90 protein-coding genes and 1 riboswitch are annotated in these 100,745 nt (G+C 37.2%); of the genes, 43 read left to right on the top strand and 47 right to left on the bottom strand.

Features of this window, described 5'->3' with window-relative positions; all coding sequences use genetic code 11:
* Positions 1–334 precede the first annotated feature (334 nt).
* The 5 genes from IV87_RS04890 to IV87_RS04870 all read right to left on the bottom strand — a co-directional run bounded on the left by IV87_RS04890 (position 335) and on the right by IV87_RS04870 (position 5,347).
* Positions 335–1,756 (bottom strand): MFS transporter, encoded by a 1,422-nt coding sequence (locus IV87_RS04890; RefSeq protein WP_057806023.1) that lies wholly within the window; start codon positions 1,754–1,756, stop codon positions 335–337.
* Between the two features lie 103 nt (positions 1,757–1,859).
* Positions 1,860–3,209: an MFS transporter gene (locus IV87_RS04885; RefSeq protein WP_057806022.1), complete on the bottom strand. Its 1,350-nt coding sequence runs from the start codon at positions 3,207–3,209 to the stop codon at positions 1,860–1,862.
* Between the two features lie 196 nt (positions 3,210–3,405).
* Positions 3,406–3,624, bottom strand: coding sequence for a DsrE family protein (locus tag IV87_RS04880; RefSeq protein WP_236698970.1), 219 nt, complete (start codon positions 3,622–3,624; stop codon positions 3,406–3,408).
* Positions 3,625–3,748: 124 nt separating this feature from the next.
* On the bottom strand, positions 3,749–4,696 hold the full coding sequence (locus IV87_RS04875) for a DNA/RNA non-specific endonuclease (protein WP_371862112.1): 948 nt from the start codon (positions 4,694–4,696) through the stop codon (positions 3,749–3,751).
* A gap of 15 nt (positions 4,697–4,711) precedes the next feature.
* A complete protein-coding gene (locus tag IV87_RS04870) occupies positions 4,712–5,347 on the bottom strand; it encodes a sunset domain-containing protein (RefSeq protein ID WP_236698969.1) in 636 nt (211 codons plus the stop codon).
* Positions 5,348–5,641: 294 nt separating this feature from the next.
* Between IV87_RS04870 and IV87_RS04865 the strand changes: the two genes are divergently transcribed.
* Complete coding sequence (locus IV87_RS04865; protein WP_057749326.1) at positions 5,642–5,842, top strand: cold-shock protein; 201 nt, start codon at positions 5,642–5,644, stop codon at positions 5,840–5,842.
* Positions 5,843–6,112: 270 nt separating this feature from the next.
* Here IV87_RS04865 and IV87_RS04860 read toward each other — a convergent pair whose 3' ends face one another.
* The 6 genes from IV87_RS04860 to IV87_RS04835 all read right to left on the bottom strand — a co-directional run bounded on the left by IV87_RS04860 (position 6,113) and on the right by IV87_RS04835 (position 9,617).
* Entirely contained in the window at positions 6,113–6,376 is a 264-nt protein-coding gene (locus IV87_RS04860; protein WP_057806020.1) for a helix-turn-helix domain-containing protein, read from the bottom strand.
* Positions 6,377–6,413: 37 nt separating this feature from the next.
* Positions 6,414–6,653 (bottom strand): hypothetical protein, encoded by a 240-nt coding sequence (locus tag IV87_RS04855; RefSeq protein ID WP_057806018.1) that lies wholly within the window; start codon positions 6,651–6,653, stop codon positions 6,414–6,416.
* A 182-nt stretch (positions 6,654–6,835) separates the two neighbouring features.
* Positions 6,836–7,570 carry an ABC transporter ATP-binding protein gene (locus tag IV87_RS04850; protein WP_057806016.1) on the bottom strand — a complete coding sequence of 245 codons (735 nt, stop codon included), beginning with the start codon at positions 7,568–7,570 and terminating at the stop codon, positions 6,836–6,838.
* A gap of 10 nt (positions 7,571–7,580) precedes the next feature.
* Positions 7,581–8,588: an ABC transporter substrate-binding protein gene (locus IV87_RS04845; RefSeq protein ID WP_057806014.1), complete on the bottom strand. Its 1,008-nt coding sequence runs from the start codon at positions 8,586–8,588 to the stop codon at positions 7,581–7,583.
* On the bottom strand, positions 8,585–9,349 hold the full coding sequence (locus IV87_RS04840) for an ABC transporter permease (RefSeq protein WP_057806013.1): 765 nt from the start codon (positions 9,347–9,349) through the stop codon (positions 8,585–8,587). Before IV87_RS04840 ends, IV87_RS04845 begins: the two co-directional genes overlap by 4 nt.
* On the bottom strand, positions 9,321–9,617 hold the full coding sequence (locus IV87_RS04835) for a thiamine-binding protein (RefSeq protein ID WP_057806012.1): 297 nt from the start codon (positions 9,615–9,617) through the stop codon (positions 9,321–9,323). Before IV87_RS04835 ends, IV87_RS04840 begins: the two co-directional genes overlap by 29 nt.
* A gap of 109 nt (positions 9,618–9,726) precedes the next feature.
* Positions 9,727–9,837: riboswitch (TPP riboswitch) on the bottom strand.
* Between the two features lie 597 nt (positions 9,838–10,434).
* On the opposite strand from IV87_RS04835, the gene IV87_RS04830 reads away from it, so the two are divergent.
* The 3 genes from IV87_RS04830 (at position 10,435) to pta (ending at position 13,586) form a co-directional block, all read left to right on the top strand.
* Positions 10,435–11,145, top strand: a complete 711-nt coding sequence (locus IV87_RS04830; protein ID WP_057806010.1) for a glucosamine-6-phosphate deaminase — start codon at positions 10,435–10,437, stop codon at positions 11,143–11,145.
* 219 nt (positions 11,146–11,364) lie between these two features.
* Positions 11,365–12,567 carry an acetate/propionate family kinase gene (locus IV87_RS04825; protein WP_057806008.1) on the top strand — a complete coding sequence of 401 codons (1,203 nt, stop codon included), beginning with the start codon at positions 11,365–11,367 and terminating at the stop codon, positions 12,565–12,567.
* A 44-nt stretch (positions 12,568–12,611) separates the two neighbouring features.
* Positions 12,612–13,586, top strand: a complete 975-nt coding sequence (gene pta / locus IV87_RS04820) for a phosphate acetyltransferase (RefSeq protein ID WP_057806006.1) — start codon at positions 12,612–12,614, stop codon at positions 13,584–13,586.
* A 604-nt stretch (positions 13,587–14,190) separates the two neighbouring features.
* Here pta and IV87_RS04815 read toward each other — a convergent pair.
* Positions 14,191–14,649 carry a Fur family transcriptional regulator gene (locus tag IV87_RS04815; protein WP_057806005.1) on the bottom strand — a complete coding sequence of 153 codons (459 nt, stop codon included), beginning with the start codon at positions 14,647–14,649 and terminating at the stop codon, positions 14,191–14,193.
* A 200-nt stretch (positions 14,650–14,849) separates the two neighbouring features.
* Here IV87_RS04815 and IV87_RS04810 point away from each other — a divergent pair, with 200 nt between their 5' ends.
* From IV87_RS04810 to IV87_RS04800, 3 genes are all read left to right on the top strand, one after another.
* Complete coding sequence (locus tag IV87_RS04810) at positions 14,850–16,262, top strand: MFS transporter (protein ID WP_057806003.1); 1,413 nt, start codon at positions 14,850–14,852, stop codon at positions 16,260–16,262.
* A gap of 220 nt (positions 16,263–16,482) precedes the next feature.
* Positions 16,483–17,322: a YihY/virulence factor BrkB family protein gene (locus IV87_RS04805; RefSeq protein WP_236698968.1), complete on the top strand. Its 840-nt coding sequence runs from the start codon at positions 16,483–16,485 to the stop codon at positions 17,320–17,322.
* A gap of 97 nt (positions 17,323–17,419) precedes the next feature.
* Entirely contained in the window at positions 17,420–17,866 is a 447-nt protein-coding gene (locus tag IV87_RS04800) for a MarR family winged helix-turn-helix transcriptional regulator (RefSeq protein ID WP_082623516.1), read from the top strand.
* Positions 17,867–18,860: 994 nt separating this feature from the next.
* Here the strand turns inward: IV87_RS04800 and IV87_RS04795 are convergent.
* Together IV87_RS04795 and IV87_RS04790 are read right to left on the bottom strand one after the other, a co-directional pair.
* A complete protein-coding gene (locus tag IV87_RS04795) occupies positions 18,861–19,829 on the bottom strand; it encodes a GMP reductase (RefSeq protein ID WP_057805998.1) in 969 nt (322 codons plus the stop codon).
* A gap of 29 nt (positions 19,830–19,858) precedes the next feature.
* Positions 19,859–21,151 carry an adenylosuccinate synthase gene (locus tag IV87_RS04790; RefSeq protein WP_057805996.1) on the bottom strand — a complete coding sequence of 431 codons (1,293 nt, stop codon included), beginning with the start codon at positions 21,149–21,151 and terminating at the stop codon, positions 19,859–19,861.
* Positions 21,152–21,395: 244 nt separating this feature from the next.
* Here IV87_RS04790 and purB point away from each other — a divergent pair, with 244 nt between their 5' ends.
* Positions 21,396–22,691, top strand: a complete 1,296-nt coding sequence (gene purB / locus IV87_RS04785; protein WP_057805994.1) for an adenylosuccinate lyase — start codon at positions 21,396–21,398, stop codon at positions 22,689–22,691.
* Here purB and IV87_RS04780 read toward each other — a convergent pair.
* The 3 genes from IV87_RS04780 to IV87_RS04770 form a co-directional block, all read right to left on the bottom strand.
* The gene (locus IV87_RS04780; RefSeq protein ID WP_057805992.1) at positions 22,688–23,911 is read right to left on the bottom strand and encodes an MFS transporter; all 1,224 of its coding nucleotides are present in this window, start codon (positions 23,909–23,911) and stop codon (positions 22,688–22,690) included. The two genes, purB and IV87_RS04780, sit on opposite strands and share 4 nt — an antisense overlap.
* 147 nt (positions 23,912–24,058) lie before the next feature.
* Positions 24,059–24,418, bottom strand: coding sequence for a type II toxin-antitoxin system HicB family antitoxin (locus tag IV87_RS04775; protein WP_057805990.1), 360 nt, complete (start codon positions 24,416–24,418; stop codon positions 24,059–24,061).
* A 91-nt stretch (positions 24,419–24,509) separates the two neighbouring features.
* Positions 24,510–24,971, bottom strand: a complete 462-nt coding sequence (locus tag IV87_RS04770) for an ASCH domain-containing protein (RefSeq protein ID WP_057805988.1) — start codon at positions 24,969–24,971, stop codon at positions 24,510–24,512.
* A gap of 370 nt (positions 24,972–25,341) precedes the next feature.
* On the opposite strand from IV87_RS04770, the gene IV87_RS04765 reads away from it, so the two are divergent.
* Positions 25,342–25,599 (top strand): hypothetical protein, encoded by a 258-nt coding sequence (locus IV87_RS04765; protein ID WP_057805986.1) that lies wholly within the window; start codon positions 25,342–25,344, stop codon positions 25,597–25,599.
* A gap of 755 nt (positions 25,600–26,354) precedes the next feature.
* On the opposite strand, the gene IV87_RS04760 is transcribed toward IV87_RS04765, so the two are convergent.
* The 3 genes from IV87_RS04760 to IV87_RS04750 all read right to left on the bottom strand — a co-directional run bounded on the left by IV87_RS04760 (position 26,355) and on the right by IV87_RS04750 (position 28,701).
* Positions 26,355–27,131: a tyrosine-protein phosphatase gene (locus IV87_RS04760; RefSeq protein ID WP_057805982.1), complete on the bottom strand. Its 777-nt coding sequence runs from the start codon at positions 27,129–27,131 to the stop codon at positions 26,355–26,357.
* A gap of 15 nt (positions 27,132–27,146) precedes the next feature.
* Complete coding sequence (locus tag IV87_RS04755; protein WP_057805981.1) at positions 27,147–27,917, bottom strand: tyrosine-protein phosphatase; 771 nt, start codon at positions 27,915–27,917, stop codon at positions 27,147–27,149.
* Positions 27,918–28,218: 301 nt separating this feature from the next.
* Positions 28,219–28,701 (bottom strand): TspO/MBR family protein, encoded by a 483-nt coding sequence (locus IV87_RS04750; RefSeq protein ID WP_057805980.1) that lies wholly within the window; start codon positions 28,699–28,701, stop codon positions 28,219–28,221.
* Positions 28,702–28,919: 218 nt separating this feature from the next.
* Here IV87_RS04750 and IV87_RS04745 point away from each other — a divergent pair, with 218 nt between their 5' ends.
* Positions 28,920–29,330, top strand: coding sequence for a Spx/MgsR family RNA polymerase-binding regulatory protein (locus IV87_RS04745; RefSeq protein WP_057805979.1), 411 nt, complete (start codon positions 28,920–28,922; stop codon positions 29,328–29,330).
* A gap of 99 nt (positions 29,331–29,429) precedes the next feature.
* On the opposite strand, the gene IV87_RS04740 is transcribed toward IV87_RS04745, so the two are convergent.
* From IV87_RS04740 to IV87_RS04730, 3 genes are all read right to left on the bottom strand, one after another.
* Positions 29,430–30,374 carry an alpha/beta hydrolase gene (locus tag IV87_RS04740; RefSeq protein WP_057805978.1) on the bottom strand — a complete coding sequence of 315 codons (945 nt, stop codon included), beginning with the start codon at positions 30,372–30,374 and terminating at the stop codon, positions 29,430–29,432.
* A 30-nt stretch (positions 30,375–30,404) separates the two neighbouring features.
* Positions 30,405–31,196, bottom strand: a complete 792-nt coding sequence (locus IV87_RS04735) for a tyrosine-protein phosphatase (RefSeq protein WP_057805977.1) — start codon at positions 31,194–31,196, stop codon at positions 30,405–30,407.
* Between the two features lie 86 nt (positions 31,197–31,282).
* Positions 31,283–31,939 carry a YczE/YyaS/YitT family protein gene (locus IV87_RS04730; protein WP_057805975.1) on the bottom strand — a complete coding sequence of 219 codons (657 nt, stop codon included), beginning with the start codon at positions 31,937–31,939 and terminating at the stop codon, positions 31,283–31,285.
* 128 nt (positions 31,940–32,067) lie between these two features.
* On the opposite strand from IV87_RS04730, the gene IV87_RS04725 reads away from it, so the two are divergent.
* Complete coding sequence (locus IV87_RS04725) at positions 32,068–32,928, top strand: aldo/keto reductase (protein ID WP_057805973.1); 861 nt, start codon at positions 32,068–32,070, stop codon at positions 32,926–32,928.
* Between the two features lie 250 nt (positions 32,929–33,178).
* Here the strand turns inward: IV87_RS04725 and nrdI are convergent, their stop codons facing one another.
* Complete coding sequence (gene nrdI, locus IV87_RS04720) at positions 33,179–33,658, bottom strand: class Ib ribonucleoside-diphosphate reductase assembly flavoprotein NrdI (protein WP_057805971.1); 480 nt, start codon at positions 33,656–33,658, stop codon at positions 33,179–33,181.
* 163 nt (positions 33,659–33,821) lie between these two features.
* On the opposite strand from nrdI, the gene IV87_RS04715 reads away from it, so the two are divergent.
* Positions 33,822–34,634, top strand: coding sequence for an HAD family hydrolase (locus IV87_RS04715; protein WP_057805969.1), 813 nt, complete (start codon positions 33,822–33,824; stop codon positions 34,632–34,634).
* 469 nt (positions 34,635–35,103) lie between these two features.
* On the top strand, positions 35,104–35,559 hold the full coding sequence (locus IV87_RS04710) for a hypothetical protein (protein ID WP_057805968.1): 456 nt from the start codon (positions 35,104–35,106) through the stop codon (positions 35,557–35,559).
* A 114-nt stretch (positions 35,560–35,673) separates the two neighbouring features.
* Here the strand turns inward: IV87_RS04710 and IV87_RS04705 are convergent, their stop codons facing one another.
* A complete protein-coding gene (locus tag IV87_RS04705; protein WP_057805966.1) occupies positions 35,674–37,059 on the bottom strand; it encodes a hemolysin family protein in 1,386 nt (461 codons plus the stop codon).
* A 255-nt stretch (positions 37,060–37,314) separates the two neighbouring features.
* On the opposite strand from IV87_RS04705, the gene IV87_RS04700 reads away from it, so the two are divergent.
* The 4 genes from IV87_RS04700 to IV87_RS04685 all read left to right on the top strand — a co-directional run bounded on the left by IV87_RS04700 (position 37,315) and on the right by IV87_RS04685 (position 42,316).
* The gene (locus tag IV87_RS04700) at positions 37,315–40,050 is read left to right on the top strand and encodes an HAD-IC family P-type ATPase (RefSeq protein ID WP_177159935.1); all 2,736 of its coding nucleotides are present in this window, start codon (positions 37,315–37,317) and stop codon (positions 40,048–40,050) included.
* A gap of 74 nt (positions 40,051–40,124) precedes the next feature.
* Positions 40,125–40,508, top strand: a complete 384-nt coding sequence (locus IV87_RS04695; protein ID WP_057805964.1) for a hypothetical protein — start codon at positions 40,125–40,127, stop codon at positions 40,506–40,508.
* Between the two features lie 260 nt (positions 40,509–40,768).
* The gene (locus tag IV87_RS04690; RefSeq protein ID WP_057805961.1) at positions 40,769–41,197 is read left to right on the top strand and encodes an Hsp20/alpha crystallin family protein; all 429 of its coding nucleotides are present in this window, start codon (positions 40,769–40,771) and stop codon (positions 41,195–41,197) included.
* Positions 41,198–41,371: 174 nt separating this feature from the next.
* Positions 41,372–42,316 (top strand): aldo/keto reductase, encoded by a 945-nt coding sequence (locus IV87_RS04685; protein ID WP_057805959.1) that lies wholly within the window; start codon positions 41,372–41,374, stop codon positions 42,314–42,316.
* Positions 42,317–42,522: 206 nt separating this feature from the next.
* Here the strand turns inward: IV87_RS04685 and IV87_RS04680 are convergent, their stop codons facing one another.
* Both IV87_RS04680 and IV87_RS04675 read right to left on the bottom strand, forming a co-directional pair.
* Positions 42,523–43,089 carry a DUF5067 domain-containing protein gene (locus IV87_RS04680; protein WP_057805957.1) on the bottom strand — a complete coding sequence of 189 codons (567 nt, stop codon included), beginning with the start codon at positions 43,087–43,089 and terminating at the stop codon, positions 42,523–42,525.
* Positions 43,090–43,098: 9 nt separating this feature from the next.
* Complete coding sequence (locus IV87_RS04675) at positions 43,099–43,434, bottom strand: hypothetical protein (protein ID WP_057805955.1); 336 nt, start codon at positions 43,432–43,434, stop codon at positions 43,099–43,101.
* A gap of 150 nt (positions 43,435–43,584) precedes the next feature.
* Here IV87_RS04675 and IV87_RS04670 point away from each other — a divergent pair, with 150 nt between their 5' ends.
* The 4 genes from IV87_RS04670 (at position 43,585) to asp1 (ending at position 49,849) form a co-directional block, all read left to right on the top strand.
* Positions 43,585–44,115: a DUF1836 domain-containing protein gene (locus tag IV87_RS04670; protein ID WP_057805953.1), complete on the top strand. Its 531-nt coding sequence runs from the start codon at positions 43,585–43,587 to the stop codon at positions 44,113–44,115.
* 1,146 nt (positions 44,116–45,261) lie between these two features.
* Positions 45,262–46,614: an aldehyde dehydrogenase family protein gene (locus IV87_RS04665; RefSeq protein ID WP_476704016.1), complete on the top strand. Its 1,353-nt coding sequence runs from the start codon at positions 45,262–45,264 to the stop codon at positions 46,612–46,614.
* A gap of 142 nt (positions 46,615–46,756) precedes the next feature.
* Positions 46,757–48,319 carry a glycosyltransferase gene (locus IV87_RS04660; RefSeq protein ID WP_057805949.1) on the top strand — a complete coding sequence of 521 codons (1,563 nt, stop codon included), beginning with the start codon at positions 46,757–46,759 and terminating at the stop codon, positions 48,317–48,319.
* Positions 48,320–49,849 (top strand): accessory Sec system glycosyltransferase Asp1, encoded by a 1,530-nt coding sequence (asp1, locus tag IV87_RS04655; RefSeq protein ID WP_057805947.1) that lies wholly within the window; start codon positions 48,320–48,322, stop codon positions 49,847–49,849.
* 108 nt (positions 49,850–49,957) lie between these two features.
* Here asp1 and ybaK read toward each other — a convergent pair whose 3' ends face one another.
* Entirely contained in the window at positions 49,958–50,461 is a 504-nt protein-coding gene (gene ybaK, locus IV87_RS04650) for a Cys-tRNA(Pro) deacylase (RefSeq protein ID WP_082623518.1), read from the bottom strand.
* A 127-nt stretch (positions 50,462–50,588) separates the two neighbouring features.
* On the opposite strand from ybaK, the gene IV87_RS04645 reads away from it, so the two are divergent.
* The 3 genes from IV87_RS04645 to IV87_RS04635 all read left to right on the top strand — a co-directional run bounded on the left by IV87_RS04645 (position 50,589) and on the right by IV87_RS04635 (position 55,166).
* Positions 50,589–51,311, top strand: coding sequence for a GntR family transcriptional regulator (locus IV87_RS04645; protein WP_057805944.1), 723 nt, complete (start codon positions 50,589–50,591; stop codon positions 51,309–51,311).
* A gap of 18 nt (positions 51,312–51,329) precedes the next feature.
* On the top strand, positions 51,330–51,800 hold the full coding sequence (locus IV87_RS04640; protein ID WP_057805942.1) for a GNAT family N-acetyltransferase: 471 nt from the start codon (positions 51,330–51,332) through the stop codon (positions 51,798–51,800).
* 993 nt (positions 51,801–52,793) lie between these two features.
* Entirely contained in the window at positions 52,794–55,166 is a 2,373-nt protein-coding gene (locus IV87_RS04635; protein ID WP_143053165.1) for a phosphoketolase family protein, read from the top strand.
* Positions 55,167–55,225: 59 nt separating this feature from the next.
* Here IV87_RS04635 and IV87_RS04630 read toward each other — a convergent pair whose 3' ends face one another.
* The 5 genes from IV87_RS04630 to IV87_RS04610 form a co-directional block, all read right to left on the bottom strand.
* Entirely contained in the window at positions 55,226–55,975 is a 750-nt protein-coding gene (locus IV87_RS04630) for an NADPH-dependent oxidoreductase (RefSeq protein ID WP_057805938.1), read from the bottom strand.
* A gap of 20 nt (positions 55,976–55,995) precedes the next feature.
* On the bottom strand, positions 55,996–56,892 hold the full coding sequence (locus IV87_RS04625; protein ID WP_057805936.1) for an RluA family pseudouridine synthase: 897 nt from the start codon (positions 56,890–56,892) through the stop codon (positions 55,996–55,998).
* A gap of 76 nt (positions 56,893–56,968) precedes the next feature.
* A complete protein-coding gene (locus IV87_RS04620; protein ID WP_057805934.1) occupies positions 56,969–57,421 on the bottom strand; it encodes a universal stress protein in 453 nt (150 codons plus the stop codon).
* Positions 57,422–57,866: 445 nt separating this feature from the next.
* Entirely contained in the window at positions 57,867–58,193 is a 327-nt protein-coding gene (locus IV87_RS04615) for a hypothetical protein (protein ID WP_057805932.1), read from the bottom strand.
* Between the two features lie 274 nt (positions 58,194–58,467).
* On the bottom strand, positions 58,468–59,898 hold the full coding sequence (locus IV87_RS04610; RefSeq protein ID WP_057805930.1) for an ATP-binding cassette domain-containing protein: 1,431 nt from the start codon (positions 59,896–59,898) through the stop codon (positions 58,468–58,470).
* Positions 59,899–61,202: 1,304 nt separating this feature from the next.
* On the opposite strand from IV87_RS04610, the gene IV87_RS04605 reads away from it, so the two are divergent.
* From IV87_RS04605 to IV87_RS04570, 6 genes are all read left to right on the top strand, one after another.
* Positions 61,203–61,511 (top strand): HesA/MoeB/ThiF family protein, encoded by a 309-nt coding sequence (locus IV87_RS04605; protein ID WP_057805928.1) that lies wholly within the window; start codon positions 61,203–61,205, stop codon positions 61,509–61,511.
* A gap of 413 nt (positions 61,512–61,924) precedes the next feature.
* Positions 61,925–63,544, top strand: a complete 1,620-nt coding sequence (locus IV87_RS04595) for an ATP-binding cassette domain-containing protein (RefSeq protein WP_057805924.1) — start codon at positions 61,925–61,927, stop codon at positions 63,542–63,544.
* The gene (locus tag IV87_RS04590) at positions 63,541–65,181 is read left to right on the top strand and encodes an ATP-binding cassette domain-containing protein (RefSeq protein WP_057805922.1); all 1,641 of its coding nucleotides are present in this window, start codon (positions 63,541–63,543) and stop codon (positions 65,179–65,181) included. The genes IV87_RS04595 and IV87_RS04590 overlap by 4 nt, the downstream gene beginning before the upstream one ends.
* Positions 65,182–65,587: 406 nt before the next feature.
* Positions 65,588–66,040, top strand: a complete 453-nt coding sequence (locus tag IV87_RS04580; protein ID WP_057805919.1) for a hypothetical protein — start codon at positions 65,588–65,590, stop codon at positions 66,038–66,040.
* Positions 66,041–66,055: 15 nt separating this feature from the next.
* Positions 66,056–66,688 carry a L,D-transpeptidase gene (locus IV87_RS04575; protein ID WP_057805917.1) on the top strand — a complete coding sequence of 211 codons (633 nt, stop codon included), beginning with the start codon at positions 66,056–66,058 and terminating at the stop codon, positions 66,686–66,688.
* A 10-nt stretch (positions 66,689–66,698) separates the two neighbouring features.
* The gene (locus IV87_RS04570; RefSeq protein ID WP_143053164.1) at positions 66,699–66,926 is read left to right on the top strand and encodes a hypothetical protein; all 228 of its coding nucleotides are present in this window, start codon (positions 66,699–66,701) and stop codon (positions 66,924–66,926) included.
* A gap of 15 nt (positions 66,927–66,941) precedes the next feature.
* On the opposite strand, the gene IV87_RS04565 is transcribed toward IV87_RS04570, so the two are convergent.
* From IV87_RS04565 to IV87_RS04555, 3 genes are all read right to left on the bottom strand, one after another.
* Positions 66,942–67,568, bottom strand: a complete 627-nt coding sequence (locus IV87_RS04565; protein ID WP_057805913.1) for a DedA family protein — start codon at positions 67,566–67,568, stop codon at positions 66,942–66,944.
* A 314-nt stretch (positions 67,569–67,882) separates the two neighbouring features.
* A complete protein-coding gene (locus IV87_RS04560) occupies positions 67,883–68,734 on the bottom strand; it encodes a hypothetical protein (RefSeq protein ID WP_057805911.1) in 852 nt (283 codons plus the stop codon).
* A gap of 26 nt (positions 68,735–68,760) precedes the next feature.
* On the bottom strand, positions 68,761–69,186 hold the full coding sequence (locus IV87_RS04555; protein WP_057805909.1) for a helix-turn-helix domain-containing protein: 426 nt from the start codon (positions 69,184–69,186) through the stop codon (positions 68,761–68,763).
* Positions 69,187–69,443: 257 nt separating this feature from the next.
* Between IV87_RS04555 and IV87_RS04550 the strand changes: the two genes are divergently transcribed.
* The gene (locus IV87_RS04550) at positions 69,444–70,388 is read left to right on the top strand and encodes an alpha/beta hydrolase (protein WP_301554196.1); all 945 of its coding nucleotides are present in this window, start codon (positions 69,444–69,446) and stop codon (positions 70,386–70,388) included.
* Positions 70,389–70,771: 383 nt separating this feature from the next.
* Here the strand turns inward: IV87_RS04550 and IV87_RS04545 are convergent, their stop codons facing one another.
* Positions 70,772–72,769 carry a cation:proton antiporter gene (locus tag IV87_RS04545; protein WP_057805905.1) on the bottom strand — a complete coding sequence of 666 codons (1,998 nt, stop codon included), beginning with the start codon at positions 72,767–72,769 and terminating at the stop codon, positions 70,772–70,774.
* Between the two features lie 170 nt (positions 72,770–72,939).
* Positions 72,940–73,899 carry a nucleoside hydrolase gene (locus IV87_RS04540; RefSeq protein WP_057805902.1) on the bottom strand — a complete coding sequence of 320 codons (960 nt, stop codon included), beginning with the start codon at positions 73,897–73,899 and terminating at the stop codon, positions 72,940–72,942.
* A gap of 686 nt (positions 73,900–74,585) precedes the next feature.
* Here IV87_RS04540 and IV87_RS04535 point away from each other — a divergent pair.
* Entirely contained in the window at positions 74,586–75,569 is a 984-nt protein-coding gene (locus tag IV87_RS04535; protein WP_057805900.1) for an NAD(P)/FAD-dependent oxidoreductase, read from the top strand.
* A gap of 92 nt (positions 75,570–75,661) precedes the next feature.
* Here the strand turns inward: IV87_RS04535 and IV87_RS04530 are convergent, their stop codons facing one another.
* The gene (locus tag IV87_RS04530) at positions 75,662–77,821 is read right to left on the bottom strand and encodes an LTA synthase family protein (RefSeq protein WP_057805898.1); all 2,160 of its coding nucleotides are present in this window, start codon (positions 77,819–77,821) and stop codon (positions 75,662–75,664) included.
* 178 nt (positions 77,822–77,999) lie between these two features.
* Here IV87_RS04530 and IV87_RS04525 point away from each other — a divergent pair, with 178 nt between their 5' ends.
* Genes IV87_RS04525 through IV87_RS04515 form a run of 3 tightly spaced genes read left to right on the top strand, consistent with a single transcriptional unit; the run spans position 78,000 to position 80,336 of the window.
* Entirely contained in the window at positions 78,000–78,434 is a 435-nt protein-coding gene (locus tag IV87_RS04525; protein WP_057805893.1) for a GNAT family N-acetyltransferase, read from the top strand.
* Between the two features lie 25 nt (positions 78,435–78,459).
* Complete coding sequence (locus tag IV87_RS04520) at positions 78,460–79,578, top strand: YibE/F family protein (RefSeq protein ID WP_057805891.1); 1,119 nt, start codon at positions 78,460–78,462, stop codon at positions 79,576–79,578.
* Positions 79,575–80,336: a YibE/F family protein gene (locus IV87_RS04515; protein ID WP_057805889.1), complete on the top strand. Its 762-nt coding sequence runs from the start codon at positions 79,575–79,577 to the stop codon at positions 80,334–80,336. The genes IV87_RS04520 and IV87_RS04515 overlap by 4 nt, the downstream gene beginning before the upstream one ends.
* A gap of 184 nt (positions 80,337–80,520) precedes the next feature.
* Here the strand turns inward: IV87_RS04515 and IV87_RS04510 are convergent, their stop codons facing one another.
* Complete coding sequence (locus IV87_RS04510) at positions 80,521–83,175, bottom strand: MMPL family transporter (RefSeq protein WP_057805887.1); 2,655 nt, start codon at positions 83,173–83,175, stop codon at positions 80,521–80,523.
* Between the two features lie 83 nt (positions 83,176–83,258).
* Positions 83,259–84,179: a magnesium transporter CorA family protein gene (locus IV87_RS04505; RefSeq protein ID WP_057805885.1), complete on the bottom strand. Its 921-nt coding sequence runs from the start codon at positions 84,177–84,179 to the stop codon at positions 83,259–83,261.
* Between the two features lie 163 nt (positions 84,180–84,342).
* Between IV87_RS04505 and IV87_RS04500 the strand changes: the two genes are divergently transcribed.
* The 6 genes from IV87_RS04500 to IV87_RS04475 all read left to right on the top strand — a co-directional run bounded on the left by IV87_RS04500 (position 84,343) and on the right by IV87_RS04475 (position 90,160).
* Positions 84,343–85,086 carry a TerC family protein gene (locus tag IV87_RS04500; RefSeq protein WP_057805883.1) on the top strand — a complete coding sequence of 248 codons (744 nt, stop codon included), beginning with the start codon at positions 84,343–84,345 and terminating at the stop codon, positions 85,084–85,086.
* Positions 85,087–85,560: 474 nt separating this feature from the next.
* Positions 85,561–85,881, top strand: a complete 321-nt coding sequence (gene trxA, locus IV87_RS04495; protein WP_057805881.1) for a thioredoxin — start codon at positions 85,561–85,563, stop codon at positions 85,879–85,881.
* Positions 85,882–85,885: 4 nt separating this feature from the next.
* On the top strand, positions 85,886–86,776 hold the full coding sequence (locus IV87_RS04490) for a DegV family protein (protein WP_057805879.1): 891 nt from the start codon (positions 85,886–85,888) through the stop codon (positions 86,774–86,776).
* A 90-nt stretch (positions 86,777–86,866) separates the two neighbouring features.
* Complete coding sequence (map, locus tag IV87_RS04485; RefSeq protein WP_057805877.1) at positions 86,867–87,682, top strand: type I methionyl aminopeptidase; 816 nt, start codon at positions 86,867–86,869, stop codon at positions 87,680–87,682.
* 403 nt (positions 87,683–88,085) lie between these two features.
* Entirely contained in the window at positions 88,086–88,916 is an 831-nt protein-coding gene (proB, locus tag IV87_RS04480; RefSeq protein ID WP_057805875.1) for a glutamate 5-kinase, read from the top strand.
* A complete protein-coding gene (locus IV87_RS04475; protein WP_057805873.1) occupies positions 88,913–90,160 on the top strand; it encodes a glutamate-5-semialdehyde dehydrogenase in 1,248 nt (415 codons plus the stop codon). Before proB ends, IV87_RS04475 begins: the two co-directional genes overlap by 4 nt.
* A gap of 72 nt (positions 90,161–90,232) precedes the next feature.
* On the opposite strand, the gene IV87_RS04470 is transcribed toward IV87_RS04475, so the two are convergent.
* The gene (locus IV87_RS04470) at positions 90,233–90,610 is read right to left on the bottom strand and encodes a VOC family protein (RefSeq protein ID WP_057805871.1); all 378 of its coding nucleotides are present in this window, start codon (positions 90,608–90,610) and stop codon (positions 90,233–90,235) included.
* Between the two features lie 277 nt (positions 90,611–90,887).
* On the opposite strand from IV87_RS04470, the gene IV87_RS04465 reads away from it, so the two are divergent.
* The gene (locus tag IV87_RS04465; protein ID WP_057805870.1) at positions 90,888–92,435 is read left to right on the top strand and encodes an ABC-F family ATP-binding cassette domain-containing protein; all 1,548 of its coding nucleotides are present in this window, start codon (positions 90,888–90,890) and stop codon (positions 92,433–92,435) included.
* A 441-nt stretch (positions 92,436–92,876) separates the two neighbouring features.
* Here the strand turns inward: IV87_RS04465 and IV87_RS04460 are convergent, their stop codons facing one another.
* The 3 genes from IV87_RS04460 to IV87_RS04450 form a co-directional block, all read right to left on the bottom strand.
* On the bottom strand, positions 92,877–93,941 hold the full coding sequence (locus IV87_RS04460; protein ID WP_057805868.1) for a hypothetical protein: 1,065 nt from the start codon (positions 93,939–93,941) through the stop codon (positions 92,877–92,879).
* A 177-nt stretch (positions 93,942–94,118) separates the two neighbouring features.
* The gene (locus tag IV87_RS04455) at positions 94,119–95,027 is read right to left on the bottom strand and encodes a proline-specific peptidase family protein (protein ID WP_057805866.1); all 909 of its coding nucleotides are present in this window, start codon (positions 95,025–95,027) and stop codon (positions 94,119–94,121) included.
* Positions 95,028–95,080: 53 nt separating this feature from the next.
* The gene (locus tag IV87_RS04450) at positions 95,081–95,635 is read right to left on the bottom strand and encodes a DUF2179 domain-containing protein (protein WP_057805864.1); all 555 of its coding nucleotides are present in this window, start codon (positions 95,633–95,635) and stop codon (positions 95,081–95,083) included.
* Between the two features lie 213 nt (positions 95,636–95,848).
* Here IV87_RS04450 and IV87_RS04445 point away from each other — a divergent pair, with 213 nt between their 5' ends.
* A complete protein-coding gene (locus IV87_RS04445) occupies positions 95,849–96,586 on the top strand; it encodes a biotin--[acetyl-CoA-carboxylase] ligase (protein ID WP_057805862.1) in 738 nt (245 codons plus the stop codon).
* Between the two features lie 66 nt (positions 96,587–96,652).
* Here the strand turns inward: IV87_RS04445 and IV87_RS04440 are convergent, their stop codons facing one another.
* Positions 96,653–99,091, bottom strand: a complete 2,439-nt coding sequence (locus tag IV87_RS04440; RefSeq protein ID WP_057805860.1) for a Xaa-Pro dipeptidyl-peptidase — start codon at positions 99,089–99,091, stop codon at positions 96,653–96,655.
* Positions 99,092–99,276: 185 nt separating this feature from the next.
* Positions 99,277–100,680, bottom strand: a complete 1,404-nt coding sequence (locus IV87_RS04435) for an APC family permease (RefSeq protein ID WP_057805857.1) — start codon at positions 100,678–100,680, stop codon at positions 99,277–99,279.
* Between the last annotated feature and the right edge of the window lie 65 nt (positions 100,681–100,745).

The following is a 100,745-nucleotide window of genomic DNA, read 5'->3' as shown; positions in this document are numbered from 1 at the left end:
GTTATTCACCAATACCAGAAAGTGTAGACCCTATTTTTTTTGCTGCTTTGAGGAGCTGTCCTAATGCTCAGTGGAAAAAGGATAAAGAAGCAGCAAGGTGGAAGCGGGATCGTATCCCGCTGGGAGCCTTGCTTATATTTTTTTGACTGCTTTGAGGAGCTGTCCTAATACTCAGCGGAAAAAGGATAGAGAGAACCTTGCTTATATTTTTTTTGACTGCTTTGAGGAGCTGTCCTAATGCTCGGCGGAAAAAAGTATTCAAAGTGCATACTCATACGATGTAATCATAAGTAATCCAGCTAACAGTTGATATTATCAAAATAAAACGCGAACATTATCGCATTTCAGCAGTTTTGCGTTGCTTTCGAAAATCAATGAGTTGAAGAAATAACATTATCAATTCCATTCCAATCAGCAAAATGAAATCATTTCGGCTTCCTCGTGCTGTTGCGGTTACTGATGAAAGACCATGGGCGTTCATTTGGCTGATGGAGATAAACGTGGCCATCAATGAAGCACCGATAGATCCTGAATATTGCTGAATGGCGTTAAAAGCTGCATTACCATCGCCCTTTAGTTTGCTGGGCAGTTGTTTCATTCCATCCGTAAGAAGATTACTGAAAGTTAATGAAAATCCGGCACTGAAAAGTGCATAGAAAATGGTCATTAAAGGAATCGTTAAACTAGCTTGAAAACTAAAGAACAAGATGCCGGAAATAAGTGAAGCACTGATTCCAGTTAGGATTGGTAACGCAGCACCATGTTTATCTAAGACAACGCCACCAAAAGGCATTAGAATCAATCGTAACAAGCTACCTGGTAACAGCAGCAACCCAGCTAGTAACGAATTTGCACCGAGCACTAATTGACCAAAATTAGGAAGTAGAAAACTCATGCCAATGTTAATTAATTGGCAAAGTGCATAAGCAACAAAACTTAAAACAAAACGATGATACTTAAAGATATTGATATCAATTAATGGAAAGGCAAAATGGTGGGCATGCCAGACGTACAGACCACCCGCAAGCAGACCAAGGATTAAAAAAGCCCAAAAATTTGAACTATTCCAGCCATGAATAGAGGCTTCATTGAAAGCAAGTGAAATGAGTACAAATACGCCGGCTAACCAGAAAAATCCCATGATATCTAACCGTGGTTTTTGAAGCGGTCGGGTTTGTTGAATGTTTAATAGGCCAATTACGGCTGCGATAAGCGCAAGTGGAAGCACAATCCAAAAAATGGCACGCCAACCTAGACTATATAAGATGATTCCACCATATGTCGGACCCACAGAGGCCATTGAAACGATAATTGCACCAATTGCCATGTAACGACCAAGTTTTTGAACGGGAATATCATGACTGATAATTCCAAATAAAAGTGGCGTAGTCATACCAGTGGCAACTCCGCTAATTAGTCGGCCAATCAATAACATTGAAAAGTTGGTTGCACTCACACAAAGAAACAGACCAACAAAGAAAAGCAATACAGCCCACGCAAAAATTTGTTTAAGTTTAAAGCGTTTATGCATGTATGAAGCCAGTGTCATGACAAGTGAGGCCACCAGCAAGTAACCAGAAGTGATCCATTGAACGGCTGAAATTGAGACACCAAAAACATGCATCAGTGTGGGAAAAGTAACGTTCATGGCTGTTTCTAATAAAATGCCACAAAAGGACATGACACCAGTACCAATAATGGCGAAAATGGTTTTTCTTGAAACTTGATTGTTGGGAATAAATTGATCTGTTTGCATAAGTTTTACCTCTATCTTTTTCTAATATTATCGTATCACGATACGTCAAATTTTAAATTTTCAGACAAAAAGGCAAGTCGATTAGGTTCGACTTGCCTTTAAGTTACTTATTTGACGCTGTGTTTTTTTGAATTTTAAAATTTAAACCTTGAATGCCTAATAAGGCAATCGACATGATGATTAGTAAAATAAAATCATGAGAACTCCCACGCGCAATGGCTTCTTTTTCGGACATTCCCTGTGCATTCATTTGGCTAATAGCGATCAAAGTTGCCATTAGGGAGGTTCCTATAGAACCAGAATATTGTTGAATGGCATTGAAAGCTGCATTACCATCATCTTTCAAATGCATCGGTAGTTGTCTCATTCCGTTAGCCAAAGTATTACTATAGGTTAATGAAAAACCAACGCTATAGAAAACGTAGAAAAATGTCATCAGTGGAATCGTTAAAAATGACATGAACGAAAAGTACAAAACTCCTGAAACAAGGATGCAACTAATACCGGTAAGGATTGGTAGCGACGGTCCTTTGCGATCCAACAGATTGCCACCCCAAGGCATGATAAAGATTCGTAAGACGCTTCCTGGTAGTAAGAGGAAACCAGCTAATAGTGCGTTACTGCCTAAAACTAACTGACCAAAGTTAGGAAGTAAAAAGCTCATTCCTAAATTAATCAACTGGCAAAGCGCATACGCAAGAAAACTAAGAACAAAGGGTTGATACGTAAATATCTTAATATTGATTAATGGTGATTTGACGTGAATCGCATGCCAAGCATACAATCCGGCCGATAGTAACCCAATCACTAACATTAACCAGAAACCTGTACTTGCCCAGCCATGCGTAGAAGCTTCATTAAAGGCAAGGGCGATTAAGATAAACGCAGCTGCAATCCAGGCGAACCCTAAAATATCTAGTTTGGGATGCTGTGTATTGCGGTTTTGTTCAATATTTAAAATGCCGATGATAGCCGCGATAATTGAAACTGGAAGGACAATCCAGAAAATTAGTCGCCAACCAAAGTAATAGGAAACGAGTCCGCCATACGTCGGTCCAATAGTGGGGGCCATTGAAATAATGATCGCACCAATCGCGGTATACCGTCCTAGTTTTTGAATCGGAATATCATGATTAATAATGCTGAACATTAATGGAGTGGTCAGCCCAGTTGCAATACCGCCAATTAAGCGTCCTGCCAAGAGTACGGGAAAACTTTGGGCAAAGACACAAAGTAAAAGTCCCAGAATAAAAAGGACAACTGAAACGGTGTAAATATTTTTTAGCTTAAACCGTTTATGAATATAAGATGCTAGCGCCATCACAAGCGCGGCAATTAATAAGTATCCAGAAGTAATCCATTGCACATTTGAGACGGAAACATTGAATTGACGCATCAAAGTTGGAAAAGTGACATTCATAGAAGTTTCTAAAAGAACGCCACAAAAGGACATCATTCCGGTTCCAACAATTGCCAGAATAATTTTTTTGAGACCTGATCGCTTTGAGTAAAACGGTTGTTTTCCATGATTTTTTCGCCTTTCATTTTAAGCTCATGATTATTATCTTACCACGATCTTGAATACTAGACGGCAAAACATAGAATTAAAGCGTTTTAGTCATTGAAAGTTAAATCAATTCAACAATAAACTAAGGTTTAATATAGCGGAAACCTTGATCCTGTAATTCAGCTAAATCAATAACACCTGCTGGGACAATTTTAACATTTTTTGGGAGCTGTGCTGCTGTAATATGATGGCTAATCATGGCATTTTGACAGGCATGAAAAGCAACTGATGTCTTATGATCATTGATAAAAGTTTGAATATTTTCGGTTACGTATTCGGTAATAGCTGATCCATTTACCACGACTACGACTGGAATGTGTTCATGGTGATCTTGAGCATAGGTTAGGGTATTGCTTACATTTGACAGTACTGTTTGCTATTTTGATGTTTCGTCAATATGAAAAACAATTTTCATTTGTTAACCTTCATTTCTTAACACTAGTTCCTGTTTGATAATTGATGGTGTAGCCTGCTTCAATGTTAAAGATGTAAACATTGAAGTGAACGGCATCACTTCCAATTGATTGTGCCTCCATATGAATCCCACGGGCAACTAGCTCGTTGTTTCGAAAAATGGGAGTCACACGATAACGAACGTAATGATTTTTATTTTCTTTTACGTAATCTGCTACTTGATTTTCATAGGTCGTCATTTCTGGATCGTTTAAAGATCGTGTGCCAGTCATTAAGTTTTTGGCATTATTGTTTTGCCCCGTTAATTGATAGCCGATTAAGTGACAACGGTTGTATAACCAGCCATTACTGGTTCGTTTATTATGCCAGCCAGTGGGATCAACGTCTAAAGCTTCGCGTTCCGTTTTAGGCATTAAGCTTTTATTTAAAAGTGCATTGGCAGCCGAAACGCGGTTGTTGCGATCTAAATTGCCATAAGTTTGCCAAGCACCCTTGTTTGTCGAGAGATCCGCTGTTGAGAAACTAGGGTTGTTTTGATTGACGGTAATGGTTTGTTGCCCTGTGTATTTTTTAGCAGCTAATTCGGTGCTATCTGTAGTTTGTGTACTAGAAGTTCCAGTGCTAGATTGATTTTTAGCAAGACTAACATGAAGACTTCCGGCTTTTTTCTTTAATGAGGCCGATTGAGAAGATAAAGAACTGTTCAACTTATCATTTTTGGTTTCTAGAGAGTTCGCCAATTTTTTGGCACTGGAATTAACCTTGGTCACAACTTTAGTTGACATGACACTATTTAAATGAAAATATTTGTGACGTGCATAGGTTCCAGCCTGGTTCCAACTCAATAAAAGTGTGATTATCGCTAATAAAGCAAACCAAATACGATCTTTTCGTTGATGGAAGGCTACCACGATGGCAAAGAGGCCAATAATTAAAAATATGATTCCAATAAACATAATAATTTTTTCTCCTTGCTATCTTTTTGCTTTTCGATATCCCGCAGCTTGGGCTTCAGCCTCGGTTTGAAAATACACAGCATTTTGTGAATTCATGTGGTAGCCAGCTTGTCCGGGAACATGGTAGATTTTGGAATTTTTATTACCAATAATTTTTTGTTTGGTAGTCGTATCCAAATCATTCTTTGTAGATGTTTGCTTGGCACTGGTTGAACTTGAAGTTCGTGCAGCACTTTCACTTTCAGAAGCAGCTTTTTCCCGGCGTACAGATTCACTTGATTGAAGGCTTTCAGAACGACTTTCGGAGTCTTGACGCAAAGAAGCAGCTTTTGAAGAAGTTTTCTTGGCTGCTGTCACTTTGCTCGATAATTCTTCAACAGACTCGGATTGTGAAGAAACTTTTGATGAGATTTTGGCAAGCTCATAGGCGCGAAGCTTTGCCGAATTTAATTCTGCTTTTCCCACTGTTTTTGTTTTATAGATTTTTTTGACAGGGGGTGCCGTGTTTGCTGGTTTAGGATCGGTACTTTGAAAACCAAAAAAAGCGACACAAAAAAGTAATAATGTACCAAGAACATAATTTTTATATGTATTAGTTGGCACATGAAAAAGAAATTTGTGCGTAATCTTATTGTAGAGGGATATAATCTCCAAAATTATAAACCCCAAGACGCTGCCCAAAATTAAGAGCGCAAAAAAAGTATTCATGATAACTCACTTCCCTACAACTATCATACCTGGCTATAGGACGCAAAACAATAGCTTTTAATTGAGTACTTAGAGGGCTTATTATTTGTATTAACGTGCAGTTACTGTTAAGGTTATGTTAATGTGTTTTATCAGTTCGGTTATTAAGGGTTCGAATTTTTAAAGAGGACGGCTCCTTTCGTAATTGGCTCGTGGGATACAAAATTAAAAAAGCGCACTGCGCTAGGAGGATTCATTCACATGGAAAAAGGTAAAGTTAAATGGTTTAACCCTGATAAGGGATTCGGTTTTATTAATCGCGAAAATGGTGACGATGTATTCGTTCATTTTTCAGCAATCCAAGGCGACGGCTTCAAGACATTGGAAGAAAACCAAGAAGTTACTTTTGATGTAGAAGACAGCGACCGTGGACCACAAGCTGTTAATGTTCAAAAACAGTAAACTTTCTCGCATAGTTGTGATTGCTTAGGCAAACCATAAAGCGAGGTTTTATTTATTAAATATTCTGAAAAAGAATGTAAGTCTGAAAAACATACACTGCTTGAAGATTTAGAGGCTGAGTTCGGTGCAAATGTCGATGTCTACTAAATTGTAGTGTTAAAAGAGGTCGATCGTAATTATTATAATTATGATCGATTTTTTTTGTATAAAAAAAGAGTGAAGAAATGTCTTTTTCGCTCTCAATTTTTTTTCTGTTTGTGGATTTGATGCTTATTTTCGTTTTAAGGCCTTATCAATCTGTGCTAACCATCGAGAAGGGCTCACTGACTGATTTGGCGCTTCATTTAAAATAAGTTCGTCCATGCTAATTTCATAAAGTTTGTGTAAATGACGTAAAGTAGCCAAGTTTGGTTCAGAGTCTCCGTGTTCCCACTGAGTAACTTGATCCAAACTAACGTTCAGTTCTTTGGCTAAGGCGCTTCTTGTGTAGCCGGCTCGTTTTCGTTGTTTAATTAGCTGGTCGGCAAAAGTCATAGTGAGTCCTCCTTTGGTCATAGAATGTGATTACATCTTATAAATGTTTAGAAATATTGTATTTAGTGCCAGATTTATCCTTGTTGTTAGGATCAACTGCGTCTTTTGCATAAAAAATTAAATATTCTTCATCGTTTTTAGGATCGGTAGCAATGACGAGTTCATGGGGAGTTTCGTCCTTATGTTTGTACAGCTGACCACTACGCACAGCCTCATTATAATCATGAAAGTTTCCTAGCGAATCGCCGGGATTAAATAATACAATTTCACTTGCCATAAATAACAGCTCCTTTAGATATTAATCATTGTGCTATTTGGAAAGCTGAATGCAATAGGCACAAGTTTATAGTTAGAAGTATTTATTAGAATGATACTTAACTGTACTTCAACTAAAATATAAACTAAAACGTTATAGAAAGCAAAAGATTTGGTTAATTGAAATTCGCTCAGTAGCTGAATTTACAGTAAACTTAAAATTTTACGTTTGTAGTTCAAAAATGCGGTACTGAGCTCAAAATCAGGTTGTTTTTTGAGGCCAGCATCAATTGAAATTTCCTGTGTAATCGTTGCTGGTGTACCGGTTAAAAGGTAAATTCGATCGGATAATAAGATGGCTTCTTCCACATCATGCGTAATTAATAAGGTTGATAGATTAATTTTTTTCATTAAATTTAAATACCAACTATGAACCTGATGTTTAGTGATTTCATCTAACGCACTAAAGGGTTCATCTAACAATGCAACTTCCTTATTAAACATATAAGTACGCAGTAAAGCGGCTCGTTGACGCATACCACCAGACAGGGCTTGTGGATAAAGTTTTTCAGTATGTTGTAAGCCAAAAAGTTTAAAAAGTGGTGCGGCTTTTGCTTCAGCTTCTTTTTTGGAGATGTCTTGCATCAAAGCTGGCAAAATAACGTTTCCCATAATGGTTCGGTAGGGTAGCAGCAAATCTTTTTGAAGCATATAACTAATTTGACCAGTTGTATTTGTGATGGGTTGATCTTTAAGGATGACTTGACCACTTTCAGGTGAAAGCAAACCGGCAATAATGTTAAAAAGAGTCGTTTTCCCGATGCCACTGATTCCAAGAATGCTGACTAATTCACCTTGGTCTAAGTGAATATTGATATCACTGAGTACTTGATGGTCAGAATACGATTTAGAAATATAATTTGTTTGTAATAACGGCATGGTTAAAACCTCATTTAGGGAGATATTGATTAGTGAAACCTTGATTTTTTTTGAGTTTTACGGAAACCAGTTTGTGTTGATCCAGCCACTGGTAGAATCGATTCCAACGTGAGCTAGAAATCTTACCCCATTGGCTGCTACCTAATGAATATTGATTAGAAAGATAGGTTTGACTGGCATAAATTAATTTACGATTACTTTTGAGCTCAGGAACCTGATCCATTAGAATGTTAGCAGACTGACGGGGATGTTTTGTTGCATAGTTATAACCCTGTGCAGTTGCCTTCATAAAATCTTTTGCTAATTTTGGATGAGCCTTTAAAAACTGGTTATTCCCAATTAGTGTTGGGGTGTAGTAATCAAAAACCTTATTTAAAGCGCGAAACGAGAAGTAATTAATGGGAAAGTTTTTAACTTTAGCATTCTCCCCAGCCCAACCGTAAAATACCCAGATTGAATCGGCTTGCTTCGCTTTTAATGCAGAAACTTCATCAGTAATATTATTAGGTATCTTTTTAATCTTGCTATACTGACCACCGTCATCTTTAACGACTTGCTTAATAGTTGCTTGTTCAATTGGTAAGTCCCAAGTGGCGTAACGTTTGCCCATCATTTTTTTAGGTGAAGTGATGTTATCTGCTTTACGTGACATAATTCCTGAAGTGTTATGTTGAATGATGGCTCCAATGGTTGTAATTGGAAGCGGATCTGTCCGTGCAATGGCACCCGCAAAAGTATCTTGAGCAGAAACTCCGATTTGTGCTTTACCACTGGCCACAAGTTGTTCAGCACCATCTTTAGGTGGTTGCACAAACTTCACGTTGAGATGGTATTTTTTGTAATAGCCTTTTTGTTTGGCAACGTACATACCGGTATGATTGGTATTCGGTGTCCAATCAAGGACAACCGTGATTGTGTGTGTGCTGGTTTTTGTAGAACGCACTTGACAACCACCTAAAACTAGCATTAATAACATACTTACACTTAAGTAGAGCCAAAAATTCTTGGAATGTTTCATTTTTTAACAGCCTCCCAGGGCATGACCTTATGTTGAATAAGAGTTACCAACCAGATTAATAGCAGACTCATTGCCGAGATTAAGAAAATTACGGCGAACATTTTATCATAGGCATAGGCCTTCATCACACGGGTCATGTAGACACCTAGGCCACTGAAACCACCGACCCATTCAGAAATTACGGCACTTACAATAGCGTAAGAAACAGAAATTTTTAAACTGGAAAAAAAGTGGTTCAAAGAATTAGGGAATTTTACATAGTAATATAGTTTCCATTTGGTTGCGCCCATAGTTTTCATCAAATGCAGTAAATCACGATCAGTTGCACGAAAACCGGTAAGCATTTCGACTGCTACTGGAAAAAAAGTGGTGATCGTGATCAAAACAATTTTAGGTAGCATGCCATAGCCAAACCATAAGATTAAAAGCGGCGCAATAGCCACAGCGGGAACTGTTTGACTGATTACCAAGAGCGGATAGATTGCTTTATAAAGTGGCTCAAACAAGTCCATGATTACGGCAATCAAAACACCCCCAATAACTCCTAGTAATAACCCCCAAAATGCTTCCAGTAAGGTAACCCCTGCATTTGACATCAATAAAGGAAAGTCAGCTATAAATGCTTTAACAACATTAATAGGAGAGGGTAGCATAAAAGTAGGAACAATCTGAAAATAACTGACTAATTGCCAAATGATAAGCAAAATAACAATAACCAAAACTGGTAAAAAATTAATGTTGATACTTGTCCGTTTTTTCATGAATACCTAGAACCTTACCTTCTGATTTGTAGTCAATTTTGACATAGGTCATTACTTGCGGAGCTCCAGCTTTAGCCGCAATTTTGGTGATATTTTTAACAATTTCCATAAGTTGATCATAATCACCTTCAAGGGTGGTTTCAAACGCACCCACCTCATAAGAAACGCCAGTAGATTGAATGTACTCAATGGCTTTATCGACAACAGCAACAACTTTGTGATCGTCCTCTAACATTGGTAAAACTTGAATAGCAACACTTGTATTCATTATATTTTCCTTTCTTGAAACAAAATAAAAAAGCTAACGACAATACGCCAGCTTTTGATTGCATGTTTAAATGGTAATCAAAATAGGTAGTATAAAGGTCTTCTTTGATTATCACTATAAGTAAACTTCCTGCGCTGGCATTATCCATATCAGGTTCGAGGGTCAAAAACCACTAGTTTTTATCTCAGCCGGATTAGATCCAGCACCCCTGTATTTGTATACGAATTCAGTATATCGGTAAACATAAATTTCGGCAACTAATTTAGATCTTATGTATGTTTTTAACTATTTTTTTGTTCCGTTCCGGCGTTGAAGCGGGGCCGTGTGGGTCGCTTACGAGCTAACTTCTTGCCCTTCAGGCCAGAAGTGGCTCTCTCCAGTCTCCCATGTCTCTAAGCGATAAAATCGCTAAGTGACATCGACACACTCTTTCACCAACACCTCCACTCCACCTGTTATTCAAATCTTACGAAACAAACTTCACCAAAATATCCAGGCATTACGGGTTGTTGCATTAAATAAACTCACGCCGTCCTTTAAAATTATCATGAAAAGACTTTTTTCATTTTCCTAGTAAAGCTTTACATTAACAAATTTATTTTGACTTTTTTGGTCTATACCCTTGCAATTTAAATGAGGAGATTATATAATTGGGCTATACCAATATGAATTGGATTTTGTGAACACAAAATAGACAGTATATACAAAAAGGAGCCAGTTCGACTAGCCGGGGTGCGGCGTAGTTCGAATGGACATCCGGTTGGAGATTGGATTTTGCGAACGCAAAATAGACACTATATACAAAAAGGAGACTATTATGAAAATTATTATTGTTAAAAATGAAGTTGAAGGCGGACAAGAAGGATACAAGATTTTTGCCGATGCTAAGAAGAACGGTGCACATACTTTTGGTTTAGCTACTGGAAGTACACCAATCACAACATACAATGACATCATTGCTAGTGACCTTGATTTCAGCGACTCTATTTCAATCAACTTAGATGAATACATTGGTTTAGCTGCTGACAACGACCAAAGTTACAATTACTTTATGCATGAACATTTATTCAATAAGAAACCATTTAAGAAGTCATACTTACCAAATGGTTTAGCTAAAGATATTGATGCAGAAGCTAAACGTTATGATCAAGTTATTGAAGACAACCCAATTGATTTACAAATCTTGGGTCTTGGCCGTAACGGTCACATTGGTTTTAATGAGCCTGGAACTTCTCGTGAAATTGGTACTCATCGCGTATCTTTGACGCAATCAACTATTGATGCCAACGCACGTTTCTTCGCACATGAAGAAGACGTGCCAAAGGAAGCTTTATCAATGGGATTAGCTTCAATTATGAAGTCTAAGCACATTTTGTTGGAAGCTTACGGTGAAGAAAAAGCTGATGCTGTTAAAGGAATGATCGAAGGACCTGACACACCAGATTTACCAGCAAGCATTCTTCAAAACCATGACAATGTAACTGTTATTCTTGATGAAGCAGCTGCAAGCAAATTAACAAATAAATAATCAAAGTTATTTAAATTTAGAGAGATTTATCCTATACAAGTTAACCCTATATAGAATAAATCTCTTTTTTTAAATGTTTAGATGTATTGAGTTTTAATATTCAAAACAATAAGGTATAATTTATGTTAATGAACATTGAGAATTTGTGCCGAACGCGTTAAAGTGAAAGTGTTGTAAAAAAGAATTGAAGGCATAGAAAATAAGAGTGGGGCTTTAACTATGGAAAAAACAATTGCGATTAATGCAGGTAGTTCATCATTTAAATTCAAGCTATTTGAAATGCCGAGTGAAAAGGTGTTAGCAAGCGGACAGGTAGATCGAATTGGAATTGACGGCTCTACATTTACGATCATTTATGGTGATCAACAAAACATCCGTATTGAAAAGCCAGTCAAAAATCACGAAGTAGCCATAAATATTGTTCTGAATGCATTAATTGATTTAAAAATTATCAGAAGTTATGACGAGATTACCGGAGTTGGACACCGTGTTGTCGCTGGTGGTGAAATCTTTAAGGGCTCAGTACTTATTACTGAAAAAGTGATTAAGCAGATTGAGAGCTTATCGGAATATGCACCATTACACAATCCAGCTAATGTGCTTGGAATCCGTGCGATGCAAAAAGTTCTTCCCAACGTAACAAGCGTTGCCGTTTTTGATACGTCGTTTCACGAAACATTACCACCTAAAAATTATTTATATAGTATTCCTTATGAATATTACGAAAAATATGGTGCCCGTAAATATGGGGCACACGGAACAAGTCATCAATCTGTAGCTTTGGATGCGGCTAAGTTGCTTGGCAAACCTTTAAGTTCCTTGAAAATGATTACGTTACATTTAGGGGCAGGTTCTTCGATCGATGCCATTTTAAATGGTCAATCTTATGATACTTCCATGGGCTTCACCCCAGTTTCAGGGATCACCATGGCAACTCGCTCAGGAGATATTGATGTTTCCTTAGTTAATTATCTAATGGAGAAACTAAAGATTACAGATTTTTCCGAAATGATCAAAATTTTAAATACTAAATCGGGATTGTTAGGTATTTCAGGAATCTCTTCTGATATGCGTGACGTTTTAGAAGCGCGTCACAAGAGTCGCCGAGCTGAATTGGCAGTTGAGATTTTTGTGAACAATATTGTGAAATATATTGGTGCTTATATTGCTGAAATGCATGGAATTGATGCATTGGTGTTTACCGCTGGCATTGGTGAAAATGGCATGCTGGTTCGTAAAATGATCGTTGATGAATTAGATTATTTTGGCCTTAAAATTGATGATGAAAGAAATCAAGTTCAGGGTGAATTACGTGACATTAGTGCATCAGATTCTAAGGCAAAGGTGTTAGTTGTCCCAACGAATGAAGAGTTAGCAATTGCACGTGAAGTTGAACGTTTTAAACAAGAAAACAAAGACTAAACATAGCGATAAAGGCTATAAAAATTTGCGAGGAGGATTTAACGATGGATTTATTTGAAGGATTAAAAGCTAAGATTAAAGGACAAGATCGAACGGTTGTATTTCCAGAAGGTGAGGATGTTCGTATTTATTCAGCTGCATCACGCTTGGCACAACAAGGTTTGGTAAAGCCAATCTTGCTTGGAAAAGTAACTGCTATTCAAGAGAAAGCAGCTAAAGAAGATATTGACCTAGCAGGGATTAAAATTATTGATCCGGATACTTATCCAGAAACTGATAAGCAGGCAATGGTAGATGCCTTGGTTGAACGTCGTAAAGGTAAGAACACGGTTGAAGAAGTTCAAAAGATGTTAATGGACGTAAATTATTTTGGAACAATGCTTGTTTATTTGCATAAGGCGGATGCAATGGTTTCAGGTGCAATTCATCCAACTGGTGATACGGTTCGTCCAGCCCTTCAAATTATTAAAACGAAGCCAGGTGTCAAACGAATTAGTGGTGCATTTGTGATGCAGAGAAATCATGAACGATATATTTTTGCGGATACGGCAATTAATATCGACCCAGATGCCGCAACTTTGGCTGAAATTGCGGTGGAAAGTGCACATACGGCGGAGATTTTTGATATAGAGCCTAAGGTTGCAATGTTGAGTTTTTCAACGAAGGGATCGGCTAAGGGTGATATGGTTACGAAGGTGCAGGAGGCTACTAAGTTGGCGCAAGAGAAGGCACCAGAGGTAGAAATCGATGGTGAGTTACAGTTTGATGCGGCGTTTGTGCCAGATGTGGGTGCAAGTAAGGCACCGGGATCAAAGGTAGCGGGCCATGCGACGGTGTTTGTGTTCCCAGAGTTGCAGTCTGGAAATATTGGTTATAAGATTGCGCAGAGGTTGGGTCATTTTGAGGCAATAGGGCCAATTTTGCAGGGATTGAATGCGCCGGTGTCGGATCTGTCACGAGGAGCGAGTGAAGAAGACGTGTATAAAGTGGCGATAATGACGGCGGCACAGGTAAGATAGAGTGGGCGAGACAAATCGGTAGTTCAAAAAATATAAGCCAGGCGTATGCGGGATCGCAATCCCGCGGAAGTCTGGCTTATATTTTTTGAACTGATTTGTCGAGCTGTCCTAAGGCTTAGCGAAAAAAAGCATCAAAGAGCCAGGCGTATGCGGGATCGCAATCCTGCGGAAGTCTGGCTTATATTTTTTGAATTGATTTGTCGAGCCGTCCTAAGAAAGTGAACGGATCAAACCGGTTAGCCCGGAAAATGTAAGGGCAGGTGTATGCGGGATCGCAATCCCGCAGGAGCCTGGCTTAGATTTTCTGGGCTGGTTTGAGGAGTTGTCCTAAGAAAAAGTGAACGGATCAAACCGGTAAGCTCAGAAAATGTAAGGCAGGTGTAGGCGGGATCGTAATCCCGCAGGAGCCTGGCTTAGATTTTCTGGGCTGGTTTGAGGAGTTGTCCTAAGAAAGTGAACGGATCAAACCGGTTAGCCCAGAAAATGTAAGACAGGTGTAAGCGGGATCGCAATCCCGTAGGAGCCTGACTTAGATTTTATGGGCTGGATTGAGAAGTTGTCCTAAGAAAGTGAACCGAACAACTGAAAAAAGAATGTTCAAAAGTTATTTACCTTTTGAAGCATTCTTTTTTTGACAGTCAGTACATAGACCGTATATTTCAAATCGATTTCCAGTAATTTGATAACCAGTTTGTTGAGCGGCTTCGTTTTCCATTTTTTTTGCGTCTTTTTGAAAATCTGGATAAAAAACATCTGCAATTTTGCCACAATTAGTACAAATTACATGATAGTGAGGTTTACTGTAGTAATCATAATGCACGCCATCTTCACCATTTGCTAATTCAATAACAATCCCCAAATCAACAAATAATTTTAAGGTATTGTAGATTGTAGCTAAACTCATATTAGGCGTTGTTTGTTCTAAGGCCTCATGAATGGTTTCAACAGTAGGATGATTATGATGTGTGACTAAGTAGGTTAAGATTGTCCGACGTTGAGGTGTCATTCGAATGCGTCTGCTTTGTAAAGCTGTGAGTGCCTCATCCACGTCTGTATTTGCCAAATTTAAGCCTTCTTTCTTTTCACTGATGACGATTAGTAAGTACAATTTATTTAATCACTTTTTTAAGATTCATTCAACTCTAGTTAGATTTGTTTTAAATGCAATTTCCAGACGTAGTTTACACCTGTCTAAATATGAAATACAATTAATACGATTTAAAATGATTCTAACTTTGGCATAAGTTAGTGAGGAGTGATTTGATGAAAGATCAAAATAAAACATTTAAGGGAAATAAAAGATTACATAATTGGTTTGTCGCAATTCTGTTAGCAGGAACCTTCACCATGTCGATTAGTCAATCGTCTTTATCTACAGCATATCCAACATTGATGCGTTATTTTGGGGTCACGGCACCCACAATCCAGTGGTTAACAACGGGTTTTATGCTAGTGATGTGTATTATGATGCCAATCAGTCCGTGGTTGTTGAGCAACGTGCCATTTAAACGGCTCTTTCAGGCAGTTTTGGTGATGTTTGATGTTGGCACAATTGTGATTTTGTTTGCACCTAATTTTCCCCTAATGATGTTTGGGCGTGTGTTAGAGGCTATGGGTGTGGGTATTCTATTTCCAGCCTATCAAAGTGTGATGCTGACCATTACGCCCGAAAAATCGCGTGGTGTAACGATGGGGATTGTTGGACTAGTAATGGGATCCGCATTAGCCGTTGGTCCAATCATTTCTGGAGTGGTGTTAAAATTCACTTCATGGCAGGGACTCTTTGTGATTTTTGCGATTATTATCACAGTTGTTTTTCTGCTATCATTTAAATTTATTGCAAACGTTATGGATTTAGAACCGAATCATTTAGACTTTATTTCGGTAATTAGTTCTTTGGGATTAATTGGTCTTTTATTTGTCATTAATCAGCTAGGGAAAGCTAATGTTAATTGGTCAGAGCAATTTGGATTACTAGCCGTTAGTTTGATTATGTTAGCGTACTTTGTGTATCGACAGTTTCATATCAAAACACCCATGTTGGAGTTACGGGTACTTAAAACTTTTAATTATGATTTGGCAGTTTTGCTAACCGGTTTTTCTTATATCGCTTTAATCGTAACAACAATTATCTTTCCGCTTTATTATCAAGAAGTGCTCCATCTATCGCCCTTTGCGTCAGGGATGGCACTCGTTCCGGGAGCCGTATTCTTGAGTTTATTAAATCCAGTTACTGGTAAGCTTGCCGATCAGTTTGGGTTCAAATGGGTACTTTTGATGGGGATGAGTATGATTACTTTAGGTTGGGGAATTCTTTTTATTTTCTCAAGTTCCATAGGCTTGAGTGCTATGATTATTTTAGCCATGTTGATTGAAGGCGGAAACGCCTTTGTTATGATGCCAGCAATGACATTGGGGGCCAATTCGTTACCAGACAGTTTGATTTCACACGGAACCGCAGTTATTACAACGGTTCGTCAAATTCTCGGTTCACTAGGGGTTGCCATTGCAACGATTATTTTGGCGGCAGTTACTCAAAATCGTTTATCCGCTGGTGATCATGCAGCAATTGCCAATCAGATGGGGTACCGAGCTGTGTTTTTCACTTTCTTTCTTGTGGCAATTGTTGGTTTGATGCTTTCAATTTTGATTAAAAATTCGGAAAAGAAGAGCTAAAACTAATTCAGATTTCTATTCATTTTAATTTTGGGGACATAATACATTTTTATTCTCTTTTTTTGTGTGTTTCAATAAATGAAAAGGCGTGAAAATAGTAATTTGACGTTTTTAATCATGCAAAAGTTATTGTATACTATTGAAGTTAAATAAAAATGGGGTATATAACATGACTTGGAAGAGGTTTGCTCATAAGTGTAAGACATACTGGAAAGGTTTCATGTTGCGATTTAATCGTGCAGATGCTGCAAATAATGCAATTGTCCTTGCCTTTTATACATTACTTGCCATGTTTCCGGCAATTATTTTTGTGGGAAATTTACTACCACTGTTTCACATTGATGTGACAACGGTGTTGGAGTATATCGAAACCGTGGTACCCAGCACAATTTATCAGATTAGTCAGCCAATTGTAAAAGATTTTTTGGAAAAAGGTAACGGCGAGTTATTATCATTCGGAGCTATTTTAATGCTGTGGTCTGCAAGTCAGGCGGTAGCGGCCTTTCAACGTTCAATTAATCGAGCTTACGGCGTTGCTAAATTTCAAAATCCCATTATTAATCGTGTGGTTTCTTTCATATTCACCATTTTTTTTGCGCTTCTAATTAGTTTAATGATGTTTTTCTTTAGTTTTGGACAAACAATTATCGCTTATTTAACACCAATTTTGAAATTACCACATAGTCTCTTTCATATTGTGGGAAACGTTAAATTTCCCACTGCGATAATTGTCATCTTTTTAAGTTTAATGATTTTGTATTATGTAGTTCCAAACACGCACATTAAGCTCAGATACGTCGTTTGGGGATCATCTGCTGCAACTATTGGACTGATGGCGGTCTCACAGTTTTTCACGATTTATCTACGTTATTTTGCGCACTCCGTTAATAGTTATAAAACGTTAGGTACGTTTATCGCTTTAATGTTTTGGCTAGACTTTTCGGCGTTGGCCATTATGATTGGTGGAGTGATTAATGCGACCAGTCAGGAACTGAGACTGGGAAGTCTTGAAGATACTACTCAAAATTGGAGTAAACGGTTTAAAAAGTATTTGAAGTAACTAAAAAATTATCTAATTGATTTCTATCGATTGGATAATTTTTTTGATCACGTTTGATATAATTGAAATGTGAGTATTTTGGAGGAGGGTGTTATTAGTGAAAACTAAAAGCAATGATAAACTTTTTGAGGGATCTGTTGAGATTTACATGTCCACCTTAAAGTTCTTGGAGTATGTGTTATCGGAACCAACTAAGGAGTATGAAATTTCATTTGAACAGTTTTTAGTTTTGCGAAATATCTGCAATAATGAAAAAGTGACTCAGATGGGAATTGCAGCACAACGAAATGTTACGCGAAGTGCAATCTCGCGACAAATCAAATCACTGTTGCGATTAGGCTATATCTCACAAACACCGGACCAAAAGGACAAGCGGAAATTGTATCTTCACCTGACAAAACGGGGAGCAGAAGTTGAACAGTTGATTGATCGAAAGGTTCATTTGGTGTTTGAAGGCTGGGTTGCTAAGTTTGGGCAGAAGAAAGTTGAAAGTTTACTGAAACTTTTGAAAGAGTTTGGTAATCAGGTTATTAATCCCAATTAAATGGGTAAAACAAAAAGACTGTTAGTAAAGACAAAGGATAAGCGGAAAATGTTCCAGTGTAGATTGTCTTTACTAGCAGTTTTTTGTGATTTCAGAAGTTGATTTTTTTGGTTGTGTGATTAAAGCAGTTTTAGTTTACCTTATATTTTTATACTAAAGGCTGAAAGTGTAAAAATGCATCTTATTGCCTGATATAAAAGCGTTTATGACAACAAAATTAGATTAAAATGTCGTCTTCCAGCAAATTTGGGCTGGAACGTAGTGCGAGTTCTTGCGGCGGTTTTGGCCACAAGAATCGACATCGTACGGAGTATCAAAATTTTCGGAACGAAAATCATTCTTCTATACGTAGTAGTGGGCACGACTTAGAGCCGAAATGCACGTCTCTAAGCTCGACCTTTATCTAAGCGAAACCCGCTAAGATAAACGACACTACTGAGCCCATTTGCTTCCAGACTAAGTGAGTCGGGGGAAAGAAGTCAAACCATTTTTTGGAGGCTAAATCGTTTAACAGCAGTTATTGAAGTGATTTTGATACTTTCAACCTTTTAGTTATATAGCCGAAACATGCTCTGAGCGGCAGCTTTCTCCGATTGCCAGTTCTTGCGGTGTGGGGTGCCGCCACAAGAATGGACAACGTATGGAACATTAAAGATTATTAGTGGTTTTTGCTAATAATCATCCTTTACGTGGAATAGTGCCAGTTCTTGCGGTGGAGGTTGCCGCCACAAGAATGGACAACGTATGGAACATTAAAGATTATTAGTGATTTTTTGCTAATAATCAACCTTTGCGTGGAATAGTAGCTACGGTAACTAAACGATTCCAAAGCCGAATCATTCAGTTACCTAGGCTAGAGTTTTCTATCTTTATAGCCGAAACGTGCTCTGAGCAGCAGCTTCCTCCGCTTAGCTACGGTAACTAAACGATTCCAAACCCGAATCATTCAGTTACCTAGGCTAATGCTCAAAAGCTATTCGCCTTTTGAAACACTCTAATTAAATTCATTCACCCCATGCAAAATTACATAATCCACCTTGCGAATCGCATCCAATGAGCGACCTCCCGCATATGAAATTGAGGACTGCAAATCCTGATGAATTTCTTCCAACGTATCCTTAATATGACCTCGATAGGGCACCAACATTTGACGTCCCTCGACATTCTTATGCTGACCCTTTTGCGTTTCCGAAGCCGATCCGTAATATTGCTTATAATTTTTACCGTCAATCGTAATCAGATTACCAGGTGATTCCTGATGACCGGCCATCAATGAACCAATCATAACCATAGAAGCCCCAAAACGTACTGATTTTGCAATATCGCCGTTTGTTCGAATTCCACCATCCGCAATAATTGGCTTACTTGCTGCCTTTGCACACCAACGAATTGCCGCCAACTGCCAGCCACCCGTTCCAAAGCCAGTCTTCAATTTTGTGATACAAGCTTTTCCTGGTCCAATTCCTACCTTAGTAGCGTCTGCCCCAGCATTTTCCAATTCACGCACTGCTTCAGGTGTACCCACATTACCGGCAATCACAAATGCATCAGGAAGCATTTTTTTAATGTGTTGAATCATTCGGATAACACTATTGGCATGGCCATGCGCAATGTCAATTGTAATAAATTCTGGAGTGATTTTCTGGTCGGCCAGTTGTGAAATGAACTCAAATTCTTCTGGTTTAACTCCCACACTGATTGAAGCAATTAGCTTTTTAGTGTGCATCATTTTGATGAAATCTAAACGCGTTTCTGGTTCAAATCTGTGCATAACATAAAAGTACCCATTTTTGGCTAACCAAACGGATAAATCTTCGTTAATAACGGTAGCCATATTGGCAGGAACGACTGGAATTTTGAAAGTATACTTTCCTAACTTTGTGGTGGTATCAGCCTCAGATCGACTATCAATAATACATTTGTTAGGGATAAGTTGAACGTCTTCATAATCAAAAACTCTCATGTTTATCACTCCTATTCAAGTTCGAAAAATTATTTAGTATTCCAAATATCAGTTAAAACGTTAGTTTGTTCGCGATCTGGACCCACTGAGAAAGTTGAAAGTGGAATACCTACTAGTTCAGAAACACGATCAAGATAATGACGAGCGTTTTCTGGTAGTTCGGCTAGTGTTTTGCAATTAGTAATGTCTTCTGTCCAGCCAGGAAGTTCCTCATAAACAGGTTGGCACTTTTCAATTTGTTTCTCAGAAGCAGGATAGTGATAGATCGTTTTTCCATCTAATTTATAGGCGGTACAGATTTTAACAGTTGCTAGACCAGTTAAAACATCTAAACAATTGAGACAAAGACTTGTTAATCCACTAACGCGAGTGGCGTGGCGTAAAACGACGGTATCTAACCAACCAATTCGACGGGGACGACCAGTAACTGTGCCATATTCATGGCCAGCTTCACGAATAAAATCGCCTGTTTCGTTTAATTGTTCTGTTGGGAAAGGACCATCACCTACACGAGAGGTATAAGCTTTGCATGCGCCGACAACTTGGTTAATACGCCAAGGTCCAACCCCAGATCCTACCGCAGCACCACCGGCAGTTGGATTGGAAGAGGTGACATAAGGATAAGTACCATGATCGTAGTCCAACATAACACCCTGAGAGCCTTCAAACAAAACATGTTCATTTTTATCAAGTGCTTCATTAATCAAGACAGAGGTGTCAGTCACGCGGTCCTTAATTTCTTGCCCATATTGATAGAAAGATTCAAAAATATCTTCAAATTTTAAAGGTTCAGTTTCATATAGTTTGGTGAACAATAAATTCTTATTTTTAAGATTGGTTCTAAGTTTCTCTTCAAAGGTATCGCGTTCTAGAAGATCGCAAATGCGAATTCCAATTCGTTCGGCCTTGTCCATGTATGCTGGACCAATACCTTTATGGGTAGTGCCAATTTTGCCAGCCGCCTTAGATTGTTCTTGTAATTCATCTAAACGGATGTGATAGGGCAAAATTACTTGTGCACGGTCAGAAATACGTAAGTTATCAGTTGGAATCCCATTGCTTTCCAAATAATGTAATTCGTTGTGTAGAGATTCAGGATTAACCACAACCCCATTACCAATCACACTCAAACCATTACGGTTAAAGATTCCTGATGGAATAAGTTGTAATGCGAATTTTTTACCATTAAATACGATGGAATGTCCGGCATTGTCACCACCAGAGAACCGGACAGTTAAAGCTGCCTTAGTTCCCAAGAAATCTGTGATTTTACCTTTACCTTCATCGCCCCATTGGCTACCTACAACTACGATTGATGACATTTAATGACCCCCGAATAATATGATTTAAACAACCAAATAAGTGTAACAAGGTTTTAAACTAAATGCAAGCAAAAACCGAATTATAAAAAATAAATAGTTTATAAAGTACGGATTAAAACGGTATAAAAACAATTTAAAACCGTTAAATAGGTGTATCTGTGTGGAATAACCGATATATGTATGCTATAGTATTACACGGATATTTGAAACACTTAAATTAAACTTGAAATTGTGAGGGACACGAATGTTAGATAGATATACTCGTAAAGAAATGGCTAATGTCTGGAGTTTGCACAATCAGTACGCATCCTGGTTAAAGGTTGAAGTTGCAGCAGTTAAAGCATGGGGAAAACTAGGTAAAATTCCTGCAACGGATGTGACTAAAATTGAAAAAAATGCACAATTCAATGAAAATCGAATTGCTGAAATAGAAGCAGTGACTCACCATGATGTGATTGCTTTTACACGTGATGTATCAGAATCATTAGGTGAAGAAAAAAAGTGGGTACACTATGGGCTGACAAGTACTGATGTGGTCGATACAGCTCAAGGTTGTCGTTTAAAAGAAGCAAATGTGATTATTCGCAAAGATCTTGAAGTATTTAAGGAAACTTTAGCCACACAAGCCAAAAAATATAAGTATACCGTAATGATGGGTCGAACTCATGGTGTTCATGCAGAACCGATGACATTTGGCTTGAAGTTAGCCCGTTGGTATTCCGAAATTAACCGTGATATTGAACGCTTTGAACATGCTGCTAAGGGTGTGGAAGCTGGAAAAATTAGTGGTGCGGTTGGTACCTTTGCCAATGTCCCGCCAGAAGTTGAAGGTTTTGTTTGCGCAGAGCTGGGATTGAATGCTCAAGAAATTTCCACTCAAATTTTACCCCGTGATTTGCATGCAGAATATATTGCCACACTTGCTTTAATTGCGACAAGTATTGAAGAGTTTGCAACTGAAATTCGCGGGTTACAAAAATCAGAAGTACGTGAAGTTGAAGAACATTTTGCTCCTGGACAGAAGGGTTCTTCTGCAATGCCGCATAAACGTAATCCAATCGGTTCTGAGAACGTTTCCGGTCTGGCGAGAGTAATCAGAGGTCACGTACAAACGGCCTACGAGGACGTTAATTTATGGCATGAGCGTGACATTTCACATTCATCGGCAGAACGAATTATTTTACCTGATACCACAATTCTGGTGGATTATATTTTACACCGAATGACAAATATCATTGGTAATCTTACGGTTTTTCCGGAACATATGAAGGCCAATATGCATCGTAGTTTTGGCCTGATTTACAGTCAACGTGTTTTATTAAAACTAATTGATGCTGGTTTATCTCGTGAGGAGGCTTACGATCAAATTCAACCGCTAACTGCTAAAGCTTGGGATGAAGAGATTCAATTTAAGCCATTAGTGGAAGCCGATCCAGTAATTAAGAGTCATCTTTCTCCAAAAGAAATAGATGATGCCTTTGATTATAGGTATCATCTAAAAAATGTGGATTATATTTTTAATCGCGTTGGATTAGACTAGCGTAACTCTTTAAGTTTGTCTGTCAATTGAGGGAGACGTTTGTAAAAAATAACGGCTACCCCGATTAAAAAAAGACCAGTGACAATGAGGATGTAGCGAATGGCTATGACGTCTGCCAAGGGGCCATAAACTAACATGGCGATTGGATAAATTCCCGTTGACACGATTTGAAGAATAGAAAAGACGCGTCCCATTTTGGCTGGTGAAACATTTTCTTGAATTAAAATGTTTGAGGTTGCTTGAATAATAGGCATGCAAATTCCTGAGAAAAACATAAAAAGCAAGTAGACCCAAAACGGTTCGGGAAGTCCCATCACAGCAAAACTAATCCCTGAACCGGCAAAACCAATGGCAATCAAACGAATTTTATAAGGTAGATGCTTATGAATGGTGATGTAGAAACTACCAAGTAGTGCACCCATTGTCCATAATAATTCGTTTAAAGTAAGTCGCCAAACGGCTGATCCAAATGTGCGTTTGACGTAGAGAGTGGATAGCTGTGAAGACGGTGCGACTAACATAAACGCAATCAAAGTAAAAAGCATGAAGTTACGTAAGTATTGATGAGAAAAGGTGTATTGGAGACCTTCCCAAATGCCAGTTAGACCGGCAACTTGATTTTGCTGCTCTTGTTTAAACTGTTTAACATGAATACACAGCATCAAAATGATACCGGTGGTTGCTGTAACCAAATCAACGACAAAAACAAATATAATTCCGAGTCTTCCTAGGATAACGCCACTTAAAATTGGTGAGATTAGCAAAAGAATCGAGCTAACAAACTGATTTAGGCCATTAATCCGGGAAAGCTCTTTTTTTGGCGTAATTTCTGGTAATAATGCATTTCCTGCCGGTGTTTGAACACCTGAACCTAACGAACGAACTGCTGCGATTAGTAGTAATAACCATAAATCTCGTGAAATAAAAAAATAAATTAGAGCTGTTAAGATGGTTAAAAATGTGACTAATCCGCTGGAAGCGACAATCAATTTTTTTCGACTGTATTGATCCGACCAAATTCCTGCCCACAGAGAAATTAAAATTTGGGGAAGGGTGGTGGCCATTGTGGCTAACATAATCCAGGTTCCAGATGAGGTTTGAAGGGCAATATACCAGAGAATAGCAAAATAGACGGCTGATGAGCCGAAGAGAAAAAGGTTTTGTGCAGCTAGAAAAAAGCCAACGTTTAATTTCCAGCTTCTAGGTGTGGTTGTTGTCATGGAAAACGTCTCCTTTAAAGCTAGTTTACCACGACTGGTTTGTTGATATAGACAAAAAGAAAAGAAACGAAGAAAATGTCATTCTCCGTTTCTATGTGGGTACTCAATTTAATTTGGTTTATTATTTGAACACTTGTCAATGACTTATTAATCAGCTGTTTTGAACTTTTGGTCAAGAGCTTCTGTGAGCACTTGTGACACATTAATCCCCGTTTGTTTGGCCCAGTCATTTAAATATTGTGGGATAGTTACATTGCGACGAATTCGTTTGGTGTTTTTTCCCGCATACTCAGTGATGGGTAACATAATGATATGTTCGCCTTCAACTAAATGAGTGTTATTCATATTAGAAGGTTCAGGAAGTTTTCCCTGGGCAATAATTAACTTTTCGGCCTTTTCGGTAGCCTCAACTAAAGTCTTTCCCTCAATTAACATACCGGGAAAATCAGGAATTAATAATTCGACGATTCCGTTTTGGACAGAGTAAATAGCTGGGTAAATTTTCATACACATTCTCCTAACTTTTTACAGTTTAGTTTTCTATAATGTGTATTATACATGCATTGAATTGATAAGTAAATTCATATGATTATTATAATTAATCCTTGTAAACGAGTTTGATGACTTCACAAACAATGGGATCGTTGGTCGAAAAGGTACGGTCATACTTTTTCATTTGTTTGGTAAATTTAGTCTGGCTGCGTTCTTGCCAATCGGAAAGCGTGCGATCGCCCTCAGCCTCGTTATAAGCGTGTTCGGCGGAAACGCGGAAAAAGGGAACTAATTCGGAAACAACGGTTTCGATGATGCCGACGGGATGCATGTCGGCATTTAAGAGTACGTAATAATCACCAACTTGAGGAATTTGTTCCCCCTCAGAAGAGTAGTATCCCAAAGGTTTAGAGGTGGAAATTTTGTCACCGGCAAGAATTTTGTTGGTGAGGTCTTGGACTTCGGCAGAGTTGGATTGTTCACCAAACCAGCGAGTTTGAAAGGTTTTGTTGGTGAGATGATGGGATTCGGAAAAGTCGGTCCAGATTTTTTCGGAGCTAGTAGCCATAATGATCAGTCCTATCTATATTATTTGTTGACTGTAGTGTAGCACGAGGAAAGAAAAAAGTGAACGGAACAAGTCGTTAAGCCAAGTAAATATAAGCTGGGTGGAGGCGGGATCGCATCCCGCTGGGAACCCAGCTTATATTTACTTGGCTGACTTGTGAAGTTGTCCTCGGACTCGGCGGAAATGATGTAATGAATGCTGGGTGGAGGCGGGATCGTATCCCGCATGGAACCCAGCTTATATTTACTTGGCTGACTTGTGAAGTTGTCCTCAGACTCGGTAAAAATGATAAAGGTTCCGGAGATGCAATTGCTATTCAGCCCCCAAGTAAGGTAGTATAGAAACAATATTAAACATAGGATGTGGGAACATGCGCACAAAGTATTGGACAGATTTTGGTCTTGGCATTGTGGTAATCATTGCTTGTATTGTAGGATGGTTTACCGGATATTTTCAGAGAAGCAATGGCTATTCAGAAATCGAAAAAATGTTGATTCTTATTTTAGCTTTTAGTGTTTTATTTGGACTGCGAATGGACATGAAGGGTGCAAATCGCTGGGAAGCTGTCTCAGCAGCATTCTTGGGTGTGGCATTCTTGCTAGCAGTAGTTTTACTCGTGTTTGTGTAGATAAAAAGAGCATTTGGAATTTAACCCTTCCAAATGCTCTTTTTGATAATTAAGCCTAAAGGTTGAAAGTATCAAAATTACTTCAATAACTGATGTTAAACGACGTAGCCTATAAAAATAGTCTAACTGCCGTCCTGCGGCTCACTCGGTCTGGAACGGGGTGGGCGCACGATTTGAAGCCAAGAAGTACACTTGTCTTCAAACTCGGCCTTATTCTAAGTAATAAATTACTAAGAATAATTTCACCCCTGAGACCAATCGCCTCCGGACTAAAAATGTTTGATGTTAAATAATACTCAGTAACATTGATATAACACCTTTTATATCGATGTGTTGATTACAAAGATTAGGCTTAATCTGGAAGCAAATGGGCTCAGTAGTGACATTTATCTTAGCGGGTTTCGCTTAGATAAAGGCCGAGCTTAGAGACGTGTACTTCGGCTCTAAGTCGTGTCCACTACTACGTAAAGAAGAATGATTTTCGTTCCGAAAATCTTGATACTTCGTACGATGTCGATTCTTGTGGCCAAGACCGCCGCAAGAACTCGCACTACGTTCCAGCCCAAATTTGCTGGAAGACGGCATTTTAATCTAATTTTGTCATCATGAACACTTTTGTGTCAGGCAATTAGATACATTTTTGTGCTTTCAACCTTTAGTAATTAGTCCATTTTGTTGAGTTAAACTGTTTAATATCAGAAGTTTGACTTACTTTTATATTTTTAAGTTGTAGTTAGTTAAAATAACGAATTGGGTTATTCGGTATACAGGCGTTTTAGTTCCGCAATGTCGTCGTTTGAAAGCACCATTGCCTGGTTAAGATAGTTTATCATATCGCCATATTCGGAAGTGATCGCCTTGGCTGCTAAGCGCAAACTATGAAGATCGACATTACGTGCTTGATTCATACGATTAATAGCCGTGTTATTGGTTGCTTCAGTTTTAATCGTTGTGGTTCCAAAAAGAACTTTGTTTGAGAGCAGATAATCTTCTTCGATCGTTTTTTGATCAACGCCAAGAGCACTTAGAATTAGAAAAGCAGCAATTCCGGTGCGATCTTTACCAGCAGCACAATGAAAAAGAACGGCCTTGTTTGGCTGCTCATTTTTAAGCAGTGTTTGAAATAATTTTCGAAACGCTCCCTGGGCATGGCTATCTAGAACCATTAGTTCATAAGGATCGCTAAGTGCACTTGGCTTTTTAACAGCATCTTTATGAAAAAGTCGTTTGAAAAACTGGCTAAAACTTGTTGATGGTCGATTACTAAAGGGATAAACGGATGCTGGAATTTGTTGTACATCAGTCATTCTTGGATCTGGATTGCGGATGATCTCGTAATCTGAACGCAAGTCCACAACATAACGTAACCCATAATCAAGAAGATAATTTTGATCTTTTTTTGTTAGTACGGAAAGATATCCAGATCGTAAAATTTTTTGCCATTTAATGGTTTTGCCGTCTTTTGTAGGATAGCCACCTAATTCACGAAAATTTAAACCAGATTGAATAGGTAAAATACGTTGTTTTTCCATAATGAGCCTTCTTTGTTATTCCAGGTAAATTTTTCTTAAATCGGTTAAATCATGCTCGGATAAGTCCATTGCTTGAACAAAATACTTTCCGTAGCTACCATAGTTATCCATAATAGCCTGATTTGCGACATTTAGCGTGTCTCCCTGGACTTGAAAAGCGGCATTCATCTGGTTAACAAAACTTTCTGCCTTATCGTTTTGCAGACGTTTTCGTAAAGTATCTTGGTCAAAAGTACTATAAACAATATTTGTCAGAATGTAATCCTGTTTGATTGTTTCATAATCCACACCAAGTGCAGTGAGAATTAAAAATCCCGCCACACCTGTACGATCTTTACCGGCGGCACAGTGAAAGAGTAATGATTGATTTGGTTGATCATTTTTAAGCATGTCTTGAAAAAGCGTTCGGAAGGCAAGCTGACTTTGTGAATTTAAAATCATGAGTGCATAGGGATGTGAGTAATCAATATTACTTGTAGCATCGGGAAGTTGAGGAAGATCAGAATGATCATTTTTGGCAATTGGATAAACAGGATATGAACGATAAATGGTTTTTTCCGGCAGCCGATCTTTTAACCAACTAGCCTCAGAAGGAGAGCGCAAGTCGATATCATAGTGAACACCATAATCAGATAATTTTTGAATATCTTTATCGGTCAGACGACTGAGGTCTCCTGATCGCAATAATTTTTGCCATTTAATGGTTCGACCGTCCTGAGTTTGATAGCCACCCAATTCACGGAAATTAACACTACCTTCAATATTTAATAAACGTTCTCTTTTCACAATTGTCCCTCCAAACTGACTCTTAACACATTATACCAAAGATAGGTTGTTTCGTTTAAAATTCAATTTTTATCAAAAAAAAGACCCGATCATCGCTGATCGGTCTCTTTATATAGGGGAGTAGGTTGTTATCATGAAAAACAATGAAATATAGTAACTTTGGAGGAGTATGCTATTTTCATATAGATAAAGTTGTTTAGCTCTTATCTATGCTTATTATATTACCCTCTATTTATGAATATTTTGTGATGAAAATTATAAAGGTTTATTAACTATAGTAAAAATACCTTATTTCAGTACTTTAGTTTAGAACAGCTACGCCAATCGTTAGGTAAGTTGCAAAAAGGATCCAAATAAAATAGGGCATTAATAGCAACGAAGCCATGCGGTTAACTCGATAAAACTGTAATAGGCACGCAAGAACGACCAAATTCAATAGAATGACAATTAAAACTCCGATCCAGTAATAATTACCGCCGAAAAAGATAATACTCCATACAAAGTTTAACCCTAATTGAATTGTAAACAGAATATAGCTGGTTGCTTTTTCTTTTTTAAACGCAATTGATTGAAAAATTAAATAGCCTGAAATTGCGATTAATAAATAAAGAAGTGGCCATACAATTCCAAAAAGATAATCTGGTGGTGCTAAAGGTGGTAATGAAAGCGAATTGTAAATTTCTTTGATATTTCCAGCGAATAGAGATGAAAGACTGCCAAGAACTTCAACACCCACAATAAAGAACAATAGTACTTTCCAATTCAATGTTTTTTTGGTTTCCATTTTGGTATCCTCCTTTACTTGGGGACTTAGGGTTAACTAAAGTTTAACAACGCTTTTACTCGTTATAAAACAGAATGCTCATGGTAATGATAAGTTAAATAATTATGGATTTTTAATAATAATTAAATTTATTATAAAAAAGCATAGACAAAACTAATTGTTTAGTCTATAATTCTAATTATGGTAATTATAAGTTAAAGAAAAAAGGAGCGTTTCGCATGGAAAAAATAACAGTTTTATGGGGTCCAAGTTGTGGCTCAGCACGAAGAGCATGTCAATGGTTAGATGAACATAATTTAGACTACGATAAAGTTAATGTTGTTTCTCAGGCAATCTCAATGGAAACTTTGAAAAAAGTTCTGTCCCTGACTGAGTATGGTGCTGAAGAAATTATTTCCAAACGATCTAAAACTTATAAAAAATTTGGTCAAAAACACATTGATTCACTCACGATTACTGAACTACACAAATTGTTAGTGAACTATCCAAGTTTAATAAAGAAACCAATTATCTTCACACACAATAAATTACAAGTCGGTTTTAATGCAGATGAAATTCGAAGCTTTATTCCTCGAGAAACAAGAAGAGTAACTTTTGCACAAATGTTAGAAGTTTTGCATAATGCTTAAAAATGATAGCGCTTTTAATGCGAATATATAAAAGACATGATTTACCGTGGAATCTGTGAGTTCCTAGTAATCATATCTTTTTTTGAGCTATTTAATTTGTTAACTTAAATATTTATTGATAAATTGTTGAACCTTCGCTTGATAAGCTTTTGGATCCATCCAAAAACTTTCTGCGTGAGAAGCATTTGGAACAATCCAAATATCTTTGGGTTCTGGACAAGCTTCGAAACATTCGTCTACCATGTAAGTTGGCACGTAAACATCCTTTTCACCATGAATAAACAGGAATGGTCGGGTATTTTTACGCAATTGTTTAACCGAAGAAACGTCATCAATTGAAAAACCCATTCGATGATGGTTAATTGCGTCGATAATTGGAACAAAGATGGTAGGAGATAAGTGAAACTGTTGTTTAAGTAAGTAAGCCAACTCAGATCGTAAGTCTGAATAACCACAATCGGAAATCATCAATTTAACTTGCGGTGGTAAGTTTTCACCGCTAGTCATCTGAATAGTGGCCCCACCCATACTGACACCAAACATAATAATCTTAGAATCTTCGCCAACATTATTAATCACAGAATGGGTCCATTCAACAAAATCTAGCCGATCAATCCAGCCAAAGTTAATATAATCACCTGAACTGTTACCATGGGCACGATCATCTGGCAATAAAACATTGTAACCCATGTCATAAAACATCTTGGCATAATTAGACATGGTTTCTCCATTGCCTTTATAGCCATGTGCAATGACGACCGTTGTTTTTGCTTGTTCATTTGCCGCATGAATAAAGGTAGCTTCAACACGATTTTCTAAGTCGGAAGGATGAAGTGTCCATTGTTCAGAAGACACACTATGAAACCAGTTGACGTAATTATAATAATCATCAGCATATTTTTGTTTGTCTGCCGAGGTTTCAGGAACGTAATCTACACGACGAAACGCGTAGTCATATAATTTGGCACTTGCGGCAGTAAGACCAGAAATTCCCAGTGCCACTGGGGCCACAATTCCAAGCCCGATGAGGTTCTTTTTTTTCATTAAATAGCCTTCTTTACTTATTCAATACTATTATTCTAGGTAAATTCGTTGTAAATCGTGAATATCAGTTGCTGAAAGATTCAAATATTCGTGAAGATAGTTGGACATGTCTCCAGAAGTTTTTTGAATTTGTTCCATCGCTGTATTGTAAAAAGAAATCTGAACACTTTGTAAGTCCCGCATACTTTGAATAAAAGCAGATGGAGCGTTTTTGAGTTTTAAGGTTTTAACTAAGTCTTCTAACACTGGTTTTGTCACTTTGTTTGTGAGTAAATAATCTGCCTTAATGGTATCTTCATTAACACCGAGGGCACTTAAGAAGAAAATGGCTCCCATGCCAGTTCGATCCTTACCAGCCGTACAATGGAAAAGCAAGGTATCTTGCTCAACGTCATTTTCAAGTAAGACATCGAAGAACTGCCGATAAGCCTTCTGAGAATGTGGATTGGTAATGATATCTTGATAAACGTGGTGCATTTGCTGACGACCAGTTGTTGGATCACTTTCCATTTTTCGTTGCAGGTAATCAGTTTGTTTTGAGTTTTGAGTTTCATCAGTTGAAAATACTGGCATAAACAAATATTTAGTTTGTTGAGGAATACGATCTGGTGCTTGAGCTTTTTCTTCAGGCGAACGAAAATCAACGTCATATTTTAAACCGTAATTGTTTAAATATGAGACGTCTTGATCAGTTAAATTACCAAGTTTGCCAGAACGAATAATCTTATGCCACTTAATTGTATGACCATCGATTGTTTGATAACCACCAAGTTCGCGAAAATTGCCACCTTTTTGTAACTGAAGTACCCGTGATCTCACCATGATAAATCCTCCCAAATTTCGATTTTATGAAATTCCCTACATGCAAAATGATAGCACAGTCCGGTTTTTCTTCCTACCAAATATGTTTAAACATTTAAATGATGTTTGAGTGTTGTAAATACATGTCGATCAGACCAGCCAGTAACGGCACCTTGGAGTACAAAGGCAAGTATGGTACCTAACCCTACTGCGTAGATATGATGAGTCACAATAAAAGTTAATAAAATAATTGAGATAGCCGGAATATAGCTGACCCACTGTGCAACGGCTGCTTTTCCGTTCATGAATTTAAACCGAACGATGTAGGTTAGATCATCATTGGGATGCAGCACGATGTTTGCACGCTGATAAATTGAAACTGCAACACCGATTCCGACGATTCCAAGTGCATCAGCGATAATGCGAGCACCTAATGGCCAGTTTAATAAACCATGATTATCTAAGCCACTGCTAATTGCGCCCACTAAATAGGAAAATGGAACCATAAACACGAGATTTCCAAGCATGCGATGCCAGTCAAAATGTTTGAGTAGTAGCGCATTGGCGATGACGACTGCGATACCCTCAACAAAAAGAACGCTACCTAAAGGAAAATGAAACCATTCACTAAGATTAACGGAGGATGCTGTCCATAATGCACTACCACAATGACTGGCCACTGTTAATGCATTAGAAAAAGAGTTTAAAACAATTGAAATGGCTAGAAAAAAGAGGCGTTTATTAAAATCGGATTTTTTATTCACGACGAAACTTCCTTCAACTGGAATTAGTATGCGTTTATCATAGAATATTTTTGAACGGAAACCAAATCTTTTTCACGTGTAGTAGTTTTGTTTTATAATGAACATAATAATTTATAGGAGGATTCATTTTGGCAAATTTAACGAAATTAACAGATACGTACGAATTAAACAATGGTATAAAAATTCCAATCGTTGGCTTTGGTACATGGCAGACGCCAGATGGTGATGTAGCTGAAAAATCAGTTGAAGAAGCGATCGCAGCAGGTTATCGTCACATTGACACTGCTTTTGCTTATCAAAACGAAAAAAGTGTTGGTAAGGGAATCAAAGATAGTGGTGTAGCACGAGATCAGCTTTGGGTAACCTCCAAACTAACTGGTAGTGATCATAGTTATGAAAATGCTAAAAAGGCAATTGATACTTCCTTAAATAACTTAGGATTGGATTATTTGGATCTTTACTTAATTCATTGGCCAAATCCAGTTGCATTCCGAGATAATTGGGAACAAGCTAATGCAGAAACATGGCGAGCAATGGAAGAGGCACAAAAGGCTGGAAAGATTCGTGCGATCGGGGTTTCTAATTTCCGTCCCAAGCATTTGGATGCACTTTTGAAGACAGCAACGGTTACGCCACAGGTTAACCAAATTTTCTTAAATCCAAGTGATTTGCAGCCAGAGGTTGTGGCTTATAATAAGGCACACAATATTTTGTCAGAAGCATATAGTCCACTGGGTACAGGAAAGATTTTTGGCGTTGAAGAGCTGAAGACGATGAGTGAGAAGTATGGTAAGACGGTGGCACAGGTTGTGTTGCGTTGGTCATTGCAGCATGGTTTCTTACCATTGCCAAAGTCGGTTCATGAGGAACGGATTGTAGAGAATACGAAGTTGTTTGACTTTGCGATTGATGAAAATGATATGAAGAAGATTGATGGATTGCGTGGCGTGGCAGGGTTGGCAACGGATCCAGATACGATTACGTGGTAAAAAATAAGAGTGCTAAGGGGAGCGTATAGCTTCTGAGCATAGCCTAGATACCCCAATGATTCGGTTTAGGAATCGTTGGGGTATCGTAGCTAGGCGGAGGAAGCTGCTCCCCTTAGCACGTTTCGGCAATAAAAGTAGAAAAGGTCGAACCACAATGATCCAGTTTAAAAATCGTTGAAAAAAATTAGTAATTCAAAAAAGTGAGACTATGATAAATTTCATAGTCTCACTTTTATAATTTAAACGGTTTTTAAGCTTCTTTTGAAACGCCCTTCAACACGTTGTTTTTCTTCATGGTTTCATAGATTCGTTTACAATCTGTAGGGTTGCCCCGTAATTCATAGTTATCTAAATATTCGAACCCGTAGTCGCGAGCATAACGTTTAGCGGTCAGACAATATTGCAACCCAAAATTACGATTACCACTGCCAATTACGCCAAGACAAAGTTTGCGATTATCTTTATAAGCGATATATTCACCTAAAACGTTTGTCATTAATTCTTTGACACCGTTATCGACACCATTTCCTCCGTCCAAGTAAGTAGGAACAAAGGCAAAGTATGGTTTTTGTTCACTTTCAAAATCAGTTTCTTCGGAGACTTCTTTCAGTGTAATGAGGGGATTGGTGGCATCTTTTGAATGTTGCTCCTCAGCATAGTCTTGGAGATCCTGAGTAAAAGAACGTGTATTTCCGGCGACTGAGATGTATAAAATGTTAATGGTCGACATAATGGAACCCCCTTAAATTTACTATTTTTATTGTAGAACATTATTAACATTGTAACACTTAAATTTTTAAAAAAGATAATTTTTAAAAATTGTGGAACCGTTTTATCAAAGTAGTAAACTAAGACTATAAAGACTAAATTGAAAAAGAATTGAGGTTATTATTTTGGACCCTTATATTGTATTTATGGATATTGATGGCACGTTAATTTCACATAATCAAAATGTTTCTGTGATGACTAAAAAGGTGATTGAACAGCTACAGCAACGGGGATTTATCTTTTATATTGCAACTGGTCGCATGCTTTCGTTGGCACAAGTCATTCAAAAAAGAATTAATCCAAAAGTAGAAGTTATTGCCTCAAATGGATCGGTTTATCAAAAAGGGCATCATCTACACATGGATCATTTAGGCTGGAAAGCGATTAGTACCGTTTATGATGTGACAACAGAACTTGGATTATCAACCAATTTTTTTAGTACAGATCGAACGTTTTACACGAGACGCAAACCATGGGATTTGAGTCGTTTGGCACGGATGAGAGTTATGCAAGATGGTGCTGGAAAATTTGAGGATGTACATGATCGTGATCATTTAAATGATGTGAGCGAACAAATTATTAATGGAATCGTGATTGCGAGAGGTGAATTAGATAAACTGGCAATTGCTAGGCAAAGGTTGTTGGATGCTGATGTTTTGAATGTGTCGTCTTCAAGCCCTGATAATATTGAACTGATTCCTAGAAGAGTGGATAAGGCAAGTGCAGTACGGGCCATTACGAATCAATATGGTATTCCGGTGGATCATACAATAGCATTTGGTAATGATAAGAATGACTTAGGAATGTTGAAGGCGGTAGGCACAGGAGTAGCAATGGGTAATAGTGCGGATGAAATAAAGAAACAGGCGGATGCAGTGACGGAGGCAAGTGAAGAGGATGGGTTGCCAAAGTATTTGAAGAGAAGATTCTTAGATTAAAAAAGTGAGCGAATAAAAACGTTAAGTTTCAAGAATATAAATACGCCGTCAGCGGGATGCAGTCCCGCGTTAGGCGAATTTATATTCTTGAAACTGTTTTTAGTAGCTGTCCTAAAAAAGTGAGCGAATAAAAACGTTAAGTTGCAAGAATATAAATACGCCGTCAGAGGGATGCGGTCCCGCGTTAGGTGAATTTATATTGTTGAAGCTGTTTTTGGTAGCTGTCCTAAAAAGGGAGCGAATGAGAACTAATATAAATGTGTCATTGTCAGGATGATCATAAGTGTTATTGACGTATTCTGTTAGTACATTTTGACCACTTCAATTTTTTGTTTATTCTTTTTCGAAAAATGTCTATTTACTATTTATTTAAATTGAATTTTATTTATAATAGTTAAATAAAGATTAAACGTTTAATCTTTTCTTAATTAGGGAAACTTTAAACAAGAAAAAGCCAAGTGATCATCTTATGAAAAGAAAAAAATATTTATCTGCTATTGTTGAACAATCACTAATCATGATTCTTTTGCTTATTTTTTTTAACATTGATAAAAATAATCACGTCAGAATAACCTTAAATTTTCTTAATGTATGGTTTATTTTGTCATGGATATGTCAGTTCCGTATACTTGCTAAAGGGGTTCCCTCATTGCGCAATAATTCTTTTTTACAACGTGGTGCAAAAGAAACCCAAAAGGAACATGCAAAGCATCATAAGAAAGATAAGTGGGGTGATAATAGTTTTGCTAATTTACAACATAATCTGACAGCGCAGAAGTTTGCGTTACTAGATAGAAACTTTGATACCATGGCTACCTTTTTTGTGCGGCTTGCCTACATGTTGTTCGGACCAATAATATTACTAATATTTTTAGTTAAAAATCAGATGGGAAAATATTTTAGAAACAAGCGTCAACAGTTCTAAATTTTTACTGTCGGTAGAATACAGGTATTTTTAAACTACCGGGAAAAACTTTTTATACTCAAAAAAATAGCACCCAAGTCGATTGATTCGATTTGGGTGCTGTTTATTTACAAATTATTCATCAGCATTTAAGCGTTCATCCTCTGCATGCTTTTGTAACTTTTTATATTCTTCATCAGAAATTCTAGTCACATGGAACCAATCGATATGAGCATTTTCGTTATCAAGAACTTCAAAATTGTAACGATCGATTCGTACTTTATCATGAACTTGAATGTTAGGATGATGATCAATTACGTATCCACCAAGGGTTACAACATCTTCACCTTCAAACCCTGGTACGTCAATGCCAAAGTAACGTTCAAAGTCATACATGGTTGTTTTACCGCTAACATGGTAGGTGCCATCTTTTTCTTTATGAATGTAGTCACCGGAAACATCATCAACTTCATCATTGATTGTGCCAAAGACTTCTTCATAAATATCTTTGTCGGTAATGATGCCGCTAGTTCCACCATATTCGTCAACGACAACAGAGATTGGAGTTTGTTTTTGTAACATTTTTTGCAAGACGTCTTGTAAAGGAACAGTCTCTGGTACAGTAATGATATTTCGTAAGAGCTTGCTAACTTTAATGTCGCCATCTACGCGACTTTGACGAATTAAATCGTAGTTATAAACGTAACCTAAAATTTTATCCTTATTATTGTTTGCAACCACTGGAAAACGACTGAAACGTTTTTGCAAGTATAAGAGTAAGGCTTCATTAACGGTGGCATTAACATCCAAAACAACTAGTTGAGTTCGGTCAATCATAATGTCTTTTGCAACTTTGTCATTGAAGTCAAAAGCCCGTTGCATGTATACGTAATCGTTTTGGTCCAATTCACCACCAGTAACGGCATTTTTTGAAAGATTTAAAATTTCGGCTTGCGAAAAGACTTCGTTACTTTCGTCTGCGGGTTCCATCCCAACCAATTTTACGATGCCACTGGCAGAAACATTTAGTAACCAAACAAATGGATAGAAGGTTGTATGAAACCAGTGCAAAGGTGTAACCACAGACATTAGAACTTTTAAGGGAATATCGATACTAATGTTCTTAGGCACAATTTCGGTTAAAACAACTTCTAAGTAGGTTAAGAGTAAAACACCTATGACAGCTCCAATTGCGTGTAAGGAAGCTTGATTGATTAAATGAGTAAATCCAAATACCTTAATGATAAAGTATTCTACAAATGATTCACCAATCCAACCTAGAATAATACCACAGACTGACGTTCCAACCTGTGTGGTAGAAAGATACTCATTTAAATTTGAAACCATATGAATGGCTCGATTGATTTTTTTGAGCCGTCCGCCAACTGCTGTTTCCTTTGCTTCCTCCAGCGCACTTAATCGACTTTCAACAAGTGCAAATTCAGCTGCAACGAAAAAATATGCCAGGATGAAGGTAATCAAAATGATAATACTATCGCTGATTATCTGACCACTGTCCAAGGAACATTCCCCATTTCTTTTGTAATTACATTATCTCTATATTATAGCGCGTCTGTTCAGAAAAATCTTTCAGAATTGGTCATAGATGTAAGATAATTTGTTATATTTTCATAATTAATGTGAAAACATCGTGAATGTTTTTAGATTTCTTATAAAATAAATAAGTAATCCTTTGACACTTAAACTAAATTCAGATATGCTGTTACTTACCAGAGATAATACAATAATAATTTTTAGTAGAAGGAGTTTTAAATTATGACAAAAGGTTCTGCTTCGGAAAGTAACGACTATGGCGGGGAAATGAAAAAAGGGAAACCGCCCCACCCGTATACGCAAACGATGGATCAATTGCTAGATCAAGATCACATTGAACTTGATCAAGGACTTACGAATGAGGAGGCCAACCACAGGCTTCAACAAAATGGGCCCAATGCACTGATTCAAAAGAAGCAAAGCAAGCTGAAACGTTTTTTCAAACAGTTTAATAATAGTATTACCTATATTCTGCTTGTGGCTGCAATTGCAACTTTCTTTTTGAGAGAATATTCAGATTCTATTGTTATTGGGTTGGTTGTTATTATTAATGCTTTGATTGGTTATTTTCAAGAAAGTAAGGCTTCAGAAGCCATTGAAAAAATCAAACAAATGCTTCAAGTTTCGGCGACAGTTATTCGTGAAGGAAAACGTGAAGATATTGCTGCAGAGAATTTAGTTACTGGAGATTTGGTTTTCTTAGAGGCGGGTGATAACGTGCCTGCTGATTTACGAATTCTAACTGCTGATAATTTAAAAATTCAAGAATCCTCTTTAACAGGGGAAACTGATTCAGTTTTAAAAAATGATGAAGTGTTACTTGATTCCAAAACCCCATTGGCAGACCGTTTAAATATGGCTTATGCATCTACGGCCGTTACGAACGGAAGTGGTCTGGGAATCGTGACAGCAACTGGCGCACAAACTGAAATCGGAAAAATTAATGACAGCATGGAAAAAGTGCAATCTAAAACAACACCTTTAATGCGAGAAATTAATGATTTAGGTAAGTATCTGTCCTACGCAATTGTGGCCGTTGCTGTCTTAGTAACGATTTTTGGCCTGATCACACAGGTTTATTCGCTGTCTGTTTTAATGGTGGCAGTCATTACGATGGTTGTAGGATCCATTCCTGAAGGATTACCAGCTAGTACTTCGGTTGTGTTAGCCATGGGCGTCAAAAAGATGACAAAAGCTAATGCAATTGTTAAAACACTACCTGCAGTTGAGACGTTGGGTGCTGTGGATGTCATCAATACAGATAAAACGGGAACGTTAACCAAAAACGAAATGACCATCGACACGTTAATCACTGCTAAAGGTCAGTATGAGGTTAGTGGAACTGGCTATCAACCAGATGGACAAATTACAAAAGCTGGTCAGCCTGTTGCTGCCGGTTATGACGAAGATTTAGATCGTCTTTTGGTGACTGGTCATGAAGCAAATGATACACGACTCATCGAAACGGATGGCAAATGGGAAATTAACGGTGAACCGACTGACGGTGCATTTTTAACGCTATATCATAAGGTATTTAAGAAAAACGAACCAGATTTAGTGGAATTAGATAAAATTCCATTTGATTCAGATTATCGCTATATCGCAAAATTGGATGAAGATAGTGATGGTCAAAGAGTTATTTTAGTGAAGGGCTCCCCAGATAAAGTTTTTGCTATGGCAAAACAGGCAAACCCAGATTTTAATATTGAAGCTTGGACACATAAGGTGTCTAAACTAGCGCAAAATGGTGAACGTGTGGTGGCACTTGGCTATCGTAAAGTTGAACGAGAAGTGCACACCTTAACGCATGAATTGGTTCTTGAAGGTGTTCAATTTCTTGGGATTGCTGGAATTATTGATCCTCCTCGCGAAGAAACAATGGTAGCACTGAAGGAAATGCGTGAAGCTGGTGTTAAAGTCAAAATGATTACTGGTGATCATCCCGAAACAGCGGCTGCTATCGCTCAAAAACTCGGGTTAGATACCAAGATTTCCGCGATTACTGGTGCAGAAATTGATGAACTGTCTGATGACCAATTAAAGGCAGTTATTCAAGATTACAATGTCTTTGCCCGTACGACTCCTATGAATAAGTTAAGGATTGTTGAGGCCTATCAGGCAAATGATTTGGTTACGGCGATGACTGGTGATGGGGTAAATGATGCACCTGCTTTGAAAAAAGCAGATATTGGAATTGCTATGGGAATTAAAGGAACTGATGTGGCTAAAGAAGCTGCTGATATGGTGTTGGCTGATGATAATTTTGCAACGTTAACAACGGCCATTAAGGAAGGTCGTCACGTTTACGACAACATCAAAAAGACAATTCGTTTCCTCTTACCAACCAGTTTTGCAGAAGGTTTGATTGTGTTGATTTCGATTCTTTTACAACAAGAAATGCCGTTGGTTCCTACGCAATTACTTTGGATTAATATGGTGTCGGCGATTACAATTCAATTTGCGTTTTTATTTGAACCAGCAGAAGAAGGACTCATGAAAAGGCTTCCCAGAAAGAATAATCAAGCTTTCTTGAATCGAAAAGATGTTTGGCAAATTGTGTATGTTTCATTTTTAATCGCTGGTTTGGGAATTGGTGCATTTAAGTGGCTAACTTTACAAGGTATTAATCCAGTGGTGGCCAGCACGGTGACTTTAAACGTGATTGTAGTTGGTAAGATTTTTTATCTTTTCAACATTCGAACACCAAAATTGGTTTTATCCAGGGATATTTTGAGAAATCCAATGGCATTTGCCATTATTGCCATTTTACTTGTTTTACAGGCCGGCATTACTTACTTGCCGTTTATGCAAGTCATATTTAGTACGGCTAGTTTGAACTGGTATTTCTGGTTAATACCAATAATTGCAGGAACTGTGGTACTTGTAGTGACCGAATTGGACAAAATGTGGGGAATTCGGCAACAAAGACGTTCTATTGCCATGTGGAATCAAAAATAAAGCGCTTTTTCTTAACGATTCTAAAAAGTAGTGCTAGGATGAGGTCGTAAAAATTAATTAAGGAGATCTCAGAAATGGCAAAAGATGATGGAATTAAAGTAGAAACAGATGAAGAACAGATTGCAAAGATTGACTTTGATAAAGAAGACGTCAAACAAGCAGCTGATATGATTGAAGAAAAGGGCTTTGTTACAAAGAACGATTTTCCAGATATGAAAGATCGTTTATGGAGCCAAGGATTCTACGAAAAAATTGAAGACGAATTTCATCATCGTGATAATGAAGATCCTTACATTTTCTGTGAGCGATTTGATTTCATTGGCGGTGCCATTGAATCGATTATCTTTGACATGGATCAAGTAAAAACACGTGAAAAAGCGTTGCATATTTTGGGCGAAGCTTTGGACTTAAAAGTTCAAGACAAACCTAACGAAACTCACAAGATTATTACTTACTAAATCAGTATAAAAACAGCTTATCTTTAGATGATTTTAGAATCAACTAAAGATGGCTGTTTTTTGATTTTCAGAACATAAATAAGGATAAAAAGAATTTTTAATGATGAGATAAACGGCTCTGAATCAACGTTATTGAGCATGTGATTAGCACTCCATAGTTCACAGTGCTAAATTCTTGCATTCGATTTTAGAAGGTCCTACTATATAGTTGTACCGGGAAATGAGGTACGAAATATTTTATATAAAAGGAGTCTTGAATTATGGCTAACGAGTTAAGAAATAGAGATTTTGATGATTTTGCACCACTTGATTTTTTTGATAATTTCGGAAAGAATTTCTTCAAATCAATGACTGAAGGTAGCTCAATGAAGACAGACATCCGTGAAAATGAAAAAGACTACCAAGTTTCAGCAGAATTACCAGGCTTTAAGAAAGAAAACATTGTTTTGAATTATGACAATGATACATTGACAGTCACAGGCAAACACAATGTTGATAAGGAACAAAAAGATGAAAAAGGTAATTTGATTCGTCAAGAACGTAGCTACAGCAATGTCTCTCGTCAATTCTATCTTCCAAATGTTGATCGTGATAAGATCAATGCATCATATGATGGCGGTGTGTTAAAAGTAACTTTACCAAAGAGTGAAGAAAAACTTGAAAGTAATAAACAAATTCCGATTAACTAATTAATAAAGTAGTGTTAAAAGGTCATGACTAGTTGAGTTATGACCTTTTTATTATCAAAAAATGATAATGACAATCACTTAATGCAAACGGTAACAAATTAATTCTTTTTTGAATTAAAAGGTGGTAAGCTGGTAGTCGAATATGTATAAATTCATTTATTAGGAGTGATACTTTTGAAACAGATTGTTATTGGTGGTAAGAAAGTTTCTAATGTGGCATTAGGTATTATGCGTATGGATGCGTTAGATACAGATGCAGCCACAAAAGTGATTGAGACAGCGGTTGACAACGGTGTGAACTTTATTGATACTGCCGACATTTATGGCGGTGGAAAATCAGATCTTGTCTTTCGGGATGCACTTGCTAAGTCATCAGTTAGTCGTGATGATTTGTGGATTCAGTCAAAAGTTGGTATTCAAAATGGTAACGATGATGGTTCTGGCAAACCTTATGGGAATCGTTATAATTTCTCAAAACAGCACATTATTGATGCCGTTAATCATGAATTGGAGAGCTTGAACTTAGATTATTTGGATTCAGTTTTACTTCATCGTCCAGATCCATTGATGGAACCAGATAAGGTTGCGGAAGCGTTTGATGAATTACAAACGGCGGGCAAGGTACGTCATTTTGGAGTTTCAAACTTTAACCCAATGCAATTTGAGATGTTGCAACGCGCGGTTTCACAAAAATTGATGTTTAATCAACTACAATTCGGAATTATGCATAGTAATATGATTGATTTTGGAATGCATACTAATATGCAGGATGATCGTGGTGTGGATCATGATGGACAATTTCTTGAGTATTCAAGAATTCATGATATTGTGATTCAAGCGTGGTCGCCATATCAATGGGGAAACTTTAACGGACCATTTATTGATAATCCGAAGTTCCCAGAGTTGAATAAGAAGATGCAGGAATTGGCGGACCAATATGGTGTGACAAAGAATGCAATTGCGACGGCATGGATTTTGCGTCATCCGGCGAAGTTCCAGGTGTTGGTTGGATCGATGAACCCACAACATATTAAGGAATCGTTGGCAGGAAGCGATGTGGAATTGACGGGCCAGGAATGGTATGACGTTTATTACGCAGCGGGAAATGATATGCCATAAAGAAGTGGGCTCCGAGTAACGAAAGAAAGGACGCCATAAGCGCGATGGATGCGGGATGAAATCCCGCTGGAATCGTGCTTATGGCGTCCTTTCTGTTACTCGGAGCCGTCCTAAGGCAAAAATGTATTCAACCTTTCAATTTTTCAAAATAAAAAAGCAGTGATTCATTTTTCTGTAAAATTTGAATCATTGCTTTTTCTAATAAATTATTTTGTTGCATATTGTCGTGTTGCAATTAGTTGTTGATGAGAGTCGTAAAAGTGAACTTTTACTGGAAGTCCATTTTTGACAAGTTCCCATGATCCTTCAGCGTTAAGCGTATGGTTAGGCTTAACCTCATTCACAGAAGAGTTTTCAAGCGTGTCATCTTTAGTGGTACTCGTTGAAAAAGGTAAGGATCCCTGGTTTAACTTTTTAACTTTTCCGTTAACAGCTTGGGTAGCTTTGACATATTTATACCAGTAATCTGATGGAACAAGTTGGGCGCTACTAGTATTTGTGAAAGTGTATCGCAAAATCAAAACTTGTTTATTCTTAGTTGCTGAAGCTGTAACATGATTTTCAGTGATAGTAAAAGTTCCTTGAGGTGTTTTAAATTGCTGACCTGTCAAAGAAGCGGTTTTCTTAATAACTTTTTTAGAGGCTTGAGTTTTTTTTGAACTAGTAGTCTTTTCCGCCGAACTTTTTGAAGTGTTTTGTTTGCCACAACCAGCTAAGCTAATGGCTAAAAAACTTAGTGTAAAAAGTAAGACAACTTTTTTAAGATTTTTCAAAACTACTTGTTACTCCTTTGACTGCTTATTTAATTCGCTAATACTCATTGACATAGTTTTGGGTTTGTCCTTGATTACGATGATGGTTCCTTGTCCAAGAAATTTCTTTTCACCCTTGTAGGCGATGTCATATTCTTTAGCAACGGCACCGGAGTTTTGCAAACCCATCACATAAATTGTGTCTTCTGTATAATCATCACTAAATACGAAGGCGACAACAGGAGAAACAACGAGTTTGTCAGCTTTCATTTTCTTTAATGTTTGCCAGATCCCATCAATGACTGGCTGGGGGATAATTTCCTTAACTTCATCTGCTACGCGTCTTTTCTTTGTAAATTCAAACAAAATAAGTGCCTCAATTCATAAGTATTTTTTTAAGAATAGCACATTTTAACCCGTCTCGTCATGAAAATAGATTGTAAACAGTCAACCTAGTTCTAAAAACTAGCTGATCGTGATATACTTACGGTAACATCTATGGACGAGGTGAATGAAATGAGCGAATTAGAATCGTATAATCATTGGTTGAAAACAGTTAGGGAAGTAAAGCTGCCTCACTGGGATGAATTACCAAACTTTGATCTGTATATGGATCAGGTGGTGGCGCTTTTAACGGGGTATACGGGACCATTGGGAATGGATCCGGTTACGCCAACGATGATTAATAATTATGTGAAGCAAAAGGCGGTAGTGGCGCCAACTAAGAAAAAGTACCAGGTGATGCAGGTGGCGGATATTTTGTTGATTACGTTGTTGAAGCAGTCGTTTCCGATTGTGGTGATTAGGTCGGGAATTGATCGAATAACGGCGACGGATTATCCAAAGCAGGCGTATGATCGATTTATTGATATTGTGAATCAGAAGATCGCGAGAATTGGGATGGAGCATACGACGACGGTGGCGAAGAATATATCGGAGCAGTTGATGCAGGTGACATCGAATATGATTGTGGATCAGGTGCAGACGGGAGAATTGATCCGTTTGTTGCAAAAGTCGGTGGAGCATAAGCCGACAAAGTTAAAGTGAGCGAGGCAAAATGGTAAGAGACAGACTATAAGCGTGACGTAGGCGGGATCGCGATCCCGCGGGAGTCATGCTTATAGTCTGTCTCTTATTTTGCCGAGCTGTCCTAAGGCTTAGCGAGAAAAAGACAGAGAAGGACGTAGCGTAGGCGGGATCGCGATCCCGCAGGAGTCATGCTTATATTCAGCCTCTTGTTTTGCCGAGCTGTCCTAAAACTAGTGAGTGGAACAAGTCGGGTAGTCTTAATAAGCTAAGTGAGATGGAGGTGGGATCGTAATCCCACAGGAATCTTACTTAGCTTATTAAGACTGACTTGTGGAACTGTCCTAATTCTTAGCGAAAAAAAGCAGAGAAGTGAGATGGAGGTGGGATCGCAATCCCACAGGAATCTTACTTAGCTTATTAAGACTGACTTGTGGAACTGTCCTAAGGTTTAGCGAAAAAAGGCAGAGAGGGCGAGATGGAGGTGGGATCGCAATCCCACAGGAATCTTACTTAGCTTATTAAGACTGACTTGTGAAACTGTCCTAAGGCTTAGCGAAAAAGGCAGAGAAGGGCGATTGGAGGTGGAATCGTAATCCCACAGGAATCTTACTTAGCTTATTAAGACTGACTTGTGGAACTGTCCTAAAGTTTAGCGAAAAAGGCAGAGAAGGGTGATTGGAGGATGGGATCGCAATCCCACAGGAATCTTACTTAGCATATTACGGCTGACTTGTGAAACTGTCCTAAGGCTTAGCGAAAAAAAGGCAGGGAGGGTGAGATGGAGAGTAAGCAAGTATTTTAAAATCCAAAAAAATTGGACCGAACCATTTAATAATTAGATAGTTTTGACCGAATTGAGTGTTCTACCAATCATAAAAAAGTTTGTGAAGTAAGCGATTACTTTTTGTGCTAAAATTCACAAACAATATCTGTAGCAATAATTATGAGACATCCTTTTTTTCACAAAGTACAAATCCTTTGATAACGTAGCGAACAATGATTTCTATCAGTTTCAGATTATGTAATCAATTTGCATTTACAAAAGAATATTAGAAAGATACAATTGTAATTGTGAAGCGAATAACATACTCATTCTGAGAGGAAGAATAATATAATATGATTAAAGATTTAGATAACAAGAAGGCAATTGATGAACCACAAGCTATGGTCAATGACCTTGTTAAGAAAGCTCATATTGCTTTAGATCGTCTCAGTGTCATGGATCAAGAACAAATTGACAAGATTGTGCACGCAATGGCAGAAGCAGGTTACCATGCTCGTCAGAAGCTTGCAAAAATGGCGGTTGATGAAACTGGTCGTGGTGTTTATGAGGATAAGGTTATTAAGAACCAATTCGCGACTAAAGATATCTATAATTCAATTAAAAATGACCGCACAGTTGGTATTATCAGTGATGATAAGGAAACTGGTATTATGAAGATTGCTGAACCAGTTGGTGTTATTGCAAGTGCGACCCCTGTAACTAACCCAAGTTCAACTGTTTTTCATAATGCATTGTTGGCAATTAAAACACGAAACCCAATTGTATTTGCTTTTCATCCATTTGCACAAAAAACTTGTGTCGAAACAGGAAAGGTAATTGCAGAAGCAGCTGTAAAAGCTGGTGCTCCTGAGAACTGTGTTCAATGGATTACAAAACCAAGTATGGCTGCTACAACTGATTTGATGAATCATGATGGTATCGCAACAGTTGTTGCAACTGGTGGTGCTGGGATGGTTAAATCAGCTTATTCAACAGGTAAACCTGCATTAGGTGTTGGACCTGGTAACGTACCAGTTTACGTTGAAAAATCAGCTAATATTAAACAATCACTAGATGATATTGTTTTATCGAAATCATTTGATAACGGTATGATTTGTGCTTCCGAATCAAACATGGTGGTAGATGCTGATATTTATGACGAAGTAAAAAGTGGCTTAAAAGCTCGTGGTGCTTATTTCGTTAAATCAGCAGACATGGAAAACTTTGCGTACACTGTTATGAATCGTGAAAAAGAATCTGTCAATCCTAAGGTTGCCGGTCAATCTGCCTATGCAATTGCACAATGGTCTGGTATTGAGGATTGTCCTAAGGATGCCAAATTCTTAGTAGCTGAAATGGATGGACTTGGCGGTGACTATATTCTTTCTCATGAAAAGTTATCACCAGTTTTGACCATGGTTAAGGCTACTAGTCAAGATGATGCAATGCATTTAATGAAACGTGGCTTAAACCTTGGTGGTTTAGGACATACAGTTGGCTTGCATACCGAAGATGATGATTTAATTACTCGCTTTGCTCTTGAAATGGATGCTTGTCGAATTCTAATTAACACACCAACTTCTCAAGGTGCAATTGGCTATAAGTATAACAACATCACGCCTTCATTAACTTTAGGTTGTGGATCATGGGGTAAAAACTCTATCTCTCATAACTTGGAAGATTGGGATCTATTGAATATTAAAACAGTTGCCAAACGCTTACCAAAATTACGTCATGAAAGCTTAGATTTCTAAAATAGTTTTTTGAAATTACGTTTGTATTGTTACTGAAAATCAGTAATGATATGAACGTTTTTTATTGCGGTTGTTAAAACGGTAACATTTTCTGCTATAATCAGGATATAAACTCAATTTTAAACTGAAAAGGTGGGATTTTATGTATTACTTTCTGAATACGACCATTCCTTTAAATAAATCTGGTATCGAACATGCTCAAATTAAGCGGGTAAATTTATTCAATGACTATGGAATTGCAAACAAAATTGTGACTCGCAATTTTGAAGTAGACTTGCATCATAATTTAAAAATAGCCGGAATCTCTGAAAAAAATCATATTAATTTATTTGAATTCTTACAAGGATCCGAAGATTTTAAGACCAAAGAATTGACGGCTAAAGATGTCAAGTTGCCACACGGTTGTAAATTACGACGCGATAAGGGTACTTATACCTATACTGCAAAAGATTTACGCGGAAGAGTAGCTGTGCGCATTGAACCATGGAGTGCGCATGATTCACAAGTGCAAACAGCAAGCTATTTTGACTATGCTGGCAACCTTTTACGCCGAGAACGCTATGATCATCGTGGCTTTTTATCAATTATTGAAATCCATAATCCACAGGGCGGCGTTAGCAACGAACAAATTTTATCGCCAGAAGGTAAATTAGTTTATGAATCGTTCTACTTTAATGATGGTCAAGGAAAAATCCAGAATTCTTTGTTGCGCATCGTAGACTTTCATGGACAAGATTACGAGTTTACTGGTTTAAAAGGATTACAACGGTTCTTCTTCGATCAACTTAATAAGGCTGATGCGGGTCATAATGTGTTTATATCAGACCGGGCAGTCGAAACCGAGTGGTCACTACTTCACATGAAGACTAAGGCTTATAAAGTCCTGTTTTTACATAATGCCCATACTGCCGATCCAAATAATCCAATGGATCGACTGTTAAATAATAATTTTGAATTTTCATTAAATAATTTCACAGATTGGAATGCTGTGGTTGATTCTACACATCGACAAACTGCTGACGCTAAGCTGCGTTTTGATGAAAAGCAAACACCAATTTTCACAATTCCAGTTGGCATTGTGCCAAACGCCCTCATGAAGAAGGATAAGGTTCCATTTACAGATCGAACTTTGGGAAAGATTATTGTTGTCGCACGACTTTTCCCTGAAAAACGCTTGGATCACTTAGTCAAAGCATTTGCCATTGTGCATAAAAATTTACCGCAAACTACGCTAGATTTTTGGGGCTATGGAGACGGTAAAACCGATAAAGAATTGAAACAACAGGTTAAGGATCTCAGTTTGGATGATGTCGTGCAGTTTAAAGGGTATACGCCAAATATTGGTGACGTGATGGACAAGGCTCAAGTTTCTGTTTTGACAAGTCGGGTTGAAGGCTTTGCGCTAGCAGTTTTGGAAGCTCAGTCTCATGGACTACCAGTGGTCGCATATGACATTCCGTATGGACCTTCTGATATTATTGAAGATGATTTTAGCGGCAAACTTGTCAAAGACGGCGATTACAAAGCTTTCGCGCAAGCATTAATTGATCTTATGATAAATCAAGATCAGTTACGTCAATATAGCGACAATGCGTATGTGAGTCGTGAACGTTTCAGTGAAAAATCAATTTGGAAAGATTGGCAACAATTGATTGAAGATGCTGATAAATTCTTTGAGAAACAAACTGCAAAGGAGGCGGAATAGATGATTTACTTTTTGAATGAATATTTGATGGCTTTGAATTCGGGACTTGAATATACAGAAATAAATCGTATTCACCTTTTTAAAAATAATCATGTCGATGCAAAAATTGTGACTCGTGATTATAATCAAGAATTACATCGTAACATGGATAAACTGAGTTTAAGTGATGACGATGTTGTCAATATGTTTGACTTTTTTCAAAATGCCGAACATATTGAAAAATCTAAAGTTCTTAAAACAATCGATTTAAATCTTCCTAAGGCTTATGAAGTTGATCAGGGTGCGGATTTTAGTCGCATTTATGATGGTGATCGTGTTGTCGGAGATGTCTATTTTGCTAGCAGCACTTTTGGACAAGTTTCCTATGTTGACTATTATGATGCGTATGGGAACAAAGCCAAAACAGAATTTTACGATTGGCGTGGGTTTAAGTCTATGGATAAGTACTACACACCAACGGGAGATCCTGCAGCTGAATTTATGTTCACGCCCGAGGGTAAACGAGTGTATGAATCTTATTACATGCATGATGCAAATGGACGACCAGTTAATTCTTTACTAAAGTTGATTGACTATAAGGGTGAGGATTATAACTTTGATAATTTAGATGAACTATTTACCTTTTTCTTGGATGAATTGAACCGTAAGGGCGGTAGTCATCAAACGTTTATCGCTGATCGACCAGCACAGACCAATGTGCCGATGTTAAACATGGTCACCTTGGCACACAAGTATGTTTCTTTGCCAATCGTTCATGCTGTTAATCCACAGGAACCGGTCCGAAGTGCGTTTGATGCAGCATATGAACCAGTATTTGGGACACGAATTGATGAGTTAGATGGCATCATTGTCATGACAGAAGCTCAAAAACGGGATTTGGCGCAAAAATTAAATCATCCGCAAGTGCCGATTTATGTTATTTCAGGAACCACAGTTTTGAATAAAACTAGAAACGAACCACATGTTGTTCATCGCAATCGAATTGAGAATCGTTTGTTGTACGTTGGCCGATTAACGGCAGAAAAACAAATTGATCGTTTGATTCGTAGTTTACAAATTGTGAATGATAAAATTCCAAATGTTACACTGGATTTATATGGTTATGGTAGTAAAAAGGATGTTGATGATTTTACAAAACTTGCTCAGGATTTAAAGGTTGGTCAACAAGTTCATTTTCGTGGTTTTGTTTATGATTTAACGGCTGTCTATAATCAATCCGAATTGTTTGTTGGGGCAAGTCGATCGGATGCAATGCCACTGGCCATGATTGAAGCAATGGCTCATGGTGTTCCGGCCGTAGCTTTTAACAGTAATTATGGTCCAAGTGAAATTATTAAAGATAAAGAAAATGGTCGCTTAATTGACGAAGGTGATGGTGACGTATTCTTGTTTAGTCGCGCTATTATTGATCTACTGAGTGATCCAGATACGTTGGCCAAGTATAGTGAAAAGGCTTATGAAATTGGTGACCGTTATTCAGAGAAAAATGCAATGAAGAGTTGGCAACCAATTTTGAAGAACCAAGCATAATTTTTTAAGATTTTGTTTGTAAGTTCTGAACATTGACCTTCGTTAAGTAGTTAGAGAAAAAAAGATATGACACGTGAAGTTAAACAACTTCATTGCGTCATATCTTTTTTATTCGGTCAGATCAGCAAAGGTTCCATGAACTAGTTTTTTAAGATCATTAGCGTCTATTTTAACTGAACGACCAATTTTTCCAGAAGAAACAATAATTTCTCCTTGTTTTTGTGCAATATCGGAAATATAAATTGGAAAATGTTTCGTTTCATAAATACCAATTGGCGTATTTGCCCCGTGTTCATATCCGGTTGTCTTCACTAGCTCTTTTAGAGGAATCATTCCCACCTTTTTATTACCAGAAGCCTTTGCCAGTTTTTTGTAGCTTAAATGTTCATCAATAGGCAAAACACCTACCAGTGGCCCAGTTTTGTTGCCAGTCAACGCAAGGGTCTTGTAAATACGATGTTCATCCTCTTTAAGATGGTCAACTTGTAATTGTTCAACATCGCCCTCTTGTTTTGTTGGAAAGACATACTGTTCATATTTCATATTGGCCTTATCCAAAATTTTTTCAACCAGGGTTTTATCTATTTTATTTTTCTTATTTTTTTTAGAAATGATGTTCACCTTCCTGAACTTCATTTTAGCATAAGTCAGTTACATGTTGTGTAGATCAAAAAACGCCTAGTATAGGGATATGCTATAATCAAAGTAAATAAATGAAAAAGTTGAAGAGGTGCGTGTGTTGGCTGATTTGGTATATAAAACAATTTTAAAAGATTTGGAAAAACGAATCTTTGATAATGAATTCCCGGCAAAAAAGTTGCCAGATGAGCGCACCCTTACCAGTCAGTATGGCGTGAGCCGCAGTTCAATTAAACGGGCACTCAATGTGCTTGCAAATGAAGGAATTGTGTTTAAAAAACGTGGCTCAGGGACATTTGTGAATCCACTTTATTTAAAGAACCGTTCTTTGTTTAATTATGAAGGTTCTAATTTAGGTGTCACAGACAGCATGCGTGCGGATGGAAAAAAGCCGGGGATAAAAGTTTTAGACTTTTCTGTTATTCCAGCCACTAAAGAAATGCAAACGGATCTTTTCTTAGCGGCTGAAGATTTTGTTTATCAGATTCGTAGACTACGATTGTTGGATGATCAACCTGTTATGATTGAAACAGGTTATATTCCTATCAAAATTGCACCTGAATTGTCGCGGACGATTGTTTCGGGTTCTATTTTTAATTATTTAGAAGATAAGAAAAATCAAACGGTAACCAAGTCATTTTTATCAATTGAGGCTCAACCTTCTACTGAAGAGGATCAAAAATTGTTAAATTTAACACCTCAGGAACCCGTTGGTGTGATGTCGGGAATCTTTTTCTTGGATGATGGCACACCGTTTGAATTATCCAATATGCGTTTGCATTACCAGTATATGAAATATAACGCATTGGTGGAATTAAAGTAAAAACGATTGGTGAAAGTTATGACATACCAAATTGCACAATTAAGTCAAAAAAATGCTCTAATAATTGCGGATGATTGGCGATATAATGATGAATATGCTTTTTATAATATGAACGAAGATCCTGAAGATTATGAAGAGATTATTTCACCTAACCTTCGAGCAGATCATTATTTTCAAGTGACAACAGATAATAACCAACTGGTTGGTTTTTTTGCATTGGATTCAGGAAATAATTCAGAACAAGTAGAAGTAGGGTTAGGGCTGAGACCGGATGAAACTGGTAAAGGAAAGGGTTTAGAATTTTTGCAACTAATTCTTAAATTTATCAAAAATAATTATAGTTTTTCCGAAGTTGCTTTAGATGTTGCTGAATTTAATGTTCGCGCTCAAAAAGTATATGCTAAGGCAGGTTTTATGTCTCAAAAGAAACACACACAGGAAACAAATAAGTCAATTTACCCCTTTATTTTGATGACACGAAAACTTTAATTTATACATCTGAAGGTTTAAATACAGAAGTATTAATAACAAATTCGTTTTCAATTCCTAAAGGTTGAAACTACAAAAACGTATCTCGTTGCCTGATACAAAAACGTTCTTAGTCCGGAGGCGATTGGTCTCAGGGGTGAAATTATCCTTAGTAATTTATTACTTAGGATAAGGCCGAGTTTGAAGACAAGTGTTCTTCTTGGCTTCAAATCGTGCCCACCCCGTTCCAGACCATGTGAGCCGCAGGACGGCAGTAAACTACTTTTCATAAACTAAGTCGTTTAACATCAGTTATTGAAGTGATTTTGATACTTTCAACCTTTAGTTCAATTCATAATACGTCGAAAAACAGCTAACCATAACATACAGGTTAACTGTTTTTTTAATCGTTTTTAAATTGGACCGTATCAATTTTTAAATTAGTTGACCACGAGGAAAGATCGCGTTATCATAGTGTTGTATTCGATAACAATGCTTAAAGGTTAACTATTTGAAGGGAGCTAATTCGTGTAGTTAGAATAAACATTTGTTTTAAAAATAAAATTTTGGGTCAGTAAAATAGACATTCTTATATGAAAAGGAGCCAGTCCGACTAGCTGCTTAAGCAGTGTAGCGAGGATGGACATCCGTATTGAAGATAGGATTTTACGATAGTAAAATAGACATTCTTATTATGAAAAGGAGCCAGTCCGACTAGCTGCTTAAGCAGTGTAGCGAGGATGGACATCCGTATTGAAGATAGGATTTTACGATAGTAAAATAGACATTCTTATTATGAAAAGGAGCCAGTCCGACTAGCTGCTTAAGCAGTGTAGCGAGGATGGACATCCGTATTGAAGATAGGATTTTACGATAGTAAAATAGACATTCTTATTATGAAAAGGAGCCAGTCCGACTAGCTGCTTAAGCAGTGTAGCGAGGATGGACATCCGTATTGAAGATAGGATTTTACGATAGTAAAATAGACATTCTTATATGAAAAGGAGCACTACAATGACTGTTGATTATTCATCAAAATCATATTTTGAAAATCTTGATAAATTTTGGCGTGCGGCAAATTATCTGTCAGTGGGGCAACTTTATTTAAAAGATAATCCGTTGCTTAAACGTCCTTTAAAAGAAGACGATGTAAAGGTTCATCCAATTGGGCATTGGGGAACAATTTCTGGACAAAACTATGTTTATGCTCATTTAAATCGGGTAATTAATAAATATAATTTAAATATGTTTTATGTTGAAGGCCCAGGTCATGGTGGCCAGGTCATGGTATCAAATTCTTATTTAGATGGCAGTTATACTGAAATCTATCCTGAAATTACTCAGGATGAGACCGGCATGAAGAAGCTTTTCCGTCAATTTTCTTGGCCAGGTGGTGTAGCATCTCATGCTGCTCCAGTGACTCCCGGATCCATTCATGAAGGTGGCGAGCTAGGCTATTCACTTTCACATGGAACTGGTGCGATTTTGGATAATCCAGATCAAATTGCTGCAGTTGTTGTGGGTGATGGTGAAGCCGAAACGGGTCCTTTGGCAACTTCATGGCAATCAAATAAATTTATTAATCCCATTAATGATGGGGCAGTTTTACCGATTCTAGATATTAATGGTTACAAATTAAGTAACCCAACGTTATTTAGCCGAATGTCTGATGAAAAGATTAAACAATACTTTGAAGGCTTAAACTGGAATCCAATCTTTGTTGAGGTGAAAGATCAAGGTATTAAAAAGCTGAATCTAGAGATGGCTACGGCCATGGATTCAGCTGTTGAACAAATTGAGGCCATTCAAAAACATGCCCGTGAAAATAATGATCCAGCGTTACCAAATTGGCCAATAATTATTTTCCGTTCACCAAAAGGGTGGACTGGTCCTAAAACCTGGGATGGTGCGGTCATTGAAGGAACGTTCCGTGCTCATCAGATTCCGATTCCTGTGGATCAGGCTGACATGCAACATTCTGATGCGTTGGTCGACTGGATGAAGTCATATAAGCCTGAAGAATTATTTGATGATAATGGCAAACTTAAACCCGAAATAGCTGCCATTGCACCGCAGGGTGATAAACGAATGGCGGCCAATCCAATTACCAATGGTGGGGTAAATCCTCATGATTTACGATTGCCTGATTTTCGTAAGTATGCAGTTGATACAACTAAACGGGGCGCAAATGTTAAACAGGATATGATTGTTTGGTCAGATTATTTACGAGATGTGATCAAATTAAATCCTGAAAATTTCCGTATGTTTGGACCAGATGAAACAATGTCCAATCGTTTGTATGGTTTGTTTGAAACAACCAATCGTCAGTGGATTGATCCGATTAAAAAGGATTGGGATGAAGATTTGGCACCGGCTGGTCGAATCTTGGACGCCCAACTTTCTGAACATCAGGCTGAAGGATGGTTAGAAGGTTATACGTTGACCGGACGCCATGGTATCTTTACAAGTTATGAAGCTTTCTTAAGAGTTGTGGACTCGATGTTAACGCAACATTTCAAGTGGTTACGTAAAGCTAGTGAATTGAAATGGCGAAAAGATTATCCATCTTTGAATGTTGTTTCAACTTCGACTAGTTTCCAGCAAGATCATAATGGATATACGCATCAGGATCCTGGCATTCTGACTCATATGGCAGAGAAAAAGCCAGCATTTATCCGTGAGTATTTACCAGCTGATGCCAATTCATTGCTGGCGGTTAGTCCGTTGATTATGAATGATCGTGAAAAAATTAATGTCTTGGTTACTTCAAAACAACCACGACCACAGTTCTACTCAATTGAAGAAGCAGAAGTACTGGCTAAAAATGGCTTAGGCATAATTGATTGGGCAAGTACGGATCAGGGTGCAAAACCGGATATTATTTTTGCAGCTGCAGGTACAGAACCAAATATGGAAAGTTTGGCAGCAATCAATATTTTGCATGACCACTTCCCAGACTTGAAGATTCGTTTCATTAATGTGATTGATTTGCTTAAATTGCAGAGTCCAAAAGTGAATGCTCGTGGATTATCTGACAAAGAGTTTGATCATTACTTTACGAAGGATACACCAGTTATCTTTGCATTCCATGGTTACGAAGATTTGATTAAGTCGATATTCTTTGATCGTCATAATCATAATATTCATGTTCATGGTTATCGTGAAGATGGGGACATTACAACACCGTTTGATATGCGGGTTGTAAACCAGTTGGATCGATTTGATTTAGCAAAAGAGGCTATTTCTGATGTTCCTGAGTATGCACAAACCGGTGCTGACTTTATTCAAGAAATGGATAATAAACTGGTTAAACATTACAACTATATTCGTGATAACGGAGACGATCTTCCTGAAGTTAAAGATTGGACTTGGAAACCACTTAAGTAATTTAAAAATGGTATAAATAAAAAGACCGAAATTTTAAATTTCGATCTTTTTTTGATAGATTAGTTTTTTAAGAAAAACCCTTGTCGTTTTAAAACGGACAAAATTTCGGAACGCTTTTTGGGACTGACCTGCATATCATGAATAATATGATGACGGAAAGTTTCTGTTCGATTGTTTGAACTTCTCTGAGCGTAGTAGGTTTGAATAGTCTGATCGTACGCGTCTAAGGTATCTTTATCAGGTTCTTGATAGCAATTTTCAAAATGAACGCTTTTCAAAGGTAGGCGTGGTTTAAGATCCGGTTTTTCGTTCGGGTAACCAACCGCAATACCAAAAACAGGAAAGGTTAGCTTGGGTAAATGTAATAAATCAATTACTTGTTGGGCATCATTTAAAATACTTCCCAAAAATACTGCACCTAATTCCATACTTTCTGCAGCAGTCACAATACTTTGACCAGCTAACGCAGCGTCGTCAAAAGCTGCTAAACTACGATCACCATCATGTAGCAAGTTTGTATTTGCGTGAGCCTCGTTGCCGATAAATTCATTTCGGTGCTGGTCTGCAATCATGATAAACAAGTGACCGTTGTTTTCGGTAAATGGATAAGTGGTGATTTCGGCGAATGCTTTTTTTAGTTGTGGGTCTGTTACGCTAATTATGCTAAATTGCTGCATAAACATACTTGAAGAAGTTCGTTGGGCAGCATTTAAAAGAGTTTGAATGGTATTTTGATCTAGAGGTTGCTCTTTAAAGTGGCGAATGGTGCGATGGTGGGTCAATAAATGGATGGTTTCATTAGTAGGCAAATTTTTCAGGCTTCTTTCTATTAATTAAAATTTTTGATTTGAAGGCGCTCCGGAATGGGGGCGGTAATTGTCTTTGTTTCTGTAGAAAACGGAAGTGGAAAACTAATTTTCCAAGAATGTAAGGCGAGTCGCTGTCCTGTGCGATATTCGGGGTTGTACAAGGGATCGCCAACAACTGGATGACCTAGACTTGCAAAATGCACACGAATTTGATGCGTGCGTCCTGTTTGAAGTTGAATTTCAATAAGTGAGTAATGTGCAGACATTTGTAAAACGCGATAATTCGTTTTTGCGGTTACAGCATCTGTGCCATTTACAACGCGTTGCCGTTTGTCGAAACTTGTTTTACCAATTGGTAACGAAATTTGACCTTTAAGTTTTGAAAATTTACCTTGAACCACAGCAAGGTAAGTCCGGTAAACGACTTTATTTTTAATAAAACGATTATAAATAGGAATTAAAACAGGATTCTTGACTACTAGAATAGCACCACTTGTCTGCTGATCCAAACGGTGTACGTTGTAGGGATGTGCAGATGTGTTGTTTAAGTAAGCCGCCAAATGATTCATGAGACTACCAACTTCATTTGGTTGATTAGCGTGTGTTTTTACACCAGAGGCTTTGTTGGCAATAAGAAGATCATCCGTTTCAAATAAGATTTCTAAATTAGCGGCACTATCAGGTAAGAAGCTGGGAATGGGAGTTGAAAAATCAGGCGAGGCAAACTTTAGGTTAATTGAATCACCTGATCGGACTATGGTGTTCATAGATTGATAGTGACCGTTTATTAAAACAGCGCGGTTGATACGCAAAAAATGAACTTCTTTGCGAGAGAGGCCCCAAGTAGTTTGTAATAAATTACGTAAATTTGTTGATTGAAAGGTGGAAGGGAGCATTCGTTGATAATTCCAGTTCATATTTGGTCACTCCATAACAAAAAAGGCCCGAACAAACTAAGTGTCTGATTGGCCTTTTGAATTTAAAGATTAAAGTTTATTTTGATTCGGGTTTAACAACTAAAACATCGCAAATTGCGTTTCGGCTGACATAAGTAGCAACTGAGCCGACCATTAAACGTTCCAATGCGTTTAAGCCAGTTGAACCAATCATAATTAATTCGTTGTGATGATCTTTAGGAAACTCGGTAGCGATGACGGGTTTAGGATTACCAAAACGAACGTGGACACTGACGTCTTTGAGACCGGCATCTTCGGCTTGTTTCTTTAGTTCGGCTAAACGTTTTTGAACATCTTCAGAGAGTTTGTAGATGACGTCACCACTGACGGCACCACCATAGGTATCACTGAATTGATTGACTTCAAGGACGTTTAGAATATCGAGATGAGTGTCATTGCGTTTGGCAACTTCAATGGCCTTTTTCAAGACGGTGTCTGTGACTTTTGATCCATCAATTGGAGCTAAAATGTTTTTATATTGTTGTAACATGTTGCTCACCTTCCATTCTCATGGGTTCTTATGAATATCATATCATTAATTTGGAAAAATGTAAGGTTTTTAACCCAAAAGTGGGCGAAGCAGACCGTTAGAAAAAAGAATCTAAGCATGACGGAGGCGGGATCGTAATCCCGCTGTGAGTCATGCTTAGATTCTTTTTTCTGGTCTGCTGAGCCGTCCTGAAGCCCAGCGGAAATAAAAAGGCGAAGACGTGATGGAGGCGGGATCGCGATCCCGCGGGAATCATGTTTATTTTTTTTGCTTCTGGTCAGCTGAGCCGTCCTAAAGTCCAGCGGAAATAAAAAAGGTGAAGACATGATGGAGGCGGGATCGCGATCCCGCGGGAATCATGTTTATTTTTTTGCTTCTGGTCTGTTGAGCCGTCCTAAAGCCCAGCGAAAATAGCAGGCTGCGACTAATCGTAACTTCTTTTGCTTTAAATTAATTGTAAAATGGCGAGAAGACCAAAGAAACCTAAGTAAACGTATGTCCACACTCTATTTTTGATAAAAAATAGAGAAGAACCATCACCAACCTCTATTATTTGTCCTGTTTCACCATCTATGTATGTTTTCTTTTTTGTTGAGATGAACCAGCGACAGAATAGATAGTTAATACCTGCAGCGGTTAACCCCCATACGAACCACATAACAAAGTTTCTAATTGTTTCAGGGAAACCAAGTCCTGCCACAGCACCTGATAATAAAGCACCTAAAAATCCTGCAAGTAGTACCAAAAGACCTTTTCCACGCCAAACTAACATAATATTACCTCCTCCTAATTACATTATTATAAATAGTATATTACAGTATCAATTAATGAAACACAACAGCTTTTTGCTACCATGTCAAGGACTGGTGTGATTGTTTACAGTAAATTCTGAATTCTTGTAACAAAATAAGCTTTCTATCATTGTGATAGAAGGCTTTTGCTTGTTATTATTATCCATTGAGTTCATGTAAATGAAGACACCAGATGGAAACAAATCATAAATAGGTCATTCGTAATCAACATAGCTACGAATATGTGAACCTATATTAAGCTTCATCCATTACTGCTGATAAATTTATAATTTGATCAGATATATGTTTAAGAAAATCGAAATTATGATCGACAACAACAATTGTTTTAGATTGTATTTTCACAAAATCAATTAACATTTGAATGGTGCGGACGTCAATATAGTTACTAGGTTCGTCCCAGAGTACCAAGGCACTGTTATCAAGCAAACTAAGTAACAAATCAATTTTCTTTTGTTCACCGGAGCTTAAATTTATAATTGGCGTGTTAAATTTGTCTCTAACGATGCCTAGTTTGTGCACGCCATTAATGAAATCAGTGCCATAGTTATTTTTAGACAACTTAAGAATAGATTGTCGGTGAGTCTGAGTTTTTGAAACTAATGTGATTGCATTAGTTGAAATATGTAATTTACCAATACTATTCAATTGACTTGAAGCTGTGTGATTAATAAAGTTTAAAAAAGAACTTTTACCAATACCATTATGGCCATGAAGGCTAATTATTTTACCAGGTTTTGCGGAAAAACTAATTGGATTAAAAAGTGGATACTCATTATATCCTACCGAAAAATTTTCAACTGTTAAGGTAGCCTTATAATATGTTGAAACTGAATTTAACTGATTATTTTTGATTTCTTTATCTATATCGGGAATTTGTTTAGTGAGTTTGTTGATTTCTTTTTCAATACTTTTGGCTCGTCTTATAAACTTAGTATTATCTGAGTTAGATTTTCTATCCCATTCACGCAAGGTAGTTGATTTTTGTTTAAGTAATTTAATAGACTTCTTTTCCCTTTGTCTTTGTTTATCTTGGCTCTCTGTCACACGCCGTTGAGTATTTGTAGCAGAAAGCGTGTTAGTTTTATATAAGGAAATCTGTTGATTATCAATAATCATTGTATGATTAGTTAAATCACTCAAAAAATTGGCATCATGACTCGCAATTAAAAAGCCTTTTTTGGTATTCAAAATGTCTTTAAGAGTGTTAATTCCGTCAGTATCTAAAGAAACTGTAGGTTCATCTAAAATGTAATAATCATAATGATTGCTTAATAAAATGGCTAATAAAAGTTTAGTTAATTCACCACTACTTAACGATTTTAGAAACTGATTCTTTAACTGGTCTTTTAATTTGAATGCATACCACATTTTATTAAAAGAAGATAAATCGTGTACATGGTTATGAATGTATTGGTTTACAGTAATTGATGAACTAATCCTAGAATTAACAGAATTTGAAAAATAACCCGCGGCTATATTGTTTGAAATTTGCCCGCCTGAAGGAGCAATTCTTTTTCTTAATATATTTAGTAGAGTTGATTTTCCTGCACCATTAGGTCCCATGAGTCCAGTTTTCCAAGTAGAGTCAATATTTAAAGTGACATTTTTGAGAAGTTTAATACCACTTGGAGTTATATAAGAAATATTTTTTAGAGTTATAAACATTATTCGCCTCGGTTTTTATTTATTGCTTTTAGTATTAGTAGATTATGTACGATTCTTACTGTCGATATAGTAAATCTGTTGTGTGTGTTTGCTATTCCTTATTTTTTATAGAAATTTACATTTTATTTGAATATATCTAGTGTACATCTATTTATAATCGTTTTCACATTATTTTATAGTCGAATTTTAATTTGTTGAATCATTTTTGAAAAACGTAGCATTTAAATAATATGAAAAAAAGTTGTTACCGATTATCATTGTTAGTGATAGTTTCCTTGATTTGATTGCAAATACAGGTTATGAAAAAGAAATTACTTTGGATTAACTGGTATTATTGTCCCCAGTTGGTGGTATTTATAGCCATACTTTTATAAAAATTTGAATTCACACGCAGTATTCGGCCAACAATAATATTTTCAGGGTATTTTCAGGGATACATAATTTCTAAGCATTATACTAGATTTTTTAGAAGAAGGCGGTTACAATATAGATACATTGGTAATGGTGATACAGATACCACCATTAATTTTGGGCATCGGACTAACTTCGGTTAGGTCGATGTTTTTTTATTATCTTTAGAGTAAGCTGAATTCTCACTAATGTGTAAAGCAAAAAAATACTTGCTATACAGGTGGGGGAACTAAAATTTTTTTAAATTTTTATGGTTAAAATGATAATAAAATTAACGTTTTAATCATTTACAAATAATACTCATGATGGTATTCTTTTTTCAAGCCGTAACTCAAAATAAATGGAGATGGTTTTATGAAAAATAAAATAAGGCCTTTAATTTGGCAGCATGAAACATATTGATACTGAATCGGTTGAGCATGAAGTTGAATTAAACAAGAAAATTACAATGTATTTGTAAACCGATCCACAACTAAGCGGTACAACAAGATATTAATTTAAAGTCAACAATATAAAAATTAAGTGAATTAATTTGTTGGTGTGATTCGGTTTGTCAAGTGGGTTACCGCTTCTTTTTTTATGGAGGTGTTTATAGTGGAATATTTATCAATTAATTTTGTAATGAGCTTCGAGCATATGCCTAGTAATGAATATATATTCTTTTCGGCTAAATTAAATCATTATTTGAAACTCAAATCTAATAAGTACATCGAATTTATAATTTAGATTGTATATAAAGGAATTACCTTAGAAAAATTTATTGCGACAACAAAAAACAGGAACGTATGATAATTTGAAAAGAGTTTAATTTTGATGAAACTCCCTTACCAGAACTTAATAGAGACGCTCGATATGGGTAACAATTGTCGTATTTACAATCTAGATGCAGTCAATTGAAATTTGCTGGAGAAATTTTACAACCAAAAATACATAATATGAAAATTTGTATTATTGGAGCGGGTGCGGTTGGTTCACTTGTCGCGGTTATGACTGTTACTTCTGGAGTTGGAAGAATCAGACTAGTTGATGGTGATGTTGTCGAAGAAAGTAATCTCACGAGGCAAATTTTCTACCAAGAAGAGGATATAAACAAAGAATTTAAAGTGAATTTAATGAAGAGATTTATTTCAGAAATTAATTTGAATGTTAACTTTGAGCCAGTTACTAAATATGCAAATATCGAAGAGAAAAATCCTGACTAGATTCGCGACATAGATTTAGTTATTCAAGCTGCAGATAAACCAACTGGTTTAATTGATCGGTAAGTCAATGATATTGGTATTTAAAAATAACATTCCTTTATTGTTTGTTCACAATGGATCTGTGGGACCTTTTGTAAAAAGAAGATGAAACGGCTGACTTTAGAGCATTTGAGAAAAAACTTAATAAAGAAACAGATGGCATGTACTTAGATCTTGTTAATTACAATGATCTGCGAAGTAGAACGGCATATCCAACAATTGTACATGGTCTTTATTCTTTAACTGCTGATCTTTTTGACAAAATATTAGAATTTATAGTTCTGGGAGATATTAAAGAGTTGAGGAACAAGGTTTGGATTGAGAAAACAGGAACATATTTGAAATTTTGATAAGGAACGGAAGAAGATGATTTTATGAATATACGCGAAATTTTCAAGTTAGTTCCCAAAAGCAAGTACCCTTGGTTAGTTCTATGTAAATTATACATGAGTGGCTTTAATTTATTTGTATCAGTAATGATTCAGGTTGGAATTGTTATAGCTTTTGGAAAAAACACTTCTCAATTGTGGTATGTTTTGTCAGCACTAGTTGTAGGATCAGTTGGTTACGGAATTATTTATTTTAATTATTCTATGTTATTGGAAAAAATTAAAAAACACGTTAGCGAAACAGTGAGCTTAAAACTTATGGATAAAGTAATAAGTTCTAGTCGGAAGCAAGAGGTTAAAGAAGGTGAACTAGTTAATTTAATTAATCAGGATGCTGAAACAATAGCAAATTACTTATATTCAGGGATTTCACCGCTATTTGATTTCTTTTTGTCAATGTTAATGGGATTGTGCTATGTTTTCTTTTATTCGTGGATAGCTGGCGTATTTTATTTATGTGTTGGATTAACTTTTTTTATATTAGTACGTTTTTTTTTCAAAAAGCAAGCGAATGTGCGTCAAATATTCGAGAAATATGATGATGAACATAAACGATTTTTTGCTGAGTTATATAAGAATATACCATTGCTGAGAATATTTGGGAGTACTCAATGGGCAATTACCAAGCATCAGCATTTCTTCGTGAAAAAATTCCCATATTGGACGAAAAACGTCAACACGGCAGCTGTAAACAGTAGTTTATTTGTAGGTGGAGTTTATTTTGTTGAGGTTAGTTCTCTTATTGGAGGACTATTGTTAGTGAAAAGCAACAATTTGGAACTCAGTATCATGGTTGGAATTTGGAATGCTGGTATCGGTTCAATTTTAGATCCGTTCATGTCGTTGCCCAGTGTGATATCGTATTTATCTCAACAACATGTAGCAATTAAAAGAGTTAACAACCGAATGTCAGTTTACCAAGAAGACCACAATGTTATTGAAGCAAAAGCCGGTCAAACAATGAATCTCGAAAAAATTTTGATTAGAAATCTATATTTTAGATACTCCGATAATGGAAAAGAAATATTTAAGAATTTCAATCTTACCATCCCGAGATCTAAGATCACATTTATTGTTGGAGATAACGGAGCCGGAAAAACTACCATAATAAAACTTATTTTGGGATTGATTGAACCTACGAGTGGGAAAATTTTTGCATTGGATACAAATAATCGTGAGCAAACCGGATTTAGTTTGAAATTGGCTTATGTACCGCAAAAAAATATTCTTTTTAATACAACCATTTATCGCAATCTCACGCTTGATAAATTAATTGATCTGAGCACTATAAAGAACGTGCTTGAAGCGGTTCATATGGATCAACAAATTGAACAACTTTCAAATGGGTTAAATACTGTCGTTGGTGACGAAACTAATTTTTCAGAAGGTCAAATGCGACGACTTTCAATTGCACGTGCTGTACTGTCGAACAAACAGTTTGTGATAATGGATGAACCATTTTCAGATTTAGATAGAGATAATCAGATAGCTTTGATGCAAGAGCTGCGGTCGATTGCTAAACAAACTGGCATTTTAATTATCACGCATACTTTCGATTTAATCGAACCCTCAGACAATGTTATTAGAATAGGGGGGCTAATATGACAGTAAAAGAAAAGAAATATTTAATTTCATTTTTTAAGAACAAATCTTTTGTTCCTTTATGGGTTGTGGGCGTAATGGGAGCTATTTCTGAGTTTTTTTTAGCTTATAAGCTAAATACCTTGATGAATTTTTTAAGTGAGAAACAAGTTGATCGATTTTGGAAGAGTGCAATTTACTTAATTGGTCTTAGTCTAGTAATTGGAATATGTAAATTTTTCACTGTGAGTCAGCAGGGAATACTCAAACAGAAAATTGAATTTGGTTTGTCTAACAATCTTATAAAAAATGTATTTACTAAGAAAACTATAAGCGTTGAAGAAATGGGGAAAGGTGGATGGATCACAATTCTTAACTCTGACATTTCCTTACTATCAGGAGTGGTACCAGAAACGTTTACGAACCTGTTAATTGGGTTGAGTTCATTTTTAGCTGCTATAGTTTTTGGACTCTTATCATCGTGGATGTTAACTTGCTTTATACTTATTCTCAGTTTGTTTTCCATGATGATACCAAGATTAACAGGGAAATTGATAACGGTGACACAGGAGAATACACAACACAGTAGAGAAGATATGCAGGAGATAATGTTACAAGTTTTCGGCGGCAGGAGCCTTCTACGTTCGTTTTTTGCTGAAAAATTTGGTCTAAATCTTTTCAAGGAAAAGTATCAGAGATATACAAGTGATCAATTAATAAATGCAAAAAGTCAATGGCGAATGAATAGTATAAGTCTCGCTGCAGGATTTATTTTTGATGTTACGCCGTTGGTTTTTAGCATTTACTTAATTAGTGTTCATGCACTGACGTTGGGACAATTTATGGGTTTTAATGTCCTGAATGCGAATTTTACTTGGGCATTTTATCAGTTACCTGGATTATATGCTAACTGGGCTCGTCAAAAAGTTTCATTGAAACGGGTAGTAAAATTTTTAACTAGTGATCAGATTAATTCAAACAATAACAATAATTTGAATAGTGTAAATTCATTTGGATTACAACGGGTATCTTTTCGTTATCCTAACAATAAAAATTGGATTTTAAAAGATGCTAGCATTTTCATTGATTTGAAAAATAGGCAAAAGATATTGCTTGTAGGTGAGAGCGGTGCCGGTAAAACTACAGTTATAAAACTTCTGATGGGATTATATGAACCGAATTCAGGAAAAGTTAGCGAGATTGATGAAAATATTGAACAGAAGATTAATGCTATCAATTTAGTCTCTTATGTGCCACAAGAAACGGAAGTTTTCTCCGACACTGTTAGAAATAACTTGTTATTGGGAAGAAAAGTAACTAAAGCAGAATTAAGTACAGTTATACAAAAGGCTGGCTTGAAACCGCTGATTGACAGTCTTCCGAATAAACTTGAGGCACAAATTTTTGGAGGAGATAATATGAACTTATCTGCGGGGCAACTCCAAAAAATTGGACTTGCACGTGCACTGTTAGCGAAACGTCCATTAATAGTTTTAGATGAGCCCACAGCTAATTTGGATCAAACGAGCGAAAAAGACTTTTTAAGAGTCCTTAGTCAGTTGCCTATGGGTATATTTATGATCTCCCATCGCAGTTCGGTGGAAACTGCGTGGTTAACAAAAAAAGTGTTAAAAAATAAAAAAATAGTCGATGAAAATTGAAAGCGTTAAAGAGATGAACAATTATGAAAACAAGTTTAATAATAAGTATTAGTTTCGGCAGGATAAATAAATTTCCGTTGAATAGTTTTCTTAAATTCCAAGAATTGGTCAAATCAATCTTTAAAAATATATCCAAAATCAAGAAAAATGATTGGGCAGTAGATAAGTTAACTGTAAAAGAATATGGAGATCATTTTAAGGGCTAGAGTGAGTGATATTAACGTTGCTTAAAGGCAGCAATAAAAGTGGGTGAGAGTAATCTGGCTGCTTGGGACGCCGGCTGGTTACGATTAACAAAGTGCTTAAAACATTAAGTCCTTCTTTAGTAAATAAAATGTAATTTGTAACTTTTCATTCAGATGTTAGACTAGGTAAGTAAGCTTTAACCAATTTAGGAGTGAAAATTATGAAGATTAAGTCCAGTGATTTATTAGAAATAATTCGTGATGATAATTTTGCACCAGAAACTTTTAAAATTACGAGTACAAAATTAAAAAAAGATCCTAAAAGTGCCTTGAAATCTGTCTTTGGTTATTTACAAACAACCTTGAAAGATACTGCAGTTGTTGAAGCAGATGTGTTAATCAGAAAAGAAGTTGTTTTGAAATTTCAAACAAACATTATCAATTTGCCGTTTAGTTATCCGAATAAGATTGAGCAGTTAACGGAAGCGGACAAGGATTATGATGTGAAGTTGTACGCAATTTTTGAAGCGGAAGACATTAATGCTTCACATTTACGGATTGATTTAATGGGCAGTGTCGATGATTTTCTGGCAGGAGATGCTGACGTTTATCAAAATATTGCAGATTGGGTGCTATTGCAGTTTGAAAAGCTCGATACTAAAAAGGAAAAATAAAAGTAGAGGTTGTCTATGAGTCGTTTAATTAAAATGTTAGCAGTGGCTGGGGTTTTGTTTTTGGCTGTCTTTTTAATTAGCTTGCGATTCCATCCAGCCGCTAGCAAAGTGAAAAAACAGGATCCAAGCCAAGTAACAGTTTCAAATTTACCTAAGGAAAAGAAAACGAAGGCGAAGAAAAAAGTATCGAAACGACCAGCTTATATGCGGGCAATCAATTGGAAAAAATCTTCAGAAGTTAAGGCTTATCCAGATTTGACTAAATATGCACATATTTGGTTGCACGTTTCAATTGCCAAACAGCGAGTATATGTGATGAATAACCAAACACGGTTGTATACCATGTATGCTTCCACAGGGGCTAAAAATTCAACGCCTACAGGTACTTATCACATTCAAGCCGAACGAGGAAAATTCTTTTACAATGCCGAATCCAAAGAAGGAGCCAAGTATTTTGTTTCTTGGAAAGATCATGGCGTTTATCTATTCCATTCGGTACCTACGAATGAGCAGGGACAGTTTCTTATTAAAGAGGCAAATAAGCTAGGTAAAGAAGCTAACTCGCATGGCTGTGTGCGTCTTTCAGTACCAGATGCAAAATGGCTTTACACAAACATTAAGGAAGGAACCAAGGTTGTTATTCACTGAGGGCGTAAAAATGAAAAATAAAATTCGCGTGTTCTTGATGCAAAAACGAAAATGGTATCAAGATGCTGGCATAAGTATCGCCAGCCTTTTTGTGGTGCTTGTTTTGTACCGATTGATTGGCTACATTTTTACAAGAATCAATTTTTTGAGTTGGGGAACAATTATTAGTGTCACTTTGTTTTATGTGGTGATTTTAATTGGTTGGCGTGTTTGGGAGCTTAGACTACCACGAAAATAAAAATTAGGCTGCCAATTATTTACGAGAAACAAGTTTAGAAAGTTGTTTTGTTAAAATGGGTGAGATAGCTAATAAGAAGAAAATAAGTGTGAAATATTTTTGGACAAAAGCAGTTGAACCTAAGTAATAACCCGCTAAACAACAGGCACCTACCCAAATTAGAGCACCTAAAAAGTTTAACTTATTAAATCGTTGAAAACTCATTTGGGAATTCCCCGCAATGATGGGAACAAACAAACCGATAAATGGAATAAAGCGGGATAATAAAAGAGAGCTTTTTTCATTACGATCGAAGAAAGCCTGCGTTTTTTCCATTTGATCAGAAGACTGAATTTCTTTGGTTATTTTTGAATGTTTACCAAATTTTTTACCTTGATGAAACTTGAGTACGGAGCCAGTGGTTGCGGCAACCAAGAACACCACAAATAAGGCAATTAAATTTAATTTTGAGTGGGGACTAGCCGCTATTGTACTCGTTAGGAAGAGCACAGATTGTCCCGGCAAAAATGAAAAGATGACAAAGGCAGTTTCCAAAAAGATCCAAATAAACAAGATTAAATAAATCCATCCGTTTAATTGATCTGCGATAGGAACGATATAACTGAGTGGATGAATAAAAAAGTCGATGGCTAAATTTAGCATAGTGGAGCTCCATTTCTGTAAAAACTACCTTCATCATATAATGAATTGATCTAAATGACTAGTGAGGTGATTGGTAATTGCCATAGAAACGTGTTAATATGAATCTATGCGATGAGTCGAGTATAATCAGGCAACTTAGGTTGTTTCACTTTCGAGTGACTAGTGATTTTCTTGAAACGGGATGTGTCTTTTCCACCGGATTTTGTGGAACATCTGATCAAACATGTGTGAACCGTGCAAGATCTATTTGAGCAATCAAGTACCGTTTAAAAAAGGTTGAAGCAATTTTGCTTCAACCTTTTTTCGTTGCTTTTTTACTGAATAAGATAAACTTGATCATGAACTAAATCAAAGTGGGTAAAATGTTGGTTGAGTTTTTTTGTATTCTCTGGGTCAATATAGTTAGCGTGCTGCCAGAACTGATGACTGCCAGAACTACCAAACTTTTCACCAATACAAATTAAGATAACTTTAGGATTAGTCTGGCGCATTTTTTGTAAAAGTTGCCAATCTACCGGAATACCATCAGGAGACCAAGACATGATGACATATTTTACGACATCATGATATTTGTCCCAAGCAGCCAGTGCGTCTAAAGGCTCAATTTCGGTTAATGTGTGTTTACCAGTTTCGTTTTCCTGTGTCCAGCCTTTGCTGTCGGTTGTCATTAGTGTTTGATCGTAATTACGAAGTCCGGCAGAGATATAGCCATTGCCAGCCATAACTTCTAAGGTTGGTTCCTTGTTCAAAAAGCCAGCCAGATCTTTAATAAAAGGAGCAGAAATATAGGCCCACATTCCGTAATGTTCTTCTAGATAATCGCGGTAGGATCGTAGTAATTTATCAAATTTGGGTAAAGCCTGAGAATAGGTATTCCATAATTCATCACCCTTAGGATTTCCCATGGGATACTTTTTTAGAATGGATTGAAACAATTCGTCTTGAAAAGTATCAGGAATTTGAAGTAATGGCAGCGACTGTGGCAAAAGTCCTTGAGAAATCAGACGCGCACTCTCGATAATATTATGAGTTAAAAAGGTAATTTGAGGAAATTCTTGAAATAGGTGTTCATATTTCTTAATTTGTTCAAGATAATCTTCTGTGAAAGCTTTCTTATTTTTATCATGAACTTGTTTGCGAAGTTGCTTTAATTTTTTTTGATTCAAAATATTCACCCATTTAACTTGATAAGTTACTTTTTGTTATCATCGAGTCCTAAGTCTAATTCTTCTTGTTGATCATTAGCATCATGGGTTGTACGTCGGTTCTTACCATGAAGATAACCATCCATTAATTGAAACAGCTCGTAACGATCTTCACTGGTTAACACTTTATGACTGAATGATAGTTGTTTGCCAGATAAGAATAATTTGCTTAGATCATATTCATCATGATCGGCCTTACCACTGAGGTAATCCATTGTGACATCAAAATATTCTGCGAGTTTACGAACCTCCACAAACGAAGGGGTACGAACGCCACGTTCCCAATTACCAATTTGAGAAGAGGTGTTCGCTTTTTCAGCTGGTCCAGGATATTGTTTATTTAAATCCGCCGCTAATTCTTCCAAGGTGATGTTTTGACCATGGCGGAGTGCACGAAGTCTTTCAGGAAACATGTGATTACTCCCTTTCTGTTATCTCAATTTTATCATAACCACAGACTGTTAGGCGCATTCTGTTTGTCTTTTTTGCGTTTTGGTGGGACATTTCACTTTATTTGTCACAACTAAACGAGAAGATTGAGATAAACGCTTCAATATTGAGACTGATGGGACTAATTGCTATTTTGACGATGAACCAATAGGGGTAATCATTGAGAAAACATTTTTTATCTGATAAAAAGCTGTATACTTTTTAAATCGAGTGATAAGGGATGAGAATTTTGAAAAAGTTTTGGAAATGGCTTCTCATTATTTTTGCAATTTTGGTTGTAGCGGATATTGGGGCAGCCTCGTATTTTTATCATGTAGCAGTTGTGCCTGGTCATAAAGATTTTTTGAGTGGATCGGCAACCTTAAAAAAGAGTGATCCTCTTTATAAAGAAAAGCTTTGGTATCAGAATGTGCATAAGCAAACCTGGCACGAAACCTCAGCAACGGATAACTTAAGATTAGATGCTTATTATATTCCAGCTGCTCATAAAAGTAATAAAACGGCTGTTATTGCTCATGGATTTATGGACAATAAAACAAAAATGGGAGCATCTGCGGCCATGTTTCATAAAATGGGCTACAATGTTTTAGTTCCTGATGATCGTGGTCAAGGAGCTAGTCAAGGAAACTATATCGGTTTTGGCTGGCCTGATCGATTAGACTATATTAAATGGATGAAGCTGTTACTCAAGCGTGAAGGACAAAATCAACAATTGGTGATGTATGGTGTTAGCATGGGTGGCGCAACGACCATGATGGTTAGTGGTGAAAAGGATGTTCCCAAGCAACTTAAAGCCTATGTCGAGGATTGTGGCTACACATCGGTCAATGATGAAATTACGTACGAAGCCAAAAACATGTATCATCTACCATACTGGCCGTTGGTTCCATCGGTAAGCGCCATTACACAAATTCGTGCTGGTTATAATTTCAAAGAAGCCAGTGCTTTAAAACAGGTTGCGAAGAATAAAAAACCAATGTTGTTCATCCATGGAAACAAAGATACGTTTGTTCCAACGAGGATGGTTTATCCACTGTATAAGGCAGATAAGGGACCTAAGCAATTACTGATTGTTAAAGGAGCCACACATGCCAAGTCAATGGCAACTAATCCAAAACTGTATCAACGAACAGTTAAGAAATTTTTAACAAAGTATGTAAACTAATTTAGTAAGTGAGCGTTTGAAACTAAAAAATGATGTCGGGAAGGTGGCTTTCTGACATCATTTTTTTGTTTTTATGGTTGAAGCGGGCTAAGAAAAGCAGTTTTTCGGGGTGTGTGTACGTTGTAAGTTCAACTGAAAATAATGGGGTGGATCACATTTTATTTTTATAGTGGGAATGGGTCAAGAAAACAGCTTCCTCAGGACATGGACCTGATAATTTCAATTGGAAATAATGAAAGGGATCACATTCTATTTTTATAGCGGAAACTTGTTACACAAGACAGCTTTCTCCGCTTAACACAAATACCCCAACGATTCCAAGTACGAATCATTGGGGTATTTCCGTTAATGCTCAAAAGCTATTCGTCTTGTGTAACACTCTTTTAATCATAAATTTCGTCATTTTGCATATAAATTAATTCGTCATTTGAAATCTGTTCATACAATGCCGTCGCCAACTCACGCGTCAATTTATTTTCGCTCAGTTGGTTTTGCACAAAGTTATATTCAAACTGAAACGCCTTAATAAACAATTCCTCTTGAATCTCATTACTGTTGGAATTGTTCTGATAACGACGATGACGCTCACGGTAATAACGCTGCACAATCGAAATATCCGTATGACTTTCCTTATTTACCATGGGACTCTTTAAATACTTGAACACCTGCTGCGTAGTTCGATCCTCAATTTCAACAAGCGTGTCATGCTTGCTCTTGAACTTTTTCATCAATTTAGGATTATGCCTAATCCGTTGCTGATTCTGTCTAATTTTTCTTCCGTGAATCAACCGTTTGAAAAAGTAAACAAAACGATAGGACAATTGCAACCAAAGTCCACGCAAAATACTATTATCAGAATGAAAGTCACGCGTCAACATCGTTCGTTGGTACAAACGACGATCCTTTTCCGAAATTTCATCGTTTGATACCATCTCATCTAAAACTTCATTTTCAACATCTCGTGTTTGCGCAAACAGTTGCTTTAAAATGCGACGATTTTTAATTTTCTCAGGCCGATTTTGACTATGCAAAGTTGCAATAACGGCCTGCGTTTCTAAAGGATCTTCGTTTAATTCGGTTATTTTTTTAACCGCATAGTTAATCATTTCTTTACGAGCTGCGTTGGCATCCTCACGTAAAAACGGTTCCTTTTGGCGAGGAAGTAGTGCCGGTAGAATCAATGAAGGAACCAACATGCTTAAAACAATCACAACACTAGCAATAAATAACAAATCGTTTCGATAAGGAAAAGTTACGCCGTGTAACATTAATGGCAACGAAAAGGCCATCGCCAACGTTACAGTTCCATGAATGCCACTCAGGGCAATGATCCAGCAATTGGTATTTTTATATTCTGGGCGCACCCGAATTGTGGCTAGTCCTAAACGTAGCCACAAGTAACGTAGAATTGTCATCAACGCATAAAGTAAAATGCTTAAACCGATTAAGAAAAGCAAGAAAGTATTATTTCGGTAGGAAATATCTGAAATAACGGTAGGTAAAGAGACACCTAACAGGACAAATACAAAACCATTCAGATTGTCTGAGAGGACTTCCCAGGTAGTATTGCTAACTACCTGTATCTTTGTTGAAGTGAGTCGCAAACGGCCTTCCTGCACGCCGTGAACAAGCCCTGCCGCCACCACAGCCAAAATACCAGAAACATGGGCTAATTCAGCGACAAAATAAACGAAAAATGGTGTAAGAATACCTAAGGTGACAATTACGGAAGAGTTGTCCATCCGATGACTGATTAAAAAGGTTCTTAAGGAAACTAACAGGCTGCCTAAAATCATTCCCAGTAACAGACCGCCCAAAAAAACGTATGTAAAATCAAAAAAACCAAAGGTAAACGAGAATTTTCCCGTTGTAAAGGCCTGTAAAGCTAAATCAAAGATGACAATTCCAGATGCATCGTTAAAAAGTGATTCGTTTTTTAAAGTTTGCATGGCCTCTTCTGGCATCGCGATATTTGCGGTAACCGATGAAACAGCAACGGCATCTGTGGGTGTAATTATGGCCGCTAAGGCAAAAGCCAGCGGCAAAGCCAGTTCAGTTAAGGTCAAATGGGCGGTAACTCCGACAATACTGACGGTAACTAAAGCCAGACCTACCGCCAATGAGAGCGTAGTTGAAAAGGATCGGCGTAAAACACGCATATTTGTATTTAATCCTTCATAAAACATTAAGGGTGCTAGAACCACAAGCATAAAGAGATCTGGATTCATTGTGTAATGGCGATAATAAGGTACGATGAAAGCGACAAGTAACCCAACTGCAATTTCAATAAAGGCAAGTGGCACTTGTGTGAATTTACTGGCAATAATATTTGAAACCAGTACCGCGATTACAAGAACCAGAACTAAAATAACGATTTCCATATGTTTCACTCCCAAATTTATCTGCATCTAGTTTACCATATGGCTTGTAAAAATCTTGTACCGTAAGACTTGAGATGTTTGAAAAAACTTCAATTGATAAAAATTAAAAAATAAAGCTGCAGGGAAATTTTTCCCACAGCTTTATTTTGAACATCCTAAGAAATTAATTTTTAGTTTTTAGCAAATAGCCCAGATAAATAGCTCATGAATCGTTTCAAATAGGTAGCTTGATCGACCGTTAAAGCTACCGAAACATTAGGATTCTTATCCGTTAATTTGGCCGGATCGCCAATTGTGCGTCCCCACATTTCCTTGCTGGTATCTACAAACATGTTTAAATCCAAAGTTGAAACTAAACTAGGATCAAGAGCTACACCAACAGCCAAAGGATCATGGAGGGCACAGCCATGTAAATGAGGACTAGTAATTTTGTATACATCAATGTAATAATCAACAATATCTGCAAACTTTTTTCCGGCAGTGGTGTGTAATGAGCGCCATTCAGCAGTTTCGGTTTTGGTAAGTAGCGTCCGTAAAGTGACGTCGAGACCTACCATTGTGATATTTAATTTACTTTCAAAAACTTGATCGGCAGCGGTTGGATCTTGATTTATATTGGCCTCAGCCACGGGGGAAACATTACCGGGAACGGTTAATGCGCCACCCATTAAAGTTACACTGCCAATTTCAGTTGCAATTTCTGGGGCTTTCTTTAGTGCTTTGGCAAGATTAGTCAAAGGACCTGTTGGCACCACAATAAGATTTTTACCGAAAGTGTGGGCGGATTCAATCAAAAAGTCCACGCCTGATTTGGTTTCTGGTTGACGTTTAGGCATTGGTAAGTCGACCTCGCCAATCCCGTTTTTTCCATGAATCTGAGCGCTGATTGGCATCACATCAAAGTGAGTAGTTGTCGAAGAATGAGATTCACCAAGAAAAACAGGAACATTTGGTTGACCTAGTAATTCGAGAATTTTTAAACTGTTTTGCGCTGACAATGGCGTTAATACATTGCCGTATGAAGAAACAATTCCAATCAAATCAACATCTGGAGCAGCTACTGCGTATGCAATGGCCATTGCGTCATCGATACCAGTATCTAAATCTAAGATCATTTTGCGTGTTGCCATGAGAAACCTCCCAAATTTTATTGTCGGTACCCTCTAATCATACGAAATTGACCGGATAAATACAATTTAAAACTAAAGGTTGAAAGCTCGAAACACATCCCGTTGCCTGATATAAAAGCGTTCTTGGTAACAAAATTAGATTAAAATGCCGTCCTACGGCTTACCCGGTCTGGAACGGGGTGGGCACGATTTGAAGCCAAGAGGTACACTTGTCTTCAAACTCGGCCTTATCCTAAGCAAATGAATTGCTAAGGATAATTTCACCCCTGAGACCAATCGCCTCCGGACTAAGAACGTTTGATGTTTCAATAATACTCAGTAACGCTGATATAACAACCTTTATATCGCTGTGTAGATTACAAAGATTAGACTTAGTCTGGAAGCAAATGGGCTCAGTAGTGACATTTATCTTAGCGGTTTTCGCTTAGATAAAGGCCGAGCTTGGAGACGTGGTTTGCGGCTTCAAGTCGTGCCCACTACGTTCCAGCCCAAATTTGCTGGAAGACGGCATTCTAGACTATTTTTTATAGGCTAAGTCGTTTAACATCAGTTATTGAAGTGATTTTGATACTTTCAACCTTTAGATTTAAAATCTATGTTATTTGAGGCTAATTTTTAAAATCACGAAAAAATAAAATCGTGGTAAAATTAGACAGTTATCATATAAAAAGAAAGAGGGATAAAACGTGTCCGAAATTTATGACATTACAATAATTGGTGGTGGACCTGCCGGCATGTTTGCCGGTTTTTACAGTGGTTTAAGAACCGCTAAAGTTCAAATCATTGAAAGCCTTGCACAGCTTGGTGGTCAAGTAAGTGCGCTTTATCCAGAAAAATATATTCATGATGTCGCCGGTTTTACTGGAATCAAAGCTAATGATTTAATTGACCATTTGCACAAACAATTGATGCAGTTACCAGTGGACGTTCGCTTAAACGAAACGGTAACCGACCTTAGCAAACAAACTTATGGCTACCAGATTGTAACCAATCGAGGAACGTATCAAACAAAGGCAGTGATTACCGCAACAGGGGTTGGGGCTTTTAGTCCACGGCGATTAGCGGTTGAGGGTGCCCAGGAGCTAGAAGACAAGCATATTTTTTATACGATTCCTGATCCCCATCGTTTTCAAGACAAAACAGTTCTGATTGCTGGTGGTGGTGATTCTGCTATTGATACAGCCTTGATGTTACAAAAGGTGGCTAAACATGTTTATTTAATGCATCGGCGTAATCAGTTTCGCGGGATGGAGCATGGTGTTGAATTACTTGAAAAATCCGCAGTTGAATTATTAACTCCCTATTTATTAAAAAAAATTGAACCAATGCAAGACCAACTTCTGCTAACGATGAAAGAAGTTAAAGGTGAACATCTTTTACAAAAGCAAGTAGACGATGTCATTGTAAATTACGGTTTTATTTCGAATAATAAGACGATCAGGCAGTGGCAGATACAACCAGAGCAACAACACCGTCTGTTTGTAGTAGACCGGCAGATGAAAACAAATCTTCCGTTAATTTATGCCATTGGGGATGGTGTGGATTATGACGGGAAACTGGATTTAATTGCAACAGCTTTTGCGGAAGGACCAATGGCGGTTAGCGCAATTATGAAGAAACTGTATCCTAATCGCCGTGGACCTTTGCACAGCACATCAATGGAGCTGTAACCACGTATAAGCATCATAAAATGTAACCTAATGTAAAGTATAATTGAACCTAAAAAAGCCATACAGAAATTTTAAATTCTGTACGGCTTTTTTTAGTTACCTGAATTGGAATCTGGATTGGTAATTTGAATACGATTGTTCTTAGATTTCGAATGGGATGCTTCAGGTGCATCGGTCTTGTACAAATCTTCTAGAGAACGATCACGGTTCTTTGAGTACATAGAAGTAGATTTCAAACCAAGCTTCTTTTGAACGGCAAGTTCTTTATTTAGTCCGTTTGCATAGTTATAAAGCTGAGAATTAACAGCTTTGAATCCCTTTGGTGTGTAAAAACGAAGCAAGTTCTTTTCATTCAGGGAATCGGACATGCCAAGTTGTTTGTTGACCTTCTTTTGATCCTTAGCGATTTGCTTTTTAAGCGATCCGGTTGGAGTTACAACCTGGCCCGTATTATTATCATAAACGGTCCCACTAATTGATGTGTAGTTAGGCGTGATATAATCCTGATTTCTAAAGGCAACCACTTGATCATGTTGTGATGAAAAGAGATCCGTTCCAAACTGCATGTATTTCTTAGAATTAATTCCGAGTAAATGCAAGAGAGTTGGCAAAACATCGATTTCGCCACCGTATTGTTTTTGAATACCCCCATTCTTAACGCCCGGAATGTGAATCATAAAGGGTACGCGTTGCAATTGGGTGTTATCCCAATCAGTCCAGTTATCAACCGGGTCGCTTCCATAGGATTTGAAATGGCTAGAATCCTGACTGAAAGTTTTTGCCAAGTCTTTATTGGCAGAATTTGAAATACCATAGTGATCACCGTATAGAATGATTACGGAATTATCATAAAGTCCTGATTTCTTTAAGAAAGTAAAGAATTCTTTGACGGATTGATCGAGGTAGTTAGCCGTTTTAAAATAATTGTTGACGGATGAATTACCTGTGTTTGGTACTTTGAAACTAGAATCTTCCTTATCCAAATCAAATGGGAAATGATTAGATACGGTAATGTACTTAGCATAAAAAGGTTGTTGTAAGTATTGCAGGTACTTAATGGAATCTTTGAAAAGTAACTTATCCTTTAAGCCATACCCGGTTGATTTGTCACCGGATGTATCGTAATAACTAGCTGAGAAGAAATATTGATAACCCATATTTTTGTAAACATTATTTCGATTCCAAAAACTAGCAACGTTACCATGAAAGACAGCCGAAGTATAACCTTGTTCTTGATTCAAAATGGCAGGAGCTGCTTGGAAAGTTTGATCCGTTCCGAGTTGGGCAAATAAGGAACCTTGCGGTAGGCCAAACGTGCCAGTTTCTAGCATGTTTTCAGCATCACTAGTTTTACCTTGACCAACTTGATTAAAGAAGTTAGAAAAAGCGTAAGTGCTCTTACTGTGATAAATTTTATTCAAGAATGGGGTAACAGTTTGACCTTCTACTTTGTCATCAATTAAGAACTGTTGGAAGCTTTCCAAATGAATTACGATGACATTTTTTCCTTTGGCAATACCATAATATTTTTTATTACTCTTTGCATAATGACCATGAACGTATTTTTCAACCGATTTGAGCTCACTCTTTGTTGCACTAGAACGCATTTTGCTTGTTTGTTCCGTTTTTGCACCGTCATAAACTGTAAAAGCGTCAATTCCCAGATACTTAACAATGTAAGTACGATCAAAGGTTCGTGTAATCAGTTGTGGTCGATCGATTTCGGCAAACATTAAATTAAATCCAAATAAAAGTACAGAAAGGGACGTAACTTGAAAACCCAACCGTTTTGGCAGTGGATTTTGATCAAATTTAATTTTACGCATAAGCATTAAAACTAAAATAATGACAATATCTAACCAGAATAGTAAATCATGAGGTTCAGTCAAAGCTAACGAACTACCACTTAGTCCCTGGTCAACTTTGGAATAACCTAACATTGTGTTAATGGTCATGAAATCCGAAAACTCTCGATAGTAAATGACGTTTAAATAAAGTAACACTGTATTACCAATGTCAATTAACAAAATTAGCGGATAAAAGATTTTTGCCTTTTTGGCATAAAGTGCTAGGCCAAATAGCAAAAATGTAATGGCCAGTGGATTGATGAGCATGATAAACCACTGAAAAATTCCAGAAACGCCTAGTGAAAAATCAGCAAAGTAGGCAAGGAGTGTTTTTAACCAAAAAAGGAATACTAAAAGAAAGAAAAAACCCATTCGGGTATTAATTTTTGAGATAAACTGTTTCATTTTTGAATGCTAACCTTCCTGTGAAAATCTTCTTTTAACTTAAGATCCGATTCACAAACATAGAGTCATTTTAACATAACTTTATTAAGCAAATACTTAAATTTAGGTTGAGTTTGTTTTTCTAGCGATAAAAAGTTTATAATTCAAAAATAAAAGAAAATTTGAATGGATGGTAAAAATGAAAATAAAAACGGCATTTGGTAATGATAATTTAGTGTACGATGATAGTATGAAAGTTAGAACCGCGGTCTTTATTCAAGAACAACAAATTGATGCTGCCATTGAACAAGATGAGAATGAAAATCGGTGTTTATATTATGTAGGTTATATTGATGATAAACCGGTTACTACAGCTCGCGTAATGACAACTGAGCAAGGCACATTGGTTCAAAGAGTATGTACGTTACAGGAGTACCGACACCAAGGGTTATCTTCACAAATTTTTAAAGCCATTGAACACGATGCTAAAATTAATGGCGTAGATCAAGTGTGGCTTTTTGCCCAGGATCATGCGCAAAACTTTTATTTAAACAATGGTTATAAAGTCGTCGGTGATCAGGTAATGGAAGCTGGCATTGCACATCACAAAATGATTAAAAAATTAAGTAAATAGTTCTTAGGATTGGGATGAAAAGATTGTGAATAAAATTCAACCCAAGTATCAGGCAAGTTGGTTGACGATCATATTAGTAATTTTGCTGGGTGGGTTGTTGTGCTGGGCAACACAACATGATGCTGCACTCTACCAAACACCGGTTGGTCAAGTAATTAAGGTAACTAATCAAAAAAAGGTTTCTCAGACCGACAACTTTCATAACCATGATTTTTCACAGAAACAACTTTTAAAGGTTCGAATTTTAAATGGTCATTATCGAAATAAAGTTTTACAGGTTCAAAATACGTTTTCGGCCTCGAATGCGATGGATCAAGCTTATCGAAAGAATCAACAACTTTTTTTGAATATTCAAAAAAAGGCTAATCATAAATTACAAGGTACAATAACAGATTTAAAACGGGACACTGTGATTGTTTTTCTGAGTTTCTTGGCAATTAGTTTATTGTTATTAACGATGAAATTTAGTGGCTTTATGGCTTTGTTAAGTGTTTTATTAAACGGTGTTTTATTTTTCTTGGCAATTAAATTAGATGTTTGGCTACAAGGAACCAATATTTTATTGATTTTCGGTATTTTAGCGTTTGTCTTTGCCGGATTAACTCTGTTTTTAGTATTGGGAAAAACAAAGCAAATGTTGGTTACGTTTGGAGCCACAATCTTAGGAACAGTGGGGGCAGTAATTGTCACACTGTTAGTTTTGAAATTTACGCATGAACAGGGACTACATTTTGAAACGATGGAATATGTTACCCAAAATCCGCAACCTGTTTTTATCGCTGAAACAATTCTGGGTTCGTTGGGTGCCGTAATGGATGAATCGACGGATATTATTTCGAGCCTATTCGCCCTCCATCGTGAAACGCCTAACATTACCCAGCGTCAATTATTTCTTTCTGGTCGTGAAATTGGTAAATCAATTATGGGACCATTGATCAATGTCCTTTTTTTGATTTTTATGGCTGATACTTTTGGCATGATGGTGTTATATTTGCGTAATGGTGATAGTTGGGGCTATGCGTTTACCATGAATATGTCTTTAGGGATGGTTCAAAGTCTAGTTAGTGGCATTGGAATTGTACTAGCAATTCCTGCCGCCAGCTGGTTTGCCAGTAGTTTGCTCAAAAGAGGTGATCGACTATGAGTACAATTTTTGTGCTAGTGTTGATCTTGTTTATTGCTATGGTCCTAGTTGGTGGTTTACAAGGTTTAAAATCTTTTTTGAGTTTAGCAATTAATTTTGTTTTGATTTTCTTAACAGTTGTCTTAATTGGATTAAATTTTCCCATTTTAGGGGTAACACTATTAAATGCGGTAATTATTTTAGCGGTCACGATTTACTTGGGTGATGACAATCCGTTAACCACTGAAACGGCCTTTTACGGCTCGGTTTTAGTGATGGTCTTGATAGTTTTGCTTATTGTTCCGATTGAACACTGGGCCGTTGTTCAAGGATTTGGTAATGAAAATACGGAAGATCTTGAGGGCATGTCATTACTTGTGGGAATTAAATTTTTGGATGTTTCTATTGCAACGACAATTTTAAGCAGTTTGGGAGCCATTGCTGAGGCTGCAATTGCCATTGCGGCTGGACTAGGCGAAATTTTAAGTCAAAATCCAGATCTTCCTTCTGCACGGTTGTTTAAAGATGGTATATCAGTTGGCAAACAAATTATCGGCACAACTTTCAATACATTATTCTTTGGTTTCTTTGGTGGTTTTTTAGGTTTATTTATCTGGTTCGAACGTTTGAACTATACGTGGGGAGAATTTATAAATAATAAAATTTTTGTGTCAGAGCTACTTATGATCTTAATTTCGTTTATTGGTGTTATTTTAACAATTCCGGTTACAACGTGGGTAATGGAAGTTAAAGTACGTCGAAAGAGAGCAAAAGATTAAATAAAAAAGTGGGAAATAGGGCGTTTAGATTCTAAGCATGGCCTAGACAGACAAATGATTCGATTGAGAATCGTTTGACGATCATAGCCAAGCCAAGCAATCAGCCTTATTTTCCACTTTTTTAGATATAAAGTTCATAAATCGAAATTTTTTAGATTGAGAAAGACACTTATTCCCGTTTTAATTAACTCTTGTCATAGGTCAAGTGTAGCGTAGCAGCAATACCAACAGGGAAAAGCAACTCCCAGATGAGTGTGGCTACAAACATGACTAGTGCAATTTGAATAAAGGACAGTAACTGTGTAAAACCAAGTGCGAGTAATAATGCAAATTCAAACATGCCAATCAAAATTAAAAATGGATCAAATTGATTCAGTGAACCTAAGTAGTTATCTGTAGAGCAACGAGTGGTTCGTAAGATTGTAGGAACGAGGAATCCCAGTCCTAGGCAAAGTAAGAGTAAACCTGAAATTAGTGGTACATCAGCTACTAATGGGGTTTTCAAAAGTATATTTGAAAACCAATTGGTAATCTGGAGGCTACCAAAAAAGGCAATTAATAGACTGATACTTGCATAAATGGCAAACAACGATTGTGACAAAAGTAAGAGATATATTACCACGAAACCAACTAGCCAGGGAAGCAAATGAGTTATGTCATGATTCAAAGCTTGTTTCTGTTGAGCAACGTAAACTGTATCACCCGAATAACTTACTGAACTTTTAGATAACGAGGTTCCAGATAAAGTTGAACTAATCAGATGTTTTATCTGACTTAAGTTGGTTGTAGCTGCATTTGAAGCCGATTCTGTATTTAGAACAATTGAAATGACGGTTATTTTATTTTTAGTTTTGTTAAACTGACCAATGGCGTTTTTCATTGGAGTCGTTCTCAAGTTTTGCGGTGTCATATAAAGAATATTTAGGATTCCAGAGTTACTCAAGTTACCTAAAAAGCTTTGCTCACCAATTAGATTTTGTTGAGCAATTTGAACGTTTCTGCTGTCCTTGGTTAAGTCTTTGGTCGTGTTTTTTAGAATAGTTTGTGCCGTTTTAAAATCATCAGTCACACTTTGTTGATCATCTTCAACTTGACTAATGTTATCCGCAATTACATTATTATTTGAACTAATGACCTGAATGTTATGACGCAGTGTTTTTAAATCGTTGATTAAGTTTTTACTATGGGTGTTTAAAGCTGATAGTGCCCGGCGAACAGAGGCAGTACTTGAATTTTCAGATTTTATAATGCGTGTCAGTTCAGTTTGCTGAGATTGAATTGTATCAATATCATTTGTTAATTCTGAAGCTTGATCTGCCACTTGTGAACTTTGTGACTGAATTTTACTTAAATTACTGGCATTTTTAGTTAATTGTTTTAAAGCAGTTTTTAGATTCAAGCCCTTTAATTGTTTTTGCGAATTTTTAAGAGATTTTTGCGTGTTAGTTAAATTTAGATTAGCTGCTGCAAGTTGACTAGTTACATTAGCCAATTGTTTGTTAACGTACAAGTTTGTAAACGGTGTTCCCCCCGGTTGGGCAATTGAATACACGTTAGCAACTTTCTTGTTAGTCTTTAACTTCTCTGTTAACTGATTGATGACTGTCATGTTTTTTGTTGATAAAGTTGATTTCTTGTTAGTCATTGTAACGGTGATTGGCGAAACTTTGCCTACGGGATAATGGCTTGAAATTACGGTTGCACCAATTTTTGCTTGGCTAGAAAAAGGTGTATCAATAACGCTGGACCAATTTAAAGGAGTCATTTTTATGAAAGTACCAAGCAAAAATAGTATAAAAATGCTTCCCAAGCTTATTAACGCATGGTGTTTGCCCCAAGCTGTGCTGAACTGCCAAAAAGTGGAGGTTGGATTGAAATTACGTCCATCGCCAGGCCAGAAAAATAAGTCATCTAAAAATTCCGTCATTGCAGGCATTAGCGTATAGAAAACAATCCAAGCTATAAGGAGAGCAATGGCTAAGATCCACAAGGAACGTAAAGTTAAGTTCTTTGCCAGTAGCAAGGCAGTGCCAACAATGGCTAGTGGGAAAATACTAAGTAGGGATGGTAACCAAGAATCCCAGTAAAGAGTTCTGACGGCATTTTGATTTTCGTAGTGATTACAGTAGCGGCGGTAGAAAATACTGATAATAATGGGGACCAATCCAAAACTAACGACTACCATAATTGTGTTGGTATAGGCCGTGTATGGCGTGTTTAAAAAGCGAGCAGCAAGTGTTGCAATTGAAAAACTTGTTAAATAAACAATTCCAGAAAGTAATAAAGCGATTAGTGGTGCCAAAATTGATCGAAAAAGAATACCAATAATTAACGTTGTCAATACACAACAAATGATAATTACAAGTTTGTTAGCAGTTTGAATGGCTTGCACACGGGCAATTTGTAACACATCATTACCTGTAATGTAGGCATGAACGCCAGGTGTTTGAATTAAACTGTAAATTTGTGGAATTAAAATATGAAATTGTTTTTGAGATTGTTTAAAATGTAAAACACTCAATACAGTAGACTTATCCGCCGAATCTAAACGTTGTGTGGAGCTTGGGTCATTGTCAGTCTCCACACTTTGAATGCCGAGAAATTTTTGATTAGCTCTCAGTTTCTTCTGATTTGTTTGAATGGCCTTTTTTTGAGTGGTGGTCAAAGCGCCGTCTTTATTTGTGTAAACGATGGTTGCACTTGGTGCGCTATCTGTAGGGAGCTGTTGGCTATAGCTAGAGTTCCAACTGAGCGAATTAGGTAGCAAAATAATCATACCGACCAAGAGAATAAACCAGGTGATTAAACTTGCTATTTGAAGGGTATTTTTCTTTTGCATAATATGTTCATTCCTTATGTATTACGTATTTGTTATTTTTAATAGATAGCTCTATGAGTTAAATACGCTTTTTAATTCAAAAATTATTTTTTAAAAAAGTTATTGAAGTTTAAAACCAAAAGCACAATTAAAATTAAAATAATTGTAATTAGAATTGTGACCTCCCAACCGACTATTGAATGCTGGAAGGGAACCAAAACGTTTTGACCAAAAAAACCAAAAACAATCGAAGGAACAGCCAATACAATAGAAAAAACGGTTAAAAATTTCATTGTGTTATTCAAATCACTGTCCAAAATGTTTGAATTGGCATTGGCGACACGTTCGATAATATCAGTGGCTAACTGAGCCATTTCTTCACCTTGTTGAGATTCAACAATAACATCTTCGAGTTGTTCATGTTGATCTTTTGTCATTTGAATATCTTGCATACGATTCATGCTAGTTAACAATGCGTTATTAGTTTTTAGTGAAGTTAAATAATAAACCAAACTCGTTTCAAGATGAAGCATATCAGAGATAGAATGTCGTGAGATATGATGAATCATCGTTTTTTGAATTTGTTGTCGTTGTCGATTGATATTGGTAACAGCATCAAAATACTGAACAGAGAGTCGGTAAAGGGTGCGAAAAATAATTGTTAATGGCGTGACTTCTGTTTTGGCATGTTCAATGGCAGTAGTCAGTTGTTGGTTAAAGATGGTTTCAACAAATTCCGTTGAAGTTCGCGTAAAAGTTAAAATATAATCGTTAACCAACATAATGCCAATTGGTTCAGTACTGCCACTATCGGTAATATCCTTAGATAGGACATCAAAAATAATGAGAAAAATATTGGCATCGCGATCTGTTTCGATTCGTGCACGTTCATTCGGGTCAACGGCATAGCCTAACATTTCTTCAGTTACATGATAATGATGAATTATTTTTTCAATTTCAGATGGTGTTGGTTGGTTAATTGCCACCCATGTATGTTGTGAATTGATCTTTTTTTCAGAAATCATTTTGTTTCCTCGCTGAGAAGTTCTAAGTCCGTATAGGGTAATTTTAGTCCAATGCAGTGTCTGCGTCCATGTAAGGAAGAAAAGAAAGTTTAAATCGGTAAATATAATGAGTTGTTTAAGATGGATTGTGGTATTATTTTATCCATGGAAAGGAGCACCAGCGATGCAATTAATTTCAAAATTATACGGTCCTTTTTTTGACCCGCACAACTGGGAAACGGTGCTAACATCAAGTAATGATTGGATGATTATTTTATCTTTAGTCATGATCGAATGCTTGCTTTCCGTTGATAACGCAGTTGTTTTAGCAACTCAGACACAAGTCCTAACGAATTTAAAAGAACGTGAAAAATCATTGTTCTATGGACTTTGGGGAGCCTATGTGTTTCGTTTCTTAGTTATTGGAATTGGCACATATCTGATTCATATTTGGGAAATCAAAATAATTGGGGCGCTCTATCTTTTATATATGGTATATCGCTACTTTGCGCCCAAATCTAAAGAAAAAAAGCAACCTACTAATAATATGACTGTAAAAAAAAGAGGACATTTGTCGTTATTTTGGTCAGTAGTGATTCAAATTGAAATGATGGATATTATCTTTTCTGTGGATTCTGTTTTAGCATCGTTGGCAATTTCATCTAATCCTGTGATCGTTTTAATCGGTGGAATGATCGGTATTTTGTGTATGCGAGGAATTGCAGAAATTATTATGAATGTCATGCGAAAAATTCCAGAGTTGGAAACCATGGCTTATTTTCTGATTGCCATTATCGGTGTTAAACTCTTTGTTTCTATTCCAATGATTGGATGGGAGATTCCGTCAGGAATTTTTGCTTTAATCGTTGTGGCTGCTGTATTAATCACGCTGGTTGTACATTATTATCGTGTGAAGATTAAAAAATAAACAAATGCGGTCTCCTGGCTTAACTTTCATCTTTGTTATTTTGCTGAGGCTAAACGCCTGGCTACGCTCACTTTCTTTAAGACAGCTACACCAGGCAGCCACATCAAAATAAGCAAGATTCCCAGCGGGATACGATCCCGCTTCCATCTTTCTTATTTTGCTGTAGCTAAACGCCTGGTTTCACTCACTTTCTTAAGACAGCTACACCAGGCAGCCACATCAAAATAAGCAAGATTCCCAGCGGGATACGATCCCGCTTCCATCTTTCTTATTTTGCTGTAGCTAAACGCCTGGTTTCACTCACTTTCTTAGGACAGCTACACCAGGCAGCCACATCAAAATAAGCAAGATTCCCAGCGGGATACGATCCCGCTTCCATCTTTCTTATTTCGTTGTGGCTAAACGCCTGGTTTCGCTCACTTTCTTTACTATGCTATAATTCATTCATAAGCTTCATAAACGGAGGAAAACCACATGGCCGTTACCATTACAAGTTATAATATTGATCAAGAAACTGCCGATGGACTCGTTCTTGTTGATTTTTGGGCTCCTTGGTGTGGTCCTTGTAAAATGCTTGAACCTGTCTTAGATCAACTTGAATCCAGTTACGAAGGTAAAATTAAATTTGGTAAACTCAACGTTGATCATCAACAAGAAATTGCAGAACAATACAAAATCATGAGTATTCCAGCACTAGTGTTATTTCGTGATGGAAAAGCTGTTGAAAAGGTTACTGGATACTATCCAAAAGATAAGTTGGAAAAATATTTAGATTCAAAAGTGAAAACTAGGTGACAAAATGAAAATTGCGGTTGTTGTTGATAGTTCCGCTAATATTCCCGAAACGCTAGTTCAGCAGTATCATTTGGTTGTAATTAATCAACCAATTTTATTTGGTAATCATTTATATCGTGAAGGCGTTGATCTGTCAGTTGCTGACTTCTATGAAAAACTCAGAAATGACAAAACGGTTCCGACTGCTTCCCAAGTAGCAATGACAGAAATGCAAGGTGTCTTCACTAATCTAGCTAAAGAGGGATATGAAGCTGCAATTTGTGTGGGTGTTTCGGGCGGACTAAGTGGCTTCATTACCAATTTGAAGGCTTTTGCCCCTTCAGTTAAAGACCTTGATGTTTATGCGATCGATTCAATGATGGCCTGTGCAGCAGAGGGAAATCTTGCACTTTTGGCTGCAAAACTTGTTGAACAAGGAAAGTCTATTCATACCATTTTGAAACAAGTTGAGGCTCTCCAAAAAGCCACCACATTTCTGTTAATTGTTTATAATATGCGTGCTTTATCTAAAACTGGTCGTATCATGAGCCGTTCTCCATTGATTGGGGCTATTCTAGGAACGCGAACAATTTTAACGTTTAACGAAACAGGCAGACTAGCGCTGGTAACCAATGCGCATCATATGGATAATGCGTTTAAAAAAGTAAAATTAATGATGGATAAACAACTTTTAAATAATTCAGGTAATCAACGTATTAGTGTACTTGATGCTAATGATAGCGAGTTGAACAAACAGTGGCGTTTAGAGTTAGGCGAGCGCTATGGAAATGCTTTAATTGAAACAGGAAAGATCGGTCCGTTTATGGGCGTCCATACAGGTGAAAAATCAATGGGGATTGTTTGGGCACCGGACTGGCAGACGTTTGTTTCCAGTTCTGAAAGTACACAAAATTAGGTGACTTGGTTGAAAACATACAGACTAAACCAAGTGTTTTGACTTGTGCTAAGATAGAGTAGATGAATTAAAAAATTGGGAGATAGTGAAATGATCACATTAAAATCAGAACGAGAAATTAAAGGCATGCAAAAATCCGGTGCTGTATTAGCCGGGATGCATATTGGCTTACGAAACATTGTTAAGCCAGGAATTTCAAGTTGGGATATTGAAAAGTTTGCTTTACGTTATTTAGCTGAAAATAACGCTAAACCTGAAGAAAAAGGTTTTGAAGGTTATGAATATGCAACTTGTGTCAGCGTTAATAATGAAGTTTGTCACGGTTTTCCACGTAAAGATCTTCTTATTAAAGACGGCGATTTAGTCAAAGTTGATACAGTTGTGAGTGTTGATGGCTATATGTCTGATTCATGTTGGGCATACGCAGTGGGAAACGTCAGTGATGAAGTTAAAAATCTGATGGATGTGACCAAAAAAGCATTGTATCTTGGTATTGATCAAGCAGTTCCTGGTAATCGAATTGGGGATATTGGTCATGCTATGCAACACTACATTGAAGATGAACACGGTTATGGTGATGTGCGTGAGTTTGTCGGTCATGGTATTCAACCTACTATGCATGAAGATCCAATGGTCCCTGGCTATGGTGATGCAGGTCGAGGCTTGCGCTTGAAGGCTGGTATGACAATTACAATTGAACCAATGGTTAACGTCGGCGATTGGCGTTGTGACACGTCTGCACCAGATGGCTGGACGGTCACAACCATGGATGGCAGCTTAAGTTGTCAATATGAACATACATTGGTTGTCACAACAGATGGTCCAAAGATTTTAACTTCACAAGATCCTGAGTTTGATGCAAAGTACTTATTGAAACCAGATTTTGATGCTAAAATTTTAAAATAAATAGTGTAAGAAAAACGGTTAACTTTTGAGCATTAGTGTAAATTAATTCAATAATTTTTAAAAATTATTGAGTTAATTGGGCTAAACAACTAAAAGTGCCGTTTTTTTATCTAAAGATTGAAAGCACAAAAATGTATCTAATTGCCTGACACAAAAGTGTTCATGGTAACAAAATTAGACTTAAATGTCGTCTTCCAGACCAAGTGAGCTGCAGGACGGCGGTTAAACTATTTTTTGGAGTCTAAGTCGTTTAACAGCAGTTATTGAAGTAATTTTGATACTTTCAACTTTTAGTTTTTATTATAAAAAAGACGAATACTTGGACAAATACGTGAATTTCGGTATGATAGAACGCGTGTAGAATAATTATGAATTGAAACTTATAAAGTGAAACGGTGGCAACATGAATAAAAGAAATATAGATGCAAAACGAATTGTCATTAAAATCGGAACAAGTTCGTTACTGTATCAAGATACAAGTAAATTAAATTTGCGTGCGATTGAACGACTTGCTTTTGTGTTAAGTGATTTAAAGAATCAGGGTAAAGAAGTCGTTTTGGTTTCATCAGGTGCAATTGGTGTGGGAATGGGACGTCTTGGTCTCAGCAAACGGCCGGACACAATCCCTGCTCAACAGGCAGTTGCTTCAGTTGGACAAGGAGAATTACTTGGTATATATGAACGGGAGTTTCAGCACTATGGTAAATCAGTTGCCCAAATGTTGTTGACGCGGGATGTACTGGTTTATCCACAAAGTAAGAAAAATGTTTTCAATGCGTTTCAGGAACTTTTAAAGATGAACGTCATTCCAATTGTGAACGAAAATGATACTGTTTCTGTTGATGAATTAGATCACAAAACCAAATTTGGGGACAATGATCAGTTGTCTGCAATTGTAGCCAATCTCATTGATGCTGATTTATTGATTATGTTGTCAGACATTGATGGCTTTTACTCTGGCAATCCACTTTCAAATCCTAACGCCGAATTGTATCATACGATTACCAGTATTGATGGATCGGTGATTCAAGCCGCGGGTGGTGTCGGAACTAAGTTTGGAACTGGTGGCATGGTGACCAAACTTAAAGCGGCCAAACGTATTCTTAAAAATCATCAAAAAATGGTCTTAGCGAATGGTAAAAATCCGCGCATTATTTATAATATTTTAGCTGGTGAACCAGTCGGTACGCTCTTTGAACCAAAACAGGTTGTCACGAAAGAAGGATTAGCATGATCACATTAACGCAAATGGGCCAAAATGCAAAAGTGGCAGAACAGCAGCTTTCTCAATTGTCGACAATCAAAAAAAATCAAGTTTTAAAAACGATGGCATCCAAAATTCGAGAGAATAGCGCTGCCATTTTAAAAGCCAATGAAATTGATATGCATGATGCTCAAAATAACGGTGTTAGAAAAGTGATGCTGGATCGTTTGAAGCTTGATGAAGCGCGTATTAACAGTATGGCGGATGGCTTAGAGGAAGTCGCTGGTTTGGCCGATCCAATTGGTGAAGTTCTTAAAGGATGGACCACGGAAGCTGGTTTGGACATTTCACAAATCCGGGTACCAATGGGTGTAATTGGCATGATCTATGAGGCGCGTCCAAATGTCACCGTTGATGCTGCGGGATTAACGTTTAAGGCTGGTAGTGCGGTTATTTTACGTGGTGGAAAGGAAGCCATTCATTCTAATCAAGCGTTAGTAACTGCCTTGCGTGAGGCACTGACAAGTGAGCATGTTTTGGCGGATGATATTCAACTCGTGACAGACACTTCACATGAAACGGCTACTGCGTTGATGCAGTTAACAGAATATCTGGATGTTTTGATTCCTCGTGGAAGTGCCAAATTTATCCAAATGGTTGTTCAGAAGGCCAAAGTTCCTGTCATCGAAACTGGGGCGGGTAATTGCCACGTGTATGTGGATGAAGGAGCCGATTTACAAATGGCTACTAATATTGTTGTCAATGCGAAAACACAACGTCCTTCAGTATGTAACGCAATGGAAAAATTAGTCGTGAACCAGGCTGTAGCAGAAAAACTGTTGCCAATGGTTGCGCGAGCATTAAAGCCGTTTAATGTTGATTTACGTGGGGATGCACGAGCTAAACAAATTTTGCCAGAAATAAGTTTGGCAAACGATGATGACTGGGGAACCGAGTATAACGATTATATTATGGCAATTAAGATTGTTGATAATTTGGATCAAGCGATTGCCCATATTAACCGCTACAATACTAAACATAGTGAAGCAATTATCACCAATAACTACGCGCATAGTGAGCGATTCACCAAAGAAATTGATGCCGCTGTTGTATATGTAAATGCCTCAACACGCTTTACGGATGGGTATGAGTTTGGCTTTGGTGCGGAAATTGGCATTAGTACGCAGAAATTACATGCTCGTGGGCCGATGGGACTTAACGAAATCACGTCAACAAAGTATGTCATTCGTGGAAATGGTCAAGTTCGCAAATAAATTAAAATAAAAGCTTTTGGTTATAGTTAAGATTCTAACTTGCCAAAAGCTTTTTAAATACTTTAAACTGGTTTAATAATTACTAATTTCAATTAGATTATTGTCTGGGTCACGGACATAAACGGAAGTAAGTTTTCCGTGCGCACCAGTTTTTTGAACAGGGCCTTCAATAATATTAACGTAATAACTTTTAAGATGGTTAATAACTTCGGGAAGCTTGTCTTTTACAACAATACACAAATCGGCCGAACCGGGTGTGGGTTTGTTGGCAACTGGTTCATGAGGATGATCAACTAATTGAAAGTTGATTTTTTGCTTACCACAAAGAACTGCTTTTCGATCGCCGTCAAAAGTTAAAATGGGCATATCAAACACTTCATGGTAAAAACGTAAACTTTTTTCGACGTTGGTAACGGTTAAGACAATATGATCAATTTCGCGAACGTTCATGATAAAAACTTCCTTACTCAAATAAAATTGAATTAATTAACAATAGTATAGCATATTCGTTTCTTATGAATTTTTATCCTTTAAAACCTTAGTGAATTACATGATGAAGAATATACTAAAAACCTGTGTGTTGTTTGTTGTATCAATTAGAGTAAAATGTAAGCACTATCTATTAGAAATTGAAGCGTTCCCTATAAATCACTGCAGTTGACGGTATTTAGACCTTTGTGATACGGTTACTATTAGTCGATTTAGGAACGGATAGAAAGTGAGAATTATGAGTATATTAGCGGTGGAAAATTTATCGCATGGATTTGCGGATAAAAAGTTATATGAAGATGCGGGTTTTGAACTTAACAAACAGGATCATATGGGCATTGTTGGTCAAAATGGTGCAGGGAAAAGTACGTTAATTAAAATTTTAACCGGTGCAATTTTACCTGATGAAGGTAGTGTAAAATGGCAAAATAAAGTCACTTATGGGTATTTGGATCAGTATGCTGATATTCCAGACGGAGACACGCTCTATCAATTTTTAACCACAGCGTATGCCCGTTTATTTGAGTTAAAAGACAAAATGGATCAATACTATGCTGATTATGCCGAGAAGCTAGATGATGAATTGTTGGAGCGGGCTGGTCGAATTCAGGAAACGCTCGAAGCTAATAATTTTTATGAAATTGATACGGAAATTGCACACGTGATGACCGGCCTTGGGTTAGATGATATCGGTAGAGACCACATTGTGAGTGAAATGAGTGGCGGACAACGGTCAAAAATCATTTTGGCCAAATTACTTTTACAAAATCCTGATGTGTTACTTTTGGATGAACCGACAAACTATTTGGATACAGCTCATATTGAATGGTTGGAAAACTATTTAACCAACTTTGCTGGTGCATTTATTGTCATTTCGCATGATTATGATTTTTTGCAGGAAATTACTAATTGTATTTGTGACGTGGCTTTTGGTAAAATCACGAAGTATCGTGGTAATTTTAAAGCGGCAATGAAACAAAAGGATGCGCGTAAAGAGTCTCAATTAAAGGCTTTTGAAAAACAGCAAGTTGTGATCGAAAAGGCTGAAAAGTTCATTCGTAAAAATAAGGCTGGTTCGCATTCTACGATGGCAAAATCACGAGAAAAAATGTTGTCTCATTTAGATAGGATTGATCCACCAAGTGAAAATCTGCGGTCGCATTTTGATTTTCCTTATCTTGAAACGGGTTCTCAAAATGCAGTGGCTGTGAAAAATCTGGCGGTGGGTTATGGAAAACGTCAATTACTTGAGCCTGTGACGTTTAGCTTAACGGCAGGAGAAAAGATTGCTTTTTCTGGTTTTAATGGAGCTGGAAAATCAACGTTAATTAAGTCTATTTTGGGAAAAATTCCGGCTTTGAGTGGAACAACTGTTTTTTCACCGTCTGCTAAAGTTAATTATTTTAGCCAGGAATTAATTTGGGATAATCCAGAATTGAATCCGTTGGAAACGATTCAGGATAAGTATCCAACGATGTTGCCAAAGACAATTCGAACGAAGCTCGCAAAATGTGGAATTAATGCGGCGGATACGCAGAAACCGATGCATATTTTGAGTGGTGGCGAACAGACGAAGGTTAAACTGTGTTTGTTGGAATTGGTGGAGTCCAACTTTTTGGTGATGGATGAACCGACGAATCATTTGGATGATGAGACAAAGGCGGCGTTGAGCGAGGCGTTGCAGCGGTTTAGGGGTAATCTGATTGTTGTGAGCCATGAGGATGGTTTTTATACGAATTGGATTGATAAGGAATTGAATGTTGAAAAGTTGAGAATGGACAAATAAAAGAGTGCTAAGAGGAGCGTTTAGCTTCCGAGTATAGCCTAGGAACCCCAATGATTCGGTTTAGGAATCGTTGGGGTTTCGTAGCTAAACGGAGGAAGCTGCTCCTCTTAGCACGTTTCAGCTATAAATATAGACAAAGGCAATACCTATAAATCGTTGGGTATTCCACTTTTAGGAAGATTATTAGTAAAACCCACTAATAATCACTAATGTTCCATACGATGTCTATTCTTGTGGCGGCAGTTCGCACCGCAAGAACTGGCAACCGGAGGAAGTTGCTCCTCTTAGCACGTTTCAGCTATAAAAATAGACAAAGGCAATACCTATAAATCGTTGGATATTCCACTCTTAGGAGGATTATTAGTAAAACCCATTAATAATCCGCAATCGTACCATACTCGATTCATTTTTTAATTATCAGATACGAAAAGGTCAGAAAAATTATATTTTTCTGACCTTTTGTGTTATATAAATTGAAGCATTAGGGTTCACGGTGCGTGCTCGAAAATAACCTTGACCAGTTGCACAGATGAACAGACTTAAAATAAGCAAGGAGCTAATCATTGGCTTTTTGAAAGCTTTTAAATAGATTTTTTTATTATTTAGATGAGTCAATGTGATCCAAAAATTAATCAGTATCTGCGGAAGAACCCAAATTAAAGCAAAATTTAAAAACAGAATTAAGCATTGAAAAGAATTAGGCAAGATAAATGAAACTGACGATATTCTTATCCCTCCCGAATTGTCAGAATAGGGTAAAATAATCAGAGAATCTTGAATAGCTTTGTGGTGATAAAAATTCCTAGGAACTTCACGGACAACTCTTTGTGTAACGCCCAAATCGTTTTGAAAACGAAAAGTTAGCTTATTTGTGGTCGTAGAAAATGTGCCATGAGAAGTTACCGATCTACTTGTGGTTTGCTTTCTTGCAATAACTTTAGCAGTTGTTGGAACTGTGCGGGTTTCGGACTGAAAATGATCAAAGGCTGATGGTTCAAGGTAATTCGTGTAGCTCCAATGTGTCACCCCAATTACTAAGATGATTGTTGTCATCATTAAATCCACACGAATTAAATGTTGCATGACAGCTGAATTACCTAATCGGAAATAAATTAAACATTTTAAGATAAGCCTAATCGAGTAACTGATGATGATTAAAAGAGAGCCACCAAGAAAAAGTGGTAATAATTGCCAGTCAACTTTTAAGGCTTTAACTGCCAAACGATCATCGGCTCTGTGATAAATATTTCTTGTGATCGATAAATTGGAGGAGTTTTCCCAAGCCTGGTAGTCCTTTTTTGTCAGTTCAACTTTATGGTTGTCTGAAGTCTGTCCTTCATAGGCGGTAACTTTTCCGAATCGGTTTTGAATGACCGTAACTCGATTAATAGTTTTGGATCCTACAAAATGAATGTCTTGAAAATTACTTCGACAGAGAAATAATCCAAAAATGGCAAAAGTCATGCAAATTATGTAAGTAAATTCTTTTTTTAACTTTGTTGACATAAGTAAAATCCATCACTTTACTTGATTTATAAGTTAATAAAAGTTTAGCATAATTTTGTCTATAAAACTCGACTATTTTAGTAAAAAACTACCGATTTAGACAAAAAAGCTGAAATTAGGTTCACATTAATGAAAAGTTCATTAATGAAACGTAATTTCAGATTTTTTAGTTTAGCTTTAGAAATTGCCGTTTTCGACATCACGAAGATAGTCAGCTAAATGTTTAAAGTAAACAGGTGCATTATCAATCATGTGATGGTGGCCACCGTTTGGCGTTGTAACTAACCGAGAGTTAGGAATTTCTTGTGCCATGCGTTGTGCAGACTTTAATGGCATAGTTTCATGTTCCCCAAAAGTTAATAAAGTTGGTACATTAATTTTGTGGATTTGATCACGAATGTCCCATTCTTTTAATTTACCAGTTACAACAAATTCATTGTCACCTTGAAAGGCATTGTAAACAGGAATTGCGGTAGTATCCACTAAGTGTGAGATTGCTGGTGGCTGTTTACGATCAACATAGCCACGATTCAAAACTTCAACCAGTTCTTGGTAACGGTCATTGTGCCAGTCACCATTTTTCTCACAATCACGCATGAACTGAGCATCTTCAGGTGAGAGTGCCTCATCACGAATGTCATCCTGATGTTCCAAGTATTCATCGATGTTATCGACCATACTTGAAATAATGGCACCCTTCAAATGACTACCGTACTTTAGCGCATAAAGCATGGTTAAGGCACCGCCCCAAGATTGACCAATTAAATAAAAATGATCAATGCCAAGTTTTTGACGAACTTCTTCAACCTCATCCAAGAAATAATCGTAGGTAAGGTACTTGTCAGCTATTTTAGGATCAGAATAATCAGGTTGATCGGAGTACCATGAACCTAATTGATCGTAGTAATGAACTTGAACGTCTAAACCTTGTTTTTTAAGCTCATCATGAAAGTTTTCCCAATATTCATGATTGCCACCAGGGCCGCCATGCAAGGCAAGCAAATGAATTTTACTATCTTCGCCGTCTGTATGTGTCCATAAATGATAACCGTTATCTAATGTGATAATTTTTGTTCCTTGTTTCACCAGATCACCCTATTTCGTTTTAGTTAACCCTTATTCTAGCAAAAGAATCCTAACTACTCAATGTTTCGATCTCGATTTTGTATACGTCTTCGCATGGTTTTGCGCCAAAAACCTCCTTTAATAAATTTAGGTTCGTAAGAAATAATGAACGCATCGGGATTATTAGCTTCGATAAAGTTGTAAAGATGTTGTTCACGTTTTCTTGGAGTTAAAATTTCAAATTCTAAACGCGCACCTTCGCGACCCTGCGCATTTTTTACGGTAACGCCATAACCTTCTTCACGAATGTTCTCTGCGAATTTCTTGCTTTCATCAGTTTTAGGGAGAATAACGTTAACGTCTAATAAACCTAAACGCAACTTGTCTTCCAACCAAGTTCCAAAATAAATTCCGGTTGCATAACCTAGTGCGTAGGCAGCAACATTCCAAACATTGTTTAATTTGCTTAATACTAAACTTAAGCCCACAACGTAAGTTACAATTTCAGCAATCGAAAGCAATGAAGCCCAAAATTTATATCCCTTCATTTCTAAAAGCGTTCGAATTGTGTTCATAGTGATGTACGCAAAACTTAATGCAAAAATGAGGGCAATCAAACCAAAATTCATGATGAAACCTTCTTTCTTCAAAGATTAATATGGTGCAGTATAACAAAAACAACAATAACATAGCAAGAAAGTAATTGAAGATAAAAAATTATGTTTAACTTGTTCTAGTGTTCATCAATTGGTAAGATTAACACAAATTAGGAACAGGAGACGGTTATTATCAAATTTGATTCGAAAAAGATTGAAAGTAATTTATCAATCGCAGGGTTATCGGTGCAATTTCATACTTTTGATCAAATTGATTCCACGAATGCGGAAGCTAAACGAATAGGTCAGCAAATTGACACTTTCAAGCAGCCACAGGTATTTATTGCTAATCATCAGACCGGGGGATATGGGCGATTGAGTCGCGATTTTTATTCGCCTAAGGATACGGGATTGTATATTAGTTTTTTGATTCCGACGACGGGCGCAGAATTTAATCCCGGGTTACTAACTACAATGACCGCGGTGGCTAGTGCTGAAATAATCGAAAAGTTCTTTTCAGTAAAATTGTACATAAAATGGGTGAATGATTTAATTTTAAATAATCGCAAAGTAGGAGGAATTCTTGCTGAAGCCATTACGAATCCCCAGACAAATCAAATTACAGGTGTGGTTATTGGCATTGGTGTAAATCTTAACACCCAAAAGTTTCCTGACGATATTAAACAAATTGCAGTTTCATTAAGCGATCAGGTAGATAGTCAAAACCAAACTGATTTTGTTAGTGAGTTTATTATTAATTTCTTTAAACATTTAAATACCTATCAAACAGCAGATTTTATGAAACAATATCGAGAGAAGTCATCTGTTATAGGTAAGCAAGTGCGAGTTCAGTTACAAAATCACACCGTGACTGGGATGGTTTCGGATATTGATAATGAGGGGGCGTTAATTTTAAAAACGAATCAACAAGAGTTAAAAATTACAAGTGGCGAAATTGTTCATGTACGACCGATAAATGGCTAAATTAAAAAGATTGAAGAAAAATTTTTCTTCAATCTTTTTTGAAACCAATGTAAGTGGTTAATTAAATTATTTAATCGGTAAACTCATTTTGCACTTGTTAATTTGTAGAGAGTATTGCAACTCTTGGTTACCACGGACCGTTGTGCCAAAATCAGTTGCGTAAACAACTAATCCAAGTTGATGGCCGGCTAATAAATGATAGAAGGTCGGTTGAAGTTCCACAGTCAAATCATAAAAGTCATTGGCCTTTAATTCATCTACTTGATAATTATTGTGTCGATTTTGTAAATTAATATGACCGTTTGTAATCATCTTCCAAGGAGTAGTTTCCTTTTGTAAGGTAAACTCACGTAAATTATCTCTACGCCAGTCATATGTGCCACTTAATGCTTTAGACGCGAGAATTGTTGGGCTAACGGTCAAACGCTTGGCATCCCCATAATCCACTAGCTGGAAGCTTAACATCCCAAATGGCTCATTAACGGCTACTCTAATCTGTAGTTGAACGCGACCATCAATGTAAGTATCTTGATCATACTGACTTGTCTTGAAAATTAAGCGATTGTCGCGGAGACGATTTTCACCAGTTGTGTCATGGTTAGTGGTTAATAAATCACGTTCCCAAACATCAAGGTGCTTTTTGTAGAAGTCAAATGTTTCTGGATCAAGATGGTCGCTAAACGAAGCGGCAGCAGTACGAACAGGAACCGTTTCAGGAACCAATTCTTTAGCCTCAAAATTGAAAATTTGGTGACTATCTTTGGGTGATTGCCAATCCTCATAAGTATGCCAAGTTTCTGGTTGGGTATTGTCCTGAATTAAAACGTCTGGTAATAATTCTTTGGCGTGATTGTCAATACCAAATAATTCATGACTGAACCAAAGATTCATCATATCGGTGAAGTCCAAGGAACGAAAAGCATTGATGTAAATGTGCTGACCTTGATGCAAAATAAGTTTCTTAGCTACCGGAACGTCGCGGAGTGCATTCCAAAGATTACCAACGTTTCGTGGTTTAACGTTCCAATCGTTTAAACCGTGAACCATAACCATATCAGCTTTGATATTTTTGACGTTATTCAAATAATTTCGATCATCCCAATAGTGGCTGTAGTTACCAGTGTTGCGATCTTGATCTTTAGCCATAATGGTTAAAACTTGATCAAAGTATTCCTTGATTTTAAGATAATCGCCGGGGTTTTGCATGCGACTAAAAACTTCAGTTGCCAAAACGTCCATGTCTTCACCTTGGAAAGTATTAGGGGCGGCAACCAAGCCACCATCGCGGTAATAGTCATACCAACTTGAGATGGCTGCCTCGGAAATGGCTGTCTTTAAGCCCTCAACACCGGTTGTGGCTGCAGCAGTTGCTAACGTACCTAAATACGAGCGCCCAGTCATCGCAATTTTGGCGTTGGACCACCAAGCTTTGATTTCAACATTGTCAGTTTTATTGGTAAAGGCAGTACGATTGCCAGCTAACCATTCAATGACAGCAATAGTTGAAACAGTTTCGGAAACAGCACCGGTATCACGAATTCCGTCAGAATCTTTGGTACCAATTCCGGCTGCGTAAACAACGGCAAAACCACGAGTCAAAAAGTAGTCGTTGAGTGTATAAGGAGCCTCCATCGCAAAGGTTTCGTCAGCTTCTTTTTGTTCGCCAGCTATTTGACGTTTAGCAGGTAATGGTGCTGACTTTTCAGCGTAATGAATATCCTTATAATTGAGTTGATTAGGTTCCTTAGCCTGCAATTTGACATCTACATTGTGCATGGCAGCATCACCAGCTTCGTCATTGATGCCTTGATTATAAGGACTGGCCGTATACAAAACGGGAGCCTTGTAGCCCTGTTCAGTTTGCTGTGGACGAAGAATTTCTACCTTGAGTAAATCGCGCTTACCATCTTGATCGGTGTCTAAAGGTGCTTCAACGTAGACCACATCGCGAATTAATTGGTGGGGATCAAAGACTGCTTGTGCCTTGCCGTTAAAGAACAAAGGTTGAGTAGTTTGCTTATAAAATGACACAAAATAACCATCTTGGGTTAACTTATCTAAATAAGTTTGGCCGTTTTTGGTATGTGTGCATAGAAGTAGATACCAGGCATGCAATAAATCGGCCTTAGATTGGATGGGGTCGGTAATAACAGGCAACTGAATCTTCTTCATGGCTGTTAATGGCTCAGTGAGTTTAAAGTCACTGTCCACATCAAATTGAAGCAGTTGTAAAGCCACGCAATAAAAGATTTCATTAGTAAGTGGTTGCTGACTTTCAAGGAAATCACCTAGAGCAACTGTGGGAGTTGCCAAGTAATTGTTCAATTTTTGTTTAAAAACTGTTTCGCTTTTTGCTTCTAAAATTGTTTTGTGTAGTAGAACTTTCCAAACTGCAAGTGGATCGTCCAAATTATCAATTGAAGCATCAATGAAGTGAATCGCACGCAATTCTTTGAGCTCTGTGGCTGAATCCACTGTTTCAATAGCAAATTGATTATTTTTCATAATATAAAACCTCCGAAAAGTTGTATGGCACCAATTATACGCTAACTGATGAAAACATGTTTTGAAATTGTCATAAGTCTCGTAAATAAACGTATTTGGTCTAAGTTTTGAATTTGATGGTTATAAAAACGCAGGATAAAAGGTATTTACAAACTACCTATTATTCTGCGTTTATTCGTTCTTATTTATTTTTGTGTGTCATCTTTTTGTGCCAACTGGCTGTGATGAATTCCGTAAGTAAAGTAAATCAATAAGCCAAAAGCAAACCAAATTATGGAAGCAATCCAAGTTTCTGCTGAAAGAGTAGTCATTAGGAAAATACATAACAATCCAGAAATAATAGGTAAAACTGGATAGAAAGGAACTTTGAATCCGTGATTAGGAATATCTTTTCGTTTACGTAATGGGATAATTCCGAATGAAACAACGGTGAAGGCAATCAACGTACCAATATTAACTAGGTTCGTTAATTGATCTAAGGGAACTAAACCACCCAAAATGGCAATAACAATCGTAACAATTGTCATGGCGTGGAGCGGTGAATGATTAGCACTAACTTCGCCAAGCACTTTAGGTAAAAGCCCATCTCGACCAGTTGAATATACAAGTCGAGAACTACTATAAATCATGGTGACCATCATGGTGGTCATTCCAGCCAAGGCACCTAACGAAAGCAAGCCGGCCATCCAGTTTTGGTTAACTGATTGAAGTGCAAAGGCAACGGGATCAGCTACGTTTAACTTTGTAAAGGGAATCATACCAGTTAAAACAATTGAAACTCCAATATATAAAACGGTCGCAATGATTAATGTACCAATGATACCAAAAGGCATATTGCGATCAGGATCCTTTACTTCAGCAGCAGAAGAAGATACGGCATCGAAACCTAGGTAAGCGAAGAAGACGGTTGACGCACCTTGAAACATGCCTTTGACACCAAATGGTAGGAAAGGATGCCAGTTTGCTGGTTTAACATAAAAGGCACCAACAATAAGGAATAAAACAATGATTGCAATTTTTACAATAACCATAATGTTGTTGATACGAATTGAAGATTTGAGACCCTTTGATAAGAAAAAGGCGATTAGACAGACAATGATAATGGCAACAATGTTGATGTATGTGCCATGAGCGGGATCAAAAGGTCCTGATAATGCCTGGGGAATGTGAATGCCAAATCCAGAAATAAAAGAACTAAAGTAGGCTGACCAACCAGTTGAAACGGCCGCGACGGCGAGAACGTATTCCAAAATCAAGGCCCAACCGAGGATCCAACCGATCAGCTCACCGAAAATGACGTTGCCATATGAGTAAGCACTGCCGGCAACTGGTAGGGCGGAAGAGAACTCTGCGTAACACATGGCGGCGATGGCGCAGACAATGCCGGCGACTACGAAGGAAAGAATGATGGCGGGGCCGGCTTTGGTGGCGGCAACGGTACCAGGTAGGATAAAGATACCGGTACCAATGACGGCACCGATTCCGAGGGCAATGAGATCGCCACCGGAAATGGTTTTTTCAAAGCGATTGTCGCGTTCAATGTAACGATCACGACTTTCTTTGCGGAAAATACGTCCGCGTAATGACATAAACAACACTCCCTAATATGTAAGTGAATCAATTTAACCTGAAATATTCATAAAAAAAGAACTAA

The sequence above is a fragment of the Pediococcus ethanolidurans genome (genome assembly GCF_001437405.1).
GTDB classification, from domain to species: domain Bacteria; phylum Bacillota; class Bacilli; order Lactobacillales; family Lactobacillaceae; genus Pediococcus; species Pediococcus ethanolidurans.
The sequence above is the reverse complement of the archived record's forward strand: the minus strand, read 5'-3'. Positions and strand labels throughout refer to the sequence as shown.

Bases quoted from the DNA above. Each gene is read 5' to 3' on its own strand.
- IV87_RS04890 (WP_057806023.1), bottom strand. From the start codon at position 1,756: ATGCAAACAGATCAATTTATTCCCAACAATCAAGTTTCAAGAAAAACC.
- IV87_RS04885 (WP_057806022.1), bottom strand. From the start codon at position 3,209: ATGTCCTTTTGTGGCGTTCTTTTAGAAACTTCTATGAATGTCACTTTT.
- IV87_RS04865 (WP_057749326.1), top strand. From the start codon at position 5,642: ATGGAAAAAGGTAAAGTTAAATGGTTTAACCCTGATAAGGGATTCGGT.
- IV87_RS04860 (WP_057806020.1), bottom strand. From the start codon at position 6,376: ATGACTTTTGCCGACCAGCTAATTAAACAACGAAAACGAGCCGGCTAC.
- IV87_RS04855 (WP_057806018.1), bottom strand. From the start codon at position 6,653: ATGGCAAGTGAAATTGTATTATTTAATCCCGGCGATTCGCTAGGAAAC.
- IV87_RS04850 (WP_057806016.1), bottom strand. From the start codon at position 7,570: ATGCCGTTATTACAAACAAATTATATTTCTAAATCGTATTCTGACCAT.
- IV87_RS04845 (WP_057806014.1), bottom strand. From the start codon at position 8,588: ATGAAACATTCCAAGAATTTTTGGCTCTACTTAAGTGTAAGTATGTTA.
- IV87_RS04840 (WP_057806013.1), bottom strand. From the start codon at position 9,349: ATGAAAAAACGGACAAGTATCAACATTAATTTTTTACCAGTTTTGGTT.
- IV87_RS04835 (WP_057806012.1), bottom strand. From the start codon at position 9,617: ATGAATACAAGTGTTGCTATTCAAGTTTTACCAATGTTAGAGGACGAT.
- IV87_RS04830 (WP_057806010.1), top strand. From the start codon at position 10,435: ATGAAAATTATTATTGTTAAAAATGAAGTTGAAGGCGGACAAGAAGGA.
- IV87_RS04825 (WP_057806008.1), top strand. From the start codon at position 11,365: ATGGAAAAAACAATTGCGATTAATGCAGGTAGTTCATCATTTAAATTC.
- pta (WP_057806006.1), top strand. From the start codon at position 12,612: ATGGATTTATTTGAAGGATTAAAAGCTAAGATTAAAGGACAAGATCGA.
- IV87_RS04810 (WP_057806003.1), top strand. From the start codon at position 14,850: ATGAAAGATCAAAATAAAACATTTAAGGGAAATAAAAGATTACATAAT.
- IV87_RS04805 (WP_236698968.1), top strand. From the start codon at position 16,483: ATGTTGCGATTTAATCGTGCAGATGCTGCAAATAATGCAATTGTCCTT.
- IV87_RS04795 (WP_057805998.1), bottom strand. From the start codon at position 19,829: ATGAGAGTTTTTGATTATGAAGACGTTCAACTTATCCCTAACAAATGT.
- IV87_RS04790 (WP_057805996.1), bottom strand. From the start codon at position 21,151: ATGTCATCAATCGTAGTTGTAGGTAGCCAATGGGGCGATGAAGGTAAA.
- purB (WP_057805994.1), top strand. From the start codon at position 21,396: ATGTTAGATAGATATACTCGTAAAGAAATGGCTAATGTCTGGAGTTTG.
- IV87_RS04780 (WP_057805992.1), bottom strand. From the start codon at position 23,911: ATGACAACAACCACACCTAGAAGCTGGAAATTAAACGTTGGCTTTTTT.
- IV87_RS04775 (WP_057805990.1), bottom strand. From the start codon at position 24,418: ATGAAAATTTACCCAGCTATTTACTCTGTCCAAAACGGAATCGTCGAA.
- IV87_RS04770 (WP_057805988.1), bottom strand. From the start codon at position 24,971: ATGGCTACTAGCTCCGAAAAAATCTGGACCGACTTTTCCGAATCCCAT.
- IV87_RS04765 (WP_057805986.1), top strand. From the start codon at position 25,342: ATGCGCACAAAGTATTGGACAGATTTTGGTCTTGGCATTGTGGTAATC.
- IV87_RS04760 (WP_057805982.1), bottom strand. From the start codon at position 27,131: ATGGAAAAACAACGTATTTTACCTATTCAATCTGGTTTAAATTTTCGT.
- IV87_RS04750 (WP_057805980.1), bottom strand. From the start codon at position 28,701: ATGGAAACCAAAAAAACATTGAATTGGAAAGTACTATTGTTCTTTATT.
- IV87_RS04745 (WP_057805979.1), top strand. From the start codon at position 28,920: ATGGAAAAAATAACAGTTTTATGGGGTCCAAGTTGTGGCTCAGCACGA.
- IV87_RS04740 (WP_057805978.1), bottom strand. From the start codon at position 30,374: ATGAAAAAAAAGAACCTCATCGGGCTTGGAATTGTGGCCCCAGTGGCA.
- IV87_RS04735 (WP_057805977.1), bottom strand. From the start codon at position 31,196: ATGGTGAGATCACGGGTACTTCAGTTACAAAAAGGTGGCAATTTTCGC.
- nrdI (WP_057805971.1), bottom strand. From the start codon at position 33,658: ATGTCGACCATTAACATTTTATACATCTCAGTCGCCGGAAATACACGT.
- IV87_RS04710 (WP_057805968.1), top strand. From the start codon at position 35,104: ATGAAAAGAAAAAAATATTTATCTGCTATTGTTGAACAATCACTAATC.
- IV87_RS04700 (WP_177159935.1), top strand. From the start codon at position 37,315: ATGACAAAAGGTTCTGCTTCGGAAAGTAACGACTATGGCGGGGAAATG.
- IV87_RS04695 (WP_057805964.1), top strand. From the start codon at position 40,125: ATGGCAAAAGATGATGGAATTAAAGTAGAAACAGATGAAGAACAGATT.
- IV87_RS04690 (WP_057805961.1), top strand. From the start codon at position 40,769: ATGGCTAACGAGTTAAGAAATAGAGATTTTGATGATTTTGCACCACTT.
- IV87_RS04670 (WP_057805953.1), top strand. From the start codon at position 43,585: ATGAGCGAATTAGAATCGTATAATCATTGGTTGAAAACAGTTAGGGAA.
- IV87_RS04665 (WP_476704016.1), top strand. From the start codon at position 45,262: ATGGTCAATGACCTTGTTAAGAAAGCTCATATTGCTTTAGATCGTCTC.
- IV87_RS04660 (WP_057805949.1), top strand. From the start codon at position 46,757: ATGTATTACTTTCTGAATACGACCATTCCTTTAAATAAATCTGGTATC.
- asp1 (WP_057805947.1), top strand. From the start codon at position 48,320: ATGATTTACTTTTTGAATGAATATTTGATGGCTTTGAATTCGGGACTT.
- IV87_RS04640 (WP_057805942.1), top strand. From the start codon at position 51,330: ATGACATACCAAATTGCACAATTAAGTCAAAAAAATGCTCTAATAATT.
- IV87_RS04635 (WP_143053165.1), top strand. From the start codon at position 52,794: ATGACTGTTGATTATTCATCAAAATCATATTTTGAAAATCTTGATAAA.
- IV87_RS04625 (WP_057805936.1), bottom strand. From the start codon at position 56,892: ATGAACTGGAATTATCAACGAATGCTCCCTTCCACCTTTCAATCAACA.
- IV87_RS04620 (WP_057805934.1), bottom strand. From the start codon at position 57,421: ATGTTACAACAATATAAAAACATTTTAGCTCCAATTGATGGATCAAAA.
- IV87_RS04615 (WP_057805932.1), bottom strand. From the start codon at position 58,193: ATGTTAGTTTGGCGTGGAAAAGGTCTTTTGGTACTACTTGCAGGATTT.
- IV87_RS04610 (WP_057805930.1), bottom strand. From the start codon at position 59,898: ATGTTTATAACTCTAAAAAATATTTCTTATATAACTCCAAGTGGTATT.
- IV87_RS04595 (WP_057805924.1), top strand. From the start codon at position 61,925: ATGAATATACGCGAAATTTTCAAGTTAGTTCCCAAAAGCAAGTACCCT.
- IV87_RS04590 (WP_057805922.1), top strand. From the start codon at position 63,541: ATGACAGTAAAAGAAAAGAAATATTTAATTTCATTTTTTAAGAACAAA.
- IV87_RS04580 (WP_057805919.1), top strand. From the start codon at position 65,588: ATGAAGATTAAGTCCAGTGATTTATTAGAAATAATTCGTGATGATAAT.
- IV87_RS04575 (WP_057805917.1), top strand. From the start codon at position 66,056: ATGAGTCGTTTAATTAAAATGTTAGCAGTGGCTGGGGTTTTGTTTTTG.
- IV87_RS04570 (WP_143053164.1), top strand. From the start codon at position 66,699: ATGAAAAATAAAATTCGCGTGTTCTTGATGCAAAAACGAAAATGGTAT.
- IV87_RS04565 (WP_057805913.1), bottom strand. From the start codon at position 67,568: ATGCTAAATTTAGCCATCGACTTTTTTATTCATCCACTCAGTTATATC.
- IV87_RS04555 (WP_057805909.1), bottom strand. From the start codon at position 69,186: ATGTTTCCTGAAAGACTTCGTGCACTCCGCCATGGTCAAAACATCACC.
- IV87_RS04550 (WP_301554196.1), top strand. From the start codon at position 69,444: ATGAGAATTTTGAAAAAGTTTTGGAAATGGCTTCTCATTATTTTTGCA.
- IV87_RS04545 (WP_057805905.1), bottom strand. From the start codon at position 72,769: ATGGAAATCGTTATTTTAGTTCTGGTTCTTGTAATCGCGGTACTGGTT.
- IV87_RS04540 (WP_057805902.1), bottom strand. From the start codon at position 73,899: ATGGCAACACGCAAAATGATCTTAGATTTAGATACTGGTATCGATGAC.
- IV87_RS04530 (WP_057805898.1), bottom strand. From the start codon at position 77,821: ATGAAACAGTTTATCTCAAAAATTAATACCCGAATGGGTTTTTTCTTT.
- IV87_RS04525 (WP_057805893.1), top strand. From the start codon at position 78,000: ATGAAAATAAAAACGGCATTTGGTAATGATAATTTAGTGTACGATGAT.
- IV87_RS04515 (WP_057805889.1), top strand. From the start codon at position 79,575: ATGAGTACAATTTTTGTGCTAGTGTTGATCTTGTTTATTGCTATGGTC.
- IV87_RS04510 (WP_057805887.1), bottom strand. From the start codon at position 83,175: ATGCAAAAGAAAAATACCCTTCAAATAGCAAGTTTAATCACCTGGTTT.
- IV87_RS04505 (WP_057805885.1), bottom strand. From the start codon at position 84,179: ATGATTTCTGAAAAAAAGATCAATTCACAACATACATGGGTGGCAATT.
- IV87_RS04500 (WP_057805883.1), top strand. From the start codon at position 84,343: ATGCAATTAATTTCAAAATTATACGGTCCTTTTTTTGACCCGCACAAC.
- trxA (WP_057805881.1), top strand. From the start codon at position 85,561: ATGGCCGTTACCATTACAAGTTATAATATTGATCAAGAAACTGCCGAT.
- IV87_RS04490 (WP_057805879.1), top strand. From the start codon at position 85,886: ATGAAAATTGCGGTTGTTGTTGATAGTTCCGCTAATATTCCCGAAACG.
- map (WP_057805877.1), top strand. From the start codon at position 86,867: ATGATCACATTAAAATCAGAACGAGAAATTAAAGGCATGCAAAAATCC.
- proB (WP_057805875.1), top strand. From the start codon at position 88,086: ATGAATAAAAGAAATATAGATGCAAAACGAATTGTCATTAAAATCGGA.
- IV87_RS04475 (WP_057805873.1), top strand. From the start codon at position 88,913: ATGATCACATTAACGCAAATGGGCCAAAATGCAAAAGTGGCAGAACAG.
- IV87_RS04470 (WP_057805871.1), bottom strand. From the start codon at position 90,610: ATGAACGTTCGCGAAATTGATCATATTGTCTTAACCGTTACCAACGTC.
- IV87_RS04465 (WP_057805870.1), top strand. From the start codon at position 90,888: ATGAGTATATTAGCGGTGGAAAATTTATCGCATGGATTTGCGGATAAA.
- IV87_RS04460 (WP_057805868.1), bottom strand. From the start codon at position 93,941: ATGTCAACAAAGTTAAAAAAAGAATTTACTTACATAATTTGCATGACT.
- IV87_RS04450 (WP_057805864.1), bottom strand. From the start codon at position 95,635: ATGAATTTTGGTTTGATTGCCCTCATTTTTGCATTAAGTTTTGCGTAC.
- IV87_RS04440 (WP_057805860.1), bottom strand. From the start codon at position 99,091: ATGAAAAATAATCAATTTGCTATTGAAACAGTGGATTCAGCCACAGAG.
- IV87_RS04435 (WP_057805857.1), bottom strand. From the start codon at position 100,680: ATGTCATTACGCGGACGTATTTTCCGCAAAGAAAGTCGTGATCGTTAC.